The sequence below is a fragment of the Haloterrigena gelatinilytica genome (assembly GCF_013342145.1).
In the GTDB taxonomy this organism is placed as follows: domain Archaea; phylum Halobacteriota; class Halobacteria; order Halobacteriales; family Natrialbaceae; genus Haloterrigena; species Haloterrigena gelatinilytica.
The window spans coordinates 2,277,271-2,392,613 of record NZ_JABUQZ010000001.1 but is presented as its reverse complement, the minus strand read 5'-3'; the positions used below and the strand labels follow the sequence as shown (position 1 = coordinate 2,392,613).

98 protein-coding genes, 1 tRNA gene and 1 pseudogene (1 of these 100 running past the window's edge) are annotated in these 115,343 nt (G+C 61.4%); 58 read left to right on the top strand and 42 right to left on the bottom strand.

From position 1 onward, the window contains the following. The 3 genes from HTZ84_RS11960 to HTZ84_RS11950 form a co-directional block, all read left to right on the top strand. Positions 1 to 252, top strand: partial view of a hypothetical protein gene (locus tag HTZ84_RS11960; protein WP_174680888.1) — the 3' end only. Its footprint begins 1,653 nt before the window's first position; 252 of the gene's 1,905 nt are visible here — the last part of the coding sequence; the start codon falls outside the window, past its left edge; its stop codon occupies positions 250 to 252. Beyond that, entirely contained in the window at positions 249 to 1,286 is a 1,038-nt protein-coding gene (locus tag HTZ84_RS11955; protein WP_174680887.1) for a hypothetical protein, read from the top strand. Before HTZ84_RS11960 ends, HTZ84_RS11955 begins: the two co-directional genes overlap by 4 nt. A gap of 64 nt (positions 1,287 to 1,350) precedes the next feature. Continuing rightward, positions 1,351 to 1,977 carry a DUF6339 family protein gene (locus HTZ84_RS11950; protein WP_254611744.1) on the top strand — a complete coding sequence of 209 codons (627 nt, stop codon included), beginning with the start codon at positions 1,351 to 1,353 and terminating at the stop codon, positions 1,975 to 1,977. A gap of 7 nt (positions 1,978 to 1,984) precedes the next feature. On the opposite strand, the gene HTZ84_RS11945 is transcribed toward HTZ84_RS11950, so the two are convergent. The 8 genes from HTZ84_RS11945 to HTZ84_RS11910 all read right to left on the bottom strand — a co-directional run bounded on the left by HTZ84_RS11945 (position 1,985) and on the right by HTZ84_RS11910 (position 14,820). Continuing rightward, positions 1,985 to 2,749 carry a hypothetical protein gene (locus HTZ84_RS11945; RefSeq protein ID WP_174680885.1) on the bottom strand — a complete coding sequence of 255 codons (765 nt, stop codon included), beginning with the start codon at positions 2,747 to 2,749 and terminating at the stop codon, positions 1,985 to 1,987. Continuing rightward, positions 2,742 to 3,749, bottom strand: coding sequence for a hypothetical protein (locus HTZ84_RS11940; RefSeq protein WP_174680884.1), 1,008 nt, complete (start codon positions 3,747 to 3,749; stop codon positions 2,742 to 2,744). Before HTZ84_RS11940 ends, HTZ84_RS11945 begins: the two co-directional genes overlap by 8 nt. A 179-nt stretch (positions 3,750 to 3,928) precedes the next feature. After that, the gene (locus HTZ84_RS11935; protein ID WP_174680883.1) at positions 3,929 to 4,681 is read right to left on the bottom strand and encodes an HNH endonuclease; all 753 of its coding nucleotides are present in this window, start codon (positions 4,679 to 4,681) and stop codon (positions 3,929 to 3,931) included. A gap of 182 nt (positions 4,682 to 4,863) precedes the next feature. After that, on the bottom strand, positions 4,864 to 5,409 hold the full coding sequence (locus HTZ84_RS11930; RefSeq protein ID WP_174680882.1) for a hypothetical protein: 546 nt from the start codon (positions 5,407 to 5,409) through the stop codon (positions 4,864 to 4,866). 199 nt (positions 5,410 to 5,608) lie between these two features. Further along, entirely contained in the window at positions 5,609 to 6,496 is an 888-nt protein-coding gene (locus tag HTZ84_RS11925) for a phospholipase D-like domain-containing protein (protein WP_174680881.1), read from the bottom strand. Then, a complete protein-coding gene (locus HTZ84_RS11920; RefSeq protein ID WP_174680880.1) occupies positions 6,493 to 8,442 on the bottom strand; it encodes a DUF1998 domain-containing protein in 1,950 nt (649 codons plus the stop codon). The genes HTZ84_RS11925 and HTZ84_RS11920 overlap by 4 nt, the downstream gene beginning before the upstream one ends. Positions 8,443 to 8,447: 5 nt before the next feature. Beyond that, positions 8,448 to 12,152: a helicase-related protein gene (locus tag HTZ84_RS11915; protein ID WP_174680879.1), complete on the bottom strand. Its 3,705-nt coding sequence runs from the start codon at positions 12,150 to 12,152 to the stop codon at positions 8,448 to 8,450. 202 nt (positions 12,153 to 12,354) lie between these two features. After that, positions 12,355 to 14,820, bottom strand: a complete 2,466-nt coding sequence (locus HTZ84_RS11910) for a DrmE family protein (RefSeq protein ID WP_174680878.1) — start codon at positions 14,818 to 14,820, stop codon at positions 12,355 to 12,357. Positions 14,821 to 16,187: 1,367 nt separating this feature from the next. Here HTZ84_RS11910 and HTZ84_RS11905 point away from each other — a divergent pair. The 6 genes from HTZ84_RS11905 to HTZ84_RS11880 all read left to right on the top strand — a co-directional run bounded on the left by HTZ84_RS11905 (position 16,188) and on the right by HTZ84_RS11880 (position 21,279). Then, positions 16,188 to 17,168, top strand: coding sequence for a hypothetical protein (locus HTZ84_RS11905; RefSeq protein WP_174680877.1), 981 nt, complete (start codon positions 16,188 to 16,190; stop codon positions 17,166 to 17,168). Continuing rightward, positions 17,165 to 17,416 (top strand): hypothetical protein, encoded by a 252-nt coding sequence (locus tag HTZ84_RS11900; protein ID WP_174680876.1) that lies wholly within the window; start codon positions 17,165 to 17,167, stop codon positions 17,414 to 17,416. The genes HTZ84_RS11905 and HTZ84_RS11900 overlap by 4 nt, the downstream gene beginning before the upstream one ends. Beyond that, positions 17,409 to 18,245, top strand: coding sequence for a hypothetical protein (locus tag HTZ84_RS11895; protein ID WP_174680875.1), 837 nt, complete (start codon positions 17,409 to 17,411; stop codon positions 18,243 to 18,245). The genes HTZ84_RS11900 and HTZ84_RS11895 overlap by 8 nt, the downstream gene beginning before the upstream one ends. A gap of 246 nt (positions 18,246 to 18,491) precedes the next feature. Then, positions 18,492 to 19,439 (top strand): hypothetical protein, encoded by a 948-nt coding sequence (locus HTZ84_RS11890; protein ID WP_174682577.1) that lies wholly within the window; start codon positions 18,492 to 18,494, stop codon positions 19,437 to 19,439. Next, positions 19,436 to 20,104 carry a 3'-5' exonuclease family protein gene (locus HTZ84_RS11885; RefSeq protein WP_174680874.1) on the top strand — a complete coding sequence of 223 codons (669 nt, stop codon included), beginning with the start codon at positions 19,436 to 19,438 and terminating at the stop codon, positions 20,102 to 20,104. Before HTZ84_RS11890 ends, HTZ84_RS11885 begins: the two co-directional genes overlap by 4 nt. Positions 20,105 to 20,229: 125 nt before the next feature. Next, the gene (locus HTZ84_RS11880; RefSeq protein WP_174680873.1) at positions 20,230 to 21,279 is read left to right on the top strand and encodes an HNH endonuclease; all 1,050 of its coding nucleotides are present in this window, start codon (positions 20,230 to 20,232) and stop codon (positions 21,277 to 21,279) included. Between the two features lie 296 nt (positions 21,280 to 21,575). Here the strand turns inward: HTZ84_RS11880 and HTZ84_RS11875 are convergent, their stop codons facing one another. Further along, positions 21,576 to 22,166 carry a DUF7342 family protein gene (locus HTZ84_RS11875; protein ID WP_174680872.1) on the bottom strand — a complete coding sequence of 197 codons (591 nt, stop codon included), beginning with the start codon at positions 22,164 to 22,166 and terminating at the stop codon, positions 21,576 to 21,578. 468 nt (positions 22,167 to 22,634) lie between these two features. Between HTZ84_RS11875 and HTZ84_RS11870 the strand changes: the two genes are divergently transcribed. The 4 genes from HTZ84_RS11870 (at position 22,635) to HTZ84_RS11855 (ending at position 29,366) form a co-directional block, all read left to right on the top strand. Beyond that, positions 22,635 to 23,195, top strand: coding sequence for a hypothetical protein (locus tag HTZ84_RS11870; protein ID WP_174680871.1), 561 nt, complete (start codon positions 22,635 to 22,637; stop codon positions 23,193 to 23,195). Between the two features lie 486 nt (positions 23,196 to 23,681). Further along, positions 23,682 to 24,980, top strand: a complete 1,299-nt coding sequence (locus tag HTZ84_RS11865; protein ID WP_174680870.1) for a hypothetical protein — start codon at positions 23,682 to 23,684, stop codon at positions 24,978 to 24,980. 34 nt (positions 24,981 to 25,014) lie between these two features. Continuing rightward, complete coding sequence (locus HTZ84_RS11860; RefSeq protein WP_174680869.1) at positions 25,015 to 26,196, top strand: site-specific integrase; 1,182 nt, start codon at positions 25,015 to 25,017, stop codon at positions 26,194 to 26,196. A gap of 119 nt (positions 26,197 to 26,315) precedes the next feature. Next, positions 26,316 to 29,366: a hypothetical protein gene (locus HTZ84_RS11855; protein ID WP_174680868.1), complete on the top strand. Its 3,051-nt coding sequence runs from the start codon at positions 26,316 to 26,318 to the stop codon at positions 29,364 to 29,366. Positions 29,367 to 29,445: 79 nt separating this feature from the next. Here HTZ84_RS11855 and HTZ84_RS11850 read toward each other — a convergent pair whose 3' ends face one another. Further along, a complete protein-coding gene (locus HTZ84_RS11850; protein ID WP_174680867.1) occupies positions 29,446 to 30,459 on the bottom strand; it encodes a tyrosine-type recombinase/integrase in 1,014 nt (337 codons plus the stop codon). 513 nt (positions 30,460 to 30,972) lie between these two features. Here HTZ84_RS11850 and HTZ84_RS11845 point away from each other — a divergent pair. Further along, positions 30,973 to 34,197: an MEDS domain-containing protein gene (locus tag HTZ84_RS11845; protein WP_174680866.1), complete on the top strand. Its 3,225-nt coding sequence runs from the start codon at positions 30,973 to 30,975 to the stop codon at positions 34,195 to 34,197. Positions 34,198 to 34,651: 454 nt separating this feature from the next. Then, entirely contained in the window at positions 34,652 to 35,764 is a 1,113-nt protein-coding gene (locus HTZ84_RS11840; RefSeq protein WP_174680865.1) for a CapA family protein, read from the top strand. A 406-nt stretch (positions 35,765 to 36,170) separates the two neighbouring features. Here the strand turns inward: HTZ84_RS11840 and HTZ84_RS11835 are convergent, their stop codons facing one another. Continuing rightward, positions 36,171 to 37,253, bottom strand: a complete 1,083-nt coding sequence (locus HTZ84_RS11835; protein WP_174680864.1) for a methyltransferase domain-containing protein — start codon at positions 37,251 to 37,253, stop codon at positions 36,171 to 36,173. 150 nt (positions 37,254 to 37,403) lie between these two features. Here HTZ84_RS11835 and HTZ84_RS11830 point away from each other — a divergent pair, with 150 nt between their 5' ends. From HTZ84_RS11830 to fdhF, 5 genes are all read left to right on the top strand, one after another. After that, on the top strand, positions 37,404 to 38,300 hold the full coding sequence (locus HTZ84_RS11830) for a helix-turn-helix transcriptional regulator (protein ID WP_174682576.1): 897 nt from the start codon (positions 37,404 to 37,406) through the stop codon (positions 38,298 to 38,300). A gap of 266 nt (positions 38,301 to 38,566) precedes the next feature. Then, complete coding sequence (locus HTZ84_RS11825; RefSeq protein WP_174680863.1) at positions 38,567 to 39,853, top strand: L-lactate MFS transporter; 1,287 nt, start codon at positions 38,567 to 38,569, stop codon at positions 39,851 to 39,853. Between the two features lie 173 nt (positions 39,854 to 40,026). Then, a complete protein-coding gene (locus HTZ84_RS11820) occupies positions 40,027 to 40,188 on the top strand; it encodes a hypothetical protein (RefSeq protein WP_160168003.1) in 162 nt (53 codons plus the stop codon). Between the two features lie 125 nt (positions 40,189 to 40,313). Beyond that, complete coding sequence (locus HTZ84_RS11815; RefSeq protein WP_174680862.1) at positions 40,314 to 41,942, top strand: NADH-ubiquinone oxidoreductase-F iron-sulfur binding region domain-containing protein; 1,629 nt, start codon at positions 40,314 to 40,316, stop codon at positions 41,940 to 41,942. Next, a complete protein-coding gene (gene fdhF, locus HTZ84_RS11810) occupies positions 41,939 to 45,331 on the top strand; it encodes a formate dehydrogenase subunit alpha (protein WP_174680861.1) in 3,393 nt (1,130 codons plus the stop codon). The genes HTZ84_RS11815 and fdhF overlap by 4 nt, the downstream gene beginning before the upstream one ends. A 216-nt stretch (positions 45,332 to 45,547) precedes the next feature. Here the strand turns inward: fdhF and HTZ84_RS11805 are convergent, their stop codons facing one another. Both HTZ84_RS11805 and HTZ84_RS11800 read right to left on the bottom strand, forming a co-directional pair. Continuing rightward, positions 45,548 to 45,745 (bottom strand): hypothetical protein, encoded by a 198-nt coding sequence (locus tag HTZ84_RS11805; protein WP_126663037.1) that lies wholly within the window; start codon positions 45,743 to 45,745, stop codon positions 45,548 to 45,550. Positions 45,746 to 46,067: 322 nt separating this feature from the next. Then, the gene (locus HTZ84_RS11800; protein ID WP_174680860.1) at positions 46,068 to 46,727 is read right to left on the bottom strand and encodes a MaoC family dehydratase; all 660 of its coding nucleotides are present in this window, start codon (positions 46,725 to 46,727) and stop codon (positions 46,068 to 46,070) included. A 282-nt stretch (positions 46,728 to 47,009) separates the two neighbouring features. On the opposite strand from HTZ84_RS11800, the gene HTZ84_RS11795 reads away from it, so the two are divergent. Next, on the top strand, positions 47,010 to 47,798 hold the full coding sequence (locus HTZ84_RS11795; RefSeq protein WP_174680859.1) for a LolA family protein: 789 nt from the start codon (positions 47,010 to 47,012) through the stop codon (positions 47,796 to 47,798). A 37-nt stretch (positions 47,799 to 47,835) separates the two neighbouring features. Here the strand turns inward: HTZ84_RS11795 and HTZ84_RS11790 are convergent, their stop codons facing one another. The 3 genes from HTZ84_RS11790 to HTZ84_RS11780 form a co-directional block, all read right to left on the bottom strand. Then, positions 47,836 to 48,768 carry a mechanosensitive ion channel family protein gene (locus HTZ84_RS11790; RefSeq protein ID WP_174680858.1) on the bottom strand — a complete coding sequence of 311 codons (933 nt, stop codon included), beginning with the start codon at positions 48,766 to 48,768 and terminating at the stop codon, positions 47,836 to 47,838. Beyond that, positions 48,765 to 49,013 (bottom strand): YhbY family RNA-binding protein, encoded by a 249-nt coding sequence (locus HTZ84_RS11785; RefSeq protein WP_008892669.1) that lies wholly within the window; start codon positions 49,011 to 49,013, stop codon positions 48,765 to 48,767. Before HTZ84_RS11785 ends, HTZ84_RS11790 begins: the two co-directional genes overlap by 4 nt. 108 nt (positions 49,014 to 49,121) lie before the next feature. Then, positions 49,122 to 49,403 (bottom strand): ribonuclease P protein component 4, encoded by a 282-nt coding sequence (locus HTZ84_RS11780; RefSeq protein WP_174680857.1) that lies wholly within the window; start codon positions 49,401 to 49,403, stop codon positions 49,122 to 49,124. A 255-nt stretch (positions 49,404 to 49,658) separates the two neighbouring features. On the opposite strand from HTZ84_RS11780, the gene HTZ84_RS11775 reads away from it, so the two are divergent. Both HTZ84_RS11775 and HTZ84_RS11770 read left to right on the top strand, forming a co-directional pair. After that, the gene (locus HTZ84_RS11775) at positions 49,659 to 51,482 is read left to right on the top strand and encodes an ABC transporter substrate-binding protein (protein WP_174680856.1); all 1,824 of its coding nucleotides are present in this window, start codon (positions 49,659 to 49,661) and stop codon (positions 51,480 to 51,482) included. Then, entirely contained in the window at positions 51,482 to 52,330 is an 849-nt protein-coding gene (locus HTZ84_RS11770) for a phosphatase PAP2 family protein (RefSeq protein ID WP_174680855.1), read from the top strand. The genes HTZ84_RS11775 and HTZ84_RS11770 overlap by 1 nt, the downstream gene beginning before the upstream one ends. A 293-nt stretch (positions 52,331 to 52,623) precedes the next feature. On the opposite strand, the gene HTZ84_RS11765 is transcribed toward HTZ84_RS11770, so the two are convergent. Beyond that, on the bottom strand, positions 52,624 to 53,037 hold the full coding sequence (locus tag HTZ84_RS11765; protein ID WP_174701908.1) for a hypothetical protein: 414 nt from the start codon (positions 53,035 to 53,037) through the stop codon (positions 52,624 to 52,626). A gap of 88 nt (positions 53,038 to 53,125) precedes the next feature. Here HTZ84_RS11765 and HTZ84_RS11760 point away from each other — a divergent pair, with 88 nt between their 5' ends. Further along, entirely contained in the window at positions 53,126 to 53,476 is a 351-nt protein-coding gene (locus tag HTZ84_RS11760) for a hypothetical protein (protein WP_174680853.1), read from the top strand. Positions 53,477 to 53,590: 114 nt separating this feature from the next. Next, complete coding sequence (locus tag HTZ84_RS11755; RefSeq protein ID WP_174680852.1) at positions 53,591 to 54,226, top strand: hypothetical protein; 636 nt, start codon at positions 53,591 to 53,593, stop codon at positions 54,224 to 54,226. A gap of 324 nt (positions 54,227 to 54,550) precedes the next feature. Here HTZ84_RS11755 and HTZ84_RS11750 read toward each other — a convergent pair whose 3' ends face one another. Continuing rightward, on the bottom strand, positions 54,551 to 55,306 hold the full coding sequence (locus tag HTZ84_RS11750; protein ID WP_174682575.1) for a DUF2797 domain-containing protein: 756 nt from the start codon (positions 55,304 to 55,306) through the stop codon (positions 54,551 to 54,553). A 271-nt stretch (positions 55,307 to 55,577) separates the two neighbouring features. On the opposite strand from HTZ84_RS11750, the gene HTZ84_RS11745 reads away from it, so the two are divergent. The 4 genes from HTZ84_RS11745 (at position 55,578) to HTZ84_RS11730 (ending at position 60,434) form a co-directional block, all read left to right on the top strand. Next, on the top strand, positions 55,578 to 57,791 hold the full coding sequence (locus HTZ84_RS11745) for an alkaline phosphatase D family protein (RefSeq protein WP_174680851.1): 2,214 nt from the start codon (positions 55,578 to 55,580) through the stop codon (positions 57,789 to 57,791). An 80-nt stretch (positions 57,792 to 57,871) separates the two neighbouring features. Continuing rightward, complete coding sequence (locus HTZ84_RS11740; RefSeq protein WP_174680850.1) at positions 57,872 to 58,231, top strand: BsuPI-related putative proteinase inhibitor; 360 nt, start codon at positions 57,872 to 57,874, stop codon at positions 58,229 to 58,231. A 134-nt stretch (positions 58,232 to 58,365) separates the two neighbouring features. Then, positions 58,366 to 59,265, top strand: a complete 900-nt coding sequence (locus HTZ84_RS11735) for a CbiX/SirB N-terminal domain-containing protein (RefSeq protein ID WP_174680849.1) — start codon at positions 58,366 to 58,368, stop codon at positions 59,263 to 59,265. Between the two features lie 2 nt (positions 59,266 to 59,267). Beyond that, entirely contained in the window at positions 59,268 to 60,434 is a 1,167-nt protein-coding gene (locus HTZ84_RS11730; protein WP_174680848.1) for a DR2241 family protein, read from the top strand. A 43-nt stretch (positions 60,435 to 60,477) separates the two neighbouring features. Here the strand turns inward: HTZ84_RS11730 and HTZ84_RS11725 are convergent, their stop codons facing one another. The 3 genes from HTZ84_RS11725 to HTZ84_RS11715 form a co-directional block, all read right to left on the bottom strand. Continuing rightward, the gene (locus HTZ84_RS11725; protein WP_174680847.1) at positions 60,478 to 61,059 is read right to left on the bottom strand and encodes a DUF7524 family protein; all 582 of its coding nucleotides are present in this window, start codon (positions 61,057 to 61,059) and stop codon (positions 60,478 to 60,480) included. 16 nt (positions 61,060 to 61,075) lie between these two features. Next, entirely contained in the window at positions 61,076 to 61,273 is a 198-nt protein-coding gene (locus HTZ84_RS11720) for a methytransferase partner Trm112 (RefSeq protein ID WP_174680846.1), read from the bottom strand. Between the two features lie 80 nt (positions 61,274 to 61,353). Then, positions 61,354 to 62,733 (bottom strand): adenylosuccinate synthase, encoded by a 1,380-nt coding sequence (locus tag HTZ84_RS11715; RefSeq protein WP_174680845.1) that lies wholly within the window; start codon positions 62,731 to 62,733, stop codon positions 61,354 to 61,356. Positions 62,734 to 63,090: 357 nt separating this feature from the next. On the opposite strand from HTZ84_RS11715, the gene HTZ84_RS11710 reads away from it, so the two are divergent. After that, positions 63,091 to 63,396 (top strand): hypothetical protein, encoded by a 306-nt coding sequence (locus tag HTZ84_RS11710; RefSeq protein WP_008892687.1) that lies wholly within the window; start codon positions 63,091 to 63,093, stop codon positions 63,394 to 63,396. Positions 63,397 to 63,674: 278 nt separating this feature from the next. Here the strand turns inward: HTZ84_RS11710 and HTZ84_RS11705 are convergent, their stop codons facing one another. The 5 genes from HTZ84_RS11705 to HTZ84_RS11685 form a co-directional block, all read right to left on the bottom strand. Next, positions 63,675 to 66,392 (bottom strand): DUF7527 domain-containing protein, encoded by a 2,718-nt coding sequence (locus tag HTZ84_RS11705; protein ID WP_174680844.1) that lies wholly within the window; start codon positions 66,390 to 66,392, stop codon positions 63,675 to 63,677. A 110-nt stretch (positions 66,393 to 66,502) separates the two neighbouring features. Continuing rightward, positions 66,503 to 66,781 carry a UPF0058 family protein gene (locus HTZ84_RS11700; protein WP_008892689.1) on the bottom strand — a complete coding sequence of 93 codons (279 nt, stop codon included), beginning with the start codon at positions 66,779 to 66,781 and terminating at the stop codon, positions 66,503 to 66,505. A gap of 69 nt (positions 66,782 to 66,850) precedes the next feature. After that, a complete protein-coding gene (locus tag HTZ84_RS11695) occupies positions 66,851 to 67,501 on the bottom strand; it encodes a DUF998 domain-containing protein (RefSeq protein WP_174680843.1) in 651 nt (216 codons plus the stop codon). An 87-nt stretch (positions 67,502 to 67,588) separates the two neighbouring features. Continuing rightward, positions 67,589 to 68,710 carry an ABC transporter ATP-binding protein gene (locus HTZ84_RS11690; RefSeq protein ID WP_174680842.1) on the bottom strand — a complete coding sequence of 374 codons (1,122 nt, stop codon included), beginning with the start codon at positions 68,708 to 68,710 and terminating at the stop codon, positions 67,589 to 67,591. Positions 68,711 to 68,814: 104 nt separating this feature from the next. Then, the gene (locus HTZ84_RS11685; RefSeq protein ID WP_008892692.1) at positions 68,815 to 69,285 is read right to left on the bottom strand and encodes a DUF5793 family protein; all 471 of its coding nucleotides are present in this window, start codon (positions 69,283 to 69,285) and stop codon (positions 68,815 to 68,817) included. Positions 69,286 to 69,520: 235 nt separating this feature from the next. On the opposite strand from HTZ84_RS11685, the gene HTZ84_RS11680 reads away from it, so the two are divergent. The 11 genes from HTZ84_RS11680 to HTZ84_RS11635 all read left to right on the top strand — a co-directional run bounded on the left by HTZ84_RS11680 (position 69,521) and on the right by HTZ84_RS11635 (position 84,604). Next, positions 69,521 to 71,347 carry a type II/IV secretion system ATPase subunit gene (locus HTZ84_RS11680; RefSeq protein ID WP_174680841.1) on the top strand — a complete coding sequence of 609 codons (1,827 nt, stop codon included), beginning with the start codon at positions 69,521 to 69,523 and terminating at the stop codon, positions 71,345 to 71,347. Between the two features lie 5 nt (positions 71,348 to 71,352). Beyond that, positions 71,353 to 73,452: a type II secretion system F family protein gene (locus tag HTZ84_RS11675; RefSeq protein WP_174680840.1), complete on the top strand. Its 2,100-nt coding sequence runs from the start codon at positions 71,353 to 71,355 to the stop codon at positions 73,450 to 73,452. A gap of 264 nt (positions 73,453 to 73,716) precedes the next feature. Beyond that, entirely contained in the window at positions 73,717 to 74,433 is a 717-nt protein-coding gene (locus HTZ84_RS11670; protein ID WP_174680839.1) for a class I SAM-dependent methyltransferase, read from the top strand. Between the two features lie 303 nt (positions 74,434 to 74,736). Further along, the gene (locus tag HTZ84_RS11665) at positions 74,737 to 75,681 is read left to right on the top strand and encodes a beta propeller repeat protein (protein WP_174680838.1); all 945 of its coding nucleotides are present in this window, start codon (positions 74,737 to 74,739) and stop codon (positions 75,679 to 75,681) included. Positions 75,682 to 75,940: 259 nt separating this feature from the next. After that, positions 75,941 to 79,201: a tubulin-like doman-containing protein gene (locus HTZ84_RS11660; protein ID WP_309138868.1), complete on the top strand. Its 3,261-nt coding sequence runs from the start codon at positions 75,941 to 75,943 to the stop codon at positions 79,199 to 79,201. Then, the gene (locus tag HTZ84_RS11655; RefSeq protein ID WP_174680836.1) at positions 79,198 to 80,655 is read left to right on the top strand and encodes a hypothetical protein; all 1,458 of its coding nucleotides are present in this window, start codon (positions 79,198 to 79,200) and stop codon (positions 80,653 to 80,655) included. Before HTZ84_RS11660 ends, HTZ84_RS11655 begins: the two co-directional genes overlap by 4 nt. Before the next feature lie 5 nt (positions 80,656 to 80,660). Continuing rightward, the gene (locus HTZ84_RS11650; RefSeq protein ID WP_174680835.1) at positions 80,661 to 82,868 is read left to right on the top strand and encodes a COG1361 family protein; all 2,208 of its coding nucleotides are present in this window, start codon (positions 80,661 to 80,663) and stop codon (positions 82,866 to 82,868) included. A gap of 133 nt (positions 82,869 to 83,001) precedes the next feature. Further along, positions 83,002 to 83,072, top strand: a tRNA-Gly gene (locus HTZ84_RS11645). 153 nt (positions 83,073 to 83,225) lie between these two features. After that, entirely contained in the window at positions 83,226 to 83,897 is a 672-nt protein-coding gene (locus HTZ84_RS22845; protein WP_254611742.1) for a site-specific recombinase xerd, read from the top strand. A gap of 15 nt (positions 83,898 to 83,912) precedes the next feature. After that, positions 83,913 to 84,335, top strand: coding sequence for a site-specific integrase (locus HTZ84_RS22840; RefSeq protein ID WP_309138812.1), 423 nt, complete (start codon positions 83,913 to 83,915; stop codon positions 84,333 to 84,335). A gap of 86 nt (positions 84,336 to 84,421) precedes the next feature. Beyond that, complete coding sequence (locus HTZ84_RS11635) at positions 84,422 to 84,604, top strand: hypothetical protein (protein WP_174680834.1); 183 nt, start codon at positions 84,422 to 84,424, stop codon at positions 84,602 to 84,604. A 55-nt stretch (positions 84,605 to 84,659) separates the two neighbouring features. On the opposite strand, the gene HTZ84_RS11630 is transcribed toward HTZ84_RS11635, so the two are convergent. Beyond that, positions 84,660 to 85,007 (bottom strand): universal stress protein, encoded by a 348-nt coding sequence (locus tag HTZ84_RS11630; protein WP_174680833.1) that lies wholly within the window; start codon positions 85,005 to 85,007, stop codon positions 84,660 to 84,662. On the opposite strand from HTZ84_RS11630, the gene HTZ84_RS11625 reads away from it, so the two are divergent. Beyond that, positions 85,001 to 85,408 (top strand): hypothetical protein, encoded by a 408-nt coding sequence (locus tag HTZ84_RS11625; protein WP_174680832.1) that lies wholly within the window; start codon positions 85,001 to 85,003, stop codon positions 85,406 to 85,408. The genes HTZ84_RS11630 and HTZ84_RS11625 overlap by 7 nt on opposite strands. 221 nt (positions 85,409 to 85,629) lie before the next feature. Here HTZ84_RS11625 and HTZ84_RS11620 read toward each other — a convergent pair whose 3' ends face one another. Both HTZ84_RS11620 and HTZ84_RS11615 read right to left on the bottom strand, forming a co-directional pair. Further along, entirely contained in the window at positions 85,630 to 86,211 is a 582-nt protein-coding gene (locus tag HTZ84_RS11620) for an ArsR family transcriptional regulator (RefSeq protein ID WP_174680831.1), read from the bottom strand. Continuing rightward, the gene (locus tag HTZ84_RS11615; RefSeq protein ID WP_174680830.1) at positions 86,199 to 86,519 is read right to left on the bottom strand and encodes a hypothetical protein; all 321 of its coding nucleotides are present in this window, start codon (positions 86,517 to 86,519) and stop codon (positions 86,199 to 86,201) included. The genes HTZ84_RS11620 and HTZ84_RS11615 overlap by 13 nt, the downstream gene beginning before the upstream one ends. A gap of 283 nt (positions 86,520 to 86,802) precedes the next feature. Between HTZ84_RS11615 and HTZ84_RS11610 the strand changes: the two genes are divergently transcribed. The 7 genes and pseudogenes from HTZ84_RS11610 to HTZ84_RS11580 all read left to right on the top strand — a co-directional run bounded on the left by HTZ84_RS11610 (position 86,803) and on the right by HTZ84_RS11580 (position 93,815). Then, positions 86,803 to 87,156: a four-helix bundle copper-binding protein gene (locus tag HTZ84_RS11610; protein WP_174680829.1), complete on the top strand. Its 354-nt coding sequence runs from the start codon at positions 86,803 to 86,805 to the stop codon at positions 87,154 to 87,156. A gap of 72 nt (positions 87,157 to 87,228) precedes the next feature. Further along, positions 87,229 to 87,594, top strand: coding sequence for an SPW repeat domain-containing protein (locus tag HTZ84_RS11605; RefSeq protein ID WP_174680828.1), 366 nt, complete (start codon positions 87,229 to 87,231; stop codon positions 87,592 to 87,594). 93 nt (positions 87,595 to 87,687) lie between these two features. Then, a complete protein-coding gene (locus HTZ84_RS11600; protein WP_174680827.1) occupies positions 87,688 to 89,586 on the top strand; it encodes a glycoside hydrolase family 15 protein in 1,899 nt (632 codons plus the stop codon). Positions 89,587 to 89,601: 15 nt separating this feature from the next. Continuing rightward, positions 89,602 to 91,134 carry a vitamin K epoxide reductase family protein gene (locus tag HTZ84_RS11595; protein ID WP_174680826.1) on the top strand — a complete coding sequence of 511 codons (1,533 nt, stop codon included), beginning with the start codon at positions 89,602 to 89,604 and terminating at the stop codon, positions 91,132 to 91,134. A gap of 2 nt (positions 91,135 to 91,136) precedes the next feature. Next, positions 91,137 to 92,156 carry an SDR family oxidoreductase gene (locus HTZ84_RS11590; protein WP_174680825.1) on the top strand — a complete coding sequence of 340 codons (1,020 nt, stop codon included), beginning with the start codon at positions 91,137 to 91,139 and terminating at the stop codon, positions 92,154 to 92,156. Positions 92,157 to 92,171: 15 nt separating this feature from the next. After that, positions 92,172 to 93,295: pseudogene (locus HTZ84_RS11585) on the top strand (CNNM domain-containing protein). Between the two features lie 88 nt (positions 93,296 to 93,383). Further along, positions 93,384 to 93,815, top strand: a complete 432-nt coding sequence (locus HTZ84_RS11580; protein ID WP_174680824.1) for a universal stress protein — start codon at positions 93,384 to 93,386, stop codon at positions 93,813 to 93,815. A gap of 316 nt (positions 93,816 to 94,131) precedes the next feature. On the opposite strand, the gene HTZ84_RS11575 is transcribed toward HTZ84_RS11580, so the two are convergent. Then, complete coding sequence (locus HTZ84_RS11575; RefSeq protein ID WP_174680823.1) at positions 94,132 to 94,419, bottom strand: amphi-Trp domain-containing protein; 288 nt, start codon at positions 94,417 to 94,419, stop codon at positions 94,132 to 94,134. 967 nt (positions 94,420 to 95,386) lie between these two features. On the opposite strand from HTZ84_RS11575, the gene HTZ84_RS11570 reads away from it, so the two are divergent. Then, positions 95,387 to 96,040, top strand: coding sequence for a helix-turn-helix domain-containing protein (locus HTZ84_RS11570; protein WP_174680822.1), 654 nt, complete (start codon positions 95,387 to 95,389; stop codon positions 96,038 to 96,040). Between the two features lie 193 nt (positions 96,041 to 96,233). Here the strand turns inward: HTZ84_RS11570 and HTZ84_RS11565 are convergent, their stop codons facing one another. Further along, on the bottom strand, positions 96,234 to 96,428 hold the full coding sequence (locus tag HTZ84_RS11565; protein ID WP_174680821.1) for a cold-shock protein: 195 nt from the start codon (positions 96,426 to 96,428) through the stop codon (positions 96,234 to 96,236). Positions 96,429 to 96,740: 312 nt separating this feature from the next. Between HTZ84_RS11565 and HTZ84_RS11560 the strand changes: the two genes are divergently transcribed. The 3 genes from HTZ84_RS11560 (at position 96,741) to HTZ84_RS11555 (ending at position 98,303) form a co-directional block, all read left to right on the top strand. Next, positions 96,741 to 97,268 carry an Lrp/AsnC family transcriptional regulator gene (locus HTZ84_RS11560; protein ID WP_174680820.1) on the top strand — a complete coding sequence of 176 codons (528 nt, stop codon included), beginning with the start codon at positions 96,741 to 96,743 and terminating at the stop codon, positions 97,266 to 97,268. Between the two features lie 131 nt (positions 97,269 to 97,399). Beyond that, on the top strand, positions 97,400 to 97,723 hold the full coding sequence (locus HTZ84_RS23275; RefSeq protein ID WP_455429270.1) for a DUF7344 domain-containing protein: 324 nt from the start codon (positions 97,400 to 97,402) through the stop codon (positions 97,721 to 97,723). Between the two features lie 277 nt (positions 97,724 to 98,000). Next, entirely contained in the window at positions 98,001 to 98,303 is a 303-nt protein-coding gene (locus tag HTZ84_RS11555; RefSeq protein ID WP_174680819.1) for a hypothetical protein, read from the top strand. Positions 98,304 to 98,488: 185 nt separating this feature from the next. Here the strand turns inward: HTZ84_RS11555 and HTZ84_RS11550 are convergent, their stop codons facing one another. Next, positions 98,489 to 98,851, bottom strand: a complete 363-nt coding sequence (locus tag HTZ84_RS11550; protein WP_174680818.1) for a HalOD1 output domain-containing protein — start codon at positions 98,849 to 98,851, stop codon at positions 98,489 to 98,491. Then, the gene (locus HTZ84_RS11545; RefSeq protein ID WP_174680817.1) at positions 98,835 to 99,287 is read right to left on the bottom strand and encodes a DUF7344 domain-containing protein; all 453 of its coding nucleotides are present in this window, start codon (positions 99,285 to 99,287) and stop codon (positions 98,835 to 98,837) included. Before HTZ84_RS11545 ends, HTZ84_RS11550 begins: the two co-directional genes overlap by 17 nt. Before the next feature lie 265 nt (positions 99,288 to 99,552). On the opposite strand from HTZ84_RS11545, the gene HTZ84_RS11540 reads away from it, so the two are divergent. From HTZ84_RS11540 to HTZ84_RS11535, 3 genes are all read left to right on the top strand, one after another. Beyond that, on the top strand, positions 99,553 to 100,218 hold the full coding sequence (locus HTZ84_RS11540) for a helix-turn-helix domain-containing protein (RefSeq protein WP_174680816.1): 666 nt from the start codon (positions 99,553 to 99,555) through the stop codon (positions 100,216 to 100,218). A gap of 97 nt (positions 100,219 to 100,315) precedes the next feature. Then, on the top strand, positions 100,316 to 100,639 hold the full coding sequence (locus tag HTZ84_RS23270; RefSeq protein ID WP_455429269.1) for a DUF7511 domain-containing protein: 324 nt from the start codon (positions 100,316 to 100,318) through the stop codon (positions 100,637 to 100,639). A 297-nt stretch (positions 100,640 to 100,936) separates the two neighbouring features. Further along, entirely contained in the window at positions 100,937 to 101,203 is a 267-nt protein-coding gene (locus HTZ84_RS11535; protein WP_174680815.1) for a DUF7344 domain-containing protein, read from the top strand. Positions 101,204 to 103,209: 2,006 nt separating this feature from the next. Here the strand turns inward: HTZ84_RS11535 and HTZ84_RS11530 are convergent. The 6 genes from HTZ84_RS11530 to HTZ84_RS23040 form a co-directional block, all read right to left on the bottom strand. Next, a complete protein-coding gene (locus tag HTZ84_RS11530) occupies positions 103,210 to 104,889 on the bottom strand; it encodes a Na+/H+ antiporter NhaC family protein (protein WP_174680814.1) in 1,680 nt (559 codons plus the stop codon). Positions 104,890 to 105,369: 480 nt separating this feature from the next. Further along, positions 105,370 to 106,689, bottom strand: a complete 1,320-nt coding sequence (locus HTZ84_RS11525) for an aminotransferase class III-fold pyridoxal phosphate-dependent enzyme (protein WP_174680813.1) — start codon at positions 106,687 to 106,689, stop codon at positions 105,370 to 105,372. Between the two features lie 92 nt (positions 106,690 to 106,781). Continuing rightward, entirely contained in the window at positions 106,782 to 107,705 is a 924-nt protein-coding gene (gene rocF / locus HTZ84_RS11520) for an arginase (RefSeq protein ID WP_174680812.1), read from the bottom strand. Further along, positions 107,702 to 108,988 carry a glutamate dehydrogenase GdhB gene (gene gdhB / locus HTZ84_RS11515; protein WP_174680811.1) on the bottom strand — a complete coding sequence of 429 codons (1,287 nt, stop codon included), beginning with the start codon at positions 108,986 to 108,988 and terminating at the stop codon, positions 107,702 to 107,704. The genes rocF and gdhB overlap by 4 nt, the downstream gene beginning before the upstream one ends. Before the next feature lie 541 nt (positions 108,989 to 109,529). Continuing rightward, the gene (locus HTZ84_RS11510; RefSeq protein WP_174680810.1) at positions 109,530 to 110,330 is read right to left on the bottom strand and encodes an IclR family transcriptional regulator; all 801 of its coding nucleotides are present in this window, start codon (positions 110,328 to 110,330) and stop codon (positions 109,530 to 109,532) included. Between the two features lie 865 nt (positions 110,331 to 111,195). Beyond that, positions 111,196 to 111,321 (bottom strand): hypothetical protein, encoded by a 126-nt coding sequence (locus HTZ84_RS23040; protein WP_256402540.1) that lies wholly within the window; start codon positions 111,319 to 111,321, stop codon positions 111,196 to 111,198. A gap of 122 nt (positions 111,322 to 111,443) precedes the next feature. On the opposite strand from HTZ84_RS23040, the gene HTZ84_RS11505 reads away from it, so the two are divergent. Continuing rightward, a complete protein-coding gene (locus HTZ84_RS11505; RefSeq protein WP_174680809.1) occupies positions 111,444 to 112,427 on the top strand; it encodes a radical SAM protein in 984 nt (327 codons plus the stop codon). Between the two features lie 195 nt (positions 112,428 to 112,622). Continuing rightward, positions 112,623 to 113,093, top strand: coding sequence for a hypothetical protein (locus tag HTZ84_RS11500; RefSeq protein WP_174680808.1), 471 nt, complete (start codon positions 112,623 to 112,625; stop codon positions 113,091 to 113,093). Positions 113,094 to 113,218: 125 nt separating this feature from the next. Here HTZ84_RS11500 and HTZ84_RS11495 read toward each other — a convergent pair whose 3' ends face one another. From HTZ84_RS11495 to HTZ84_RS11485, 3 genes are all read right to left on the bottom strand, one after another. Further along, positions 113,219 to 113,980 (bottom strand): DICT sensory domain-containing protein, encoded by a 762-nt coding sequence (locus HTZ84_RS11495; protein WP_174680807.1) that lies wholly within the window; start codon positions 113,978 to 113,980, stop codon positions 113,219 to 113,221. Positions 113,981 to 114,038: 58 nt separating this feature from the next. After that, on the bottom strand, positions 114,039 to 114,404 hold the full coding sequence (locus HTZ84_RS11490; protein WP_174680806.1) for a DUF7344 domain-containing protein: 366 nt from the start codon (positions 114,402 to 114,404) through the stop codon (positions 114,039 to 114,041). Between the two features lie 169 nt (positions 114,405 to 114,573). Further along, positions 114,574 to 115,131 carry a hypothetical protein gene (locus tag HTZ84_RS11485; protein ID WP_174680805.1) on the bottom strand — a complete coding sequence of 186 codons (558 nt, stop codon included), beginning with the start codon at positions 115,129 to 115,131 and terminating at the stop codon, positions 114,574 to 114,576. Positions 115,132 to 115,343 lie beyond the last annotated feature (212 nt).

Below are 115,343 nucleotides of genomic sequence, written 5' to 3'. Positions count from 1 at the left end.
ACCGGTATTGGTGAGGACGGATCCCGTTACGACGACATTCCCATTGACTACGTCGAGATCGAACAATCCGGCGTGACCGTGTCGTACGACGATGGATGCGCTCACCTTGTCGCCGACGAACACGTCAATGAAGTCTCGTTCTCTGGTCGTTCTCATTCTGATGAAGCCGCTGACTTAGTACACGGTGATGTCGGCGCGACACAACTAGAGATACTCGCAGAGTTACAGACACCAGAGGAGGATCAAGCGTGACCAGGCACTCGCAGCGACACCGTACTACGACACTTCCGTTCAGTTATCGGGATAAGGGAATAGACTTCGAACTGGACTCGTTCACCGTTGACGACGGGAATCAAACAGCACTTGAACTGAACCCAGCACAGACAGAGATCAACCTCGCGTCGGCAGTGTCGTCATCCGACAGTAGTGATGATCCGGATTGGGAAACCATCACTCTCTACGGGAAACTACGCCTGCCTGAGGAGACGGTTCAAGCGGTCTTTCCGCAGGACGAACGGGCACAGCCTCCGGCCAAGCTCTATGTAGCCATTCGCTGTCACGAAACGATCTACCGTGACCGGGTCATCATTTCTGAAGCTCCTACGACGCCCGGTGAATACAACGTCACGCTAGAAGTTCCGAAGAGCACTGTCCGAGGGACTGTCGAACTACGTCCGTATCTCGTTCGCACAGAATCTCATTCGGGAGAAGGATCAAGCGATTATGCCGAGCAAAAGAACTTCCGCGTCGCTAGTGGGACGCTGTACTACGTCGTCGTTGACCGCCCAGACGACGAAGAGCGAGCCGCCATTGATGGTGAGCGAGTACGTTTCTCACAAAACGCTCACCTCCCAGATGGGAACAAGCTATACTACCTCGACTTCCGGAACGAGAGTCGTCCTAAATTGTGGATCAACTCCGACCATCCCCGTATTGCCGAGGTCCTCCAGAGTAGAGGATCTGTCGGGGCCGAGGCTCGGATGCGTGACGTGATACTCGACCAGGTGAGCTACGGTGTGTGGGTGCAACTGCTTGTTCGGGCTGGGAGTGCCGTAGACGCAGAGGGTGACGTTGAACACGAGTGGCAGGAGATGGTACTTCAGACGTTTGCTCGTAACCTCTACGATACCAGCGACGTGTCGGAGGCAACTTACCGTCTTAGCGACGATCTCTCTGACCCACAGACCCTACCTCACGTGATACAACGGATCGATAGCGAACTTCAGGAGTACATAAACCCCCGAGAGCAACTGATCCATCTCATGGAGGAAGGCCTCCAGATCTAACGTGACCGAGACAGAATTACACCGATTGACCGAAGACGGACGTCGCCTCGTTGGTGAATCATTCATGAAGGGTGAGGTGACGCTCACTGACGAACAACTGAACGAGTACGTGGAGCCCATGCCGGGTCGTCCGACAGCCGACCTGGACAGGATCGATTCGGCAGTAAAGCAAGTGCTTGAGGAGTACCCGGAGTACGACACAGCTATAGACGGCGCACTCGCTGAAGAGATTCACCGTGGTCTCGACATCACGAGACGAACCGCCGGCGATCCAGGCCTCTGGCACTGGCTGGCAGTCGTGCGGTATCCCGATCTGGTCCGGCACCGTTGGGAGTATCGCTCCGAGGAGGCGATGAGAGAGAAGTTCCTTGGTGCGGGCTCCGACTTGTACTCAAACGCCATCCACCGTCTCTGGTGGATCGCGGAACTCACTTCGCGTGGCGACGATTATTCGACGACTGACGCGGTCTTTGCCAACCAGACGATGGTCAACAAGGTGTTTGACCGCTGGTTCGCGCGCTACCAACCCGCCGTTCGAGCCATGTGTGACGAACTCGCAGACGAACCGTCACGTGTCATAGACGAGACGACACGGCGATTCAATCACGCACTGACGAACGTGCAGCTTGAAGGACTATCAGAGAATGAGGCACGAGAGATGATTAGACAAATTGTTGCTGAGTCTCAGTAAGGACCTCTCACTTAGCCTCGATAGTAAGAAAATCTTCTATCGAGAGAATCTGTAACGCTGAGTCTGTGTCGTAGCGACTCACTATCTGGTCGTTGATTCGCTCCGGTACGGACTTGTTTTCTGAGCCCAAGAAATCCGCAAAGGAGTCGGGAAGACCATCACCGCACTCATCCGTTTCACCACCTTCTACAGCATTTCCTGCATCCTCGTCGTTTCCCAAGAGGTCTTCAGTATCTTCGGTGAGGAATGTACCCGAGCCGCCGTTTCGGCTCCACGCCGCTGCATCACAGAGAACTCGGATATCGTCCTCGTTCTCGACCACACCGCGTAGCAGGCTAACCAGCTGAGCGTCAACTCCATCAAGGGCCAGGATAGTGAGGGCTCCGTCGGTTTCGAAGAGTTCGTCTCTCGCCTTCTCCAGCCGGTTAATCAGCTCGTTTAATCGACGAACCACTTCAACATCGTCCATATCGGTGAGGTCGGAGTATAGGTCGATGACGTACCGAACGTCGTTCTTCTGGTGCAGGTCAGTGGGCTCGTACTCGTTCAGATCGTCCGTCGCAGCAAACTCTAGGAGCTCTCGGTGGATGTCTTGGTGTCGATCAGCTACCGAGACGAACTCGCGTTTGATGCGCTCGCTGGCTACTTTGTCGAAAGTGGTGTCTTCGAAGAGCTTTCTTGCATCTGCCTCCCCTTCGACAGCGTAAGCGAACAACACGCAGGTATCAGTGAATACGTCCTCTACGTCTCCTGCAGGTGCAATTTCACTCATCTTGACGCATCGTCTGGAGCGCGACCGCTTGACCGATAGTTTCCACGTCGTCGTCGTGTTCCGGGTACTGATCTGAAGTCGGAACTAGGCCAGCATCCACACACGATTGACCAACACTGTCGATGTGTTTCTGTAGGTTGTCCTCCACAGAGAAGTGCTTCTGGGCAGACCACTTCCGCAAGGTCGGGGCGTTCGGGCCCTTCGCAGTCTCTTTCGACATCAAAAGGGCGGGATACTCCCAGATCCACTCGTTGTAGACCTGCTTCAGTTCTTCCAGCACGGCCACCTGTGACTCCGTGACTTCTGAAGCACGCGTCTGACTGAGGACGAGAAACGCGTCCTCTACTAGATTCGTAAACTCTCGAACTTCGTCGAGAGTCTGACTCAGGAAGTCGATACCTACCAAGCCGAGGTGCATTCGAGCTGCAGCACGCCCGACGTTCTCGTACTGTTCTGTTCCGAACACCGGAGAAGGCTGATCTGCTGATGATTCCCGTTGAGCTGTCTGAACCCCCTCTATGGCGGAATCAAGGTGCTGTCGGAGTGCCACGTTCCCCAGGTACAAGTCCCGATACTCCTCTGGTGCATGTGACTCGTAGAATGCCGCGAGGAAGTCCAGGTCGCTCGCGTACCACCAGTCCTGGTCTAACCCGGGTGTGAAGTCACTCCGTCGGTAGAAATCGACGATGTCGTCGAAAGCCGCCGTGAATATCCCCGACTCGCGTGCGTCCGGTGTGGCCATCTGCGTGCTCGCTGGACCAACCGTTCCCGACTTCGGAGCTGCTGGCATTACGGCCCCGAACTTGTACCAGCTATACGTGACCGGGAACGCCTTGTCGTCACCGGTGAAGTGCTCAACCGCGAGGTACGTGTACTTCTGTCGCTTGATCCGAGTCCCGTACCCCCAGTTTAGGTCGGAGTGCTCTCTCACTGCCTGTTTCAGGGCAGTCTCGACTTTTTCGAGAACGTTAGACTCGTCCGGTGGAGTGTCCGGATGCATTACCGTGTTACCTCGGGAATGGGCGTTTGAGTGTTCGACACGAAGTACGTGAGAGTAAGTGTACTAACACCAATTTGCTACTCACATAAGTATCTTTCTGGCTCTGCTGAAACCCTCAGCAACTGGTTTAAAGCGCGTTCTGAATACAGAGTGTGTGCTCAGTATGACAAATTTCCCGACTACTCCCCTGGGGGCCACCACTCCAAACGCTCGTTGCGCTGCCGGAAGTAGTCACTTGGTGGTGCATCCTTCGGGAATACCACTGTCTGCGTATCATGCAGTGTGCGATTGAGGAATGCCCCTAAGTCAGAGAGTCCAGGTCGCACAATCACGTCGTGAGACTCCGTGATGGTAAACAACCCCAGATCGAAGGCACGATGATGGGTGTAGCATAGGAGCAGCCCATTTTTCGGATCTCCTCGCAACTCCTCAAACTCGCTCCAGGGCAAGATATGGCCGGCTTGAAGCAACCCCGGTGTGGAAACGTCACAGAGAAGGCAAGAGTCCTGATATTGCTCCCGGACTGCTGCTCGGAAATCGCACTGTCCATGTCGACGGGAGCCTTCAGTTGATGAAACGCCTGTTTCGATATCGCGTTCCTCAGTGCCAGTATCACCGTCTGTGGGTTCTTCTCCTGTGCGAAGTCGTTGACGGGCACGTTCCGCTTCGTACGCTAACTCATCTTCATTACCGTAGTAATCCTCCCAAATCTCACGACAGCCTTGGCTGATGTTGCTAAGTCCCTGGGTGCTCCTAGGGTCAAGGTATCGGTAGTTCCCTAACCGAAAGACAACCGAATCTGGTGATCGATTTATTAGATCAGCAACCTCCTGAACGGTCGCGTCACTCGTATCTTCAACAATCTCAGGATGATTGAGATACAAGTCCAGCACTATCAAATGTTCGTCCCGTGTCCAGATGGCACCACTCATGCGAGAGAAGAGTGCTTGTTATTTCATAAATCATTCTCTGGGAAAGTCCTGGATCGCGCCGATATTTACTGTATTCGGGCCCTGTATGCAGAAAGACCCAATATTGTAATAAAATTGAATTTTCAGCAGAGCCTTTCCACCAGCACAGGAAATGTTCTTATTATTGATAGACCCCCAGTGGCTTACTTGATTGGTCGGCGGAGTCGTCCCATTTTGTCAAGTTCGATGAACGCCTCTGGAATAGTTTCAATCCCCGGACGGTCCGGCGTTCCTTCGTCAGGTTCGTAGAGCGTGGGCTTGTTTAGACGATTCTTGATTGCCGTGTCGAGTCGTTCAAAGACTTCATCTGCTCTATCTGGAACTTCGCCAAACCGCTCAAACTGGAAGCCTGGGTAGGTGCGTTTCTCCCCATTGACATTCTCTAATTCAAAAAACCGAATTGCTCGTGGGGACGCATACCCGACTACGACAACCTCTCTATTCCTCATGTGAATGGCTCCGTAGGCACCACCGGCCGAAATACGCCGAAGTGTGTTCTTTGTTCTGGTCTCGGCTGCGTCATCGCTTTCGTCGGGGTCTAAATTCGTTCCCATCCCGAAATCCACGACACCGATACCGTTCTGAGTAAGTTCACGGCAGGTGGACTGTGGCAGGTCGGGGTTATTACGGTGGAGTACGATTGTTGCACCTTCGTCGGAGAACGATTTTATAATGTTTTGGTCAGACACGACAGTAACTTTGTCAATACTGTGTATTTAGAGTTTACTTTTCATCTGTATGAGACAACCCCACTACCGCTAGTGATACTTCAAAATCCGCGCTATGTATTCAGCACGACTACTGAAACTTATCGCCTCCTGAGAATTTCAACAAAGAAAACGAAGCCATAGATAGCCGGTAAAATCCGAACACGAGCAGTATCCCGGACTATATCGGCAGATCAACTGGGTACGAGTACTCGAACACTTCGTCAAATACCGTCGCAGCGTCCTCAACGATGTCACCTTCGACGACGACGCCGAACTCGAAGTTAGTCGAGAGACTCGTATCGGTCAGATTCGCGCTTCCGACGTAGCAGACCCTGCAGTCTACGATCACGATCTTCGCGTGAGTCGCAAACGCTTGGGATCCCTGGCTCTCGTCCCATCGATAGAGGTCTCTCACTTCGAAGTTATCGCGGTTGTCCTCGTCTATCAAGTCCCACATCTTGTTGAGCGTCGTTCGTGTATCGCCTTCCTCGTCTGCGGTCTCTCGGGTCAGTAGTTGTGTTTCGACACCACGTCGAGGGAGACTCGCAAGGTCGGATACGAGTTCGAGTGATGGATCGAAGTACGGGTTGGCGATCCGTACCGACGAATCGGCGTTGAACACCTGGTTGCGGATCGTAGAGGCGATGTCGGGGATTGACCGGACTCGGGCAGAGGTCGGTTCGAATCCTCCCGGAAGTGTGGCCACGAACTCGACGACCTCGTCCTTGCCTGTCTGAGGGGAACGGCCGTCTGATGCAATCACCGCGGCTTGCTGGGTTAGTACTCGGTCTACTTCGAGAGGATCAACCTCAAAAGTGTAGGCCCAAAAACCCCGCTCGTCGGTCGCCGATTGAGTTGCTGCTCCGTTCTTCTGAAGACAGGTAAAGAGGGCAGCTGCTTCTCGGGTGGTCAGCGGTGTTTCTAACCCCCGATCCACGTCTGCCCGAGTTACGTCGCTGTGGTTGAGGGCCGAGATGGTGTCTCGGATAGCGACGACACGGTCAAGGTCGTCGAACTGGCGGACTACCGCGAAGTTCGTACAAATCGCGTCGTGGTCGTCGGTCACACGTACCCTGACTCCCAGAACGCGGGTATTCGACCTCTGTCGCCGCCGACTAGATATCGGCGGTCGAGGTTCCCGTTGGCGCTCTCGCAAGCGACTTCACTCATGTGAAGGCACGCGTGGCAGGCACCGTCCTCGTGTTCACACACGGGGTCGTAGACGCACTGCTGGACATCCGCGATTGTCTCGTCCACCCAAGGGTGAATCCTCGTTTTGAACAGTGTGTGCATCCCACCTAGGGAGAAGTGTTCAGTGCTGCTCGCGTATAGGAAGATCGCCGGAACGCTCGGCATCACGTACTCCGAGATGCTGTTGCTGTCGAGACCACACTGTCCGCTCGCCGTCCGCATCAACGCGTGGCTCATTGAGTGAAGGAGTGTGTACACTTCCCGTGTGAGATCGTCTTCGATGGGCGAGTAGTGGTCCCGGAGTTCGTTGGTGTCCACGTTCTCCAAGAACCACTCCTTGAGGTCACTCTCATCGTCTGTATCGGGGCGCTCGACACCACGTAGTGCGCCCTTCTCGTCCAGCCACTCGATGATCGCGGATCGGTCCACTTGGAGGACGATGGCCTCAGAGGGAGTTTGGTCAACGTACACGGGGGTGCTGTCCTCACCCCGGGGATGGGGGAAGGGCTGTAGGTCCGTCCGCGACCGTTCGGGGCGGTCGCGTGTGAATCCGAACGTGTAGTTCAGCAGGGGGAGATTGTCCACGACCCACGCCGACGCAATGTTCACTTTCTGGAGTTTTTCCGGGTATACCTCTGCCTCCGGGTTCGATTCGAGGAAGTCTTCCTGCTCCAATAGACCGTCTAGGGACAGAGGAGTGGGTTGCCGTTCCATCCCATCCGTAGCGTCTAGATTCCCTTCGTATCCCTGAGTCGAGCGAAGGTAGGTGAAAAGTTCGTGAGAGAGTGTCGAGTACGCCTGATCTACGTCACTATCGCCGCCTCGCTGGGAGGGGAGCTTGACACGTTCGCGGTTCTCTTCAACGACCTCTTCTCGCGTCGAACCCTTTATCGTGTCTTCCGCGACATCGAAGACGTCTTCGATATCCACACCGCTTTCAATCATCTTTTCAACCTGTTCTGCGCCCACTTCCTCCTTCAGATCCTCTATCTGCTTCTCCCGGCGTTTCGCGTCGCGTTCGTCCGTCGTCATCCGGCCGAGTTCTTCGTAAGTCTTCCCCTCCTCTTCGACGACATCGTCGAGGTCACCGAGGTGGGCAGCCATCAGTATGCGGGCCCAGCTCTCTCCGTATTCGATGTCGTCGCTGTATCGTTGGTCGATTGGGAGATTGACGAGGACGTCGCCTTGGGAGTAGTAGACGGAGTTGCTCGCTATCGGACGGAAGTAGACTCGTTCCTTGTGGCACTTGGTACAACGCTTCGACATGTTCCCACAGAAGTCGCCACACTCACCACAGTAGAAGTGCCACGAGAGGGGGTCGTTGATGTTCTGCTTGTTGAGGTAGATGTGGTCGTATCCGTGATCCGGATTGCTGCAGGGTTGCGGGTTGATCGACATCATGTTCCCGCAGTCGTGCACAAGAACGAAGGCGAGTTGGCGGAGTTCATCGCTACACTCGGGGCACTCCCCGTTGGTGTAGACGAAGTGACTGGGCTCTTTCTTACTCACGACCCGGTGGCAACTCCGGTTCTGACAGTACATGGTCAGCGGGTAGAGCGATCCGACGACGCGGTTCGGTCGGCGGAAATCCACGTCGTCCACCGTGAGGTCTACCCAGGGGTCCTCGTCGTCGTTCCGGAAGCTGGATGCGTGAGTGGCGATCTGTTCTGCGACGTAGTTCGCGTCAAGCGAGCTGATCTTGTTGGTCTCCCAACGTGACACTTTCATCGACAGTCCCCGCCGTCCATAGTCGAAGAGCGACTCGGGACCGAATCGATACATCACCTGCGCCAGACCGCGTTTCATCTCTGAATCTGCCATCTTTACTACCTCCTGTCGAACATATTCAGCACCTGTGCGGTACCCGTATCGACGTCAATCGGGAGCTGCTCGTCAATGTCCCGTAGACTCCGCATCGGTCCTCGGTCGTCCTCACTACGCTTGATCATGTTCCCGATCCATCCTTGGTAGCCGTCCTTCGGGTGGCCGGACATGCACCGTTCCCAGATATCTTCGAACTCCCGCTCAACTTTCTGCTCGTAGAGATCAACCGTCCGATCCTCCGCCCACTCGGGGCGCTGGTCGGACGTGACACAGTAGGACCGTTTCACGAATTCGAGGAGCTCGTCCTTGTCGAGATCGCCCGCACGCTGCGCCTCTCGGAACGAATCGTAGAGGTATACGCGCCCAGCGGAGGATTCGAGTTGCTCGTCGTAGTACTGGAGGAGCGTCGCAGCGAAGATACCCGGCATCGTACAGTTCACCGCGAACTCGGCCCAGCGTTCCAGCGGGGTTGCTTCGACGAGGAGGTCCTGGAAGTCGTGGTACCGGTCGAACCGCGTGTAGTGGGAGCGGTCGCGGACGTGGACCGGGTTGAACAGATTGAAGACGGTACCGGTGACCTGGCGACCAACACGGGAGTACGCCTGGATGTACTCCGCCGTCTGTCGTGGCATCCCGAAGAATGAGATGAAGTTCAGCGTGTCCACGTCAACGCCGTGGGATATCATGCTCGTCGCGTTCACTATATCCACTGGATCCTCGGGGTCGTCCGATTCGAGACGGTCCAACACGTCACGAACGACATCGAAACCGGTCTCACCGCTCATCACTACGGAGTTCAGCGCGTCGCGCTCTTCGTCCCGCGTCTCCAGCCACGGGTTGATCATGGAGGGGACGGCACGCTGTAGACGGTCGCTGTCCACCTTCTGGATGTTGTACGCGATCTGCGTATCGTAGTACTCCAAGATGTCCAAGATAGCGTTCCGTCTCTCTAAATCGTCGTCGGGAAGACCGAGGCCAACGACCTCCCCGTACGGTGTCGTGCGGTGGTGTTCCCGTTCTAATGCCGCCGAGAGTTCGTCTGGGTTCCGCTGGTAGTGCTGGATAACGTCAGCGTACTCGCGGAGAACCTCGACCAACGCGTACGTCCGCGATACGTTGTGCGGGACCGAACCGACGATGCGACGACCGAGTCGGTGGGGATCCTCGTACGCGTAGAACGACTGTTTGAGGAGCGGACCTGGAGAGGGATAGGTGTTCACGTCCCTCCAGTAGAGGGCGTGAACCTGGTTCTCGGCACCCTTGATCGTCGCCGTCGCGGTGACGTTCTTGATGTCCCAGCCGTCACCGACCCGGTTGGCCCACTCCTGGAGGAACGTCTCGTAGTGGGAGTCGAACGCGCCGAACTCCTCACGGAGGAGGTGGAGTTCGTCCTGAATCAGGATAGACGGCGGGTCCACTGGGTCAACGTCCTCAACGTCTTCGTCGCAGCTGTACCGTGAGTACCCTCGGTTCGCCACCAAGCATCGGTTCTCTCCCGAGAACCCGTGCTTCGGACAGCGTTTCTTCAACCGCCCGAAGAGGGTGCGGAAACGGCGTTGCATCCCGACTACCGCGATCTTGTCAATCGTGCTCACCACGAAGGTCGGAGCGTACCGATAGACCTCTCGGTCTGTCACGTAGATTGGGAGCTCCTCTTCGTCGCAGTCGTCGTTCGTGCAGATGTGGAGGAGGCGCATCCGGTCGTAGTCGCCATCCAGTTTGACGGCATCCTCACCACAGAACGGACACGTCGTCACGATCTTCCACTTCTCGGCGTATCGACTGTTTTCCTCTTTCACCAGACTGATGTTGTCAGTGAGATTTCCGTCCTCGTCCGTTTCCATCAGTTGGTTCGGAGTGTTCCCGCTCCCGACGAAGTACCCGAGGCTGAACTCGTCGGTGTCTGGGCACTCACGACGGCGAATCAGTTCCGCTTGCGCGAAGACGTCTGCGATGCGCTGGAGTTGTTGGAGAGAGAGCAACCGGAGGGGAAACTTCGTGAGCGCCGTCGTCCCGTGAGCCTTTCCCCTGAGTCGATCTCGGAACGCGGTGAAGACGACGAGGCCGAGGTATGCCTCGGTCTTCCCACCACCGGTTGGGAAATAGATTACGTCAACCTCGTCCAAACAGTGGTCTTCAGCGTCGATATCTTCGGTTTGGGCCACGACGTCCGGGATGGCCATAACGATGTAGATGATCTGGAAGAGGTACCACTCCTCGTACTTCTCCCCCATCTGATCGAACGTCTGGTTCATGAACTTGAATGCCGCTCGACTGTGGCCCACGTCATCCCGGATGAGCTTCCGGCCTTGGTCGAAGCGCCGTCGTTCCTTCTCGAACGCCGCCAGGTTTTCGTCGAACTTCTCGCGTGCTTCGTCGCTCCGGTCGGTCAGGACTTCGGAGCGCATTGACACGTATTGTTCCCGGGCTTCTTCCATCTCTCGAGAGATGCGGTCCAAGTGCGTCTCGATAGTCCCCCACGCGAAGTCGCTGAACGGGGCTGAGAGTGTCTCTCGGCTACGGTACTTCCGCTGCTCGTGAATCGGAACGGTCACCGTCTCTATCGTGGTGGGATCGGTTCGTTCGACGCTACAGTTGCGTCCGAGACCATCCATCTCGGGGTCGTAGTGGTACTCGTTCTTGATCTCGTCGGAGACGAACGGCTCAATCGGAGTCTCCTCGACAGAAACTTCGGAGTTGACGTCGAAGAAGAAAGCCCGCCATTCCTCGCCTTTAGGGTTAAGCGCATCGGGGTACTCAACACCGTGTTTGTTCACGAAGGAGACGGAGACGATGATGTCGTCCTCGTCGTATTGAGCTGTAAGTGATATCTCGAAATCCCACACTGGCGTCGGCGTGTCTCCACTGAATCGTTGTTCTAAGAACGTCTCGAAGGTTTCCTCGTCTTCTAGAGCAGCTTCCGGAATCTTGTCCTCGTTACGACTGTCTACCTCTTCTGGCGGGTCCGGCTCCCGGTACCGGCGCTCATCTTGCCGGTAGGTCTCCATCGCATCCGTCAGCGCATCGTCGGCCGTGAGTGGGGGTAGCTCGCCGTCGGACTTTGCGGCTCGCTTTAGGTCGCCTGCAGTAACTGTGAGAGGGCCAGCTTCAATCTGAACTCGTTCGTACACTGGTCTGAGTTCCTCTAGTGACGCGTCGTCTCCTGCATACTCCCCGGATTCTTCGTCCTCGGAATCTCCTGCCTCGGACTCTTCGTCCTCCTCAGGCGGTGTGAGCGCATCATCTTCAGCAATCTCCGGATCGAATCCGACGGGCCCACCGAACTCCTGTTGCTCCTCGTAGGTCGGTAGACGGCGATAGTAGACCTTCGCAGTAGGATTGATCGTCACCGTCTCGTCGTCCGGAACTGACGCTGGGAGCTTGAACTGGAGCCCCATAGTGAAGGGCGCGACTCGTGTAGCGATGTTCCCGAACGCGTCGTCGGACTCTTGGGCTTCGCGGTACTGGTACTGGCTCGCTAGTGCGCCCGCGAAGAACTGGTCCTTCGGATTAACGTCGTAGACGGTCTGACCGTAGTCGCCTCGTCCCGTGATACGTTCGACGAGTCGTTCCAGTAGAACGTTGTTGACAGCTTGGTGCTGCTGATACTCCTTGTCGTCTTCGTCTATCTCGTACGCGTCGTCCGGTGGTCGAACGTAACCACGGGAGTCGGATTGTGGTGGAATTTCACGCGGCCCAAGGCCCATATGCTCTCGTCATAGCAAAGTATCATAAGTTTAGGGAAGGAGTCCGGTCCGGGATGACTAATCTATCTGGGGAGTAGGTTACTCAGTCCACTCGTTCCAGTCGCCGTATAACAGCCTGGGACTAGAGGAGCGCAGCAGCAGAAACCAGATGGTACAGTTCACTCAGACAAGGTCTTAACTAACCAGAGACTATACGAAGTGGTCAGAGCCCACGTAATCGTCCTATCTGTGAACTCTTGGCCTCAACACCCTCCTCTATCGATTGGACGTTGAGTCGGAAGAGGTACTTCCCGATCTCGAAGTCGCTGAGTCGGATGTCCGGACTCTCCGACAGCATTACGTCGTCTAGTGTTCCGTCGGCGGCAGATCGAAGTGCTGTCTGTCTGAGTGCTTTCTTCAGACGACTGTATATCGTCTCCATCTCCTGTACGGCGTTCCACACCTGGCTGAAGTTCTCTTTGACACTGTCGAGATCGTACGCATCGGCGATAGCCCAGAAGCTCTTCTTTGACCGTGTTCGGTGGACTTCCATCTCGTACCACCGCTCGTAGGTGCCGCGGTTCTTGTTGAGACCCTGTTGCTCCATCTTCTTAACGAAGTCGTCAAGGTCGTCGCCGGTCTTCTCCAAGGCGGCTTCAAGATTGACTTTCCACAGGTTCGCGTAGTAGTACAGTCCGACATCTCCGCGTTCACGAATCAACGCGTATAATTGGTCACGCATCTCGTTGGTGTCTTCCAGGTGGACGACGACATCGTGTTCCTTGAGGCGTGAGGCGTTCTTCTGGAACAGTTTGTCGTGGCCTTCGCGCACGGTGCACACTTCAGTGTCCTTGCGAAGATACATGGACAGGCCGTCGTCAAAGTGGATGTCGAGACAGTCGGTCTCGGTTCGTCCACCAGAGGTGGTCGTCTGTTGTGTGGTGGACGTCTCATACTCGGTAGGGCCGAAGTCTTCGCTGTCCTCGTAATCTGTCTCGTACCCTCGCACGATTTCACCCAGGTCTTCTCCTTCGGCCTCATCTACGGAGATGTCCTCACCGAGATCGCTCGTACTGGGCTCCTCATACTCGGGGAGGTCAATGTTCACACGTTCGACGTCCGCAGGTTCGTCCGTAGCGATACGGGTCAGGTTGTCGATCACGTTCCAGAACGTCGTGTCCGCAATCGACTCAAAGGAATCCTCCAAGGCGTCCACCTGTGAGTGGAGGAGACCCATTTCGATGGGATACGCCATGACGATAACGTCTGTTGCGACGTCGGTGCGGAGGAGATCACGGTCGCCCCACCTGAGTGCGCCGTATAGGACGATGTGGTCCGTCGGGTCTGCCGAGCGAATACTGTGAGTATCGTGTATCGAGAGGTCGTCACCCAGGTCACGGTAGAGAGCAGCGTGCTCAGACTGGAGGAACGTCTTGAGTGCCTGCTGTTGACTCTCTGTTGCCGTGACGACGGAAATCGAGTCCCCTCTGTCAAGTGCACCGTAGAGCAGGTTGTCAACTAGCACGCCCTGTTTCTTGTCGCTCGCAGGCACATCGTCCCAAAGTTCCTCCAACTCTTCGAGAGCCGAGACTACATCCCGGAATGTGCCGGTTGCGGGATTAGCCTCGGGATCGGATGCGATGCGGTCCGCGAATCGATCAAGTTGCGCAAGCCGGCTTGATATCGTCGTCCGCCGGGCATGAAAGTCCGCCACGTCAAGGGGGGTCAAGAGTTCGCGGAAACTCCCCAGAGTGTACCGCACGAGCTGCTGGCCTCGCTTAAGGATGTTGGCGTCCAGCTCTCGTGCTAAATACTCGAACCTCGCTCGACGGTCGTTTGCCCGTTTTAGGGCTGTGAGGAGTTCCCCGTCACCGCACGTATGGACGTCGATAGAGAGCCCCGAAACGCGGTTCTGCTCCCGCCTAGCGACGACCTGCGCACAGTGGGTTGTCGGACTCACTTCCTCGTCGGCACCTATCCATTCATGCCCACTATCCCGATCACTCTCGACTACGGCAGACAACAACCGAGGTGGCCACGTCCAGAGGAACGCTCGTCCATGTAGTTTCTCCACAAGGTCTGACGTCGGATTGCTCGTGAAGTAGACTATCGCGGGCACGTCGTTTCGCTGTTTCCATTTCCATAACCGGAGGAGGCGTTCTTCGTCGTACTTCACAGAGTCGTCGTAGATCACACATCGAACCCGGTCTCCGACATCGTCTGAAGGAATACGCGTGCTCGTGTACGAGAAGAGAAACCGCGCAGGCTTGTCGGGGTGGTTCAGGTTCTTCGTTACTGTCGCTAGGGATCCGTCTTTCGTCACGTTAGCTATCGGGGTCTCCTCACGTGCGTAGCGAGACTTGTCGTGTGGCGGCCGCATCGACATCGGAGCAAGCTGCCGGAACCGTTCGCGGAATTCCGTGTTAGAGCTGAGCAGGAAGACCGCGTTGCGGCCATCTACCTTGGGTCCGAAGAGTGCTTCAAGGGCGTGGAGGTGCAGAAATTCGGCTCTGTCGGACGGCGTCACAATGACGAGGTCCTGGCCACGCTCTACCATTGCGTTGAGGAGGCCTGCGTGTACTCTCGTCGTGGCGGGGAAGTGGGCTAGTCGCTCTTCATCAGCGAGATTGCCGGACAAGATGAACGGCGACTTAACCGCTGGTGTGTCGAAGAGTTCGCTGAGCGGCATAACTCTGACAAAACGAGTAGGGCTGGAAATAATTTACTAAATGTTACACGATTCAACCGCACCCATTGGATGAAGCTATTGAGAATTCTCAAAATACAAGATCATATCAAGTATCTGTTGGTAAAGTATGTCTACGAGGAGCCTGAATCTCCCTTAACACATTACTATATCGACAGGAACTATGGGTAAGACAAATTCGGCACGGACGGGTGTCAGTGGACTTAACCAATGGACAACTGGTGAACGTATGTGGGCAGTCATACCGGTTATCAGCCACGGTAGCCACAATCCGATCTATCACTTCCGAAGAGACGAAATCATGATTGAACGCATCTTTAATGCGATCATAGAGGCTGGCCGTCAGATTGTCGGCGGTATACGGCCGGACCAGAAGAGTCCGATACCCGAGCCAGAGCCGGACATGAATTGCGGTCTATATTTCTGGTTCCTTTGAATATTTATTTACCAGCACGGGCATGGAAGTAGTTGGGTCGCACGGCTGAAGTATTTCCTCACATCGTTATTTAGAGTCTCCCTGGCAGACTACATCCTGTAGTTCTTCATAGAGTTCTGGATGGTGTTCTCGTAGTACTTCTACGTCTTTAGAAAGTTCATCTTGGATACGGCTTCTGACACGTGAAATCGCTTGATACCGCTTGTTTTCATCGGCCTCCTCTGTATTCGAGATCTGCTTTCTATCAGTCTTTGTCAGTAATGCTCGGGTCCGCGCCATCTTGTCCTTGCTTCCGTCGCCCATTGCAAATATACCCACCATTTGCAAATGTACAAACTTTGCGAATAGGCAAACATATGCGAATATGCAAACCAATAAGTCGGTGAGGGTTCAAGAACTGAGTGAGAACCCGTCTCTCGAAGAAATCCCGGCGGGTAGGGCCGCCGAGGCGGGTTCTCAGCAATAGCACCAAAGAACCCATGAAAGAATTAACTGCAGAGGATGAAGAAGTTGCTGATAGGCTAACTGAATATATACCACAAATAGAACATATTTCTCTCGGGGAAGGGGCCGCGACATGTTTGGTGTGCGGCTCTTCTCTTCCTGAAGGAGATGCGGTTGTTGTGTACGTGTTTCGGCCTTCTGACGATATTATGTTCCAGGTCGGATACATCCTATGGGATGGTAATCGAGATGAGTATCCGTCAGAGTATACCTTAGGCGTGCGCGAATTGCTTGTCAAGGGCCGTGTCGGGTGGTGTTCTGATGGGGCGACGCAATCGTCGTGGCCAGTTTTGCTTGCTCCAGAGGTACTGGGGGTGAGCGAGGCGGCGACGAAGTCGCTTCGGAAGTGCCCGTCTGCAGACGATCAAGGAGAATCAGACTTGATGAGTGCGGAGAGCGAGGTGGGTCAATGACGTCGAGTGACGAGCCTACGCTAGATGTGTCGCACTTGGATGTTGACCTGGATCTCCCGCGATCGGTTGAGGAGATGCTATTTCCGGATCTATACGTTGGTCTCGAAATCAATCTGTTGTCCCCTGGGGATGGCATCGTGACGGATAGACATCATGCGTCGTCGGATCGGTATGAGGCGGATGATCCGATGAATCAGATTGAGGGCCAGATTTCGCCGTTCACGTTGAGCGGTTGGCTACGTCACGGGTGCGAACAGGTACTCCAAGCTGCTGGTGCGACGGCGTGCCATCCGGGGGAGGCGAACGCGGATTACATGCGTGCGAACGTGTACGAGCGCGATCTCGACTCGGGATACCATGAGAAAGGTACCTGTCTTGACGATCACGATGACGGGTGCGTGGTGTACAACGTGTTCGGCGGGTTCGGTGACCAGCCGGGCAAACTGCTTCGCCGCCCGATGTCGTTTTCGCCGATTCGGCGGAACGTGGATGTCCTTGACGGTGAGGCGGAGGCGCATTACCGACAAGTGTCGAATCAAGTCCGGTCGCGGAATGATGAGGATGGTGGGAAGCCGCTTCGGCAGGCGGATCGTGATGTGCTGGGGAATGTTGAGGGGACGTGGAAGCTGACGCTCCGTGAGGTGAAGCCGGAGTTCGTCGGGCTGCTGCTTGAAGCAGTGTCGTTCCTTGACGCACACAGTGACGAGTTCGCGTTCCAGATCGGGGGTGCTAGAAACTTTGGCGCTGGGATCGCAGATGCCTGGCTGATCAACCCGTTGTACACCGAGCGGGAGGTGCGTCGCGTGTTTAACAGGGCGCAGGCGACGACGTCGGCGATGGAGGAGAAGGATGAGGTGTGGGCGTCGGAGTGCCGACCGGCGTTTGTGCGGGCGTTGCAGGCGCGTGTGGCGGCGCGTGATGAAGACGTGTCGATACCGGATGAGTCGGAGTCGATAGTGGGAGGTGAGTCGGCGTGACGGATCGCGGTGATGACGAGCCCGAGGACACGCGTGACGGGCTCGACGAGTTGCAGCCGCCGGCGACGGAGTTGCGGGCGGCTACTGAATCGGAGGCGCAAGATGCTGAAGATGAGGACGCGGTGGCTGGTGAAATAGAATCTGATTCGACTGGGTTAGACGAGTTGCAACCGCCGGCGTCGGAGTTGCGGTCGGCAGTGGAACAGGATGCGACTGCCGATGACGATGAGGGTGATCGGGATGAGTGACGTGTCTGTGTCGAGTGATTCCGTGAAGTCGGATGTGGAGCCGATGGTGGCGGTGTACCGGCATGATGTGCATAAGGCGCGATCGCGGTCGCACGAGCATGCGGAGCACGAGCTTCATGGCGTGCGGGTGAACGAACCGGTGCCACATGGTGCGGACGCGGACGCAGCGTTGCTAAGCCGGCCGCGCGGTGAGCCTGAGCAAACGGTGGACGCACACGAGTCCTGGTATCGCTTGTCGCTGCTGACTGGACAGGTAGTGTCGACGACCGAGGCAGTGGATGATGTCAATGCTGCGTTGCGTGAACTGGTCGAGTGTGAGGACGCAGAGACGTTGCATGCGGCGTGGGTGGAGTCGTCGGTGCCGGCGTTGTTCAGTGAGTCGCCATACTACCCGTACACGTCGTTGAAGTTCCATACGTTGCTTGCGGCGGCGTTGCTCGATAATTACCGGTCAGGGTTTGAGTTCGATGAGTTGTTCCTCGCGGTGACGCCGCGTGACGCTGCGCGGGAGATCGTGCCGCACCAGACGGTGTTAGCGACGCCTGGGTTCGCGCTTCATGTGACTGGGGAGCCGGACGGGCGACCGGCGGCGCAGCTTGGTGACGTGCCGGCGCGGTCGTTTGCTGATACGTGGGCTCGGCTTCCGGAATTACCGTTCGATGTAGATGCGTCGCGTCTGTGGCGCGTGTTGGATGCGCAGCTTCGTCGAGTGCGGTCGTGGTCGGTGGCGCTGCAGTACGTAGAGGAGTTCGTCGCAGCGTTTGAGCCCGAGTCGAACTCACAGCGTAGGCGTGGCGCTGCTGAGTCGAGAGGTGGTCGTCGTGAGTAAGTGTCTCGTCGACGTGCCGAGCTACGCCGGTACGACTGAGCTGCTTGAAGAACGCCGGGAGAGTTGGTGTGCTGGTCGTGGCACTGGAAACGGGGTGTGGTTAGTCTCACGGTATGAGCGGCCCGACCCTGACTGCCAATTGCCTGGGTTCTGGTTCAAGAACCTGTGTCGCGGCGATGGCACTGGAAACGGGGTGTGGGGGTCGCCTTGGCTGCGGGCGAGGTCCCGATCATGGTGGTGGTGTGCGTGACGCGATTGCAGCAGGTGCTGTTCAAGTTGGACGGGCAGTACTTGGGACACCCGTATTTCGTGACTGGGAATGCGTTGTTCAATGCGATCGCACGCCGTGTGGATGAGCAGGTCGCTCGCGCGTTGAACGTGAGTCACGGCGTTTTCCTGCCGGGCGAGTACGGTGAGTACCCGCTGGCGGCGTCGCAGGATGGGTACGCGGGGAAACTCGGGCAGTCGCTTCCTGAGGTGGAGGCGTACGAGGATTTGTTCGTGTTTCGTGACCCGGCGCACCGCTGGTTGCTTGACTCACGTCCGCGAGATGCGCATAACACGCATCCGTTGCAGGTACACGGGGATCGCGTGGCGTTTGATTCGACGTGCTGGTTCGGTCGCCCGAAGAAGATGCGGGATCACCGACGGTCTGTGTCGTGGTACCTGCATTGCTACGTGCACGCCCAGCCTGGCGACGATGACGTGCTCCCAGTGTCTACGGACGTCCTCAACGGCGTGCAGGTTGGGGGAGCGAGGAACTACGAATTTGGGAAGTTGTCGGTTGCGGAGACGCAGGTCGTGGACGTGGAGGCACTGGATTTCTCGCGGTTGGAAGCGGCTCAACGCAGTGACGAGTCGTGCTGGATTGAGTTGGTGACACCGTTCGTGCTGGAGACGGAGCATCCGTGTGGGGATGCCCAGTCGATTCCGTGGTGGTGGGGTGTCGATAAGTCTGAGTTGCGGTGCCGGGAGACACGGTTTGTTGACGGGGACGAGACGTACGCTGTGACGACGGTTGATCACGGGCAACTCGTTCCGTATACGGGGCCGAACCCGGTTCGAACAGCGGTGAACGGCGTATACCGTGTCGGGACGCACTCGCGGTTCGGGTTCGGTGAGCTTCGCGTGTGGCCGCCGGGAGCTGATCGCGTTCCGGAACGCGTTGTGGACAGGGAAGGTGATGCGGCGTGACGTTGGAGCAGGTAGTGGTCGACATTGAGACGTCGGGGTTCAGCGTAGATGATGTGGTGACGACGGTCGGGTTCGCGGTGCCGCTCGGGGTGCGTGTGTTCGTCCAGACGAACGGGCAGGAAGCACCGGGCGTGGAGGCTGCGGTGGGGGATCGTGTCGAGTCGCACGTGAAGGTGACTAGGCACGAGTCGGAACGAGAGTTGTTCGAAGCGGTGAGCGGGTTTGTCGAGGTGCGGTTCCGTGATGAGGACGTGTTGCTGGTCGCGTATAACGGGGAGCGGTGGAAAGGCGGGTTCGACGTCCCGTTTCTCCGGACGCAGTACGCACACCACGATATCGACTGGCCGTTCACGGACGTGCCGTACGCCGACGTGATGCCGCTCGTCACGAACCGGTTCAATACGACCGTCAGTGACGAGGATGAGCCGCGAGGCGACCTGGCGGGCGTGTACGAAGCGTTGTGCGACGGGAGGTACGGTGATATGGATCCGTTCGCGGAGAGTAGTGAGGCGGTGACAGCGTACGAGAATGAACGGTTCGCGGAACTCGTGGTGCATAACGTCGCGGACATGTTGCGGACGCGATCGCTCGGCCGGCTTGCGGAACGGTACTGCAGTAAGTCCGATTTCAACGTGAAGTCGCTGACGCCGACGACGGAGGGCTGACGGTATTCGAGTGTACGAGTCACGCGGAGTCAGGACGGTCCGTGCTTGCAGATTGAAGCGATATCCCAGGTAGAATCGCGGTGACGCATCGAGATTCGACGAATCAGCGGTTCCACGACCAACGAATGACAGACTCGGAGTCACGATCTCACGACGACGCGAGTACCGAATCGACGAAGAAGAACGAACACTGTGAGTGTCACGAGACGGTGGATCCGGAGACACGCGAGGACGTGCTGGCGGAGTACAAGCACCGCTGCCAGTCATGCGGGCGGTGCGGGCCTGCAGAAGGCGGGTTAGCGACGCTGCACGTGCATCACATCGAGCGTGATCCGGACGGGATGGACGAACACGACATGGAGAACCTCACCCTGCTGTGCCGGGCGTGTCACAGTTGGCTGCATCAACAATCAACGCCGGCTGACTCACCGGTCGAGATCACGGACGAAGATCGAAGCGTTTTGCTGCCGCAGGACATCGAGATCCTGCGGTTCCTCGCGGCGAACGGGCCGCTTCGAACCGGGGACATCGCGTCCGGGTTGACGTTGGAGTTGTCCGTGTCGGCAGTCCGTGAGCGATTGTGGGTGCTGATGGGGCTTGACAACCGCGTCGAATCGCGTGACCAGCAAATCGTTGATAAAGACGTCGAGACCGGAGAGTGGGGGTTGACCGAGCAAATCGAGAACTCGGCGCGTGGCCACATCCCCGACGATCAACAGCTGTTGCTGCAACGCATGGAAGACGAGCAAGTCAGGCAAGCACTGGAACGCGGCTGTGATCGGAGTGCTGTGACGGACGTTCTCGGTATCTCGCGCCGCACAACGTTCAACAAGATCAAGCGAGCATACGCGTACGACTTCCCGCTAGACGCGTTCAGCCGCGGTGGCCGACCGTCAGAAGAACCAGGACCGAACCAGAACGAAACTGTAGATGAGTCACCGACGGATGAGAGTGATGAACAGCAACGGCTCAATGCAGTTGCTGAAGGAGAGGATGAATCACTGGGCCGGACTGAAACGTGGGGGGCACCCGAGTCAGAGTCTACGGTGCAGTCCACCGATGTGAACGAGCAGCGTACAGACCGAGTAGCAAGTGATGGCAGTGGCAGTAACGAGCTACGAGAGCATCTCCAGCAAGCAATCGATGCGTTACAGGAGGTGGATGAAGCGCTGTAGGAGAATCAAGTGGACTGTGGACAAACCCACCGGTAGTAGAAAACCGAATCCACCGCAGGAACTGGTCGTCCGGGTTTCGATAACTCCCCGTATCCCGGATCGTTGCCCGACGCGAAACGCGTGATTCATGCCAGCGCTCTATTCCGACTAACACTCAACAAATGGCTATGCCTTGTTCGCTGAGCTTGCCTGTCACAGGCGTTGATGCACGGGAATCCTGGCTCGTCCCGCACACCACCTTGTCGTGTGCTGTGTGAGTGTCGGGCGTCGTCTGCCATACTGTGTCTTCCAATGAGTTACTGGGCAAGTGTGCTTCCATTCGGTCGTGACTCGTCACCGACGAACCGTTCAGCGGTGGCGATTGAAAGCGCAGCGTTGGCGAACGCGAGGTTCCGCCGCGTTGTCTGCCACTCCTGGAGTGTCTCGGGGTCGAGATCGTCGTGGGTTGCGGCCGCCTCGGACAGGGTTTGATTCGTTCGTTCGACGAGTAGTTCCTCTGGTGATTCGACGCCGTATTCGGCCTGGAAGTCGCTAATGTGCTCTCTCATTTCCGAGACGCGGGTGATCAACTCCTCTGTCGAGACGTGCTCTCGGATGTCTGCCGCCTGCTCGACAACGAGCGACTCCGGTGAACGTCGGTAGGTCGTACCCCCGTTCTCGCCGGTATCGGTTGTGACGAATCCTTCATCTGCGAGAGTGTTGAGGTGTTTTCGTGCCGTCTTCGGCGACGTGCGTGCAGTGTCGGCGACAGCGTCTGTGGAAACTGGGGTGTGGACGCGACTGATGACGTCGCGGATGCGCTCGTAAGGGGTAGTCTCATCTTCCCATTCCGCGCCGACTGCCTCGTTGACATCGTCAAACTCGTCGGGGCCAGTGGAACCAGTCATATGCTCACTTCGTATTGAGGGAACATAGATCTCTGGCAGAGAACTATATTCCTTCGAGCTGCGTAGAATGATCCTGTCACAATTCGTAGCTGCGCATCACGGACCGAGCGCAAGTTACGAATCACCGAAAGAATACCGAGGACCACATCCCACTCGCCTCCTAGACGCGCGATTTCCACGAAGCCGTGATGGGCGGTTGCTTTATCGCTATTGTCAAGGAGTTGCTTTCCTTGTGAAGATGACCTTTAGCTGAACGAGATTCACTCACCATCCATCGATTACAAACGATTCATCGAAGCCGGTTCCACCATTACTCCGATAGCAGCTCCAATCTTCGATTCTACCGAATCTGCCGTTATTGGTGCTGATGACGAGGTTCTCCAGGTCTTAGATTCGCGGTGTGACGTTAGGTAGTTCGTGGCCAGCGAGGGTTTTTGTTTATGAGTTCCCTTTAACGGGGTTAGACCGATGGCTAAGACACCGAAAGAGCCCCCGTATTCGACTGACTTCCCGTCCGAAATGCGCCGACCGGTGTTCGGAGACAACAAGTTTCAGCTTCCGGCGCGCCTCGTGCGTGAAGTCGGGTTTAAGAGTTCCCGATTGGATCCCGTTCAGAGTGCGAAAGTTGCATGGTACTACCATGAGGAACATGAGAAGGCAGTACTCGCAAACAGCACAATAGACAGACCGTTGCTGGATTTGGTCGGAGCCTCCGCGCTCTCCGGAGTCAGTAACGAGGACCTGGAATCAGGCGATGTAAGCGGCGCACGGGTGACTATTATTACTGATCTTCCTGAATCGCTCTACGAGAGACTCATTACGAATAGCCTCGTACTGAAGCCCTTGTACGCCGCTAAGTACGCTGAATTGAACGGAACGTGCGTGTCCGTCTACCCTGGGGGTGAGTATGATCAGGGATCACTGCCAAATGTGGATCAGAAGCGAAACCCAACTAATGAGGATGAAGCAATTTCACATGAGGCTTCGAATGTCATTGGTGCTTATGATATGCATGCCAATTCTATCTAACATGGGTGGCTAGATAACGATAGCCGGCTCAGCCATTCGGATAGATTGTTTTCGTGTTTCTGTCGCGGCATAATAGGATTCCCCTCACCCTTGAACTGTCGTAATATCTAGCATACTGTGTGATGATATGACTAGTTTGGAAAACGCATGACTGCGGCGAGTTACGCATCCTGAATTACACACAGATGTTTTGAGACGCTTCTGGGATCGAGTGACGGAACGGGGATTAGGCTATTGGGTAAGGAATGGGCGTGACATAGCTTTCAACACGGTGGTGTGCAATTATGACGGGATAATTATAGTATCCTTTAGCAGTGCTAAGAGAGTCGTTGAATGATTTGGGCTAGTGTGAGATGAGGCCGTTACCGTCCTGGACTTCTCGTGAAGTCCTGCTGGCAATACAAATTTTCATTGCGGACAAATCCTCCTCACATACATATTTGTATTCTGATAGGAATTATGTTCCCGCTCCTGCTATGGGGAGATATGACGAACAGTTCAGAAGACAACTCAGACGATCCAGAAGGGTATCGAAACTGGAGCCATGATCTCGCAGCCCTTCAGGAAATCGGGGAGGAACTCCTCGAAGAATGGAGAACAGAAATCCCGCAATCACCACGGGACTACCCAGCGGTGCGGTGGTTGACCGATAACGGCTACTCGCACCTTCGGTGGGTTCTTCGTGAGAAGCACAATATGGGAACGCCCGAGTTCTTCATTCTACTCACCTCCGCAGGCGGATCGGAAGAGTACGAATGGAGCATCGACGACGTCGCCACCATCGAGCGAGCTAAAGCATACCTCGATGATCGCGTCGAATGTCGAGGTTGGAGGCCCTCTACGAAACGTACACAACGTGCACGCCTCAACGAGGTTCTCCGCCGATTCAGTAACGAATACGGTGATGATAGGATCCTCGCCATAGCAAACGACCCCGAACTCAAAACCGAAGTCTACGACTCGTTCAAAGAGGTCGTCAAAAGTCTCCGACGTGAGCTTACATCGCACGATTCAGCCTATCACTACGTACGTGCTGCACATCGATTCTTCGAGTGGCTTGGTCGATCCGGTCGTATCGCCTACGATCCGATGGAGGACCTCGAAGACGACTTCCGGTGGGACTGGCACTCCGACTCGACACCTCTAGCACCCGAGCAGGTTCGACGACTATGGATCGCTGCTGAGACAGATGAAGAGCGAATGCTAGTGATCGGATACTGCATCTGGGGCGTTCGTACAAAGGAACTGCCCGCGGTACACGTAGATCAAATCAACCTCGATGTGGACGATTCGTACATCGAGTTTGAGGAACCTGAGCGAAAGAACGGTCAGGGGCAAGTCGCGCTCATGTTCGGCCTCGATGCACTCGCTAGTCTGATCGAGAAACACACTCAGCGGCCAAACTGGAATGGGCATCTCTTTCCGAGTGACGTAGAAGGCCGGTCGTTCTTGAGCCCCAAGCAGATGCGGCAGCGTTTCAAAGACCTGTGCCGGAAGGCGGACGTGACTGTCGGCGGTGACGTGGGGACTCCAAAGCACGGTCGGGCGTTCTACTACAACATCCTGGCGGAAGCTGAGACTGATCTGTTGGACACCGCTGGTGAGATAGCCGAGGAACAGGGCAGTAGCGACGCGGCAGCAGTCCGGGACTTCTACCTCACAGCAGAACAGCGGCGACAATACCGGCGCGTCTTCTTCCGGAAACGAATCCGTCAGATCCTGCCAGACGACGCCTGCACAGACTACCAACCCGACTTCGACAGCTCACTTGACGACTTCGAGTGAGACAAACTCATCACAAAACTGATCACACTAACCAATGACCGACCACCTCGATGACGTAGAGTTCCTCAAACAACACCTCTCGGGTGATCCGCCAGAGGAATTACTCGAACAAATCGCGTCCACCGTCGTGGACCACATGGCGGACTCCTTTCCCGAACTCTCGCTGAAGTCCCGCTCGATGGAGGCAGTCTTGAGTGAGTTCCGGGAAAAGAAACTAGAGGAGGTCAATTCGACAGGGCAGTACAAGCGGAAACTGAACTATCTCCAGACGTACCTCGAAGATGAAGCGTGCGTTGAGACAACCGAGGACCTCACAAGCGAGGACGTAGAGCGATACGACAAATGGCGGAAGTACGAGTCTCTGTCTCGGGACGAACCGTTATCGGACACGACGCTCAGAGACGATATGTATCTGTTCCGTGAGTTCATCCGCTATTTGATCGAACATCGTATGGCTCCGGTTCGCTTCGAGAAGTGCGTTGAAATCCCAGAAATAGACTATGACGGAGGAGAGGGTGTTGACGAGAAGAAACTCGACCCAGAAATAGCAAAAGCAGCTCTAGATCACCTTCGGAAATACGAGTACGCCGATATAGAACACGTCTCGATGGAGTTGATGTGCCATTCAGGTCCGCGGAAAGGCGGGTTGATCGGCCGTGATGTACCTCACTTCGACTACGATGAGCGGGTTCTTCACTACGAGAGCCAAGAGACGACTCCGCTCAAAAATGACGAAGGCAGTAAACGGGAAATCACTCTCTATGACGATGTTCCAGAGATCATTCAGGACTATCTCAATGACCAGCGACCGCCAGTAATTGACGAGGAGGGAAGGGAACCATTGCTCACGAAAGGCGACGGTAGAATGAGTCCGTCAACGTTACAGAAAATCGCTTACAAGTGGACTCGCCCGTGTGCAGTCGGATTAGACTGTCCACACGACCGAGATCCAGAAGACTGCGAAGCAGCCCAGAAAAACAACTCCGCCTACAAATGTCCTAGCAGTCGAGCCCCCCATCACATCCGAACAGGGTATATCACAGACCAAAAGAACAGAGGAGTCTCTGCAGGCGGAATCGACCAGCGCTGTGATGTCTCCCCACGTGTCCAGAAACTACACTACGACCTTCCTGACGACGCAGAAGAACGCGAACGCTACGAAGACGAGTTCCGGAACGCCGCTGACGATCCCAACTCTGGGTTCAATCACGAGTAATCACGGATCCTTCGTCAACACTGAAACGCCGTGGATGAAGAAATCAGGTAGATTTGAGTATTCTGATGATCATACTTCGTTGGTAAATGACTAAGGGTGTGGGATTTTTCGCCATTAGTATGACTCAACTCGGGCCTTGGGCCCCTTCTGATATTCCAGACCCCAGTCAGCCATTCACTCTGTTCGGCACGTTTCTTTTTCTCGTACTTTTGACTGCGCTTATCCTATGGTACTTCAAATTCTTTCTCCCTCCTTGGAACTCCATCCGGTTGAGAGCCACCATCGGTAATCTACTCAGCACGGGCCGGATTTCATTTCGGAAAAGAGGAACGCGTGCCTATCTTTCGATATTCGGAAAAAATGGACTTCTGACAGGCCCTGTTTTTACTCTTCTTATTCTTGGCATATCCATCTGGTTATTGCCAGAGACAAATCTTGGGAAGGATGTTCCAGGTCAGTTATTGAGTCTTCAAGTGGGGTTGACTGGTGCAGGAACTATTGTAATCGTCTTTCTAATTGAACGAATTGCGTCTCGTGACCTCGGAACGAACATCCTCAATTTGTTCTTGGCACGAAGTAAAGTTGTTCCATTTGTTGGGTTTCTCCTTTCTGCTATTGGAGCGAATGCGACGATTGTCCATATCGTAGACGCTTCACGACCTGTAGAAACCACGGGGGTTATTTTGCTGTCTGCTGGATCACTAGTGGCCATTGGAGGATTCTATTGGCTGACTATCTCGTTGTTACTTGGGTATCCGTTTCGTGAACTATTGGAGTCAAGGTTGCAGCTACAGGTCAGACAAAGAATCCATAGAGAACGACTTCGTGCAGCGGCAGATGAACTCGTTATGTCGCTCCCTGGGATTGGAGTTGGTCAGTTCACGGGATCACGAAGGTTTCTGGACAGCACTAAACGAGTTACTGGAGCAAATATGAAGGATGGGGAATCAGATGGTTATTTATCAGATATAAATTATAAAAATATTAGGTCTATTACAATCCAAGACGGGGGTGAGAATGGTGGACAAGTAGAAGCCCAGATCTCGGCCCAGATCGGAGATAGAATCAAGCCGAATACCACTTTAGTACAGATTGATAACAGAAATGGAACGTCCATTGACTCAGTCAAGCTCTCTAAGACATTCAAGGTGTCAAAAGATCCAGTCTGGAGAACTAATGACGAAGAGTTTGCAAATTCCCGAAGCCAACTTCAACAATTAGCTTTCGAAGCAATCCAAGAAGGGAACGAACCCCGGTTTAAATCAATCTGTGAAATATACGAAGAACTTGTGAAAACATATTACGAGGATGTCAGTAGTGAAGGGGACTGGAATTGGTCATTAAGTACAGATCCTATTGGTCCTCTTTATAACGATCTACAGGAGATTCATGACCAAACAATTGAATTAGGAAAACATGACTTTCGAATAGTTGTTATTGATACAATTGCGGCGACCGGTTATCGGTGGAAGGAAGCTCGTCTGTATTCTCCTGTGAGTAATGCACTAACACGATTGCGTTCTTGTTACGTTCGCTCACCTAGCGAGATCCCTCATTTGGAGTATCCTCTCTTATCCTTCCGCCAAATATTACTTGGGATGGACGTTACTAGCGCAGATTCGCTAACAGAGTTCAAACATCTTTATCAGTATAATCAGAAGTCACTTGAAGAACTAGAATGGATTCTAAAGAATTCGCTGGAAAAAGATACATCATTAGGATTCAAGCGTTCTTGGAATCTGACTAAGGAATATTATTCTTCTGAGAGAGAGTCTGCTATCAGGAGTGAAGTCAACCGGATCAGGAGCGGTGAAGATTCAGAGCAGGAGAAGTCCTCACCCAGTTCTCGAATCAGTGTTCTAGAGGCTATCCAAGAACGATTCCTACAAGCGATTATCGATAGGCAACGGTTGCTGTTTACTGCAGCATCTGCTCTTTTCCACTATTATACAGAAGGCAGTCTCTCAGAGGACACATTCAATGATATAAGAGATAATGCCGTACTGGAATATTTTGATTCAGTTGAGGTTGTAGTGGAAGGTTATAACGCGATCTTTTCTGGGTCAAATGACCCGCTCAAATTAGAGCGGTGGGGAGATATGTTTGGTCCCGATGACTTTGGCGGTGCGAAAGCAGTTCAAATGACAGTGGGTGACTGGATTTTAGATGGATACTGCTTGCTCCTATTGGCCAATTTCGAAGAAGACTGGTTAAATGACAGTGAGAACTTACCTTCTGAAAATCCTATTCCAGCAGAAGATCCGATCATCCAGCGTGAGGAGGAGATCATAAATCGGTTAGAAGAAATTCCCGATCAATATGACCTGGATGAGCTGTTTGAGGGGATGGATAATGTGAACGAACGAATATTTCTGGCATGTGCGTTTCATGAAATGGCTGCAGAACAGGCTAAAGACGAGGAAAGACAACGTATCGCCGATTCAAACCTAGATCAGCAGAATGTGGATACATATAAATCCCAATTCAGGAATGGGTTCGGAAATCGAATATCTCTTCGGAAAGCATGTATCGAAGCAGGAATCATTGAGGGGGCTAGCTCTATCGGAAAACCTTCAAAAATACGAAGAATCCAGTGGAAGAACATTCTTTCAAAGAGACCATTCGTTGACGGATTCGGCCAGGTTCAGCAAGATAATACCGCACGGGATGGGGCACATTTCGCTGAACAAGTCCGTACACCCTTAGTTTCAGCTCTCCAACCTACCTTTGATGAAGTTGACCTTGAAAGTGTTGAAGAAGTTCTAACCGAAATTGAATATCAAATCAGAAATAACGATGATATTATAGCAATTGTTCTCGGTGATTTCGATATCGAAGGTGAGCTTTGGAAACGAGACACATTTGAAGGAGTCAGGGATGGTGCAATTGGGCACTTACTTGACATACCAGTATACAGCGATTCATACAAGGAATTTGATGCTGCAATCATATTCTCAGCAGAAACTGCTACACTCCAAGAACAATATGAGGACAATGATGAAATACCGATTATTCATGTCCAGGAGGTTGATCCAGCCACAGTCGCAAATCAAGCGAGTTTGAATCCTGAGCAAAGCGTTCTGATAGAGGTAGATTACAAATATAAACCAGAAGCAGAAGTTCAAAATGGAATATTCTATCATCTACAGCCATCTGAGAACGCAGAATAGTATCATAACTTGAAGACCGATATTCGATTTCGTCGTACAGATAATAATGCTGGACGATTTTGCTGCTAGCGCCTATAACTTAGATATTATCTAAATATTCCCTCCGCTGTTCCATCTTCTCGCGCTCTGTGCGCCGGTCGTAGTGCTGTTCAATAACTCGCTGGCTGACGTTCGCTCGGTCGCTGACGACCTTGTCCGGCATATCGCTATTCAGACTGTGCGTGATGCTTCCCCGGCGAATTGCGTGTGGACTCACGCTCGACGGACACTGGTAGGCCTTGTTTCGCTTGACTGCCGAACACTCTCCGAGGCCGCGGTCGTGCGGACACTCCGTGCTGTAGACACAGGGGCGCGTCCAGCGGTAGACGTAGGCCCGCAGCGTCGTCTTGTTCGTTCGTCCCTCCCGCGAGGCCAGCAACGGTTCCCGGCCGTATTCGTCAGTCACTGATGGTCGCTTAGTTTCGAGCCAGTCGTCGAGAAGCTCGCAAACTTGGTCCGACAGGGCGACCATCCGCTCGCCATCACCCTGATTCTTGATCGGCGTGCCGGTCTCTGGCCGGTGTCGAACCTTGATGTACTGTTCGTCGGGGTTGTAGTCATCGACATCAAGGGCGTGAACGCCACCGACGCGCATCATCGTATGCCACATCAGCGTGATAGCTACGTGCTGGATGCTCGCATACTCGTACTTCTCCAGGTGAGCGAGCACCTTCGAGGCACTGTCGCTGTCCAGCATCACGTCACGGGAATTCTCATCGGGAGTGATCGATGGAGACAGAACCTTCTCGCTCAGGTCCTGTTCTACGCCGTCGATTGACTCTAGCCATCGAATGAACACGCGGAGCGTGTCCATCTGGGTCTTCTCACTGACCTTGTTCAGGTCGCCGTCCTCTCGTCGCCAGAGCCGGTATCTGTGCAGCTGACGGCCACTGAGCGTGTTGAGGTTCTCAATCTCCTCGACCTCGTTGCACCAGCGGACGAAGTGGCCGAGCCGGTACTTGTGGCCCTTGAGCGAGGCTTCCGAGAGTTCGTTTTCCTTATCTGCGAGATACAGTTCGAGCGCGGTTTCAGCGTCGATTGGTTCGAGACTCATGGTTGGTGTTCTCCACTTAAGCGAATCCCACGAGTCCCGGATACTGCCCATCTCGAACCTACCGCTACAACGCCGGAATCGGCCAAAAGTAAGGATTGTCACGCCGCGTGACCAAGGCCTGCAGCGCCCATACATTTGCGGTACAATAATCGCCCGACAGCGCGGCGATTATCGGTCGAACGGGCCGGTTCGTTGCGTTCGTTCGATGCCGACCAAGCGAGTTGGTATCACGGGGATCCGCGTACATCCAAACCGGTCCGTAGAGAGAAAATCGATCGCCGATTGGCGGCCGATCATCGCTGGAGATTACCCCCACCCAAACCCTGTCAGAAGTTCTGTGCTGCATCTCTCATGGGGCCCTCGGTTATTTCGTCTCATCGGTACTGCACTGACCGTAACGTACTGCGTGCATATCTCCCGAGCGCTGGCTCCAAACGGTGGGAGTACGAGGGCGGATTATCCACGTGCAGATGAAGACTACATTTAACCGTACCACTCAACTACCGGTTGCCAATGAGTCAGCCGGGCGAACGCAGTGACCGACCGGGGACGCCGGGTTTCGAAAGCGGCCTCGAGGCATTGCGTCAGAGTCCTGCGTTTCGCGGCCCGGTCGAATCCCTCGATGGTCACGACCACGCCAACGACCATTTCGCACTCATCTATAAGAGCCGAGACGAGCAGTTCGCGGCCGCCATTCCGTTTATCCGCCACGGGCTCGAGCGGGGCGAGCGATGCCTGTACATCGCGGATGACAACTCGAAAGCGGAAGTACTGGAAGCGATGCGGGCCCGCGGAATTGACGTGGACGATGCCCTCGACTCGGGTGCGCTCTCCGTCCACACGGAGGCGGACACGTACCGCAGGACCGGCACGTTCAATCGGGATGCGATACTGGAGTTCTGGGAGGACTCCCTAACGGAGGCGACAGACGAGGACGGCTACACGGGAATCAGGGCAGCCGCCGAGATGACGTGGGCGCTGGATGAGGATACGAGCCCCGATCGACTGGTCGAGTACGAAGCGGCCCTCAACTCTCTGTTCCAGAACGAGGACTACACCGTCATGTGTCAGTATAATCGCGAGCGGTTCCCGCCCGAGGTGCTCGAAGACGTCATCGAGACCCACCCGCACCTCATCCACGACAACGTGGTCTCTCACAACGTCTACTACACTCCGCCCGAGGAGTTCTTCGGCCCCGAGCAGCCAGCCGACAAAGTTGATCGGATGCTGGGGACGCTGCGCGAGCAGACCGAGGCGAAGACGGAACTCCAGCGATCGAAAGAACACTTCAAGCAGGTCTTCGAGAGCAGCCGCGACGCGATCCTCATCGTTGACCCCGACGCGGACGAAATCCTCGACGCAAATCCGGCCGCATCCGAGATGCTCGGATACGCGCGAGACGAGTTGCTGTCGCGCGGCCCCTCCGACTTGTATCCCGACGAACTCGACGGATTCGGTACGTTCGTTGACGAGGTGTTCGAAGAGGGTATCGGTTGGACAGACGAACTCACCTGCCGCAGCAGGGATCAGGGTCGGATTCCGACTGAGATCTCGGCGGCCCAAATCGAGGTCGACGACCGCCCGGTCGTGCTCGCGGCGATCCGCGATATCACCGAGCGCAAGGAACACGAGCAGGCCCAACAGAGATTGTACGAGATCGTGGCCGATTCCGACAGGCCGTTCGACGACAAACTCCGAGCGGTACTCGAGCTCGGCTGCGAGCGGTTCGGCCTCGAATACGGCGGGATCGCCCGCATCGATCCGGCGGCCGATCTGTTCGAGGTGGAGACCGTACGCGGGGACCACGACCACCTCGTTCCGGGCGAGCAGTATCCGCTCTCCGAAACCTACTGCCGATTGGTGGCGGATAACGGAGAAACCGCCGCCGTCACTGACCCCGTAAGCGAGGGGTTCGAGGGGAAGCTGTGCTACGAGCGCTTCGGCGTCCAAACATACCTCGGAACCCAACTCGAAGTCGATGGTGACGACGATCGGACGTTCTTCTTCGTCTCGAACGAGTCACGGAAGGAGGAGTTCTCAGAGGCCGAACGCACGTTCCACCACCTGATGGGGCAGTGGATGGAGTACGAACTCGAACGCAGGCAGGCCGCGGAGGCGCTGCGCGAACAAACCCACACCCTCGAAACGATCAACCAGGTGGGCAACTCATTGGCCGCCGAACTCGACCTCGAGAATCTGGTGCAGGAGGTTACGGACGCCGGTACGGAAATAACCGGCGCGGAGTTCGGTGCCTTCTTCTATAACGTCGTCGATGATCAGGGCGAATCCTACACGCTCTATACCCTCTCAGGAGTTCCTGATGAGGAATTCGAAGATTTCCCGATGCCGCGCAATACGGAGGTCTTCGGCCCGACCTTTCACGGCGAGGGGGTCGTCCGTTCGGACGACATCACCGAAGATCCGCGCTACGGTAACAACGCGCCCTACGATGGGATGCCCGACGGCCATCTGCCCGTCTGCAGTTACCTGGCGGTTCCCGTAATTTCGAACTCCGGTGAAGTACACGGCGGCCTTTTCTTCGGCCATTCGGAGCCGGGGGTCTTCACCGAGAAGGACGAAAACATCATCACGGGGATTGCTTCTCAAGCGTCCGTCGCCATCGATAACGCTCGTCTGTATGAAACGGCGCGCGAAAGCGAGGAGCGATTCCGAGCGTTGGTCTCCGTGAGTTCGGAAGCCGTGTTTCGCATGAGCTCCGATTGGAACGAAATGCACCACCTCGAAGCCCGGGGCTTCCTCGCCGACACGAACGAACCGACCAGCGACTGGCTTGACAAATACATTCACCCGGACGACCAGGAGCGCGTCATGGAGGCCGTCAACGAAGCCGTCCGGACCGAGAGCACGTTCGAGCTCGAACACCGGGTGGAGCAGGTCGATGGCAGTCTGGGCTGGTCATTCACGCGTGCGGTACCGATGCTGAACGAGGACGGTGACATCGACGAATGGATTGGTATGGCGAGCGACATCACCGAGCGCAAGCATCGCCAGCAGGAACTCGAACAAACTAACGCGCAACTGGAACGCTCGAACGCCGAATTGAAGCGGTTCGCCTACGCCGCCTCCCACGACCTCCAGGAGCCGTTACGGATGGTGTCGAGTTACGTCCAACTGCTCGAACAGCGATACGCCGACGATCTCGATGCCGACGCACGGGAGTACATCGAGTTCGCCGTCGATGGTGCCGACCGGATGCGCGAGATGATCGATGCGTTGCTGCAGTATTCACGGCTCAACACGAGTGACGAAGAATTCGAACCCGTGGACTGTAATGACGTGCTCGCCCAGGCGACGGATAATCTTCAAATCGCCATCGAAGAGACCAGCGCCGAGATCACCTCGGATTCACTGCCCACGGTCATGGGCGACGAGCAGCAACTGGTGCAGCTGTTCCAAAATCTGCTCGATAACGCTATTACGTACGCTGGTGACGAGTCGCCGCGTATTCACGTCACCGCCGAGAAGCAAACCGATGAATGGGTGCTGTCGGTCCGGGATAACGGAATCGGGATCGATTCGGAAAATGCTGAAGAGATCTTTGAGGTGTTCAACCGCCTCCACACCACTGACGAGTATGCCGGCACTGGTATTGGCCTCGCACTCTGCCAACGGATCGTCGATATTCACGATGGCCGCATTTGGGTCGAGTCGGAACCCGGTGAGGGGTCGACGTTCTCATTCGCAGTTCCCGAGAAGAAAGCGAGCAAATCCGCATAGGTAGTGGTTCGTAGATGAGTGAGGGAATCGATATTCTGCTGGCCGAGGATAACCCGGGCGATGTTCGTTTCATGTACTTAGCAGATGGTCGGTGAATTCGTGACCGATACGCGCTACTTAAGTCAACAAGACGCTACGAGCTCGTGACCCCTCCATCAATTACGCCGATTTTCAAATCCTCGAAAAACAACTACCTCATGCCTGAAATGTTAATTCGTTCTACACTCGAGCTGGAGCCTGCAGCGCCCACTTCTCTGCGACGGTGTCGAGTACCGCACTGCATTCGACGGGATCCGTTTCCGCGACGGGTCGTCCTCTCTCCTTCACCGACAGGAGGAAGCGAGAACGTTTTGATCGGCCCAGTCGATAACGGTCCTATGCGGCGATCACAGTGGACTCGAACAGTTGCGATCCGAAGGCGCGACCGGTTCGCACACCCGACTCCAGCGAGCCCATGAGCCGATACCGGCGAACGTTTCTCGCGACCGCCGGAGCGGTCGCAATCGGCGGCTGTGCCGTCCCCGAAGGCGATCCGGCCGTCACCGACGACCGCGATTCCGCCGCCGATCGCGACGGCGGGCGCGGCGAAACGACGATCGGCTTCGCCGGCGATACGATGCTCGGGCGTGAGCTCAACCGGCAGTACGGGCGGTCCGACGTCGACCCGGCGACGATCTGGGGCGATCTCCGGCCCCGGCTCGAGTCCCTCGACGGCGTCTGTTGTAATCTCGAGTGCTGTCTGTCGACGCGCGGCGAACCGGCCCCCGGACGGACGCATCACTTTCGCGGCGACCCGGAGTGGGCGGTTCCCGCGCTGAGTGCGGGGAACGTTCGGTTCGCATCGCTGGCGAACAATCACGCGATGGATTTCGGGCCGGTGTCACTGACCGACACGATAGACGCGCTCACCGAGGCGGGAATCGACGTCGCGGGTGCCGGCGAGACGCCGTCGGCGGCCCGCGCGCCGGCCACGTTTGCCGTCGGCGACGTCGACGTCGCCGTCGTCTCGTTCGCCGACCGATACGCGGGCTACGCTGCGACCGACGACCGGGCGGGAATCGCCCACATCGCTCCGGATCCGTCGGCCTCCGAAACCCGGCGGGTCGTCGGCGACGCGATCGAGCGCGCGAAGGTGACCGATCCAGATCTCCTCGTCGCCTCCGTTCACTTCGGGCCGAACTGGGTCGAGCGTCCCAGCGGACGGCTCGTCGCGTTCGGTCACTGGCTCGTCGATCGGGGCGTCGACCTCGTTCACGGTCACAGCGCCCACGTCGTCCAGGGAATCGAACGATACGGCGACGGCGTCGTGCTCCACGACACCGGCGATTTCGTCAACGATTTCGGGGTCAAGGGCGGCCTCCGGAACGACAGCAGCTACCTCTTCGAAGCGACGCTCGAGGACGGAGATCTCCGCGAGATACGGCTCGTTCCGATCGAGATCGACGACGGCGTCTCCCGCGCCGGTGAGGACGCGGCGGCGTGGCTCAGGGAGACGATGCGCGATCGGTCCGCGCCGTTCGAGACGACGTACGAACGGGACGGAGACGGGCTCGCGGTCTCGCTGTGACCGACCGCGCTCGCTTCGGACCGCGCCGTCGCGTCCGCGCTATCAGGCGCGGAGAGGTCGCGTGTGGCGGCCGACGGGACAAATTCTGCAGCGCCATATTCCTGTCGCGAGCGAATCCGTGGGCGACGGTACCACAATACTCGCCGAACGGTGCGGCGATTATCGGTCGGACGACGATCTTCTCTGATTTCGATCGACGGGTGAGCGGGGGAGTGGCTGCCTCCGGGAGTCGCGTCTAACCAACCTCGCGGCGATCCAGCGAATCGACCGCTAAGTGACAGGGACGCTGCGTGAGCTCGGACTCCCGTGTCCGTCGCGCGTCGGACCGGCCAGGAAAACACTCAGCGACACCGCCATCGTTCTCGGTAGCCTCGGCTGAACCGCCGACGATCGGGACGAGGGGCCGTCACGGTTTGGCCTCGAGCACGATGTTGAACGGCGTCTCAGCCGCTCGACGGACCCGCGTGAACCCGCCCGCAGTGATCACGTCCCGGAGGCGCGCTTCGCCGGCCTGAGCACCCAGGACCGGGTCGCCGCCCTGGTCGAGCGAGTTCGGGACGCAGGCCAGCGTCGAGGCGCAGTAGAACGCCCTGCTCACCGGGTTCAGGTTCTCCTCGAGCCGATCGTTGGCGAACGGCTCGACCAACAGCCACGCTCCATCGTCGACGAGCGTCTCCCGGACGTGTGACGCCACGCCGACCGGATCACCCATGTCGTGATACGCGTCGAACATCATCACGAGGTCGTAATCGGCACCGGTGAACTCTTTCGCGGTCGCTACCTCGAAGGAGATACGGTCTGCCACACCGGCGTCTTCGGCACGCTCGCGGGCGACCTCGATCGAGCGATCGTGGTAATCGACGCCGACGAACGCCGAATCGGGGTAGGCCTCGGCCGTGATGATCGTCGATGCACCGTGACCGCAGCCGACGTCGGCTACGCGCGCACCGTCCCTGAGCCTCGCGCTCATTCCATCGAGCGCGGGAATCCACTCGTCGACGAGATTCGTCTCGTAGCTGGGCCGATAGAAGCGTTCGGTTCCGTGACACACGTCCGCGTCGTGCTCGTGCCAGCCCACGCCCTCGCCGGTTCGGAAGGCGGCTTCGATCTCCGAGAGGTGCTTCTGGTAGCCCATCAGCCCTTGGTACCCGCCAGCGAGGAAGGCGGGGCTGTCTTCATCGGCCAGTAGCGCCGCTTGCTCGGGAGTGAGACCGTAGCGGCCCGTCTCGGGATCGTAGGTGACGTATCCGCCGGCCGCTCCCGCATTGAGCCACTCGGTGACGTACGGTTCCACGGTGTCGGTTCGCTCGGCCAACTCGGCAGGCGAGACCGGTCCGCCGTCGGCCAACGCCTCGTAGAGCCCGAGCCTGTCGCCGATGACGATCAGCGGCGCGTAGTAGGCCGCTCCGAGTTCGTTGACGGCCATTCCGACGATTTCGTCTAATCGTTCTTCGTCGATCGGCTCGTCGTCGATGCGCTGGGATGCCATACCTGAACTCTGGGCCGCAGCCCTATTGGCCTCATTCACGGAGACGGCGTTCGAGGCGTGAAGTGGCGTCTCAGGACGTGAGAGTGATTTCGCGTCGTGTGCGGGATAGAGCTACTACTCATGCCACCGTACACTGAGCTAGTGACTGACATGGACGCTCCCGAAGACGACCACCTCACGTTTACTCCGCCGGCATCGCCGATCGTGGAGGCGGTCATGCAGAACGCGCGGAACCAGCAGTATCTCGGCAAGCGCCTCGACGCGGCGGGCACCCGCGCAGACCCGGACCATCTCGGCGATATCGTCCGTCACGGTCCGGTTCTCGAAGCGCTCCGAGCGGAGCCCCTGGATCGCCGCGAGATCGAGGATCGACTCGACGTTTCGCGGGCGACGAGCCACCGCTTGACGAAGTGGCTCGACGAACACGGGTTCGTCGAGAAGGTCGATAGCCGATTCCAGTTGACGGGGCGTGGCGAGGCGGTCACCGACGAAGTGCTCCGGTTCGAAGCGAACGTGAGCACCGTCCACCGGATGGGTCCGCTGTTGGACGCGATCTGTCCGCATCACGCGGAGTTCGCCATCGAACCGATGATCGATTCGACCGTGACGGTCGCCGAACCGACCGTCCCGGACCGACCTGCCGAGCGGTTGATCTCGCTCGTCGGCGAGTCGGAGACGTTCCGGGGGTTCAACACGACGCATCTGGCGCCGCTGATGATCGGCGAGTTCTACCAGCGAGTGTTCGACGGCACCGAAGCCGAACTCATTTACCCACCGGACATCGCCGAGAGGCTGCGTGAAACGTATCCGACCCGCGTGACCGAGGCGGTCGATCGCGGACGATTGACCCTCCGCACTCGCGAGAAACTTCCGTACGGACTCGCGCTCTTCGACGAACGCGTCGGACTCGGCGGATACGACGACGACACGGGGCTGATGCAGGTGTTCGTCGACACGGACTCGCCCATGGCCCGCGAGTGGGCCGAACGGGTCTACGCGTCGATTAAGGCGGACTCTACGCGACTCGACGGGCGGATAGAGCAGTGACATCCCGCTCGCGAGAGCGGACGGATACCAGTGCACTCTATCACGCATCTTCCTCTCAACCCCCAAATTCGGACGTCCTACGCCCGAAAGATCGATTCGCTCGTCCGTCGAACTAGAGCCTGTCGCGCTCCTCGTCAAAGCGAGCGGCGGCCGTCGGACTCTCCGCCAATACATAAACACGAACCCGCGTTAACGACGGCTTGACGAGCCCCACCGTGCAGACGCACGCCCCGAACATTTACCCGCTAATCCGGTACCCGGCGGTGATGGTCCGAACCGACGCTAACAGAAACCGCTGGTTGATCGCGCTCTCGGCGATCGCGATCCACCTCTCCATCGGATCGATTTACGCGTACAGCGTCTATCAGAACCCGCTCCGCGACGAGCTAGGGTGGGCGATATCCGACGTCTCGCTGGCCTTTACCGTCGCGATCGTCTTCCTCGCGCTCTCGGCGGCGTTTCTCGGGGGGTTCGTCGAAAACCACGGCCCGCGGACCTCGGGACTGATCGCCGCCGGAACGTTCGGCCTCGGAATCATCGGCGCCGGCGTGAGCGTCCAACTCGAGAGCTACGCCGCGTTCGTCCTGACGTTCGGCGTGATCAGCGGGATCGGGATCGGACTCGGATACATCACGCCGATTTCGACGCTCGTCCAGTGGTTCCCCGACCGCCGGGGGATGGCCACCGGGATGGCGGTGATGGGCTTCGGCGCCGGCGCGCTCGTGACCGGTCCGGTCGCGAACTACGTCATGGAGACCACCAGTATTCCCGTCACCTTCTACGGACTCGGCGTGGCCTACTTCCTCCTGATGGCCGCCGGCGCGAGCTATCTGAAGAAGCCGCCGGTCGACTGGGTTCCGGACGGAATCGACGAAAGCGAGATCGACACTGCCGACAACGAGAAGGGCGTCTCCGTCAACACCGACCTCGCGGAACTCACCGGCAGCGAGGCCCTGCGGACGCCGCGGTTCTACCTCGTGTGGCTGGTCATGTTCATCAACATCTCGGCCGGGATCATGCTGCTGTCGGTCGCGTCGCCGATGACGCAGGTCATCGCGCAGGTCGACGCGGCGACCGCGGCCTCGGTCGTCGGCCTCATCGGCATCTTCAACGGCGGCGGCCGGATCTTCTGGGCGACCGCCTCCGACTACATCGGCCGGACGAGCACGTACGGCGTGTTCTTCGGCCTCCAGATCGCCGCGTTCCTGCTGATGCCCCAGATCACCCACATCTGGCTGTTCGCGGGACTGCTGTTCCTCATCATCAGCGCGTACGGCGGCGGGTTCGCCTGTCTGCCGGCGTATCTGGGCGACCTGTTCGGGACGAAGGAACTCAGCGCGATCCACGGCTACACTCTGACGGCGTGGGGAGCCGCGGGCGTCGCGGGCCCGATGCTCATCTCCGAGATCGTCGAACGGACCGGTAGCTACGTCATGGCCTTCTACATCATCACCGCCGCGCTGGTCGTCGGGCTGACCGCCGTGGGCGTCCTGTACTACCGGATCGAGGACGTCCGGGAGTCATCTCCCAGGGCCGACCCGCAGGCGACCTGATCGCCTCGAGTCGCGTCGGCGCAACTACTCCAGCGCCTTCGCCCCGAGGCCGTACGAACGCTCGCGTCGACGCGCGACCGCACTACTGCGGAACCTGTCGGCTCCCACTGCAGGACCTGTCGATTCCGGTGACAGTGAGAAACGCTATCCGTGCCGTCCGCAAACGGTAGGGTATGTTCGGCGATCGAACGCCGTCGGAAGCGACCGAAACGGAACGCGAAAGCGGGCGACGCGTCGGGGCAGTGGCGCTGTTGCTCGTCGCGATACTCGGCGCCCTCGCGGTAGCGCTCGGAGCGCGCCGCAGGGAGCGAGCGACGCTGGAACCCCCGTTCTGATCCGACACCACGTACGGATTCCCGGACTGATCGGTGCCAGCCAGTCGCGCGACTGACACGCCGGAGATCCGCTCGTCCCCGTTCAGGGTGTGCTTTTTCGTATCCCGGCGTCGGAGACGGGGCCAATGGATGAACGGACCGAGTCGACGGACGAAGCGGCCATCGTTCGCGTCGCCGGCGGGTCGGAGAGCGAACGACGAAAACAGCGCGCGCTGGACGAGATTCGTTCGGCGGCCGAGGAAACCCGCGTCCTCGAGACCGGACCGACCGGCGTTCGGGAGCTAGAGCCGCTGGTTCTCCTCACCGACGGCGGTCAGACGGTCTTCTATTCCGCGCCGGTCGTCGGCCGACTCGAATCGCTCGTCGAGACGCTCGAGCGCGGCGAACTGCCGACCGACGACCCCGTGACGGTCGTCGACCACGAGCCGGAGCCGGCGTCGCTTCCGACGCCCGAGGACGGGCCGCTGGCGGTGGGTCGGCGCCGCGTCCTCGGCCGCTGCGGCTGGGTCGATCCCGCGTCGGTACCCGACGAGTCGGCGGCCGAACTGGCCGGCGACGACCCCGACGAAGCGCTCTCGCGGGTCCGCGACGTGGGGTTGCTCGGCCGCGGTCGCGGCGACTGGAGCGTCGACGATCCCGTCGTCGAGGAGTGGGAACTAGCCCGCGAGGCGGCCGCGGAGGGGTCTGACGAGTCCGACTCCGAGGCCGACGACCCGGTCGTCGTCGTCAACGCCAACGAGAGCGACGACCGCAACGCGACCGATCGGACGCTGCTCGAGGCCGCGCCGGGCGAGGTGCTCGACGGGGCCCTCGCCGTCGCCGAACTGGTCGGCGCCGACGACGTCGTCGTCTACTGCAACGAGAACGACGACCGAGCCCGCGAGCGCGTCCACGAGGCCGCCCGAAACGCCGAGGAGCGGTTCGCCGAACAACTCGATCGAGAGAGTGGGCCAGAGGTCGTCGTCGGGCCGGATCGGTTCATCGCCGGCGAGCCGACGATGGCCCTCGAGGCCATGGAGGGCAACGACCGCCTCGAGGCGCGCCTCCGGCCGCCGTCGCCGGCCGAACACGGGCTCTACGGGCGACCGACCGTCGTCCACACCCCGCGGACGATGGCGCAGGTCCGCCGCGCGATGCTCCACCCCGAGGAGTTCGACGCGGACGACGCCGATCCCGGCACTCGGCTGGTCACCGTCACGGGCGACGTCGACGCGGCGGCGACCCTGGAGCTCCCGACCGGTGGGAACCTGGCCGACGCTCGAGAGGCCGTCTCCCTCGAGGGGCAGTTCAAGATGGCCTGCGTCGGCGGCCAGTTCGGCGGGCTCACGCGGTCGCTCTCGCAGTCACCGTCGGCGCCCGCCCTCGCCGGCGCCGGGCTCGGAACTGAGGGCGTGGTCGAACTATTAAACGAGGACAACTGCGTGCTCGCGACGGCCGGGCGGCGAGCGAACTTCGCGATGGAGTCGAACTGCGGGCGCTGTGTCACCTGCCGCGAGGGAACCCAGGAACTCACGAACATGCTTCGAGATATCTACGACGGTCACTACCAAGACGCGAAGATACGCGAATTGACCCGCGTGATGGGCGAAACGAGCATCTGCCACTTCGGCCGCACGGCGATTCGACCGGCCGTCACGGGGATGCGCGAGTTCGAGCGCGAGGTGGCCGCTCACACCGAGGGCCGCTGTCCCAGCGGCGAGTGTGAGGGCGCGATGACCCAGACCGCCGGACGCCAGACGGGGGGGAACCGATGAGCAGCGAGGACCCGGCGAGCCACGTCGACGACGCGGAAACCGAACGGCGACCGACCGCCGTCGAGAAGCTCCCTTCGGTGCCGAACGTCGCCGATCCGCGGCCGAGTACGCCGCTCACGGAGCAGTTCGAGACCGGGACCGCTAACGACCCGGACGTTCGCTCCGGAGACGGCGAGGACGGAATGACCCACCTCACGGTCGACGGGACGCCCGTCTCGGTCCCGCCGGGCTCGACGATCATCGACGCGATCGAGTCCGTCGAGCCGGCCGACGAGCTGGCCGCGCTCTGTTACTACGACCGCGACACCGAACAGGCCGACGCGATCGGGCCGCGCGGCGAGTGTCGGACCTGCACCGTCCACACGGAAGAACACGGACTCGTGACGTCCTGCTCGCACCCCGTCGAGGAGGGGATGACGGTCCGAACCGACGAGGACGACGCGGCCGAGGCCCGCGAGGTCAACCTCGACCTGCAGCTCTCCGACCACAACCTCCGCTGTACGACCTGCGGCCAGAACGGCCGCTGCGAACTGCAGGACACCTCCATCGAGCAGGGCGTCGAGGAGCCACGGTGGGGCGTCTTCGAGGACCGGGACCAGTACGAACCGCTCGACGACACCTCGCCGGCCATCCAGATCGACCGCAACAAGTGCATCCTCTGTAACCGCTGCGTCGAGGCCTGCAACGACGTGCAGGTCGAGGGCGTCCTCCGAATGGAGGGCAACGGTCAGGACACCCGCATCGCCTTCCAGAACGGCGAGGAGACCTTCGACGAGTCCACCTGCGTCTCCTGTGGCCACTGCGCGACCGTCTGTCCGACCGGCGCGCTGGTCGAGCAGGGGCTGACCGACGCCGCGACGATTCCGCTGCCCGGCTTCACGCAGGAGAACTCCATCGGGAAGGTCTTAGAGAGCCCGAAGGCCGAAACGGCCGACCAGACGGAGGCGCCGAACCGCGACCTCCCCTACGACGTCGAGGGCCGAGCGAAGCCCGAGGAGGAGCTCTCCGGCGTCGCCCGCTTCATGTCGATCGCGAGATCGCGCGCCGGGGACTCGAAGCGGCAGATGAGCCACACCTTGAAGGAGGTCGGCGACCGCGCTCTCGAGGAGTTCGAACACGTCTCCGAGGAGATCGCCAGTCAGGCAATGCCGGCCGGCCAGCTGTTCAACGTCGCGACGACCATCGGCGACGCGCGCCTCTCGCGGATCGAGAAGGCCGAGACCACCTGCAACTACTGCGCCGTCGGCTGCCGCTTCGAACTCTACGGCAAGGACGGCGAGGTGCTCGGCGTCCGGCCCGCCGACCCGGACTCGGCGCCGGCGAACGACTTCTCGACCTGCGTGAAGGGGAAGTTCGGCTACGACTACGTCGACGCCGACGACCGCCTCGAGAAACCCCTCGTTCGAAAGGAGGACGCACCGGACGGCCCGGTCGGCCGCGAGGGCTTCCGCGAGGCGTCCTGGAAGGAAGCCCTCGAGCGCGTCTACCGGGGGCTCTCGGAGATCCGCGACGAACACGGCAGCGAGAGCCTCTCGGTCATCTCCTCGTCGAAGACGACCAACGAGGAGAACTTCCTGAACCAGAAGTTCGCCCGGCAGGTCCTGGGGACGCCCCACGTCGACAACTGCGCGCGGCTCTGTCACTCCTCGACGGTGGCGGCCCTCCAGCAGACGGTCGGCTACGGCGCCATGACCAACCGGATCAACGAGGACATCGGCGAGACGGACTGTTACCTCATCACCGGCTCGAACACGACCGAGTCCCACCCCGTCCTCGCGACGCGGATCAAACAGAACGTCCGCGACGGAGCGGATCTCATCGTCATCGATCCCCGGGAGATGGGGCTGGCCGAGCACGCCGACCAGTACATCCGGACCACCCCCGGCGAGGACGTGGCCTGGATGAACGGGATGATCCGGTACATCATCGAGAACGACCTCCACGACGAGGAGTTCATCGAGGAGCGGACAAAACACTTCGACGAGTTAAAGGAGAAGGTCGAGCCGTTCACGCCCGAGCAGGTCGAGGAGCTGACGGCCGTCCCCGCCGAGGAACTGAAGAAGGCCGCCGAGACGATCGCCACCGCCGACACCTGCATCTTCGGCTGGGCGATGGGGTTGACCCAGCACACGACCGGGACGCGCAACGTCCTGGCCATCGCCGACCTCGCGCTGGTGACGGGCAACCTCGGCAAGCCCCGCGCCGGGCTCTCGGCGTTCCGCGGGCAGAACAACGTCCAGGGCGGCGGGGGCGACATGGGGCCGGCCCCGCACACGCTCCCGGGGTATCAGGACCTCGGCGACGAGGAGGTCCTCCGGAAGTTCGAGGACGAGTGGGGCGAGCGCCCGCCGAACGACGTCGGGCTCCGCCTCCCCGAGCAGTTCCACGCCGTCAACGACGGCGACCTCCGGGGCATGTTCATCATGGGCGAAAACCCCGTCCTCTCGGAGCCGGACCTCGACAACGCCGAGCAGGCGCTGACGAAGCTCGACTTCCTCGCCGTCCAGGACATCTTCCTGACCGAGTCGGCCGAGTACGCCGACGTGGTGCTCCCGGCCGCCTCCGCCGCCGAGAAGGACGGGACGTTCACGAACACCGAGCGGCGCATCCAGCGGGTCCGGCCCGCCGTCGACTCGCCGGGGAAGGCGAAACCGGATCAGGAGATCCTCATCCAGCTCGCCCGGCGGTTCGGCTACGACTGGGAGTACGACTCGGCGGCCGACGTGATGGACGAGATCAATTCCCTCGTTCCCATCTACGGCGGCGTCACTTACGAGCGACTCGAGGAGGAGACCAAGGGAATCCAGTGGCCCTGCTTCGACGAGGACGATCCCGGCACCCCCTACCTCTACGAGGACGAGTTCAACTTCGAGGACGGGAAGGCCCGCTTCGTCCCCGCCGACTACGCCAAGCCACCGGACATGCCCGACGAGGAGTATCCGATCACGCTCTCCTCGGGGCGGGTCCTCTACCACTGGCACACCGGCACGATGACCCGCCGGGTCGGGACGCTGATGAACCACGTCCCCGAGAGCTTCGTGACGATCCACCCAGAGATGGCCGACGAGTTGGGCATCGACGACCAGGAGTACGTCCGCGTCCAGTCCCGGCAGGGCGAGATCGTCGTGAAGGCCAACGTCGAGGACACCTCCGATCCCGGCGTCGTCTTCATCCCGATGCACTTCCCGCAGGGAGCGATCAACGAGCTCACCCAGCACGAGCTCGACCCGACGTCGTTCATCCCGCAGTACAAGGTGACGAGCGTCCGGATCACGCCGCTCGACGTTCCCCCCGAGGAGGCGGCCAACGTCGTCTCACCGACGCCCGGCCAACTCGAGGGCCAGGACGGCGACCCCGGGGAGGTCGGCGGTCGGCAGGCAGACGACTGAGCCGCCCGTTTGGAACGGTTCGGTCTCTCAGCCGGGACCGACAGTCGTTCGTAGTCGTCGGTGCGCGGAACCGCTCGAGCGCCGCGACCGCCACGATCGACGCGCTATCGGCTCGTCGTCGTTTCGGACGCGAAAATCAGTTGTTGTCGGGTATCGACGAGCGACGATCGAGCGCGGCCGTCGATACCCGAATCCGTCACGGCGCCGCCGTTCGCTTCAGTCCGACGGCGGAGCCGCCGTCGGCGCGGCGTCTTCCGACGGAGCGATCCGGCGGAAGTCGCCGTCACCGCAGGTGCACTCCTCCGAGACACCGATCGGTCTGATCGTGCCGTCCGGCTGTTGTTCGGAGACGAACACCGATTCACAGGAGCGACACACTGCAACGATCCTCGTCCCGGATTCTGACCTGCTCATTAAGTACGAAAACGAGCCGATGGGGCATCACCATTGCTCCAAGTTATTTTGGCTCGTTTCGACATCGAAGACGAGAGACGACCGAAACCAGGGCCAGGGCGACCTCTCGAGGGAGGATTGGAAAATCAGCTGTTTGGGAGGACGGCGGATCGACTTCGGCCGGCTGTTCGAGAGCTGTCGTCCCCGTCGCTGCTGATCAGAGGGGTCACTACTGGTGACTGGTGTCGCCATCGGGGTCTCGAACGAGCGCCAGCGTCGGGCCACGCGGCGCCGTCGTTCCGCGGCGATTCCGTGGGACGAACGAGTCGAACGCGAGAACGGCTCAGGAGCCGGGTTGTTCGTCGATGACCACGACCGCCTCGCCGTCGATCACCGTCGTTCCGTCGGCGTTCTCGACGGTCGTGTGCAGGCGGTAGCGGGTGTCGCCCAGTTCCTCGACGATCTCGCAGGCGGCGGTGACGGTCTCGCCGACCTCGACGGGCGCCTGGAACTCGAGGTCCTGCGAGAGGTAGATCGTCAGCCCGGGGAACCGGGCCAGGGCGGCGCTGATCGTTCCGGCGACGAGCGTGCCGTGGGCGATCCGGCCGCCGAACTGCGTCCGGGAGGCGAACTCGTCAGCGAGGTGCAGGCGGTTCGTGTCGCCCGAGACCTGCGCGAACGCGGAGACGTCGGTCTCCTCGATCGGCTTCGTGAATCGGACGTAGTCGCCGACGCCGAGCTCGTCGTAGCTGTCGGTCGAACGCTCCATGATCCACGCCTCGTCGCTGTACGCGACTTCGACGACCGGCGTCTCGACGGTCTCTGGCTCGCCGTCCGCCGTCGGGCCCTCGGCGCCCGACGACGTGGTCAGACCCATCGCGGCGAGGACGGCGTGGTTCGCTTCCACGTAGCTGTTGACGACGTGTTTCGAAACGCTCGACCAGTGCTGGTTCGGCGTCATCGTGCTGTCGGTGGCGTCGGAGTCCGGACAGTTACTGCTCATAGGTTCTCGAGTGTGTGTGGGTCCAGTCGGCGTCTCGGCTCGGCCCGGGCCGTTTTTCGGACGGCTAACTCTTTGTAGCATCGCCAAAACACGTTGGTAGTGTCGGGTGCACTGTAATCGGGTGCTGACAGTCGCGGGCCGAGTCGGGTCCGCGGCCGACCGCCGACCTCGCAGCCGGGTGCGGGTCCCGCGGGTGGTCCCCTTCGGCTCGCACATCGGAGGGAGTTTTCGTCCCCGTGCGGATGGAAAAACTTAGGACTGTGCTGTGAAGTGACTGATGACATGAAACCCCGTCGAGCCGCGGTCGTTCTCGCTGTGCTCGTGGTCGTTCTCACGAGCGGCTGCGTCGCCGTCGCACCGCCCACGAACGAGCCCGAGCCGGAGTCTCTCTTCGAGTCGGCGTTCGTCCACAGCGACGACCTCGAGGACGTCTCCGGCGAAGTCACGGTGACGGTCAACGGCAGCAACGGCACGAGTACCGAGACGCTTCGCGTCGCCGAACGGCCGTACGTCGACTACCGGGACGAGGTACTCGAGTCGACGTCCCCCGGCCGAGTGGGCGACCAGTACGTCTCGAACGCGTCGACGACGTGGTGGTACTATCCCCAGTCGGGGATGGCACAGCGGTTCGAACCGGACGAGCCCTTCGACAACGACGCGGTGCGGGCCGACCGCGCCGAGCAGGCCGCCGAGTACAGCCAGTGGTACGACCTCGAGTACGAGGGAACCGAGGAGATCGCCGACCGCGAGGCCCACGTGCTCGACGTCGAGGCGAAGGAGGAAGCCGTCGAGCGCGGCATCTCGGTGCTCGTCGGCGATACAGAGTACGTCTACGCGGTCGAGACGGTCGAGGCACCCGACGATCTCACCATCGTCGAACAGCAGCTCTGGATCGACGCCGAGTACGACTACCCGCTGAAGGAACGGCTGGTCTACGAGGGACCGAACGGCGAGCGCCACGAGCTGATCCACGAGTTCGAGACGGTCTCGTTCAACGAGGGGCTCGACGACGAGACGTTCGCGTTCGAGCCGCCCGAAGACGCCGTCGTCCAGGAACTCCCGTCGGAGTAGCGTCCGTTCGAGCCGGTTCCAGACCGCCGACCGCGGCCTATTCGGCCGGCTGGCCGATGTGTCGCCCTTCCTCGAGTTGGAATTCGCCCTCGAGCGTGCGGACCGGGTAGGGGATGTCGATCCCTTCCTCGTCGAAGCGCCGTTTGACCGCGGTGACGTACTCGCCGCGCGTTCGGACGAAGTCGGCTCGAGACGGGTTCGCGATCCAGAACCGCGACTGGAGGCCGACGTCGGAGTCGCCGAGCTCCGTCAGTCGGACGGAGGGCGCGGGGTCGTCCATGATGTCGGGGTGGCGCTCGGCCTCGTCGACGATGATCTCGGTCGCCCGCTCGATGTCGTCGTCGTAGCCGATCCCGAAGACGAACTTCAGTCGGAGTTTGTCGGCGTCGACCGGATTCTTGAGTACCTCGTCGGTGAGCGCCGAGTTCGGCACCGTGAGCAACTCGTTGTCGAACGTCCGGACGCGGGTCACGCGGAGGCTGATGTCCTCGACGACGCCGGCGTAGTCGCCGTTGTCCCACTCGATCCAGTCGCCGATCCGGAACGGCTTGTCGGTGTAGATGAACACGCCCGCGACGAAGTTCGAGATCACGTTCTGCATGGCGAGACCGATCGCCAGCGCCCCGGCCGCCGCGATGCCGGCCATCGACACGAGGAAGTTCCCGAAGCCGGCGAAGCCGAAGGCGACGGCGATGCCGAAAAAGAGCACGCCGAACCGCGACAACATCAACAGCGGGTTCTTGGCGTGTTCGTCGAGGCCCCGTCTGTCGAGCGCCCGTCGGATCAGCGGCAGGACGACCGTCCGACCGACGAACCAGATGGCGACGACGGCGACCGCGAACCGGAGCACGCTCGCGGCGCTCGCGGCCAGCGCGCCGTCGGCGATTCCCGCCTCCTCGAGCGTGCGACCGATCGGACCCAACCCGTTCGCCTGTGCGAGAACGCGGGCGGGATCGGCCGCGGGGCTCATCGATAGAAGACGGCGGTGTGTCCGCGCGTCTCGATCAGTTCGGCGTCGACGCGGTCGGCGAGATCGGCCGCCTTCTCCTCGGTCGAACCGCCGGCCCGCGCCGCGCGGAGGAGTTTGACCTTCACGAGATCGCGGTCGTCGAGCTGGTCGTCGAGTTCGTCGACGACCGCGTCGATACCGCTCTTGCCGACCCAGACGGTGACGTCGAGGTCGTGTGCCTGCTGTTTGAGGGCTTGCGTATCCATAACCACCGTTACCCGTCCGAGCCGTTTGAATCTTCTCGAATCGGACTGCCACGGAAGACGGACACTCTCGAGGCCCCGACCGGGCCCCGCGCGTCGGCGTTTCGAACCCTACTGATCGTCGTACGGATACCGCGTGTGGGCCCCGCAGTCGCAGGTGATCACGACGTGGCCGTCCTGCAGTCGAACGCGGGCGTTTCGGCCGGGCCGGAGGTACGCGTCGCAGCGGTCGCAGGTGAAGCGTCGAAACGTCCGCGGCAGCGTGAGCCGGTTTCGTTCCGCCACGCGGCGCGCGAGGCGAACGTAGTAGCGGGCCCGGTCGTGCTCGTCGTCGGCAGCCGCCGCTCGAGCCAGGTCGTGCAGGCGCTCGATCCGTTCGGCGGCGACGTCCATACCCACCCTTTCGGCGGTTCGCCTATTGATGTTGTGTTCTCGCAGTCGACGATCGAGTCAGTCGCCGGCGAACGCGGTCCCGGAAGCGTCGGGAGCCGGCCCGTCCGTCCGTTCCGCCCTGCGTCATCAATTGCCATACAACGCGTCGTTCAGCCGGAAATACGGCCGATTGGAAAAGTTTTTGACTGTGCCCCATAGCCGATTGTAGTACGCAATATTGTTATATATCAACAGCAAAGAGGTGTAATAGACTGAATGAATTGTAACCCAACCGATCCTGTTGATGGCGTCGATCGACGCTCCGTCCTGGCTGCGGGCGCAGCCGGGCTCTCGCTCTCTCTGAGCGGCTGCGTCGATACGGTCAGACGCGTCGTCGACCAGGACGGTACCGACCAATTGTCGCTCTCCATCGTGACGGTCCCCGCGGACGCCGACCGAGAAAGCATCCGGATCGCCTATCACCTCGAGTCCCACCTCGAGTCGATCGGCGTGGACGTGACCCTCAAGGTGCGCTCTCGTACCGACTTTCTCAAGGCGGTGCTGATCGACCACGACTTCGATATCTACGTCGGTCAGCATCCCGCCGATTACGATCCGGACTTCCTCTACGAAGCCCTCCACTCCACGTACGCCAACGAGGCCGGCTGGCAGAACCCCTTCGGGTTCGACAGCATGGCCTTCGACACCCTCCTGGAGGACCAACGCCGGGCCGACGGTGAGCAACGGAAGCAACGCTTAGCCAACGTACTCCGCGGCGTCGCGGACGAGAAACCGTTCGATCCGATCTGTCGCCCCGAGGAGATCCGGGTCGCCAACACCACCCGCTTCGACGGCTGGGGCCAGGGCCATCTCGCGACGCGACGCGGCTATCTCGGCCTCGAGCCGGACGCCGGCGTCGACCGGCTGAACGCGCTCGTGACCGACGCCCGGCCGTCGGTCAACGTCAATCCGATCTCGGCGACGGTCCGGGAGCGGGGGACGGTCGTCGACCTGCTGTACGACTCGCTCGGCACCGTCGTCGACGGCGAGGTCCTGCCGTGGCTCGCCGACTCCTGGGAGTGGGTCACGGGGTCCGAGACGAACGAGGCTGACGCCGAGGAGACTACCGGGCCGACCCGACCGACGACGACCGCGCGAGTTTCGCTCCGCGAGGACTGTCGGTTCCACGACGGCGAACCGGTTACCGCCGCGGACGTCGAGTTCACCTATCAGTTCTTCCAGGATACCGTGCTCGGCCGCGCGTCGCCGTCGCCGCCGCCCCGCTATCGCGGCCACGCGAGCGCGATCGACGATATCGAGATCGAGGACGCGTACACGCTGCGGATCACCGCCGCCGCCGGCACGGACGTCTGCGAGCGCGCCTTCACCGTCCCGATCCTCCCGAAACACGTCTGGCAATCGGAGCTCGAGGACCGGCTCGGCGACCCCCAGGAGTTTTCGGCGCCGCAAGGATCGTGGAGTCTGGTCACCAGCGACTCGATCGATCCGACCGGGAGCGGCCCCTACCAGTATAAGAACAACTCCGAACGGGACCACCTCACGCTCGAGCGGTTCGACGATCACTTCACGCTGCGCGAGGACGTCGAGGGCGACCACCTCCTCGCGCCGCTCGTCGACGAGCTCCGATTTACCGTCGATCCCGGCAGCCCGTCTTCCATCTCGCGGGTCGCCAGCGGCAACGCCGACGTCACCTCGTCGATGCTCGCCGCGTACTCGCTCAGCGACATTCCCGAGAACGACCCCGACGTCGAACGGCTCGAGTCGCCCTCGTGGACGTTCTACCACATCGGGTTCAACGCGCGGGCGCCGCCGTGTAGCAACCTCCACTTCCGACGCGCGGTCTGTCGGCTGATCGACAAGGAGTGGATCGCGAGCGAAGTCTTCGGCGGTCACGCGGAGCCGCTCGCGACGCCGGTGACCGAGGAGTGGACGCCCGACGACCTCGCGTGGGACGGCGCGGACCCCGAGACGCCGTTCGCCGGCACCGACGGGACGCTCAACGTCAACGCGGCGCGCAACGCGTTTCAGGCGGCCGGCTACTACACCGACGACGAGAATCGACTCCAGGGGCGATACTGATGTTAGCCGAGGTACTGACGCAAGTGGCGATCGTCATCGGATTCGTGCTCCCGATTGCGGCCGGCGTATTCATCGGCCGCGAGCGCCTGTCGCGGACGGTCTCGGAGTTTCGACCGCGGCTTCGGACGTCCGCGCCGACCCTCCTCGTTCTCGGCACCGTACTGATGCTCAACCGGTATATGCGCCAAAATGAGCCGAACGTCGGGTTCTACATGACCGAGACGATCCGCTCGATCGAGGGCGAGTTCGTCCTGATCTTCCAGGACATCGCCACGCCGTTGCTGACGGATTACTTCACGGCGAGCTACATCTACGGCTACACGTTCCTGCTGCTCTTTCCGCCGGTGGCGTACTTCGCGCTCTCGGATACCACGATGTTCCGCCGTCTGCTGACGGCCTACTCGTTGAACTACGCGCTCGGCGTCGTCCTGTACGTGCTGGTCATCGCGTACGGACCGCGAAACATCCTCCCCGAGTTCGTCGCCGAGACGATGCTGTACGACAACAATCCGGAGTACCAGTACCTCACCGGGGAGGTCAACCGCAACACCAACGTCTTCCCGTCGCTGCACACCTCGCTGTCCGCGACGGTCGGCATCTTCGCCTACTACACGCGCGAGGAGTATCCGAAGTGGTTCCCCGTCGCCGTCCTCATCGCGATCAGCGTCATCATCTCGACGATGTACCTGGCGATCCACTGGGGGACGGACGTCTTCTTCGGATTGATTCTCGCGAGCGTCTGCGTCACCCTCTCCAATATGCTCGTCGGCCGCTGGTCGCTGGACGACCTCCTCGATCGGCTGGACGACGACTCGCTCGACGCCGTCCGCGACCGGTTGGGGCGCTGATTTTGTGGACTGCCGTCGGCCGGTACTCGTTCTAATTTGTCGACGAACAGGGCCGGATCGATCGGACGCGTGGTAGCCGTGCTATCGGAGTCAAAAACGCCCGTTGAACCGACCGTCTGTGCCTCGAGGGACTGTTCTGAAACCGGTGAGACGACCGACGACGGAGCCCCGGACGCGAGCGGACGCGTCGCTGGCCGGTGCGTGACGGATCGATCGGCGCCGGCGCCGATCGGCGGCAGAAACGACGTCGTTCAGTTGTCGTTGTAGTCGACAGTCGACAGTCGACAGTCGGCTCAGTTGTCCTCGAGCGCGTCGGCGATCCGCTTGAGTGCGCGAGTCTGGTCGCGCATCTCGTCGCGGAGCTGACGGACTTCGCGGACGAGTTCCTCGTTGCCGACGCTTTCCTCCTCGCGACCGCCGGGGCCGCCGGGACCGCCGCCCATGCCGCCCGGGCCGCCGCCCATCATTCCGCCCATCATCTGCGCGAAGGGGTTGCCGCCGCCGCCCATACCGCCGGGGCCGCCGCCGCCGCCGAACGGGCTCTCGGGGGCCTCGCCCTCACCCTCGCCCTCTTCGGCGCGTTTCTCGCGGATCTCCTCGACTCGCTCCCGGAAGGACTTCTCCTCGCCCTCGTCGCCGTTGGCGTCGGATTCGTTTTCGTCGGACATACCCTCGGATTCAGGACCGCCGCGGAAAAGGATTGCCATGTTTTCGACTTCGCCTGTATCCGACCGAACAACGGCGTTCGGCTGGTGCGTGCACAAGAGGGAACCGTTGCAGCGTGGTACGGTCCCTATGTCCTCGGACGACGCCACCGCTGAACGGGATCCGATCGTCAGCGAAGGACGGTACGCGGTCGTCGCCGCCGCCGACACCGAGTCGGCCGACTACTGGTTCGTCACCGACGACAGCGACCACGCCGTTCCGCTCGAAGACGCGACGCTCCACGACGCCGCGACCGTCCTCTCGCGGGTTCGAAACATGCGGACCGATCCCGAGGGCACGGGGACGGAAACGGCGTCGGGCGACGGCACGGAACTGACCTGCCACGACTGCGGCGAGACGTGGACCTACACCGGGTCGGACGAGCACGCGGCCTGTCCGAACTGCGGGACGGAGGTACCGGTGGAAGGGATCGGTCCCTGACCACGAGTATCAAGGCCGAACGCTTGTAGCGGGTGTGGCCCAACGGACCGTCGTGAGTTCGAAACCGCTGGACGGAATCGCGGTCGTCGACGCCGCCACCGTCGGTGACCGACCGTGACGCCGGAGTTGACCAGACGCGAGGCGGTAGCCGGCATCGGAGGCGCGGTCGCCGTCGGGAGCGCGGCCGGCCCCGCGAGCGCGTCTGATTCTCCCGCCGACGCGGTCGTCGACCTCGAGCGCGACGGCGACGCCGACTATCCGCGCTGTCTCTACAAACCCGACAGCGACGACGAGTGGAATCCCGTGTTGCCGATCAATATCCACGCGCAGGACTCGAGCGACGGGGCGGCGCTGTCGACGGTCGAAGACGGTTTTACCGGATTCGGGAACCTCGAGTGGACGCGGGTCTTCCCCGACGCGACCGCACGGGCGTGGGACGGCGAGCGGGGGGAACTCGTCCGGCCGGACCACTCGTTTCGGCGGCCGCGACTGGGCGACGCGTGGAATCACGTCCACATCTGGGCGGTCGACGAGGATCGGGTCGCGATCCACGCCCATCTGGACGTCGTCGACGTCACCGCCTCGCACTTCCACCGCGGCGACCGGTACGGCGACGCGGCCGCGGAAGCCGCCGCTCACCTCGCCGGCGAGGGCTGGGAGACGGAGACCCCCTACAGCATCGAGTACGGCGTCGAGGACGACCGACTCGAGCGCTGGGGCGACACCGGCGACGTGAAACTGATCTACTAGAGAGAGCGTCCTCGACTCTTCTTCAGCGAGCTACTGATCGGCGTGCAGTGGCGCGCGCTGTGCCGCGGTGAACATGCGAGGCGCGAGGGAACCGAGCGCCTCGAGAAACGAGCGGGGACCGAAGTGACCCGCGAGTAACTGGTGAACCGCGGTACAAACGCGTGCGAGGGATGAGTGAGGGAACGAAGTGACCGAACGAATCGGCTGGGGAGGGAGTGGCAACTCCTCGTTGCCACGAGCAGCGGTAATCTCGAGAACAGTCTTCTTCACGAAACGCTCGAGAAAGTCACCAAGAGACTGCTCGAGTGGAGCCAACCAGACCGACTAGCCGAACGAACCGAGCGAGGACTGCAGGTTCCGGTTCGTTTCGCCGACGGTCACGTCGTAGCCGACCAGATCCCGCATATCGACGGCGTAGGTCGTCCCGCCGGTCTCGAGCACCAGCAGTCGCCCCTTCACGCCGACGACGGTTCCCGACGCGATGGTCTCGGGCACCGGCTGGGCCTCGAGACCCAGCCCGTAGTCGAAGTCGAACCGGTCGATGACGTCGAACTCGGCCAGCACGTCGTCCCACGCGCTTTCGTCGACCGTCGCGGCCAGCGAGGCCACCTTCGTCGGCGTCCGGACGCGGTCGACCAGCCACTCGGCGATCTCGGCCTCGAGTTCGCGGGCGATCCGGCCGTTCGAGACGGTGTGAACGTGGGCCGCGCGGTCGGCGCCCTGCTCGCGCAAGCGGGTCTCGAGGCGACGGGACTTGGTGACGCCGACCTTGAACGTGTCCGGTGCGAAGGCGGCGATATAGACGGCGTGCTCCTCGTAGCAGTCCATCTCGTCTTTCAGACAGGTGCCCGTACAGCGGGCGCAGACCCACGTGCTCGTGTGGAACTCGCAGTAGGGGGCCGACGGCCGGTCGCAGGCGACGTGGTCGCCGTCCTCGTCGATCGTTCCGGCGCAGTGGCGCTCGCCGAGCGCGTAGGCGAGGTCGGCGCCGGCCTCGAGCGGCCGCCCCTCGACCGCGTCGCCGTCGCTGACCAGCAGCATCGATCCGCGGCCGCTCGGTTCGTAGCCGACCAGTTGCACGCCCGCGGGTTCGGGCCGGGCGCAAATAGGCGTAGCGCTCCCGGCCTCGAGCGAATCCCGTTCGCGCTCGTCGCCGAGCGGATCTGTCATTAATCTATCTCGAAGTCGCCCGGTCGCGACCGCAGCCGGTGTCGCTCTATACGGGTTCGTGGGACACGACCTGACTACGTACGGGTACGGCACTGACCCCTCTCGTTCGAACCACACATACGATAATTTATACGAAATATATAGGCTATTACCGTCATTCGATGCGGACTCTACCGCAGTCATGACTGACACACACGCTGATATGAGGGCCGAAACGGCGACGGACAACCGACGGACGTTTCTGCAGACGATCGGGCTGGCGGCGACCGCGACCGGACTGGTGGGAACCGCGGCGGGGGAATCGGATTCGGACGAGTCGACGATCGACGGAAGCGACGCGGACCTCGTATCGATCTCGCACGGCGTCGCGGTCGGCGACGTCACCGCCACGACGGCGGTCGTCTGGGCGCGAGCGGCCGACGAGGCGACGATCCACGTCGCCTACAGCCCCGATCAGTCGTTCGACCGCGTCGGATACGAGCGGACGACCGTCGGCGCCGAGACCGACACCACGGGCCAACTCCGACTCGAGGGACTCGAGTCGAACACGCGCTACCGGTACCACGTCTGGGCGACGGCGTCGGAGACCGCCTACCGGCCGCTGAACGGTCGAACGGACGGACCGAAGGGACGCGGCCCCGGAGGGTCGAAAGAGAAAGGGAAAGGGAAAGGAAAAGGAAAAGGGAACGACGACCATCTCGGCAAGGGCCGCGGGCCGGAGAAGCGACCGAACGAGGACGGTCGCGGCAACGACGATCGAATCGCCGACGCGATCCCCGACGCGGTCGAAAGCGGGACGTTCGTCACAGCGCCGGCGCCCGACGACGAGGCGGCCGTCTCCTTCGCCTGGAGCGGCGACACGTGGGGCTACGGCGACGACCCCGTCGAACCGCCGTTCCCGGGGCTGCGGACGATCGCCGAGCGCGACCCGGACTTCTTCCTCTACCACGGCGACACGATCTACGCCGACGCGCTGACGCCGGCCGGCAAGGTCACCGAGGACACTCCGATCGACGAGGCCCTCGAGATCTACCGTGGGAAGTACAAGGAGATGCGCGATCCGCCGGCCGAGGTCGCCGAGCGGACCAATTTGCTGGAACTGCTCGAGACCACGTCGGTGTACACCGTCTGGGACGACCACGAGGTCATCAACAACTTCGCGGGGCCGATCGAGCCGCTGATGCCCGAGGGGCGACGGGCATTCCGCGAGTACTGGCCGTTGGACCGCGACGACGACGCCGACCCCGGCGAATCGAACCGGTTCTACGACTCCTTCCGCTGGGGGAAACACGTCGAACTGTTCCTGCTCGACACGCGCCAGTACCGCGATCCGAACGTCGATCTGGACTCGAAGACGCTGCTCGGCCGGGAGCAACTCGAGTGGCTGAAGGGCGCGCTCGCCGACTCCGACGCGACGTGGAAACTGCTGGCCTCGCCGGCCCCGCTGGGCTACCCCTCCGACTCGTGGGCGACCGAGGCGGACCGGACCGGCTACGAGGCCGAACTGCTCGAGGTCGTCGAACACGTCCAGACGGAGCCGGTTTCGAACCTGGTCGTCGTCGCGGGCGACGTCCACAAGTCGGTCGTGAGCGCGTACGACCCGGACGACGACGGCGAGTTCGAGTTCTTCGAGGCCGTCGCCGGGCCGCTTGGCGCACCCGCGGGCGAGCCCGACGACCTCTACCCCGCCCTCAACCCGACGGAGTTCTTCGCGAAGGGCGAGTACCGGAACTTCGCCACCGTCGACGTCGCCGAGTCGGGCGAGACGCTCACGATCGGCATCTACGACGAGCACGGGACCGAGCAGTTCACGAAGACGGTCAGCACGTCCGATATCGACGCCGCGGCCGATCCCGAGAACCCGGACCGCATCGAGAGCACCTTCGACGAGGACGCCGAGGGCTGGCTCGTCTCCCAGAACGGCGGGAGCAACCGGCCGGTCTACCACGGGACCGGCGGCAACCCCGGCGGCCACATCGGCGACGCGGAGAACGAGGGCGGCGTCGCCTGGTACTATCAGGCGCCGTTCGAGTACCTCGGTGACCGCGAGGCGTTCTACGGTGGGACCCTCTCGTTCGATCTCCGGCAGGAGCCGACCGATCAGCAGTTCGACGCCGAGCCCGTCGAGGGCGGCGACGTGCTGTTGCAAAGCGGCGACCGCAAACTCGTCTACGAGTTCCGCGGCGCCGACGACAACCCCGGCGAGGAGTGGACCTCCTACGAGGTGGCGCTCTCGGCCGACGAGACCTGGATCGATCTGACGAGCCGGGAGCCACTCGCCACCGAGGAACGGTTCCGCGAGGTCCTCGCCGACCTCGAGGTGCTTCGCATCCGCGGCGAGTACCGCTCCGGCGACGACACCAGCTATCTCGACAACGTCGTCCTGACGAAGTAGGGAACTCGGCCGGCCTCGAGTCGGCCGATCAGCCGCGTTCCGAGCGAAGAGCTATCCCGTTCACCCGCGAACCCACGTCCATGACGCTCGAGGGGACGCTCGAGGCGGACGTATCGACGGCCGACGGCGAGTCGCGACCGGAATCGGTCGCGTTCGCGTTCACCGTGACCAACGCCGGCGCCGAGCCCGTCGAACTGCAGTTCTCGGACATGTGTAAGGCGGAGTTCGTCGTCCGCGACGGCGACCGGGAGGTCTGGCGCTTCACCGAGGGGCGGATGTTCGCCCAGATGCTCAGCCGGGAGGCGCTCCCACCCGGGGCGTCGTCGACCTACGAGGGCGAGTGGGAGCGACCGCGGCCGGGCGCGTACACCGCGTCCGCCGAGTTGCGCGCGCAGGAGGCGTCCTGCGAGGCCCACACGTCGCTCACCGTTCCGGAGTGATCGACCGCGCCCTCGAAATCGGTTCTTCTTTCTGAAATCAGTTTTCCCAACTATGCAACTCTCGTTCGCGTTTCGGAGTAGAACTGTTGGGCTTCTCCATAGGGTATAAATTGGCTCCGTCCGAACGGTCGCCCATGCAAGCGCTGGTCATCGCGGCGCACGGCTCGCACCTGAATCCCGACGCCTCGGACCCCACCTACGCCCACGCGGACACCGTCCGCGAGACGGGGGCGTTCGACGAGGTCCGCGAGGCCTTCTGGAAGGAGGAACCGCACTTCCGCGAGGTGATCCGTACCCTCGAGTCCGACGAGGTGTTCGTCGTCCCCCTCTTCATCAGCGAGGGCTACTTCACCGAGCAGGTCATCCCCCGCGAACTCCGCCTGGAGGAGTGGGACCCCGAGAAGTGGGACTCCGACGGCACGAGCGCCTCGCAGGTCACCCTCGAGGCCGAGGACGTCGGCAAGACGATCCACTACTGCGGTCCGGTCGGGACCCACGACGCGATGACGGACGTGATCGTCCAGCGCGCCGAGTCCGTCACGGAGGACCCCGACGTCGGCGACGGGGTCGGGCTGGCGGTCGTCGGCCACGGCACCGAGCGCAACGAGAACTCCGCGAAGGCCATCGAGTATCACACCGAGCGCATCCGCGAGACGGACCGGTTCGACGAGGCCAAGGCGCTGTTCATGGACGAGGAACCCGAGGTCGACGACGTCACCGACTACTTCGAGAGCGAGGACATCGTCGTCGTGCCGCTGTTCATCGCCGACGGCTACCACACGCAGGAGGACATCCCCGAGGACATGGGGCTGACCGAGGACTACCGGCTGGGCTGGGACGTCCCCAGCGATGTCGACGGCCACCGGATCTGGTACGCCGGCGCCGTCGGCACCGAGGGGCTGATGGCCGACGTCATCCTGGAGCGCGCGGCCGACGCCGGCGCCGATATCGGCGACGCGGTCGAGTCCGTCCGCGAGGCGGTCAGCCTCGAGACCGGCGCCGATCCCGAACCGAGCGCGGAGCCGGGTGACTGAGCGTGACGGCGCCACCAGCCAGCGTCGCGGCGCTGCTCGAGGCCGTCGACGACGACGGCGCGGTCGCCGTCGACGGCCTCCGGGTCGGGCGCGCCGCGGACGGCTACGCGCTCGAGACCCCCGACGAGGAGTGGACCGGCCTCGCGGCCGACGACCTCGCGGACGCCCTCGAGCCGCTTTCCGACTACGTCACGAACTGGCGCTACTGGGAGCGGTCCGTCGGCGGCGAGGGAACCGCCCGCCGGGCGTTCCTCCGGTGGTGTGAACGCGCGCCGCTCGAGCTCGAGGAAGCCGGCGACGAGGAGACCGCCGCCCATCCGTCGGTCGACGACCCCCTGTCCGTCCCCGAGCGCTACGACGCGCTTCGGGACGGCCTCGACCGCGAGTGGGGCCAGCTGTGTCTCACCGCGCGGCTCGTCGACGACGCCGACGACGACCCCGCCGGCGAGCGCGTCTACGACCTCTGGCACGTCGACGACGCCGACGGCGACCTCGCCGACCTCGAGGTGTACGACGATCCGCGCGACGCCCGCGAGATCGCGACCTACGACGAGGACGGCCGTTACCGGCCGCTGAAGACGGCGCCGACGCTCCCCTCTGGATGGGCCTTCACCGGTCTCTCCGGCGAGGAACTCGTCGAGACCGTCGAGTTCTTCTACCCCGCGACGGTCGCCAACTGGCACCGCGAACTGCGAGGGACGCTCGACGTCGACCACTGGACCGAGACCGCCGAGCGCCAGACCGGCATCTACGACGTCTTAGACGAGCTGCCCCGCGAGGGCGTCGAGTGGATGGCCGAGGCCTGCTGCGTCGACTCGCAGTGCCTGCGCCGGCGCGAGTGGGAGTTCGACGAGGACGACGCGCTCGACGTCGACGGCGGCGACGGTCCCTTCCCCTGCCGGGAGCCGTGTTCGCTGGTCGTCGCCGCCGCTCGCAAGTGGACCATCCTCGAGTCCGAGCAGGAACGCACCTACGAACTCGAGTTGACCGCCAGCGAGTACAACCAGCTCGCGGAGCTGATCGACGCCGTCGCCGAGGGCCGAACGGACGAGATCCGCGAGGCAGACGTCAACGACGGCGCGAACCGCTACCGGGCGCGCTATCTGCGAGCCAAGCGGTTCGACGAAGAGGGGAACCTCGAGGCCAGACGAATCGACGACCGAGACTGATCGCAGGTACGCGGTACTCGGGTCCCGGCCGTCGCGTCATCGCCTAACGAACTAACAGGAACAGCGCCGCGGCGACGCCGGCGACGACGATGACGACGCCGGCGGTGGCGACGGGGCCGCCGATCGACGCCGCGGTCAGCGTCCCGATCGCAGCCATGACGAGGCCGAGGACGGCGATCGCGAGCGTCCCCGGATCGAGCCCGCTCGAGGAGAGAAGCCGGTCGAGACCCGTCGGCGACGGGCCCGAGTCCGAGCGTCTGGGTTCAGCGAACGACTCGTCCACGTCGACCCCGTCCGGCACGGGATCGACGGTGACGGGAACGACGACGGATTCGGCGCCGTAGCCGGTCAGCACCTCGAGCGCGCCGTCGATCGGCTCGTCGATCGCCTCCGCGGAGACGCGGACGGGAACGACCGTCTCGCCGTCGCCCTCGACGTAGTAGTTCGGCGTCTCGAGCGCGGCGATTCGCTCGAGATCACCGTCCAGCCGGCAGTGGACGTGCGCGGGGGCGCCGTGGCTCTCCAGGCGCAGGTCGAAGGAACCGCGGGTCTCGACGCTGTCGACGCTCGGTTCGAGCGAGTCGGACGAGCCGCGGTTGACGTGGACGGTGACCTCGGTTGACACGAGTAACGTTCCCCGGTTAGGCCGGCGTCTCTTCGCGCATGTCCGGCGGCAGCAGGTTCGGAATGCTGTCTTCGATCGGGTAGCGCTCGCCGCACTCGGTACAGACGAGGTCTCCACCGATGATTTCGTCCGTATCGTCGCGGTCGGCGTCCTCGAGTTCCAGCTCGTGTTTGTCCAGCGGACAACAGAGGATCTCCAGCAACGACTCTTGCATAGTACGAACGGTGGCCGCATCCAGCAAAAGGTTTCGGGAACGCGGGCGCGATCCGGCGGTCGGGTCCCCGAATCGCCGCGTTACTCGTAGGGGTTCTCGACGACGACGGTCTCCTCGCGACCGGGGCCGACGCCGACGGCGTAGATGGGGACGTCGAGTTCGTCGCTGATGAACTCGAGGTAGGTGCGGGCGTTCTCGGGGATGGCGTCGTACCCCTCGTCGGCGACCTCGCTCCAGTCGACCTCGGGCCAGCCCTCGAAGCTCCGGAGGTTCGCCTCGCACCGGCCCCACTCCTCGGTCGTCGAGGGGATCGTTCGGACCTCCTCGCCGTCGAGTTCGTAGGTGTAGCCCACCTGTACCTCGTCGAGCCCCGCGAGCACGTCGATGTGGTTGACCGCGAGACCGGTGAAGCCGTTCGCGCGGGTGGCGTGGCGAAGCATCGGCAGGTCGAGCCAGCCGACCCGGCGGGGACGGCCGGTGACGGTACCGTACTCGCCGCCCTCGTCGCGGATGTACGTCGCGAGGTCCTCGTTTCGCCCCTCGGTCTCCTCGTCGTAGCCGGGCGTGTCACCGACGACGCCGCCGAGCTCGGTCGGAAGCGGACCGCTCCCGACGCGCGTGAGGTAGGCCTTGACGATCCCGATGATCTCCCCGTCGCCGACGACGCCGGGGCCGAGCCCCGTCCCCGTCGCGGCGCCGCCCGCCGTCGGGTTCGACGACGTGACGTACGGGTAGTTGCCGTGGTCGATGTCGATGAGCGTCCCCTGTGCGCCCTCGAACATGACGTTCTGTCCGTCGGCGATGGCGTCCGAGAGGAACGCGCCGGCGTTGACGGTCATGTTCTCCTCCTCGAGGCGCTCGCCGAACTCGCGGAACTCCTCGAAGAGCGCGTCCACGTCGAACGCGTCGGGGTCGTCGAGGTCGTCGACGTCGATGTCGTAGACCTCCTCGACGAGCGCGCGCTTCTGCGGGACGACGTACTCGAGTCGCTCGCGGAGGACGTCGGGGTCCAGCAGGTCCCCGATGCGAACGCCGCGGCGCCCGGCCTTGTCTTCGTAGGTCGGCCCGATGCCGCGACCGGTCGTCCCGACCTCCTGGTCGGATTCGCTCTTCACGTCCTCCTCGATGCCGTCGAGGACGCGGTGGAAGGGCAGGATGGCGTGGGCGCGCTCCGCGATCCGGACGTCCGGATCGAGTCCCTTCTCTCGAAGCGTGTTCAGTTCGTCGAACAGCGTTCGCAGATTGACGACGCAGCCGTTACCGAGGACGCCGACCTTGCCCCGGACGGCGCCCGACGGGACGAGCGATAGCTTGTACTCCTCACCGCCGTGAACGACGGTGTGGCCTGCGTTGTCGCCGCCCTGATACCGGGCGACGACGTCAGCGGGGTCGCCGTAGACGTCGACGACTCCGCCCTTGCCTTCGTCGCCGAGTTGCGACCCGACGATAGTGACGGTCATAACAGCGGCGGGTTCTTGCCGTGCCGATAAACAGATTACGGTATGGACGGGCCCCCGGAACGGGCTGTACACCGGCGCGAGTAGGGCCGCGAGACGACCCGGGTTCGAACGATACGCTCTTATCGGTGGCCCCGAGACCACACCTCGTGGTCGGTCGCGTCCGGTCGACGGACCCGAATTCGATTTCGAATTCGGACGCGTTGCGAACAGTCATTAACGATTTCGGGGTTTCGAGCGCGGATCATCCACCGGAACCCGAAGCGTTAACTACTGACAGGAACGATCGTTCAGTTGAGAGTGGCCTGACAGTCGCCGAGAGTAACTTTTAAAAGGTCCAAAGACAAGTTAACAAATGCCATGATAGACCGACTTGAGAAGGAAGTTGATATGCTGGAACGACATCTTCAGGTCCTGAAGATGGTCATCGAGAACGAGCCGATCGGGATCGTGAAGATGTCCAACGAGACGGGCTACCCACACCACAAGGTCCGCTACTCCCTGCGCGTCCTCGAGGAGGAGAACCTCATCGAGCCCTCCAGCCAGGGTGCGATCAAGACCGAGCGAACCGCGGAATTCGTCGACGAGCTCGACGACAAGCTCGACGACATCATGGACAAGCTCGACGGCATGAAGATCGAAGACGTCGCCGAAATCGAAGGCTAGTCTCTCTCCCCACGCTCTCGATACGCGCCGCCCGAACGGTTCGAGTCGCTTCGGGGCTCGGGGAAGCGTTTTGCCGCGCGAGCCGCCCGTCCGAACGCCACGGTACGCCGACCGCGACGGACCGACCGGACCGGTCGGCCACCTCCGGTTTTCGCACAGCCACGCATCGGTAGCAGTCGCGACGCTATTCGGCAGTAAACTGCGAGAGAGTCGTCAATACACGCCCGACAACGAGTGAAAACGGCGTTCTGAAACGGTGAACGGTGCCGGCGGCCCGCCTACAACTCGGGGACGTTCATGTGGAACCCTTCGGAGCGGGACTCGACCAGACAGAGGTGATAGCCCGTCTTCCGGGAGAGGTTGACGTAACTCATCTTCGAGCCGCGGCTCAACAGTCCGCCGCTGGTCGCCTGCTCGGCCACCTCGAGCGCGCCGGGCTCGAAGTAACTCGAAGTGACGACGACCGCCGCCGCCAGGTCCGGATAGTTGGCCTTGACCGCCGAGGCGGCCTCCTCCATCTCCTCGAGCATCCCCTGCGTCGCGGGCTCGCGCGAGTCGTTCAGGTTCGCGACCAGCAGCGGATTCCCCATTTTGTCGAAGGCGACGACGTCGAAGCGGACCTGATCGGGCACGTCCTCGGTCTCGTCGTCCTGCAGCGAGATCGTCGCGTCCAGTTCGGCCCGGTCGATCTGCGGAATCGCGTCGTAGAGATCGCCCAGCCCGTCGGCGTTACCGGTGTCGCGGATCTCGAAGAGGACCGTGCTGGTGAGCCAGTCGACGAACCGGTGTTCCATCGTCCCGGCGAGGAACTCCTCGTAGGGCCGGCCGTCGACGGCCACGTCGGCCGCGTCGAACCCGGTGTGGTGCTCGAGTCGCAGGTTCGCGGCGACGTCCGAACGATCGCTCTCGCCGCCGTGGGCCGACTCGAGGGTCGGCTGGCTCTTCGAGGCGTACCGCACGAAGAGGTTCGTGTCGGCCAGCGCCCGGTCGGCCGAGAGCTGCGTGCTCGCGGCCGGCGTCGCGCCGGCGCCGGCGTCGGCCTCGCGGGCCCGCTCCAGTTCGGTCTCGAGTTCCTCGATCCGGGACCGAAGGCGGTCGATCGTCGAGGAGAGCTCCTCGTTTTCCGACCGTAACTGATCGCGTTCGGCTTCGAGTTCCTCGGCCGCGGCGACGAGTTCGTCGCGTCGCTCCTCGAGCGTCTCGACGCGCTCCTCGAGTTCGGCCACGCGGTCGTCCGCGCCGTCGCTCGCCTCAGCAGCCGCCGGGCCGGCGTCGGCGCCGGACCCGCCGCTGGAGGCGTCGGCCCGCTCCGCTTCCTGCGGCCGACGCTGCCGGGCGGCGTTGGTCTCCTGTGACCGCCGACTCGACTGCTGTCGCGTCGCCTCCCCGGCCGTCCGGCGGCGCTGTCCGTTCCGATCCGTCTCGGCCTCGCGGCGCGCGCGGCTCCGCTGGCTCGTCTCGGAGCGACCGGCCGCCCGACTCGAGTCGTCGGACTGGCTGTTGTCCGGATCGATCGACGGAATACTGCGCGTCTCGCGCCACTGCGCTTCCTGATCGAACCGTTCGTCGGTCTCCTCGGTGTCCTCGGCGTCCGGCTCCGGAGCCGCCGTCACCGCCGCACCCGCTGACTCCGGCTCCGACGTTGGGGCTGCGGTCGGGTCCGGTTCGGACGTCGCGGCGTCCGTCGGATTCGACTCCGGAACGGCGCCCGCCGTCGCCCCGGCGTCGGCCGCTCCGGCGTCCTCGTCCGACGGCGAGTCCGCGACGTCGTCTTCGGTCCAGGAGATGTCGTTTTGCTCGAGTTGCTCTGCGGCGGCTTCGACCTCGGCGAGGTCCGGACTGGTGTCGGCGGTAGACCCCGTCTCGGAGTCGGGCTCGGCATTGGCATCGGCGTCGGCGTCGGACGCCGAACGGGCTCGAGCGTCGTCTTCGACGGCCTCGGTCCGAACTTCGGTAGCCGTCTCCGCCGGCTGGGTTCGATCGTCCACCGACGGTCGGTCGCGTTCGTCGACCGGTTCGTCCGCGACGCTTCCGTCCGCGGGCTCCGCGGCCGATCGATCGTCGACGGCACCGACCGGCTCGGCCGCGTCGGCCGACTCCGCGTCGGTGATCCCGCCCGAGGCCGGTTCCGAGTCGAGCGGATCCGCGTCGGTCGCGGTGATCCCTGACGGCTCGGTCGACGGGTCGCTGTCGGGCGCGTCCGCCGCGGCGTCGTCGGTCGTCGCGTCGCCGATCGTGACGTCCTCGAGCGGCGCGCTCGCGGCACCGTCGGCCCCGGTCTCGGCTGGGTCGGGCTCGGGCTCCGAGCCGGCGATATCGATCGAGCCGAGGGCCGACTCGGTCGGGTCGGCGCTCGGTTCGGCCCGCGCGTCGGCGGCGTCGGCGTCCGGTCCCGTCGCGGGACTCGAGTCGCCGGCGCTTCCCCCGGTCGCGTCGGTCGCGCTCGAGTCCGGTCCCGTTCCCGGAACGTCGGTGACCTCGATCTCGACGTCGCGAACCTCGTAGATCCCGACCTCGTCGGCGGCCCGCTCGAACGCCTCGTCGCCGGTGAGGAGGCGGTCGGCGTTCCCGATGTAGGCGGCGGCCATCCGGCGACCGCCGTAGTAGACGGCGTAGTAATCGCCGCTGAGGACGTTCTCGCTCAGTTCGACGTAGCCCGTAAACGAGCCGCTCTGGAGGGTCCCGTCGACCTCCCGGAGCGGCGTTTCGTTAGTGTAATACTTCGCTCGCGTCTCGCCGCCGTGCTCTTCCATCGTACAGAGCAGCGGGAGCGCGGGATCTGGTGCCTCGTAGCGGGTTCCCGACGCGGCCTCGAAGTCCTCGATGGCGCCATCGACGACCCCGACGATGCGGCCGTTTAACATGAACAGCCACGTGCCGGCGGCGGAGACGGCTCCGGAGAAGTCGGCGTCAGCGAGATCGGAGAGACCGTCGTAACCGCCGCTGAACGGGCGGGAATCCCATTGTTCGACGCGCTCTTGCGTGCGCGGTTCCATACCCCAACAAGCGGGAACCGCACCAAATACGTTTCGCCTAGATACAGTCTGCTTTTAGATACTGTCTCCGTTACTTCGAGGAAGTCGCTGCCGATCGCGGTGGACTTCCGTCAGATCTTCGACTCGGCGTCCTCGGCGAGTTCCTTCATCCGCTTGCCGATCCGCCCCGCGCTCGAGAACTCGTCCTCGCTCATGCCCTTCGCCAAGGCGTTGCCGAGCACGAAGACGGCGTGTTTGTGCTCGCTTTTCGATTTGTGGACGTGGGAGGGATCGACGTCCAGCTGGCGGTACGGCTCGAACAGTTCCTCATCGACGTCCTCCCGCTGGGCGAAGTACTCCATGATGACGACGAGTTCTTCGTGTAGCTCGAGGAGTTCGTCTTTATGCATGGTCGCGTATACGAAGGGTTCGGGCTTAAGCGTTGTGTGCGAGACAGGTACAATACCCGAACGGAGCGCTCAGTCCGCCGATTTCTCCCGATTGGAGGAATCCCGTCGATACCGCTCCGCGGCCAGCGCGAACACCCAGCTCCCGAAGGCGACGGCCGCGACGAATTCGGGGACGGCGAACCACGCCGACGGCTCCCCGGCGCCGGCGCGGCTCGCGAGCCACCCGAGCCAACAGAGCGGATGGACGATGCCGAGCCAGACGGAGACGAGACCGAGTCGGGCGTCGCCGGCGAGCACGAGTCCGCTTCCGTACACCCACTGCGCGAACGGCGCGAGCCCGAAGAACAGCAGGGCGACCGGCGTGTGGAATTCGGCGTCGAGGTAGAACGCGTCGTGGCCGAGAAAGAAGACGCCGATACCGACCAGGGCGGCCGTCGCCGCCCACAGCAGGGCGGCGCCGAGACGCTCGAGGCCGTTCCGTGCCGCCAGCCAGAGCCGCCAGCCGAAGGGGACGCCGAGCAGGCCGCCGAGGATCAGCCCGCCGTTGAACAGCGGAAAGGTCCGGGTTTCGTAGCGCCCCATCTCCGAGAGCGCTCGAACGCGCCAGGAGAACGTCTCCGGGGCGGCCACCAGCGTCGCGAGCGCGATCGCGCCGAGGGCGACGAGGGGGGCGGCGAGCCCGCACGCCGTCGCGGCGCGTCGCCTGGAGAGCGCGTCCATGCGTTCGAAATTACGCGAAGCCGACATCAAACTGTCCCCCGTCGGAGAACGAGAGGGGAGCGACGAATTCGACGGTGACGGCGGAACTCAGTCCGCGGGGAACCAGGCGAGGTCGTGGTCGGCGGTGACGCGGACGGCGACGCGCTCGCCGACGTCGATCCGGTCGGCGTGGTTGTGCATACACTCGAGGGTCTCGCCCGACTCGAGTTCGACGCGGTAGAGCGCGGTCGGCCCGAGATACCGCCGGTAAACGACGCGACCGTCGGCCGCTCCGTCGTCGGCCGGCGCGGCCGTCACGTCGTCGGGACGGACGAGCAGATCGACGGTTGCACCGTCGTGCCGGTCGGTCAGGTCAGTAACGGCGTCGCGGCGGACGCGACCGACGGCGGTGTCGACGCCGTCGGCGCGGACCTCGCCCGCGAGGAAGCTGGCGTGGCCGAGGAAGCCGGCGACGAAGCGGGATTCGGGCTGCTGGAAGACTTTCTGGGGCCGATCGATCTGTTCGATATCGCCGTCGTTCATCACGGCGACGCGGTCGGAGATCGACAGCGCCTCCTCCTGATCGTGGGTCACGGAGACCGCGGTGACGCCGGTCTCCGCGATGATCCGGCGGACCTCCTCGCGCATCTCCACGCGGAGGTCGGCGTCCAGATTCGAGAACGGCTCGTCGAGCAACAGCAGCTCCGGTTCGGGCGCCAGCGCGCGGGCCAGCGCGATCCGCTGTCGCTGGCCGCCGGAGAGTTCGTCCGGATAGGCGCCGCCCTGGGCCTCGAGGCCGACGAGGTCGAGTAGTTCGTCGACGCGCGCGTCGCGTTCCCGCTCGTCCCGGTCCCGGAGGCCGAAAGCGACGTTCTCGCGGGCGGTCAGATGGGGGAACAGCGCGAACTCCTGGAAGACGACGCCGACGTCGCGTTCTTCCGGCGGAACGAACCGATCGGCTCCCGCGACGCGCTCGCCCTGGAGGGCGATCCGGCCGGCGTCGGGTCGCTCGAGGCCGGCGACGAGACGGAGCGTCGTCGTCTTGCCACAGCCCGACGGACCCAGCAGCGTCAGGATCTCGCCCTCGCGGACCGACAGCGAGAGGTCCGAGATGACCGTCTCGGCGCCGTAGCGCTTGGCGACGCTCTCGAGTTCGAGCACCGTATCGCCGGTCGCGGGATCCGGTCGTCGGTCGCCGGTCGCCGTCGTGTGTAGTTGTCCGTTCGCCATCGATCGATCCGCCGGCATCCGCCGGCGTCTGTTCGATTGGGCGTCGATAACACGCATATAGCTGCCGGTCAGTTCCGAGCGACTGGGAGTTCCGACGGCCAGAATTAGAGTTCGACGCCGCTGGGGATCAGGCTGTGTTGGCGAAGCAGGTTGCCTTCGTCGTCGTAGACGAGAAAGGTCCGTTTGTCGTAGGTGACGAAGCTATCGCCGTCGAGCGTGATTTCGACCTCGTATCGGCCGTCGTCTTCGGTCGCGTCCTCCCCGTAGCCCCGGGCCGCCTGGATGAACTGGAGGACGTCGTCGGCGTCCTCGTTGAGTTCGAGAATGAACTCGCCGGTGACCCGGTTGGTCACGCTGACGACGCCCGCGGTGTCGGTATCCAGCGGTTCCTGTAGTCGGAGTGCGACGTCGGTCTCCGCCGCCTCGAGAACGTCGCCGTCGGGGCCGGTAAGGCGCTCGCGAAGCATCGTCTCCGGGCCGGTAAAGTCGATCGATACCGAGGGTTTGCTCGGTTCGCCGTCGGTTTCGACCCAGTCGATATTGCTGACGTTTAATGTGAAATGCTCGCGCCTCATTCCGTACCCCTCGCTTCGCACTCACACCGTATCAACGTAACGCACGACCGGTTACCGATTCGACCGATCGATTCCCCGACGTCGGCGGGGCGCGCGCCGCCGACTCGCTCGAGCGCCGATCGAACGGCCGTCTCACTTATGCCCCTCGCCGCGCGACATGCCACGAGAACGACCCCGCTCGCGAGCCGCGTCGACGCCGCGGTCTCCGTCTGTACGCTCGCGAGCCGACTTCATCATGTCCGACCAGCGCGATACCGACCCGGCCGATTCGATCGCAGCCGACGGGAGCGACGGCGACGGCGTCGGTGGCCGCCTCGAGTCGACGCTCGCGAGCGCCCGCCGAACGCTCCGTCGACTCCGCGAGACGCTGCAGGGCTCGGAGGTGCGGGTGCCGAATTACGATCCGTCGGCGCACGGCCCGCTGGTGACGTTCGACGGGATCGACGGCCTCGAGGAGGTCGACCGTTACTGGGCCGACGCGCCGTTTTCGTTCGTCACGATCGGCCGCGACCGGTCCGCGAACGAGTACCGCTACCGCGCCGTCGAGCCGACGCTGCGGGACGACGAGGCACGCCTGCTCGAGACGCTGTTCGAGGACGTCCGCGATCCCTTGCTTTATCGCGAGGACGATCGAGGCGACGCCGCGGAGCCGCGGGCCGCGAGCCGCGGGGACGGGATCGAGGCGCTCCTGCGCGAGACGATCCGCGAGTACTTAGAGCGCTACGGCGCGGACGTCGACGCGGCGACGTTCTACCGGCTCTTCTACTACGTCCACCGGAACTTCCGGGGCTACGGGCGACTCGAGCCGATCATGCACGATCCCCACGTCGAGGACGTCTCGTGTGACGGCTACGACCTCCCGATCTTCGTCTACCACGACGAGTACACCGACGTCGAGACGAACGTCTCCTTCGGCGCGGACGAACTCGACGGCTTCGTCGTGCGCCTCGCCCAGCACTCGGGGCGACACATCTCCATCGGCGACCCGATGGTCGAGACGACGCTGCCCGACGGCTCGCGCGCGGAACTGGCGCTTGGCCGGGAGGTGACCCCGCGCGGTTCGGCCTTCACCGTCCGGAAGTACGCCGACGAGCCGTTCACGCCGATCGATCTGCTCGAGTACGGCACCTTCAGCGTCGAGCAACTGGCCTACCTCTGGCTGGCGATCGAACACGACAAGAGCCTCATCTTCGCCGGCGGGACGGCCTCGGGGAAGACGACGAGCATGAACGCCGTCTCGATGTTCATCCCCCCGCGCGCGAAGGTGGTGACGATCGAGGACACCCGCGAACTCCAGCTCTCCCACGACAACTGGCTCTCCTCGGTCACCCGCGAGCGCGTCCACGAGGGGAACGACGTCACGATGTACGACCTCCTGCGGTCGGCGCTGCGCCACCGCCCGGAGTACATCGTCGTCGGCGAGGTCCGCGGCGAGGAGGCGATCACCCTCTTTCAGGCGATGAACACCGGCCACACAACTTACTCGACGATGCACGCCGACTCGGTCCAGACGGCGATCAATCGCCTCGAGAACGAGCCGATCGACGTCCCCCGCCCGATGGTCGGCAGCCTCGACATCCTCTCGGTCCAGACGCTGACCCGCCTCGAGGACGGCCGCGTCCGCCGGAACAAGGTCCTGGCCGAAATCGACGGGGTCGACCAGCGGACGGGCGAACTCGACTACTCGACGGCCTACACCTGGGAGGGCGACACCGACACGTTCCGGTCGTCGGGCAGCGCCGTTCTCGAGGAGATCCGGGACGACCGCGGCTGGAGCCAGCGCGAGCTGCTCGCCGAACTCGAGCGCCGCGAACGCTTCCTCGAGTACCTGCAGGCGAACGGGATCACCGACTACCGGCGCTTTACCGCGCTGGTCAACGAGTACTACGCCGATCGAGAGGACGTGCTCGAGCGGATCGACGCGGCGGATTCCGATGCCGACGGCGACTCGGCGTCAGATGCTGAACTCGGGTTCGGATCCGACGCTGAAACCGAGACCGAGACCGAGACCGGGATCGGACGGACCGGCATCGACCGACAGCTCGAGAGCGACGGGTCCTGACAGCCATGTCGGTATCTACCTTCCTGCCGCTCGCGCTCGCCGCGCTCTGCTGTGTGCCCGTCCTCGCGGCCAGATACCACGACGGCGTCGACCGGCGGCTGACGCGGGCCGCGATCGGGCTCTTCGGCGGGTACGTCGACGAGTTCCGCGACGAACATCCCGACAGGCAGGCGGCGCTGCGAGCCGCCCACGCGCCGGTGACCTACCGCGAGTACGGCGCGATGACGGTCTGCTACGCCGGCCTCTTCGCGGTCCTCGGCTCGGTGCTCGGCATCTACGTCATCTGGGGCCTGTTGCTCGTGCTCTCGGTCGATCCCGAGACGCTCCGGGCGGCGTTGCCGAGCGCCCTCGCGTTCCTCGCGAACCTCGGTGGCGTGCCCTCGCTGTCGCTCGTCGAACTGTTCGGCCTGTTGCTCGCCTCCTGTCTCACGCTCGGCGCGGTCGCCGGCGGCGGCGCGTACTGGCTCCGCTGGTGGTACCCGCGCTACGTCGCCGACGAGCGCGCCCGCCGGATCGAGACGGCGCTGCCCTCGACCGTCGCCTTCCTCTACGCCCTCTCGCGCAGCGGGATGGCGTTTCCGAAGGCGATCCGCATCGTCGCCGCTCACGAGGCGACCTACGGCGAGGCCGCCGCGGAGTTCGACGTCGCGGTCCGCAACATGGACACCTTCGGCGTCGACGCGGTCACCGCCCTCCAGACGATGGGTCGGCGCTCGCCGAGTCCCCAGTTCCGCGAGTTCAGCGAGAACCTGGTCAGCGTCCTCCAGAGCGGCCACAGCCTCTCTGATTTCCTCGAGCGCCAGTATCGCGACTACCAGGAGGAAGCCGAGTCCCAGCAGGAACGGACCCTCGGACTGCTCTCGACGCTCGCCGAAGCCTACGTGACGGTGCTGGTCGCGGGCCCGCTCTTTCTCATCACGATCCTCGTCGTCATCGGGATCGCCGTCGGCGACACGCTCGAGCCGCTGCGGGCGTTGATCTACCTCATCCTACCTGTCGGCAACCTCGCGTTCGTGATCTACCTGAGCGTCGTCACCGATAAACTGACGCCCGGCGCGGCGGCGAGCGACGCGGGCGAGGCTCCGTCGCCGGACCTCCCGGCAGACATCGCGCGTGAGGCGCGGCCCGACGGCGGGGCCGTCGATAGCGGCGCCGTCGGTGCCGACGCCCGTCCGAACGTCGAACGGCTCCGGTACTACCGGCGGCTCCGCGGCCTGCGCGAGCGATTCGGGGATCCGATTCGGACGCTGCTCGAGCGCCCGGCGCTGTCGCTCGCGCTTACCGTCCCGATCGCCCTCGCGGGCGTGCTGTGGCGGTTCCCGGCGGCGCTCGAGGGCGGGTTCGACGTCGCGGCGATCGACGACGCGATCGCGGTGGGGCTGCTGGTCGTCCTGACCGGCTTCGCGATCTGTTACGAGGGTCATCGCCGCCGGATCGACGCGGTCGAGGCGGCCGTCCCGGACCTGCTCGACCGACTCGCGAGCGTCAACGAGGCCGGCACGTCGCTGGTCTCGGCGGTCGACCACGTCCGCGGCTCGGAGTTGGGACCGCTCGGCGCCGAACTCGACCGCGTCTGGGCGGACGTCCAGTGGGGCGCCGACCTCCAGACCGCGTTCGCCAGACTCGAGCGGCGGCTGCGGACCCGGACGACCGCCCGCGTCGTGACCCTGCTCACCGAGGCGATGAACGCGAGCGGGAACCTCGCGACGGTCCTTCGGATCGCCGCCCGGCAGGCCGCGGCCGACCGGCGACTCGAGCGCGAGCGCAAACAGGCGATGGTCGAGTACACCATCGTCGTCTACGTCTCGTATCTGGTCTTCCTGTTCATCATCGCGGTGCTCGCGGCGTCTCTGCTGCCGAACCTGCCCGCGGCGGGAGCCGATACCGCGACCGCCACCGGACCCACCGCGGTCGACGGACTCGGCGGCTTCTCGGACTCCGACCGGGCGACCTACGACACGCTGTTCTACCACGCGACGCTCGTTCAGGGGCTGCTCTCGGGGCTGATCGCCGGCCAGTTGAGCACGGGCGATATCCGCGGCGGCGCGAAACACGCCGCCGTCATGGTCGGCCTCTCGATCCTCCTCTTCGCCGTCGTGGTCTGACAGTCCGGCGAGACGGACGGCTTGCCGACCTCGCGGGAGCCTCGCTCCCGCTCAACGGCAGTCGCTTCGGATCCATCCGCGGTGGCCAGACCAGCCACCCGGCACGGGCGGGACTGAAAGGGGCGATCCGCTGGCGCCGGCGCCAGCGGATCGGGGCTTTCGGTGGGACTGAAAGGGGCAGACACGCTCGATCCTGAACGGTCGAGCGTGTCTGGGCTTTCGCGTTGCGAACGGTTTTTGCGCGTTCCCCGACGAACACCGACGATGGCCGAGGAGCAGGAGTCCGACCTCGAGGACGACGCCGACGCACAGCGACGGGCCGCCGTCCGCGACACCTACGACCGCATCGCCGACCACTTCGCGTCCACGCGAGAGTACGCCTGGCCCGAAGTCGAGTCGTTCGTCGAGGACGCGGCCGGCGGCCTCGAGACCGACGGGAACGAGTCCGCGGTCGGTCTCGACCTCGGCTGTGGCAACTGTCGGCACGCCGAACTGCTGGCCGATCACTGCGGGACCGTCGTCGGCCTCGACGCCAGCCGGGGCCTCCTCGAGACCGGGCGCGAGCGCGCCCTCGAGCGCGGGTTCGAGGTCGCGCTCTGCCAGGGCGACGCCGGACGGCTGCCGCTGGCCGACGACAGCGTCGACGTCGCGGTCTACGTCGCGACGCTGCATCACCTGCCGACCCGACGCGCTCGACGCGACAGCCTCGACGAACTCGCGCGAGTCCTCGCGCCGGGGGGCCGCGCCCTCGTCAGCGCGTGGTCGACCGCCCACGATCGCTTCGACGCCGACGAGGGATTCGACACCGCCGTCGAGTGGACCCTCCCCGGCGGCGAGACCGTCGATCGCTTCTACCACATCTACGCGCCCGACGAGTTCGAGACCGCCCTCGAGGCCAGCGCGCTCGAGGTCGTCGACTGGGAACTCTCGAGCGGCAACTGTTACGCGACGGTGACCGTAGCAGGCGGCGAACAGCAGTAACCCGAACACGATCGGCCAAGAGCGGCCGGTTTGGCCGTCTGTCGTTCGTTTATGACCGGCGGATAAACTGTCTCCGGCGACGTTCCGGCGAGACAACTAGTAGTTATCGCCGCTCGAGAGCGGTTGGAGACGCCATCTCGAGAAATCGGTTCTAATCGTCTTTCGTCTCCGTATGCGTCAAATTTCCACCTCTCTGTCACTCATTTTCCAGTCAATAAAGAGAACGAAACTGTAACACGACTCCTAACGCCGTGAATGAGCGACGGGTTTTATGGCATCCTCGTTACCAGCCCCGAACGCGCTATGACGCGACTCACGCGACGCTCGACGCTGCAGCTCGCAGGCGCATCGCTTGTCGCAGCCACCCTCCCCGCAACCGCGTCCGCATCCGAAGACGGCTGGACGGCCGTCGAGACTCCCATCGATAGTACCCTCCACGACGTCGCGTCCACGGCGACGAACGCCCACGCGGCCGCCGAGGGCGGCACCGTCCTCGAGCGGACCGACGCCGGCTGGGAGGTCGTCCTGCAGGGCGGTCCGACCGGCAACGGGAACGACCTCTACGGGGTCGACGTGACGGATGACGGCGAGCGACTCTGGATCGTCGGCGCCAGCGGCGCGATCGGCGAGTACGACGTCGGTACAGGCGACCTCGTCGATCGGTCCGCGCCGAACGATTACACGGCCAACTTCAACGACGTCGCCGTCACTGGACCAGTGGGCGACGCGGACGTCTACGTCGCCGACGACTCCGGTTCGATCCATTACAGCTTCCAGAACGGCGAGGAGGGCACCTGGGAGTACGTCGTCCCCGGCAGCGGCGCCGGTCTCAAGGCGATCGAATTCTTCGGCGACCGCGCGGGCCACGCCATCGATACCAACGGCCGCGTCTACGCCACCGACGACGGCGTCACGTGGAACGCGATCGGCATCGAGGACGCCGACTCCACGTTCTACGGCCTCGACAGCGACGCCGCCGACGACGTCACCGTCAGCGGCGGTAACGCCTCGATCTTCGAGTACGACGGTTCGCAATGGGTTCCCGAGAGCCTCGGCGACGCCGACCTCTTCGACGTCGAGACCGACGGCGACGAGGGGTACACCGTCGGCTCCGGCGGTGTCATCTTCGAACTCGACGGCGGCGAGTGGACGCTGAACCAGACGCCCGTCGGCGAGAACCTGACCGCCGTCGCCGACGGTCCCGTCGCCATTGCCGTCGGCTCCGCTGGCACCGTCCTCGAGCGATAATCCGATCCGTTCGCCTCCGCTCCGCCGCTCCCGGCTCCAGTTCCGCTAGCGGCCCTCCTCACGCGCTCACACCGCCCCGTCGGTAACTCGCTCGAATGACTGTCCTCGTCTCCCAGAGTGTTGCATGATAGCCACAGTATCGTTCTCTCATTGGAAAGTTAATTCACGACTATTGTTAGTCATGTTGCTTGATTTTGATAAAGCTCGGATTTAGCGGAATTAGGGCCTCTCGGAGGCAATCTGCCATAGAATATAAGTCATGTGGACTGAATTTGCAGACGATAACGACTGTCATATGAATTTACCAGAGCGAATATTCTCAGTCGGGGGTGCAGGAAAGCAGATCGCGTTGGAACTACTCGAATCGGAGTGGGTCCTTCGCGAGATTCTGCAGCCGCGACCGAATCCGCAGTCCGTGCGCGTAACGATCCTCGATACGGCCGAAGAAGAGGAGAACTCGGATCGGGAGCGAATCGCCGAGATCCGCGAACGGGTCGCGACGCTGAAATCGGAGCTCCGGGAGACCGGAACCGGTCGTCCCGGCGACGTCTCGATCGAGTACAAGATGATCACCCGGAACATCCAGCTCAACGACCAGAATGATCTGATCGGTGAGACCGCGGTTCCGCGGATCGCGGCCGGGAACGGGATGGACGAAAACGACTGGTGGGTCGAGGAACAGCACATCAACGAGAACCTCGACTTCGCGACCGGCGTCGTCCGGAAGCGAGGGCTCGGGAAGGCCATGTACTACAAGGCCTACGCCGAGGACGACGAGCTGTCGACCTACATCGACCTCCCGGACAAGGGGAAGGTCGCCGTTCTCGCCGGACTCGGCGGCGGCACCGGTTCCGGGATCGTCATCGATCTGGCGCGCCACCTCCAGAAGAAACAGCGAACCGCGGAGATCACGCTGTTCGGCATCCTCCCGAACCACACCGAGGGGATCCGAGAGAACGCCAACGCCTTCGCCGCCCTCTCGGAACTCGAGTACCTCAACCTGATCGACGAACCCGCGTTCAAGGATCGCGTCCTCCTGCCGATCGATCCGACGGGCTTCGACGGCAAGGGCGGGAACAAGATCCAGAACGGCCAGCTGTTACAGGAGTTCGACGAAGCGATCGTCTACCTGATCGCCGCCTACTACAATACCGTCGGCACCGAGGACCCGTTCGCGGACTCGCCGACGTACGCGCCGTTCACGATCGGGATCCCCCAGATCCTCCGGTACAACGTCGAAGCGATCAACGAGGGACGGACCGCCCTTCGCGAGATCCTCTCGGCCAAGGAGGAAGCCGTGCAGGCCGAACGCGACATCTACACGCAGATCGAACGGTTCCTCGACAACCACTACGACGGCCCCAGCGGCGAGGGCCTCCGGGACCTCGACCGCGCGGACCTGAACGAGCGGTTCGACGAACTCCGTTCGCTGCTCGACTTCGAACTGTTCAACGAACTCGAGTACGAGTCGGTCTCGATCTTCTCGGAGATCATCTCGGACGCCGAAAAGGAGAGCGAGGACATCTCCGAGCGGATCGACATCATCTCGGGGTCGCTCCGCGCCGTCGACACCGCCGGCCAGCAGGCCGGGCGGTTCGTCGACAACATCGACGAGAACCTCGCTGAAGCGCTCGAAGCGGACCTGAAGGCGATCGTCCAGCGACACCGACTGCTCGTCCAGAAGCAGTCGATCGACGACAGCCGCGTCAGGGACGCCGTCGAGTACCTCATCAACAACGACGACGGCAGCGGCAACCCCGGCGTGAAACTCAACCGCCTCGAGACGCAGCTCTCCGATATCTCCGACCAGCGAGCCCGACTCGAGGACGAACTCGAGGAGACCGTCGAGGAACTCGAGCGACTCGAGGAGGAGCAGGCCGAGGAGATCGACCGAAAGGTTCGCGACTGGGAACGCGACGTGACCCAGACGCTCGAGCAGTACCAGGCGGTCGACGTCGAGGCCGTCCGCAGCGAGCTCTCGGCGCTGACGCGCGAACTCGAGCAGTTCGTCTCGGAGACCGTCAACGCTCGAAACGACACCGACGTCGATCAGGTCTCGACCCAGGAGATCACCCAGCGACTCGACGGTATCGAGACCGAACTCGACCGCGTCGGGATCGACTTTCACGAACAGCGCAGCGACATCGAAACGTCGATAGCGGCCCTCAAGGAGACGCGGAAGGCGGCCCTGACGATGAACACCGAGGCGGGGACCATCGAAAAGCTCACGCCGTGGTCCGGAAAGACCGAGCAGGCGAAGGAGGAGGCCCACCGCAACTTCCGCGTCCAGAAGAACAAGCTCGACGAGCGAGGCGTGTTCAGCGTCGGTCCGCCGGGTTCCTCGTTCAGCGCGGAGGTCGAGTACGACGACGGCGCGCTCCTCGACGAACTGCAGGCGCGAACGCGCGAACTCGAGGACGAGATCGTCGACGAACTCGCCCACCGACTCGAGTCGTTCGGCGCGGACCGCCGCCGCGAGATCGAATCGGAACTCGATCACGGCGCCGACTTCGGTCGCCTCCGAGAGATCGCTCGCGAGGCGTTCAAAGCCGAAATCGGCGGCACCGACGACGTCAGGGAGCGCAAGGCGGACCTCGAGGACGAACTCGAGGAACTCGAGCAGGGGTACGAGACCTACGAGGCGACGGTCGACCTCTTCGAGGAACTCAACCAACGCCGCGAGGCGTACGCGAACCGTCTCGCCGAGTTCAACCGGAAGCGCAACGAGTACGACGCGGAAACGTCGACCCGCTCGGTCGCGACCGAGCGCGACGAGTCGGTGTACGTCAAGAACATCAAGCCGAACGACGTCTTCCGGGCGACCGGCGACGAGGGGATCGGCGACAGCGACCTGTTCAACAGCCGCGAGGAGAACCAGCGGGTCCACAGCTCCCTCGAGGATCTCGTCGAGAACGTCTTCAACGAACAGTACTCCGGGATCAAGAAGCGGAGCTTCAGCAAGGGCCGACAGCGGTACAACGATATCAAGGTCCGCGTCGGCGTGTTGAGCCAGGCGGTCCAGCAGATCGATCCGGACGCCCTCGACTTCGAGAACCAGTTCAACAGCGCGTTCGATCTCGGCGCGAGCGGCAACCGCGTCGAGAACCCGTACACGACCTGGCAGCACGACATCGGCGACAGCTGGGACATCGGCGTGAGCGCGTTCATCGACGGCATCTTCCTCGACAACCTGCGGAAGATGGTTCAGGCCGACGGCTACCGCTCCGGCTACGAGAAGCGCTGGTCCGAACTGGGCGACGACATCCTCATCCACCACAACCACGGGCTCGAGGAGGGCTACTACGTCCGACGGAACGAGATGCTCAACATGGAGAGCGACGACGACGTCGGCTTCTACCTCCAGGACGAACCCGACATCGTCCAGGGGCTGTTAGACGAGTACGTCGACGTCGTGTCCGTGACTGGTGAGGAGGACGGCGACGACGGCGCCGATACCGATACCGACGAACGGGCGACGGCGGACGATCAGACCTACGAGTTCAGCGGTGGGGTGCAATGATCACCACCGCGGTCACCGCGCTCAACCGACACCGGGAGAAGGTCTCGCTGGTCGGCTACTTCGTCGTCATGCTCGGGCTGACGCTCCCGCTGGCGACGATGCTGGGGTCGGCCTACGAGGACGGGAAGCTCACGCGGTCGCTGATCGATCTCCACCTCCTCGTCGACGCGATCGATCTCGAGGGGGTGAGCGTCTTCCTCCTGGGGATCTTCATCGGGTTACTGATCCTGTTGACGATCGATCCGAAGAAGCGCTGGCAGGGGTATCTCCTCTGGATCGGCCTGGTCATTTCGTTGCTCGGCCTCTGGACGATCGGACTGTTCATTCCGAACATCGAATTCACATCGATGACGAACCTCGGCTGGCTCGCGGTCGGCACCCTGCTCGGACTCGTTCTCGGCGGCGGTCGGAAGCTGCTTCGGACCCAGACCGCGCAGGCCCTCGAGTTCCGCAGCGCCGCGAAGGGGATCTATCTGATCGTCGCCCTGCTCATCGTCAGCGCGTTGATCGAAACGCACCTCGTGTATCCGACGATCTTCGAAATCACGGCCGACGGCGTCTCGATCGTCTCTTCCGAGACGTCGGGCGTCTCGGTCGAGACCGACGGGCTCGCCCGGAACGCGGTGCTGAGCGGGATCTTCATCCTCACGGTCAGACGGTTCATCCAGTACGACTCCGAGGAGGACTTCTTCGTTCTCGGTCCGCGCGGCTCCGGGAAGAGCCTCTTCCTCATCGGCGCGTACCTCGAGGCCCTGAACCGCGGCCGGAACGACGAAGCGACCAAGCAGACGCCGCTGCAGCCGAGCCAGGAACTCATGAAGATGGTCGAAAACCTCGACCAGCGATCCGAGGGCTGGCTCATCGAGGCGACGGGTCGCGGCGAGATCAAGGACCTCGCGTTCCAGTACGTTCACGGTTCGACGTTCCCGAAGAACGTGAAGGTCTCGAGCATCGACTACGCGGGCGAGTACCTGAGCCGACTCCCCGACGCGCTGTCCGGCGCCGTCACTGAAGACGACGCCGACAACACGCTGTTACGGCTCTCGGACGGCGTCGAAGACGCGGACACGCTGATCCTGCTGGTCGACCTCGAACGGTACGCCAACGGCGAGTCGCTCGACATCTCGGAGTACTTCAGCATTCTCCAGGCGGCCGACGATAAGGGCATCTTCGTCGTGGCGACGAAGGCCGACGTCTTCATCGAGGACTTCCAGAAGGAACAGGGGATCGAACCCCACCTCGCGTTCGACGAGTTCAAGGACTTCGTCAATCAGCGGCTCCGCCAGAGCGAACAGATCGACAGCCTCATTCGGCAGACCGCCGGCGCCGAGATTCACCCCGTCTACTATCAGACGACGGAGAACGAGAACGGCGATCGCGTTCCGATGCGCGACGAGACCGGCTCGGTCATGACGATCGGATTCGACCGCCTGCTCAACGAACTCGGACGGTGAAACACATGTCAGAACTAACGATATACGATTCACACGGAAACCCCTACGGAGACGGCGGGAGAGGGCGTTCGAACGACCGGATCGAGGAGTTCTTCTTCGGCGGCGTCAAGCTGTACCTCGACGCCGGCTCCCGGACGGAACTGGTCGTCTTCTTCCGCGCTCGAGAATCGAACGTCGGTCGCGCCGAACAGTTCTACGCCGTGTACACCACGCGAAACACGCGCAACCTGTTCGAGAACTTCCGGTCGGAGCTCCGCCAGCGGGTCGAGACCGAGTACGGAATGTCGATCGAGACGTCGTCCGACGACGTCCGGGTGTACGAGTCGCTCGGCGGTCGGAACGACTCCGTTCCCGGCTCGGAGTTCGACCACTCCGTCGTCTCGAACCTGCTGCAGTCGGGGAAACGGCTGCGGTTCGGCGTGTCGTCCGCGAGCGGTGCACTGGCCCTCTGCTCGAAGTACCTTCAGGGACCGGCAAACCGGGTCGCGATCGCGGACAACACATCGATCGACGCCATCGAGAGCTGCGATCTGGCGGTCGAAGTCGGAACCCATCGAGGCCTCGAGCCGCTGGGTGAGACGGGCCGCCTGATGGACGAGCAGCGCCGGAGCATGGAGGGCCAGTTGATCAACGAGAAGGTCGCGACGATCAAACAGGAGGTCGACGACCTCCGGACGAAGACCAGCAAGAGCGACGAACAGATCCGAAACCGGCTCAAACGGCAGATATCGATCTTCGAGACGCCTCCGCCGCCGTCCAGTACCGGCGGTCGGTTCGACGCGCTACCGAACCTGAGCCGTCCCCAGAAGCTCGCCGGGGGCGCGGTCGTTCTCGTAATTCTGATCGCGCTCGTTTCGGTCGTGGCGTCAGGTCTGTTGGGAGTCGGACCGGTCGCGGACACGCTCGTCTTCGGTGACGACGAATCGGAGGCCACTCTCGAGAGCGTTACCGTGGCGGGAGACGAGATAGCGAACTTCGACGAGCAACAGAACGTCACGCTCTCCGAGGGCGAATTGCGCGTCGCCGGCGAGACGAATCGGGACGCGGTACAGATTATATTTATTCCCGACGACGGCAGCGGGAATGCGACCAGCGAGCCCGACATCGGAGACGACGGCTCGTTCGACGCAACGCTGACCGAGGTCGAGCCCGGCAGCGGCGAACTGCTCGTCAAAGTCGGAACGGACGACGGCGAGTTCGAGTCGAAAACCAGCAAGTCGGTACGGCTCAACGTCGAGAGCGAGACGGACGCTCCGACTCTCGAGCTCGAGTCGATCGGCGACGAGTCGTTCGACGACCTCGAAGCGGCTGAAAATGCAGCGGTGACGCTGTCGGGCGACGAACTGGCTATCGAAGGGTCGACGAATCAAGAGACCGTCGAGGTCTCGTTCGAGCCCGTGGACGGCGGTAACCAAACCAACGGCTCGATTGCCGTCGAGAACGGCTCGTTCGCCGGCACGCTGTCCGGACTCGAGCCCGGCAGCGGTGACCTCCGCGTCGAAGCGGGCTCGGACGACGGCGAGTTCGAATCGGAAATCAACGAGTCGGTGACGGTCGAACTCGAGCCCGAACCGACTCTCGAGACCGATTCGGTCGGCGACGAGTCGTTCGACGAGCTCCAAGCGGCTGAAAACGCGACGGTGACGTTGTCGGGCGGCGAGTTGACGATTGAGGGGACGACGAATCAGGAGGCCGTTAAGGTCTCGTTCGAGTCCGAGACTGGGGACGACCACACTCCCGACCCGATCGACGTCGAAGACGGCTCGTTCACCGTCACGCTGTCCGATCTCGAACCCGGCAGCGGCGAACTCCACGTCAAAGCGGGGTCGGACGACGGCGAGTTCGAGTCGGCAATCGACGAGTCGGTGACGGTCGAACTCGAGCCCGAACCGACCCTCGAGGACGTTACGGTCGGCGACAAACGGTTCGACGAACTCGGGGAAGACGAGAACGTCACGGTCACGGACGGCGAGTTGACCATCGAGGGATCGACGAATCAGGAGACCGTCGAGGTCTCGTTCGAACCCGAGGACGGGAGCGAGACTGTCCGCAACACGACGGATGTCGGCGACGGCTCGTTCACCGTCACGCTCTCCGGACTCGAGTCCGGCAGCGGTGAACTCCTCGTCAAGACCGGACTCGACGACGAAACTGACGAGGCCGAAGTGGAACGTCGCGCGGCGATTCGGCTCGAGTCGAACGGCTCGAACTAATCGAGTACCGACGGCGGCTATTTTTTCACGCGGAATTAGATGAAGTCAGAAGGCTCGATTCGTGTCAGACTCACTCACGCCGACGCGAGGAAAAAGGAAGAGTCATAAATCCCGGGCGAAAACAGAGGACTGCGCGCGGATGGTCTAGTGGTAGGACCTGAGCCTTCCAAGCTCATGGCCCGGGTTCAAATCCCGGTCCGCGCATCCTCGTTCTCCGCGTCGGTACGCCGGTTCGAGCGAAGATTATCTTAGTGCAGTAAGCCAGCGACCCACGAACAGGGTTCACGCGAAACTGATCGAGACGTAGTTCGTTGCTTCCGGGTTTCCTCACGTAGACAGGACACGGTCCATCGATCTATGAGTGAAGAAACCGAAAACATCGTCCTCGTACCCGAACCGTCAGCGAAATACCTCAACCCTCGACAGCGCGTCTCCTACCGAGACCACCGGAGCAAGCTCGTCGACTGGATGCTCTCCGAGGGAAAAGATCCGAAGCGATCGATCGGCTACGCCCACTCGACGACTCGTCAACGAGCATACCGGCTCGACACGCTTTACCGAAAAACGTGGCAGGCAGAGAACCGATACACGGAGAACATCACCCCTACGCACGCGAATGCATGGATACAGGAACTAGCGGAGACGGATTACTCCCAAAGCTACAGACACTGCTGTCAGAAAGCGGCACAGACGTTGTTCAAGTGGAAACGACACGAGTTCGGCAGCGCAGTCGAATGGGAGCCGAACCTATCGTTTGCATCGCGATCGCTACACAACCCGCGCGATTTCCTCACGCGTGACGAACGGGAGCGCGTCCGAGAGGCCGCGCTCGAATATAGAGGTATTCCCGACTACGACGCCGTCACGCCGGACGAGCGCGAGCGCTGGCGGCGGTACCTCGCACAGCGATTGGGCAAGTCGAAGGACGACGTAACAGTAGACGACTGGGAAGCCGCGAACAGCTGGAAGATACCGTCGCTACTGTGGACGACACTGGACGTCGGGCTGCGTCCGATCGAAGTGCGGTGAGCGACGACGTCGTGGATAGACGCGTCGAACAGCGTGGTACGGATTCCGAAGGAGGATTCGGCGAAGAACACGGAACACTGGCGGTGTAGCTTGTCGGAGCGAACGGTGATGGCAGTCGAGCGGTGGCTCGAAGAACGGAGCTGCCGGGAGAAATACGAGGACACCGAACAACTCTGGCTCACCAGATTCGAAAATCCGTATTCGACCGGATCACTGAACCGAATGTTTCGAGAGATCTGTGCAGAGGCCGGAATCGCGGTGGAGGACCGCGACTTGACGTGGTACTCGATGCGCCACAGCGTCGGGACGTACATGGCGAAGGAATTGACGGTGAAGGCAGCCGCAGCGCAGTTGCGCTATCGATCGATCAAATCTACGCTGCGGTACGATCGAGTGCCGATCGAGGAACGAAAGGCGGCACTCGAGCGGATGGGCTGATCGACCCTTCGGCCGCCGTTACGCTACTGCGTCGACCACGCGTTTGCATACCGCTCGCTGAATACCCTCGGTGATCACAATCGTGTATGGCCAACGATGAGACGACCGGCCTCGATAATCCCGAGATCCTCTGCGATACGATCGCCGAACTGATCGACGCGCTCGAGGACGGGGACCTGCTCACCGAGGACAGAGCGTCCGAACTGCGGTCCGAGGTCTATCAATCGATCGATCTGGGAGAGTACCCGTCAGAAGAAGCTGGCGAGTAGCTCGACCGGTCCAGCCCGTTGCGAACGAGTCAGTCATCAGTATCTTCGCCGCGGGTCAGCGAACGACCGTGACCGGTACCGGAGCGCGACGCGTAACCGCTTCGGCGACGCTTCCCAACAGAACGCGACTCGTCCCGGTCCGCCCGTGCGTTCCGATGACGATGTGATCGATGTCGTGCCCATCCGCGAATTCGACGATAGAGCGGGCGGGCGATCCGACCATCCGTTCCGTATCGACGATTCCGTTCACCCTCTCGGCTCGGTCTTCGGCGTCCGAGAGTATCTGATCCGTGGTATCTTCCTGTTGCTCCCGAAGCGCGTCGTAGGTCGCCGGGACAGTCGCTTCCATCGTGGCAGCACCGTGGAAGTCGGCGGGATCGATCACGTATAAACACGATGTCATCACCAGATGTCCAGCAGCCGCTGTCGACTATCCAGTGTGATGTGTGGCGGTCTGCCGTCCGATCCGGCGGCCAGCAGACGGTGTCCTTTCTCCTCCTCGAGAGACTCACGATCCCCCTTCTCGGCTGCGACGACCATCTCGAGCAGTTTTCCTCGATCTGTGAGTTGAGTACCGACGATACGGCCGAGATCGTCCATCATCGACCGGCCGGCGGTCTCTCGTGTCCCAGCTGCCGCCTCGCGCCGTACAACACCTCCTATCCCCTGATACGGGTTCGGGACGGAGCCATCGTCCCGATAGCGTGTCCGGAACACCAGTCAGAGATCGTCCAGCGGTTCCAGACCGGACTCCGGACCCAGCAACAGCTGACGTCCGACTTCGTTACCCACATAGATTCGTAACAGAGAGAGCGCGTGAGCGACCGAAAGCAGCGGTGTACCTGACGGTACATAGCATAGATTACGCTCCGACTCATCGATATGACTTATCCGAGAAACGGGAATCCGATAATCGACTCTTAGTCACGAGAACAGTTTGATCACTTCTCAGTCCACGTTTCGTTACTCATCACCTCACACCGTCCTGATTCGGCACGACTGGCCGTCTAGCTGTGCTGCATTCGCTAATTTCGGACGTCGGTATCATCGTTCGTCGTCGGAACTGTACGGAGCTGTCCTCGAAGGTATCGCTCGCCGCGTTGGGTCATTCGATACTTCCCCCGTTCGACCTTCTCGACGAGCCCGTGTTCGTCCAGTTCGATCAGCCGGCGGTTCACTTCCTTCCGACTGAATCCGGTGTTGCAGGCGACGATCGACGGAGTCAGTATCAGATCGGCGCTGTGAAACGTACTCAAGATATCGTCGTCCATCGGCGTCATCCAGTCGGCTGGCTGGCGAATCCGGGCCGGTTCGCTCAGCAACACCTGTGCCCACTCAGCCGTCCGTATGTCGTTTGCTACGGGATCGTAGAGGCCGAAGACGACCAAGAGGGCAGCGGCCCCGTGGAGCCAGTGAACGAGCGACGGTGCGAACAGTTCAGCGGTTGGTCCGCCGATCACAGCGAGAACTAACCCGCCGACAGTAACGAGTACGAATTGACGGTACGCCGTCACCGAGGCCTCGAGGGAGAGGAAGTAGAGGAGTTCGAGGGCGACCACGACTCCGATCAGTAGATTGTACTCGACGAAGGGGGTCAGTCCTTCCACGATATCTCACCGACTGGCCGATTCTGTCGAAGTTGGTGGTGGCGGAGTATTAGCAGGCCGAGGAATATCGCGACGATCGTGTTCGCCGCGCTACGGAGGACGTGGAGGATCAACAGATCTGGTCCGGTGATGAGAAGCATCGTGTGATACACCGTCAACGCGACCATCACGAGAGAAAGGAGAGCGATCGCCGTCCCGAAGGGGGAGTTCCGGAAGAGACCCCAAGACAAGAGCGCGAACACCCCTGCTCCGGTGCTGGCAATGATCGCGAAGGGGACCTCGAGGAGGTGGATGATAGAGTGTTCCACAGCGCGACCGACAGTTCCAGTCTTCGTTAAACTGTGGCATGGTATTTCACTGGTTCGAGGAGGAGAAACGACCCGAGGTCATTTACGAGGTGAAAGGAGGAGGACCTCGGCTACCCGCTGACGAAACCGTTTCTCTGCCCGATGGGATGGTAATGATTCGTGAAGCCGGCCTCACCGATTGGCCGTACCGAGCTCTCCGCTGCGTGTTTCGCCCCTCACCATTCGGTCGGTTCATCGTGGGGTGTGGATAACAAAACTGATCGCCGCCGACCGGTCGATCGCAATGGCACTGACCCAGATCGACCACGTCAGCGAAAGCGAGGAGATGCAAGAGTGTATCGACAGCTGCTTCGAATGCGCACAAGCCTGTGAGTGGTGTGCCGACGAATGCGCCGGCGAGGGCGAGGGGATGGCCGAGTGTCTGCGGCTCTGCCGGGACGTCGCCGACCTGGCGACCATGCATGCACGGTTCATGGTCCGCAATTCCGGCTACAGCTCGGACCTCGCCGCGATCACCGCCGACGCCTGCGAGGAGTGCGCCGACGAGTGCGAGCAACACGACGCCGAGCACTGTCAGGTCTGTGCGGACGTCCTCCGCGACTGTGCGGAGACCTGCCGAAACATGGCGTCGGCCTGAGAGTGCCGTTCACTCGGTTCGCGGCTCCGAGCGCAACTCGCTCCCGATCCAGACCACCACGAGCGCCGAATCATGGACGTAACGACGAAATTGACGGTCGGCGGCAACGGCGTGCTCGGCTGCTGGTTGATCGCGGCACCGTTCGTCCTCGGCACGTCAGCGGCCGGTCGCTGGAACGACGTCATCGTCGGCACTGCGGTCGTCCTCGTCGCCGGCTACAATTACGTCAGGGCAGCCAGCCGGCGACCTATAACCGCGACTGGCGCAGGTCTCGTCGCGGTCCTCGGACTCTGGCTCGTCGTCGCGCCGTTCGTACTCGGTCTGGAGGAGTTGGCGCTGTGGAACGACGTCGTCTCGGGCACGCTCGTGGCGAGTTTCGGGAGCTACAACGCGTACGTCGCTGGCAGCGCGCCGGCCCTTCGAGCGACTGCCCAATAGGAAAGACGATCGGTGACGAGAGATGAACGGGTTATCGACGATCGGCGCTCGGTCCGTGCGCATCGTAGCGGCGATCCGACCTTCACAGTAATCATGCAGTACAAACCCCTCGAGGAGTACGGTGCGATCGGTGACGGGAACACGGTCGCGTTAGTCGGTCGCGACGGGTCGATCGACTGGTGTTCGTTCCCGCACGTGGAGTCGCCGAGCGTCTTCGCCGCGATACTCGATGCCGACCGCGGCGGCCACTTCGCCGTGCGGCCGACGCAGTCGTTCGAATCCGTCCAGCAGTATCGAGATCGAACCAACGTCCTCGAGACGACGTTTCGGACCGCCGGCGGCAGCGCGACGGTGACGGATTTCATGCCCGTCGCCGAGGCGACCGAATCCGTGACGGACGACCGATCACCGACCGTCTATCGGAAACTGGGCTGCGAGGACGGTTCGCTCGAACTCGCGGTCGCGTTCGAACCGCGATTCGACTACGCGCGGGACGTACCCGATGTCGAACTGACGAACGAAGGTGTCGTTGCGGGCGACGACGACAAGCGAGTGATCGTGTCCAGCGACGTTCCACTCGAGCCGTCGGCCGACGGCCATGCCGCTGACGCGACGGTGACGCTCGAGGCCGGCGAGACGCGCTGGCTGGTGCTGAGCTACGGCGAGGCGGTCCCACACGAGCCGTCGTGCCATCAGAAGACGCTCGCCGATACCGTCGAGTACTGGCGGGAGTGGACGCACGACTGTGACGGGACCGACTGCCCCGTCGGCGGCCCGTGGCACGACCTCGCGGTCCGGTCGTCGCTCGTCCTCAAACTCCTCCTCCACCGGGAGAGCGGTGCGGTGTGTGCGGCCCCGACGACGTCGCTGCCCGAGGACCTCGGTGGCGTCCGCAACTGGGACTATCGATTCAACTGGATCCGCGACGCGGCCTTCACGGTCCGGGTGCTGTCCGAACTCGGTCATCTCGAGGAAGCCCGCTCGTACTTCGAACTCTGTCTCGACCACTGTCGCGGCCACGATCCCGAATCGGTGCCGCCGGTTTACGGCCTCCACGGCGAAGCGGTCTCCGACGAAACGGTCCTCGATCACTTGAGCGGGTACGAGGGATCGGCCCCCGTTCGTATCGGCAACGCGGCCAAAAACCAACATCAGCTTGACGTCTACGGTGAACTGATCCTCACAATCTACGAGAGTATCCGCTACGGCGAACCGATGACGTACGACGATTGGTCGGTGATGCGGGACCTCATCGACTACGTCTGCGAGGGGTGGGACGAGCCCGACGCCGGCATCTGGGAGGTTCGATCGGACTACGAACAGTTCGTCTACTCGAAGGTGATGTGCTGGACGGCCCTCGATCGGGGGATCGAACTCGCCGAAACGGCTGACGACCTTTCGGCGCCGATCGCGCGCTGGAGGACGTGCCGCGACGACGTTCGCCGGGCGATCCTCGAGCGGGGATACAGCGAGGAAGCGGACAGTTTCGTGCGATCGTTCGGCGACGAGGAGGTGCTCGACGCGTCGAATCTCCTCGTCCCGATCGTCGGATTCCTCCCGCCCGACGACGCTCGCGTCCAGGGGACGATCGACGCGACGATCGAGCGCCTGACCACTGACGACGGACTCGTCCGGCGCTACGAGGGTGACGACGGACTCCCCGGCGAAGCGAGTCCCTTCGTCGTCTGCTCGTTCTGGCTCGTGAGTGCACTGGCGCTCTCGGGACGGATCGACGAGGCGAGAGCGCGTTTCGAGGCGATCCTCGACCACGCCAGTCCGCTCGGATTGCTGGCGGAAGGGATCGATCCGGATTCCGGTGAACAGCGCGGGAACACCCCGCAGGCGTACAGTCACATCGGACTGCTCAACAGCGCGCTCTACCTCGCCGCCGCCGACTCGAGTGGCGAGTCGATAGCGCCCGAACGCAACGAGTCGCTCCTGGACGACGGCTCGACCGGGGCGATCGCCCGCCGGCCGAACGACCGCGAGTGAGAGGCGAACATATCAATGACCGACGACAGACACGACGATTCGAACGGAGAACCGGACGCCACGACGACCGACGCTCGAGAGCGCCGCTCGAGTGTCGACGGTGGCGGTGAAAACGACGGGGATCGCGACCGGGATACCGATACCGGCGAGGAACGCGGCGGAACCGGGGGTGAGGATCACGACGGAGACGACGGTGGCTCGATGCGGCCGGGAGACATGATGCTCGCTCACCCGACGAAGGAGGTGTGGGTCCAGTACGCCGTCATCTCGCTGGGCGTCTGGCTCCTCGCGAGCGTCCCGGCGCTGAGCTACGAGAGCGCGCTGATGACGTGGAGTACCGTCGCTACCGGACTCGTGCTTATCGCGCTCGCGGGACTGACGATCTACCGGGAGAGCGGCTACGCCAACTACGCTAACGGCTTCGTCGGCCTCTGGCTGGTGTTCTCGCCGATCGCATTCGCGGCGCCGACGGCCGCGGCGTACGCCAACAACACGCTCGTCGGTGTCATGGTGATCACGTTCACGGTCCTCATCGTGATGCGCTCGGAGATGGATGGCCCGACCGTCCCACCTGGCTGGTCGTACAACCCCTCGACGGGCGCACAGCGCGCCCCGCTGATCGCGCTCGGAATCTTCGGTTTCTTCGCCTCGTGGTACATGGCCGCCTTTCAGTTGGGCTACATCGAGAGCGTCTGGGATCCGCTGTACAATCCCGGAACCAGGGGGGTCCTCACGTCCCGAGTATCGAAGGCGTTCCCGGTCTCCGACGCCGGCCTCGGCGCAGTGGCCTACTCGGTCGAGGCCCTGATGGGATTCATGGGCGATCGCCGGCGCTGGCGGACGATGCCGTGGATGGTCGCCTTCTTCGGCGTCGTCGTGATCCCGCTGGGCTTCGTGCAGGTGCTGCTGGTCATCATGCAGCCGATCATGGTCGGGACGTGGTGTACCCTCTGTCTCCTCTCGGCCTTCGGCATGCTGTGGATGATCTCGCTGACGGTCGACGAGGTGGTCGCGATGGGCCAGTACGTCGTCCGACTGATGCGCCGAGGCGACAGCCTCTGGACCGCCTTCTGGATGGGCGGCACGATTCCCGAGGACGAGGCCGGTGTCGACGAACGCGAAACGCGGCCGATCGGCGACTCTCCGATCGGCGAACCGTTCTGGGGCGTCTCGGTCCCGTGGACGCTGCTCGGTGCGATGGCGCTCGGCGTCTGGCTCATGCTCTCGCCGACCCTCTTCGGGACGACGGGGCTCATGGCCGACAGCAGCCACTTGGTCGGTTCGTTGGTCGTCTCCTTTACCGTGATCGCGACGGGCGAACCAGCTCGCGCCGTTCGGTTCTGCAATATTCCGCTCGCCGTCTGGATCGTCGTCGCTCCGTGGCTGTTCAGTGGCGTCCCGACGGTCGCCGCGATTAACGCCGTCATAGCCGGCGCGCTCATCCTGATCCTCAGCGTCCCGCGAGGGCCGATTACGGATCGGTACGGCGGCTGGGAACGGTATGCCTCCTCCGAGACGGTCGATCGATTGAATCCCCTCAGTAGCTAACCATGTCCGAAACTACCGACTCCGAAGTCGTCGTCGTCACAGGTGCATCAGCCGGCGTCGGGCGAGCCACCGCTCGTACGTTCGCCGAACGCGGCGCGAAGGTCGGCCTGGTCGCGCGGGGCGAGGACGGCCTCGAGGGCGCACGCGAGGCGGTCGAGCGGGCCGGTGGCGAAGCAGTCACCGTCCCGACGGACGTCGCTGATCCCGACGCGGTCGAGGCCGCAGCCGAAACCGTCGAGGACGCGTTCGGACCGATCGACGTCTGGGTGAACAACGCGATGGTGTCGGTGTTCTCGCCCGCTGCGGAGATGACCGCCGCCGACTACCGTCGCGTCACCGAGGTCACGTATCTGGGGTACGTCTACGGGACGCAGACCGCGCTCGATCGAATGCGGGACCGCGACGAGGGGACGATCGTGCAAGTCGGCTCCGCGCTGGCGTATCGAGGGATTCCACTCCAGTCGGCCTACTGTGGTGCGAAACACGCGATCCAGGGCTATACCGAATCCGTGCGAACGGAACTGCTCCACGACGACTCCGACGTCCAGCTATCGATGGTACAGATGCCCGCGATGAATACTCCGCAGTTCGAGTGGACGAAAACCCGACTCCCGAGAAAACCGCAGCCGGTACCACCGATCTATCAGCCCGAGGTCGCCGCTCGAGCGATCGTCTGGGCGGTCGACCACGACAGGGACGAGCTGTGGGTCGGCCGATCGACGGTGAAAGCGATCCTCGGGAACCGTTTGATCCCGCGGCGGCTCGACAACCTTCTCGCTAGCGGCGGCTACGACTCCCAGCAGACCGACGAGCCGGTCGATCCCGACCGCGAGCACAACCTGTACGAGCCGGTGTCCGGCGACTTCGGCGCTCACGGGCCGTTCGACGACCGGGCGCGCGGTCGAAGCTACCTGCTTCAGGCGTCGATGCATCGACGAGCGCTCGCCCTGATCACCGGCCTCGTGGCCGCGATCGCGAGCGCCGTTCTCGGTCGGCGCATCATATCGACCGATTCCAACTGAGGTCGTGAGTGCTAAATCAGGACCGTCGGAACAATCGCGGTCCGTCTGATTGCCGGGCTCTTGTTGATCCTCGCGAACGCGTTCTTCGTCGCCATCGAGTTCGCGCTGACGCGCGCTCGGCAGTTCACCGAGGAAGAGTTCGTCGCCGACAACCCCAAACTCGAGCGCGCGTGGGAGATGACCGACAACCTCGAACTCTATCTGACCACGTGTCAAGTCGGCATTACGGCTTCGAGCATCGCGGTCGGGATCGTCGCCGAACCCGCGCTCGCGGCCATTTTCGAGCCCCTCTTCGCGAACACGGCGCTGGCCTCGATCGGAAGCGGCGCGATCCTCGCCTTCCTCATCATCAACCTGGTCCATCTGACTCATGGAGAGCAGACGCCGACGTACCTCGGCGTCGAACGGTCGCGAGTGGTCTGTCGGTACGGAGCGGCACCGTTGTACTGGTTCCATTGGCTGATCTCGCCGGTCATCACGCTCGGCGACGGGATCGCGAAACTGACGCTCAAACTCTTCGGGATCGAGATGACCGGCGCGTGGCTCGAGACCGAAGAGGACGTCATCGAGTCCCGTGCGGACCTTCGGAACCGACTCGGCTCGATCCTCGAAGAGGGCGACCTTTCCGAGGAACGCCGCGACGAGGTGATGAACGCCTTCCAGATCGGCGAGAAGCCGATCCGTGAGGTAATGTCGATCCCGACGAAATCGTCGCGCTATCGGCCGAGGACGACGCCGAGGAAAACCTCCGAAAGATGGAAAAGCGACCGCAGACGCGGTTTCCACTGGTGGGAGACGAACTAACCGACTTTCGGGGGATTCTTTATACGCCGATCCTCGTCAGGCACCGTGAGGAACTGGCCGACAGCGCTGTCGACTTCGGCGAACTGGCAGCGCCGCCGATGACGCTCTCTCCCGACGCGGACGTGAGCGACGCAGTCGACCAGTTTCAGGCGGAAAATCAGGAACTCGCGCTGGTGATCGAAGACAGCGAGGAACGAAGTTCCTCGAGCGGTCGGACGCAGTCCGACGACGGAGAGGTCGTCGGGCTCGTTACCGTAACCGATCTCCTCGAGGCAGTAATGGGTGATATCGAGGATCCGCTCGATCAGGGGCAACTCGAGGCGGCAGACCGCTGATCGATCGTTGGGAAAATGCTGTCAGCCGGACCGATACCAAGCCCTTGCACACAGTCAGGTTTTACCTATAAGGATGGTATCGACGATCGTGTACGACGATATTCTAGTGCCGACGGACGGGAGCGAATCGAGTATGGCGGCGGTCGATCAGGCCACCGCGATAGCAGAGGGTAGAGCGACGACAGTGCACTTTCTCCACGTGATAGACGTGGGAACAGAGATGTCTGCAGGCGCGTCCGGGAGCATCGCACCGCAGCTCACGGAGACGCTCGAAGAGGAAGCCGAATCCGCTCTCGACGACGCCGCGAACCGGGCTGAGGAGGCAGGGATCAGCTACGATCGAAACACTCGTGAGGGAAGTCCGCACGAGGTGATCGAGGCGTACGTCGCCGAACGCGATATCGACCTCGTTGTCATGGGGGCGAGCGGTCGGTCCGGGTTGAAAGAACGGCTACTCGGCAGTACGTCCGACCGGGTCATCCGAACGGTAGATACGTCTGTACTATTGGCGCGACCTTGAACGTGTCTGTCGGAGCACATTCACCACCGCTCCCGTCGGACTACTGGGGAAGTAACGCGAAGCGACTTCCGAGGATTACCCGGGCTCGGTACGATCCTGACACGGAGTTTTAGGATTCGTCGGCTACTTCATCGTAACTCACCGAGTGACTGTCCATGTCGTGTCTCCCGATGATCTATCGCAATCGCTCACGTACCGTATCAGGTGTCGTGTCCTCGAGTTCGTCGCTAGTCGAGGGCGTCATAGAACGCATCTTACAGTGTTGATTTCTTCCCATTCTTCAGCGAACACGCTGATAAATAGGTCTGCGAACTGATCACTCAATTTCTAATTGTCCGCTCTCACCGTCTCCCCCACTGTCGCTCTCGTCCCATTCGAGTTCGAACTCGATACTCAATTCACCGGGGCCGTCCGTCGGCCCTTCGCGTTCGGCTTTGACCTCGAAGGTTGGGCGGGCTGGCGGTTCCATCGTCACGGATTCGGAACCCGATTTTAGTGTGACCGCATCACCTTGTTCGAGCTTCTCAGCAACACTGTGAAGATACGATGCGATTTCTTCTCGGGTCTGGCTGCTCTCTGATTTGAACAGAACTTCTTCGGGCATACAGAGTAACAATGCACCGCCTGTGCCGATAAGTGAATTCCCTTTACTGAACGCTGGAGTGGTTCTGCTCCCGTCCTCTCCGGTAGTGAGCGATCTCGGATCGATCCTACCCAAGTAGGGGCTACGTCAAAGTCGATAGTCAGTTGAGCGGCTGCTATGAACGGTGCACAGAAAGCAACCAGAATTGTCGCTGTCTGTACCGACTGTAATTCACCCTATGCAGCTCGGCGCTGGTCAGACGGAGAAATCCGGTTGATCGGGACGGGCGCAGACTGTCCCTGTGGCGGGACCGAGTTTCGATCGATCAGGTGAGCAGTTCAGGGCAAGCCGGCACCGAGGTGGCTATCGATCTATCCAAAATATGCCAAAGTCACCTGCTGAATAGAGGGGTACGTTGAGCGCTCCAATCTCAATTATTCGATTCGGTTTTCATCGATCCATCCGTGTTCGTAGCGATGGTTACTGACTGAGTTCTGTTTGGAAGATTTCCGTAACGAATCCGCCGTTCTCGAATTTGGTAGCGCAGCGATCGCACAATTGGAGCGTCTCTGCCGAGCCGGTCGTGTATGTTACTCGTACATCGCGTGCTTGATCGCTTTCGCATTCTTGGCATTCGATCATGCTTGCATCAGCCAGATTGACGAGTGGTCGTTCATCCCACTCTCTTTCACGTCTGCTATCGTCCCTATTGAACTGTCGATGCGAACTGTCTTCCCCTCTCTTCCGCCATGGTTCCGGCTCCCCCTGTGAGATGTGTTGGCAAAGAGCATCACAAGTGTTGCCTTCACTATTGCTTCCAGAAGAGTTGGCTACGCGGTGGTGTGTTGAAGCACGTCCGAAGTCGCTGGATCGAGACTTGACCTTCGAGATCGAAGCAATTTCCGCACCCGTAGTGTTTTTGGCTTCGACCTCGAAGGCCGTTACTGACACAGAGATGCCACCACAAGCCCGAGATATCTACTGAGCGATGGTCGTTATCGCCGATATTACCGTTCCAGCGGACACGTTCCCCTTAGGTCGCGTCTTGGATGACTACCCAGCCGTCGAAATCGAACTCGAACGGATCGTCCCACTCCGGGAAGCCATCGTGCCGCTGTTCTGGATCGCCGGTGCTGAATCGGGAGTAATCGAGACGAGCCTGCTGGAGCACTCCAAGACCGAAACGGTTGAGATTCTCACCACTAAGGACGACAAGACGCTCTTCGAGGTTCACTGGAGTTCGGACATCAACGGGCTTATCCAGGCGCTCATCGACACCCAGGCGAAGATCCTCGAAGCAAGCGGGACCGCCGAGACATGGGACTTCCGACTGCGGTTCCCGTCTCATGAGCAGCTCTCCTCATTCAACATGGCTCTCACTGACGAGGGCATTCCCATCACACTCCGGCACATCTACAACCCTTCGATGCCCGAAGGAGAGTCGCCACTGTCGTCCGAACAGCGCGAGACGCTGCGGTTAGCGTACCGTGAAGGCTACTTCGAGATACCACGGCGAACGACGCAGACCCGACTCGCTGATGACATAGGGATCAGCGACAGTGCGCTCTCTCAACGTATCCGTCGGGGAGTCAATATCCTCATCGAACAATCGCTGTTCGCGGACGATCAGCCAGAGACATAGCAGAAAGTCCCGTCTCGGGAGGTCGGATAAGAGGAGTCTACGCCCCGGTATGTGAGTCTCCTCTATTCAGCACCGTCGTCAGCTGTTCCCTCTATGAGAGTATTCAACACACGAGAGCGCCACCTACTGGGTGTAGTGTTCGAAAAATGGAGTCACTCACTCGTCGCTGTGAGGCGAGAGCTGAAACTCGGTCTTAGTTGCGGACGACGTTGGTCGCACGCGGGCCCTTGGGGGCCTGTTCGATGTCGAAATCGACGTCCTGTCCTTCTTCGAGATCCGGGCCGCCAACGCCCTCCATGTGGAAGAAAACGTCCTCGTCCGCGTCCTCAGTCGAAATGAAACCGTAGCCGCCAGTGTCGTTGAAGAAATCAACCTTACCGTTTGCCATTGCTTCTAAAGGGATGGTAAGGGGACGGATAAGGGTCCCGAGGGAGACAGTACCACGATCGCACCACTTCCAGTCAGCGGAAGCAGAGGCCGACCCGGGATGTCATCAGTGCTCCACTTGCGCCGAGACGCACCTCGTACTGATTCAGGGATATGCCGATCAGGGCACCCGGGAACAGCGGCGTCATGAATACGGTTAGATCAGTCGTAGCCCTTTCCCGCAGGAAGCCGATGGTACGTAAGAGAATGACGGCGACGAACAATACACGTCTTTGGGGTCAATCTTCTTTCGTCCAGCCATGGTAGCTACACTATGGCTAATGAAGAGGACTCCTCCCTGGCAGAGTCGGATCTAGACGTGGAGAACGACGAGCCGTTTGAGATCGACACCATCGATGAAGGCGTCCTATTTGCGCTTCAACGCGATGCCCGTAATGCGACGATCACCGAAATCTCGGAGGAAGTGGACGTCTCACCCAGTACCGTCCGCAACCGGATCGATAACATGGAGGACGCAGGCGTTATCGAAGGCTACGAACCCAAACTCAACTACGAAAAAGCCGGCTTTCCCCTCCGGCTCTTTTTCGTCTGTACGAGTGATCCGGAGGAGCGATCGAGCGTCAGCAGAAATGTTCTCTCCGTAACCGGTGTCGTTCAGGTCACCGAAATGATCACCAACGAACACAATCTCTATATCGAAACGGTTTCGACATCCACGACTGACCTCATCCGACTCACGAAAGAATTGAACGAGTACGGACTCACCATCCACAGTTCCGAAATAATCACCGCAAGCTATAGTCAACCCTGGGGGCACTTCCAGCCCGACGAAACACACTAACGAACATCACACCCCGCAACCGAAAATTACAAAATTGATGGGTGAGAGTGCAAAATTCACAATTCATAGGTTGATATGTGAGTTACACTTATCCGTGACTGCGTATTTTAGGGAATAAGGGTCGAATTTCAATGCCCAGCAAAACACACGCGGAGAGATGTGACCGCTTGCTCCAGTTACTGTGTCATCACCACAGACGACAGACACTCCGGTTCCTTGAGAGGCAACCGAATAATACAGCAACTATCGACGAATTGCTGGCTCATCTGGATTCGTTACAGGACGGAGCGTCCGTGTCCAGCGAACTACATCACGTTCACCTGCCGAAATTGGATGAGTCCACGCTGATCGAGTGGGATTCGCGGAGTGAAACGATTCGATACTATCCTAACCCCCTGTGTGAGGAACTCCTACACACGCTAAGCAGTCACAATGTTCAATCGTCTAGCGTATAACTGTGCCCGCTGTGGGGATGTTATATGCTCCACCTTCCCGAAAGGACTCCTCAACCATCTCTAATTGCCATTATCGGTTAAAGTGACTGAACAAGGGATAACTACTGTTCCCAAAATATTTGGTGTGTTGCTTCTTCCCTACGCTGACCGGCATTTGTGTAACTTTGCTGAACGGTATGTTCTTCACCTATGCTGAACGGCAACCAGATATGCGAACGAACTCTTAAGGTATCTCGTCGAAACACCGATTCCGCTACAGAACGTCTACTAACACGGTATGCCGATCGATAACGAAACCTTTCAGCGAGGACGGAAAGAACAGAACATCGAGGAGGAGGTACGAGAATTCTTAGCCAGTCACGAGCAGCAGGCATTCTCCGTCCCGGAAATCGCGGCCGAGATTTGCGAGCCCACTCTCTCGACGACGGAGGAAAGCGAATCGGAGACATTGAGCGAGTACCAACTCGATATAATCGCAGTGAAAGTGTCTCTCATCGATCTTTACCGCCGGGGCGCGATCGAGACTCGCGTGATCGACGACGGTAAGGGTACTCGAAAGTACTACCAAGCAATTAGATAGCCAGACCGATATAGACGTGCTCATCCGATACTAAGTGATTCACCTGACTGAATGACAACTACGTATGCGAACTGATCGGTATTCCATTTATTCCGCATTTCATCTCAAGGATGAAAGAATAGATAGGAGAAACGCACCTAGTATGTTCGAGGGGTTGCCTACCGGTCTGCCGTCTCTACCGGAGTTCACGAAAGCTCAGTTTCGGTCGGCTCGTAGACTTGAATCCAGCCATCGCTCCTGACTTTGACGAGATACTCCGTGTAGCGAAATTCGGTAGTTCCCGTTCCCTGTCGAGACACGGCCCCGCCGTTGAAGCCGAAGAACGCGTCTTCGATACCGGCCACATCGACGGCCTCGTACAATGGCGGGGATTTCACCTCGCTCGGGGAGACGTCCTCGGCTTCTGCGATGACGAATACGATCGCTGTCGTGAGATCACCGTCGCGGTCGGGTTCGTAGAGTCGTTGCGTGATCTGTCGCCAGCGGGTGTCTCCGCTGAGGACCGGGTCGTCTTCGCTACCGGGTCTGCCGTTATTGCTCTTCGTCATCCATGTCACCACGTGCGTGTGTTTCTTGATTGCTGTCGAGACTCGCACCCATTCCTCGGAGTGCAGTCAGGACTTGCTTAGCGTTTCGGGCGGCGGTAATGGTCTCAGTCGCATCGTCGAAGGCGATGACGTTCTCGTCGACTAATTTGGGAACGTGAGCGTGATAGAGCGAGACGTACACTCGTTCTCGTTGGAGTTCAGTGACCGCGTGTTCGGGCGTATCGGTCTCCCACGCGGCGATTTTCGCCGCCAGATCGGTCAGTGACCACTCCGTGTCCTCGAGAAGCGTGTAGCAGAGGTAACGACGCCGAGGATGGCCCAGCGCCTCGTAGACGTGATCTAATTCCAGTATCGCTTCGGGGAGGTGTCGTTCCTCAGTCGATGAGCTACTCGAACTCGCATCGACCTCGTCGTCCCACTCGCTATCGTCAACCATATCATGCGTGATATCCCCTGGCAGGGTATTAAACCTCATTCACATAACAATCGGGTAATTTTCACTAGTTAAGACCACGTGATCTATCATTGGTCGGGAGTTTTGGGGAGTGAGCTATACTCGCCGGCGTTGACCACTAAGTGTAGTGAGGATTCTTTGCCTGTTTCGAGTACAAGTGCCATTGAAAGTGTCTCTCGAAGTAATGCGATTCCGGCCCCAGTCCTCTGTGGTGGCTATTTACCGCCGGAACGAGACAATTCGGCTGATGGCTACCGAGGCCACCTTTACGGTCCCGTCCGATCAGTTCCCCTTGGGAACGGTCTTCGAACAGTTGCCGGACGTGACCGTCGAACTGGAACGAATAATCCCGGCACAGGACGTCGTCATACCGTACTTCTGGGTGCGAGGAACTGTGGTCGACGACATCGAGGACGCGTTTACCGGCCACCCCGGCGTGGACGACATTCGCCTCGTCGATTCGGTCGCAGACGAGTACCTGTTACGCGTCGAGTGGGCGCTCGAGTATTCCGGCGTGCTCAGTACGCTGGTAGAGACCGAGATCCCGCTGATCAAAGCGATCGGCACGAACCGACGATGGACGTTCGAGGTACGCGGCGACGCTCGAAGCGATCTCGCGGCCTTTCAGCAACGCTGTCGAGACCAGGAGATCCCGATCACGCCCACGGAGATCCACGCACTCACGCCGGTCGAGACGGCCACTGAGGAAGCGCTCACCGACACGCAGCAAGAGGCGCTGGTGCTCGCCTACCAGCGCGGGTACTTCGAATCCCCGCGCGAGGTGACGATGGAAGAGCTCGGCGACGAACTCGGCATCTCCCAGCAGGCCGTCGCGTCTCGTCTCCGGCGCGGAATCAAGCACATCCTCGGGAGTACGCTTTCCGAGACTGAACAGCTAACCGATAGGCGCTGAAAAAGGGTTTTGTATAGCCCCAAGTCACACTCACGTCGCTGGCCGTCGACAGCAGACATACGATGTCCGACGGGGAGATCGAACGAACAGTCGCTGAATGCCTCTCCTGTGGGTCCGCCTATGCAGCTCGAAGATGGAGCGACGGAACGATCCAACCGATTGGGAGAGAGGGGTGTCAATGTGGATCAACCCAGTTTCGAGTTATGGAAGAGACGGGTACTGCCGCTCTCCGAGAGGAGGAACTCAAATGATCAGGAGTGCTATTTCGGATCGATCCGAACTCGTTCCCGTCGTAGTCGAAAATCTGCGAAAAGCCGATGAGTGTATCCTTTTTCCGGGAGATGCGACGGAAGATGAACTCCAAGGGAAATGGATTCGCGCGAAGGAGGGGGCGTATGTTCACTCAGAAGACGCTCAGTAGTTCGCCTGTACTGAGTGGCAACTACGTATGCAGAGTCGGCATAGAGATGCAGTGGAATCGGGTGGTCAAATTGAGGCGATTGATAACACGGTGTAACGTAGCACGGGATTATCCGTCTCAGGTGCTATGTTGAGGTACGGAGCCATCGACTGCACACTATGCATTCGTGCCCCGATTATGAAGGGGCGTTTGAGCCGGGATACCGGACGAACAGGCAGTCTCCTCGTTCTCCTCGCGTGGCCGTCACGCGGGACGCATCACACAGCACGCGTATTCCACAACAGCCACCACCCACCGATGCCCGAGTTCGATCGCGAGTTCCACGCAGATGAATGGTCGCAGACAATCGTCGACTACCTAGCGGACGCGGACAACGGAACTGCATCGCTCGACGACCTCGTCGAACACATCATCGAGCAAGAGACGCACGCAGTCGCACCTGACAGAGAAGCAGTCTCCTACGAGGTAGTACACGTATGTCTCCCGACGCTAGCCGAGAATGGAGTCGTCGAGTTCAACGAACTAACCGAGACGATCGAATACCGAACACCATCAGCGCGATAATACTGTCTATCCGCTTCTCGGTGGGTCCTTCGCAGTTCGCGTGAAACGATGACTAGCCACTGCTGCATACACGCTCTGTATTTACCGAATCTGACGATGAGGTAGCGAGGGTATGCGAACCGTTCTATGACACCATCCGTCGGTCGGAAAATCAGGCTCAGCGATCACGCACTCTGCCTCCGCGTTCGGGTAATCGTTCGGATCGATCACTGAGGCCTCCCCCGCAGCGGCGAGAGATCGCGACCGGCTGAAAACGGCGGTAGACCGGATGGTACGTGTTATGGATGTAAGCCCTGAAGCTCACGACACCGGCCTTTATAATATCCTAGATAGTATTACGAACTGAGGAAGCCTGGAACGCTAACGTGGGAGAATAGACAGAGACAGGGTGCTGTCGAAGTCGGTGTTGAATCTGTGTCGTTCTACGTCGAATTGAACCCTGTTTGACGGGTGAAATCACACGGATTGTGATAGAAGCCTTCCAAGCTCATGGCCCGGGTTCAAATCCCGGTCCGCGCACTTTTCGACGAACAGACGTGAGGAGTACATGTATAAGAGGGATTTGAAGCGCGCGAGTCGCAGTGTCCGAGCGCAGTGAGGACAATCGTCTCGCAGTCGGATTCAAATCCCGGTCCGCGCATTTCTACTGCGAGTGGCTTCACGAACTGCAGAGACCGTACCAAGGTTACTGACTCAAGAGTCTTGTTGGTGTTATGCCACTATTCTAGAGGAGGAGAGAAAAGCCGGGTCTGTAGTAAAATTATTTTTATAATGTTGGTTATGGCTGGAAAAACCACCTAAAAGAAACCGTATGTTGGCAGATTAGCTAAAATAGCCACCCTTTCGTAATCCGCCCCTCTCTTCGCGCCAATACGCGACATAATGGTTCGTTAATCGACGAAACCAGGGACAGGATTTTATAACTGTGAGAACAGAACTGGGTGAATACTAGCAGTATATACAGCAACTATGCTATTCGGACAGAATTCTCCTAGGGTCGAATGGGGAGGTGAGTGCATCGTATTGCTTCTTGAGGAGAATCAATTCCATTTCGACATTGGAATTATTAAACCATAACGGTCTGTATTCGCGCTATTTGCTGGTGGGATGCTTCCGAATATTACGACGGCTGTCGAATAAATGTGTTGCCAGTGTTTGGATTGTCTGAGATATCGAATGTTTGTTAATCACCAGTACCTATCGTCTATAGTATGTGAATAACGACGCCATTTCCAGTTTTTCGTGCCGAAGTCCGACTTCATATCGATGCAGCGATGTCTGGAGATATGTATCCCACTGACGAGAACGCTGCTGGTCTGAATTACGACTCTTGAGTGATTCACGTGAAAATTGTTCTGCATTTCTGGGCGCATCCGTCGAGTAGAGCCGTATAGGCCGATTTGTCTATCTCGGGCAGATGGCAGTATCCACTCATAATACTGAACGTTTAGTCACTGCTTTGCTCGAGTGCAACGCGGGTAGAGAGATCTCGCCAATGGACTAGGGATCGAATTTGTGCCAGTTGTAGATATTTATTTGGAACAATATGTGTATTTCCAATATTGTGTTACAAAGAGATAGGCAAGAGGAACGGATCAAATGCTGCCTGCGCAAGCTGATACAGTGTCCATCCTCATCTGCAAAATTCAAACCGGACGGACACCGTAGTCCTCACAGCGTTCACAGTGAGAGCGATCGGTTCGCGTCGATCGCTCTCGGCGAGTCCAACGGCACGAACGGCGCGGCCTCGTCGATCAGGTATCTCCAGCGAGTGCGAAGACGGAACCAGTGCCCTCGCGTTCGCTTCCGGGTAGTTGAAGTGTCCTTTCGGGCTGCTCCTCCGCAGTCGACCGGAGAATATGCAGGTCGAAGACGGTCGGGATACCCTTCCGGCAGCCCCCGAACAGTCGTCTCGAGGCCGGTCCGCTCGACTCGATCGACGCGCGTTCCGTGGTCGGTCAGTTATTCGCGACGATATCACGTCAGTCCTCGAGCGGCGGAGGCTACTAATCCAGTCGTTCCGTGGGAGTAGTGCTCTCCGAGGACGAGTCGTACGTGGAATCGCCGGCACCGTTCCGAATCGAGGTCAGATCGATGCCTTTTCTCCTCGCGTCGAATTTCGAAAGTCCGTAGACGACTCCGACGAGTAAGACCATACCCGCCGGCAGCAGAGCTACCGGACTGGTTTCAAAGAACCCGTACGTCAAGTAGAACAGAATCGAGATAATTGCGACGGTCACGGCATAGTAGCTCTGCGTGCGAACGTGTGCGATGAGATCAGTCCCGGTAAACGTCGATGAGAGAACGGTAGTGTCGGAAATCGGGGACGTGTGATCGCCGAAGATCGCGCCGGAAAACACTGCCCCGACGACCACGGACGTGGAGCCGAACCCGCCGGTGAGTTCGAACGCGACCGGGATGGCGGTCGGAGTCAGGAGTCCCATGGTCGCCCAAGACGACCCCATCGTAAAGGAGATTACCGCTGCGACTAAAAAGACGAGAGCCGGGAAGACACCGGGCGAAAGGATGTTTTCGACCAAACTAGCGACGTAGTTCCCGGTCCCGAGTGCGTTGGCGACGGTTCCGATCGTCCACGCTAATACGAGGATCGTCACTGCGGTCAACATGAGCTCGAATCCCTCGAGGATCGCGTCGATACTCTCGTCGAGATCACAGAGATCATACGCGAGTCCGATCGCTATCGCCGTCATCACCATCGCGAACGACCCCCACATGAGGGCGGTCGTCCACGCACCGTCAGCCGCAATCGTGACCACCTCTCGGACGAAGGTCGTGATTTCGAGAGCGAATAGCGGCTCGAGTACGGGCTGTCCATCGTACCCGGTCCACAACGCGCCCCCGACGGTGACGGCGAGTAACATCGAGATCGGGAGGAGGAAGGTCCGGAGCATCGGCCGGGTGGCGTTCGGTTCGCTGAGGCTTTCGTCCATATCTTGCAAGGGGTCGGCATCGGGGGCATTCACCGCGCCGGTCGTCTGGGCTCGGTGTTCGGCGTCGAGCATCTCCCCGTAGTCTCGCTGCGTCGTAACGATAATACCGACCATAACGATGGAGAGGATGGCGTATGCGTTATAGGGGATCGAATGAAGGTAGACGCTGAACACGTCCGGCGCCTGAGCGGCGCCCTCCGATTCGATGTTGCTGAACCCCTCGTTGATCATCGATAGCTGGAACGCGACCCAGCTCGAAATCCCGATCGTCGCGACGGGCGCCGTCGTCGAGTCGACGATATAAGACAGTTTCTCGCGAGGGATCCGAAGCCGATCCGATGCTTCGCGCATCGTACTCCCGACGATCGCCATGCTCGCGTAATCGAAGAAGATTCCCAGTCCGAGAATCCACGTCATCAGTCCGATTTTCCGTCGAGACTCGAGTCGCTCGACGGCCCAGTTCCGGACGGCGATAGCGCCGCCGAGTCGCCAGATGAGGGCGACACCCGAACCGAGGAGAAGCGTGAACACCAGTATCTGAGCGTGGAAGCCGTCGTCGGCGATGATCGCCTCGATCAGCCAATCGAACGACTGGGCGATCCCGAAACTACCGGTATAAATGATTCCGCCCGCCCAGATGCCGACGAATAGCGAGGGGATGACGCGTTTCGTTGCGATTGCTAGCACGATCGCCAGCAATGGCGGTCCTATCGATAATATCCCGAACTCGGACATGGATGGTATGTTACTCCAAACCGTGATAAATCCTTTGATAAGCATGAAGATAAGTACACCTGAGAGGTGTCGAGACGGGGTTTGAAATATACAAACGAAATCGGACGATAGTTACAATAGTATGGTTGTAAATATTTGCTTCGACGACCGCTACGGGTTCGTGAGACTCGGTACTCGTTTTCGAATATCGACGCGACCGCTCGCTTACCCCTCCCCGTACGATGGAGCAGTATTCATTCCGGCTCTCGCTGTAGGCATCGTGGCGGCGTCATCTCGTCAGAATCGGTCGGCTGGGCTTCTGAATAGCACCGGTATCAGTCTATGATATATCCGAATTCGGTTCCCATCGCGTTTCCCGACGCTACGCTCGAGACGAGTTCGAGTCGCGCTCCGCTCGGCGACCGAATCTCCGAGAAGGGACCACAGAGCGAAACTCGAGCGCCGCAGCAGCGTTCCGTCCGCGGTCGGAATCGAGTTACTTCACGCGGACGACACCGGACCAGCGACTTCGTCGACGACGTCGTCGATGATGTCGACGCAGATGTCGATTTCGCGCTCTCGGACGTCGAGCGGCGGGAGCAGACGCAGCGTCTTCGTTCCACAGCCGAGGGTCAGTAGCCCGTGTCGGAGCGCCGTTTCCATCGCTTCGTCGCGGTGATCCGCCGTATCGAACTCGACGGCGATCATCAGTCCGAGTCCGCGAACGTCGGTCAGAATGGACGTTTGCTCGGCCAGTTCGCGAAGTCGATCTCGGAAGTACGTTCCCAGCTCCGTCGCGTTGTCCAGTAGGTTCTCCTCTTCGATGACCGACAGCGTCAGGGCCCCTTGCATCGATGCGAGAATATCGCCGGCCCCCCACGTCGAGGAGAGTCGGGCTTCCTCGTCGGGGAATATGTCCGACCTGGAGATCGTCGCACCGACTCGGAGCGCCTTCGCGCTCGTGATCACGTCCGGTTCGATGTCGAAGTGGTCGACGGCCCACATCTCGCCGGTGCGACCGATCCCCGACTGGATCTCGTCGACGACGATCGGGATATCGTGTGTCGAGCAGATGTCGTCCAGCTCCGACATAAACGAGGCGGACGGCACGTTGTAGCCTCCCTCCCCCTGAATGGGCTCGAGAATGAGAAATCCGACCTCTTCCGAAGGAATGTGCCCCGGATCCCCGAGTTTCGCCCGGAGCCGGTCGAGTCCGTGCTCGGAGTATTCGACGTCGTGGACCCCGCTTATCTCGGGGAACTTCCGTCGGTAGACCGATTTCGAGCGGTTCAGAGAGAGCGCGCCGAGCGTGCGCCCGTGGAACGCGTCGTCGAACGTGATGGCGTACTTCGGCGTCTCACAGTCGTCGTAGCAAATCTTCATCGCGTTTTCGACCGCTTCGGCGCCCGAGTTCGACAGGAACACGGTGTCCATGTCGTACTGACTGCTGATCTCGGTTAGCCTGTCCATGAGGTGTGCGGGGCCGGGTAACGAGGACTCCTCGGGCGTTCCACCCGTACTGACGTAGAAGTCCTGTCCGGCGATCTTCATCGGGTCGACGAGATCGAACTCCCGTAACCGCTCCGTGAGAGTCGGGTGATTGTATCCGAGCGGCGCCGCGGCCACGTGACTCGTAAAGTCCATGAGGACGTTTCCGTCCGCGTCGGTACAGAACGGCCCCGTGGCGTCTTCGGTTACGTCCCAGACGAAGTCGTAGACGTACGTACTGGGTGCCGCCGTGTTCTGGTGAAACTCGACCCATCGTTTGCTCTTCGAACCCGGAAACGAAGCTACTCGGGGGACTGTGTTCTCACGGTCCATGTCACGTACCACCGACGCGGGCCACATAAAATATCCGAATCGTTTATGAGATCACCGATCGGCTCGGGACGGGCGGTATACGATCCGCGGTATCAGATAATACGATTCCCGAACGCGCTCGCGACGAGATCCGTCGCCGCCTCGGCCGTCGTGTTCTCGTCGTCGAGAAGCGGGTTGACCTCCACGACGTCCATCGATCGCAACACGTCATCGGCGGCGTCGCGTTCGGCGAGTCGCTCGAGCGCGAGATGTGCTTCCCGCTCGGTCGCTCCCCCGGGGACGGGCGTCCCGACGCCGGGAGCCGCGCGCGGGTCCAGCCAATCGAGATCCAGACTCACGTGAACGCCATCGGTGCCGCTGGCTGCAATATCGATGGCCTCGTCGACGATCTCCGAGATGCCGCGATCGTCGATATCGGCCATCGTATAGGCGGTGACGTCGGCTCGGCGCAACGCATCGCGCTCTCGCTCGTCGAGGCTCCGCAGTCCGACGAGGACCGTGTTTTCTTCGGGGATCGACGGGGCGATCGACCAGTCCGCGTCGGCGAAATCCCGATGCCCGTGTGCGGCCGCGAGGGGCATCCCGTGGAAGTTTCCGCTGGGCGAGGTCGTGGGCGTGTTGTAATCGCCGTGGGCGTCGAACCAGATGACGCCGGATTTCGCGTTCCGAGCGGTGCCGCGCAAGGTGCCGATCGCGATCGAGTGATCGCCGCCGAGAACGAGCGGCCTGGCGCCCTGTTGAAGCGTCTCCGCCACTCGATCGGCGATAGCCGCGGTCGTCGACTGAATGGCATCGACCGGTTCGGTCCCGGCCTCGGACACGGACACGTCACCGACGTCGGTAACGGAAACGCCGGCCTCGGAGAGCGCGTCTTCGAGCCCGGCGTGTCTGATGGCGGCCGGGCCGAGGTCGGCCCCCCGACGGTTGCCACCGATATCGATCGGCGCACCGATGACTGCGACGTCCGACGAGACCGCTGAGTCTCGCAAATCGGATTCGAGTTGCATCGTCGTCATGGCCAGAGTCCCCTAGCAGTTAAAGCTTCACCGATTCGTGACAGTGCGACGATGTAGGCGGCGGTTCGCCAGCGGACGTCTCGCTCCGCTACGGTCGCACGAACGGTGTTCCACGCGTCGATCATCTCGGAATCGAGTTCGGACTGGACCTCGTCAAGGGACCACTGCCGACGATTGATGTCCTGGAGCCACTCGAAGTAGCTGACGGTGACGCCGCCCGCGTTGGCGAGCACGTCGGGAATCACGGGAACGTTCCGTTTCTCGAAGATCTCGTCCGCGGCCGGCGTCGTCGGTCCGTTAGCGCCTTCGACGACGATCTCGGCGCGGACGTCGTCGGCGTTGTCAGCCGTCAAGACGTCACCGACGGCAGCGGGGATCAGAAGGTCGACGTCGAGCGTGAGCAGTTCTTCGTTGGAAATGCGCTGCGGTGCGTCGTACTCGGAGACGCCCCGCGGGTTCTCGTCGTGCGACGGGACGTCGGACGTATCCAACCCGGTCGGGTCGTAGATACCGCCGGTAACGTCGCTGACGGCGACGACGTTCGCACCCCATTCGTCGAGCCGGCGCGCCGCGTTCGCCCCGACTGATCCGTATCCCTGGATCGCAACGGTGGTCTCTTCGACCGGAAGATCGTAGTAATCGAGCGTCTCTCGAGCGACGACGGCGACGCCGCGACCCGGTGCCGCTTCCCGACCGGGACTCCCGCCGATAACGGTCGGTTTGCCGGTGACGACCCCGGGAACCGTCTCTCCCTGCTGCATCGAATAGGCGTCCATGAACCACGCCATCGTCTGGTCGTCGGTTCCCAGATCGGGCGCGGGAACGTCTTTCGTCGGTCCGACGAAATCCCGAAGCTCTTCGGCGAATCGACGTGTCAACCGCTCTCTCTCGTCCTCGCTGAGCGTCTGCGGATCGACGACGACGCCGCCTTTCGCCCCGCCGAACGGGAGGTCCATCACTGCACACTTCCACGTCATCAGCATCGCGAGTGCAGTCGACTCCTCGGTCGAAACGTCCGGATGGTAGCGAAGACCGCCCTTGAAGGGACCGCGGATCTCGAAGTGTTGGACGCGACAGCCCGTGAACACCGCTACCTCACCGCTGTCTCGGCGGACGGGTATCGACACCTCGATAGTCTTCGACGGGTGACTGAGCTGTTCGACCATGTCCGGCGAGAGGTCGAGAGCGGAGACGGCTCGTTCGAGGTGTTGGTGAACGGTCTCGAGCATCGATCTCTCTTCGGTCGCCGGTTCGGTATCTACCGTCGGAGTTACGTGACTCATGGATTCAATCACTCGGCTGCCGCATCGCCGTCTGCCACGGACGGTTTTGGCATCGCTGGTTCGCTCGCAGCTCTACACCGCAGACTGGACAATGGGACTGGTGTCTCATCTGATCGCGTTTCTCAGCAGTACGTCATTATTAATAAATATTGGTGAACAGTACCGAGGGCGTAGTCCTTTGCATATATCAAAGTTCACTCTCGCGATGGGTCGGAGCCAGGTTAGTTGTTCACCGCGCCTATCGGCGAACTTCCGCATTATTCACGGTTGAGACCGTCGTATCCGATTCGACTTCGTTCCCATATATCAAAACGTCGCGCCGGACAGGAGGCTGCCGACAGCGACGCTGAGACGACACGGATACGAGGGAGTGCCCGTCCGACGCGCGTAAGGATTACAGCAGTATGTTCGTAATTGAAGCCGTATCACGAATCGAGCTGCCGGTTACTTACCGCTATCGGTGGCGTTGCTTAGCGTGGTCGAGTAATCGCGACCGAACACTCGCGCGTCTATTTGGAATTATCAAATAGGTAGACGAGATTCATACGGTTCGATCGAACGTCATCGTTTCCAGATTCACTTCGATGAGGTTCGCCGTTTCCATGACGAGTTCGGGGATTTCGGACTCGAATCGGTCGCCTTTCAACCTGCTCGTCGGTGCAGTGAGGCTGACGGCACCGACGACCGACTCGTCGCTATCGATGATGGGAGCGCCGACCGCCCGGAGTCCGCGAATCTCTTCCTCATCGTTTATCGCGTACCCGCACTTCTTGACCTCCTCGAGTTCGTCCCACAGCTGATCGCGGTCGACGATAGTGTTCTTCGTCTGGCGTTCGAGACCTTGTCTATCGATTATGTTTTCGATCCGCCCCTCGGGCAGATGGGCGAGCATCGCCTTCCCGGACGCGCTATCGTGGAGGTACTGAGGCGTCTCCCGCATTTTATGGTGGTAATCGGTGCCGACTGCCTGTTGGCCTCGGCGTTCGTATATCGCTACCTCTCTCCCCTCGTCTTCGATAACGAGATGAACGTATTCGCCCGACGATTCCGCGAGTTTGTCGACTTCCTGTTGTCCGGCAGTATAGATATCGGTCGTGTTCCGGACGTATTCTCCCATCGTAATAAACCGGTATCCGAGCTGATAGACGTTATCGTTCCGCACGAGGAGGCGGCAATCAACGAGCGTGCTCAGATACGTGTGAATAGTGCCTCGCGAGAGATCGACGTGGCTCTCGATCTCTTGTAGCGATGCACCGTCCAGTTCTTGAACTACCTCGATAATCTCGCAGCCCCGCTGTAGAGACTTGATACGGCGCGGTTCCGCGTTCGACGAGTCGGTCATATTCTCTCCTATGCATCCGTGTTTAAAGTGATTTGTATTTTCCCTGGCTATAAACGAAGTCGGTTCTGTAATTGAGCCAAAATTACGGCGTTCATCGGGAGATGATCGTGATATCCTAAAGTCGTCGCCCGAGTAGAAACGCGACCGTCATCTACCGTCGAGACGGGTCCCGGTGTTCCCGGCTTCGGGAAGCGGATAACGGCCCGACTAGCGAACGCGTCTCGCAGCTCCAATACAGCCTCTTCGGTGAAGATCTCACGACGCCGAGCGGTTCGCCGGGCGGACGGCCCCGTCGTCCTCGGATCGTAGTGAGTGACGCGGGAGGGTACGGAGTTCGGGTTTGTACTGATCTACGGCGAATATCGACCGACTTGGGGAGGTCGATGCTGCCTGCTCGTCGAGGGATCGACACATCTCGTTTCCGCGAGGGAACCACTGACCTCGAGACGAGAACGAGAAAGACGGGAGAGTTAACATCATCTATCTCATATACATCCACACATATACCAGAATTCGAACTATTTTAGCCCTATGTAATCAGTGAGTACAGGAGGATCCCTAAACCGCCCCACCACGCACTAATAATGGGTTTTACACACTTACTGGAGTACAATATCCGTGCTACACTGGATCGTATTCTGAGTCAAGAATCAGGAGCCGATAGCGGAGAAATACGTCTCAGAAGCGTTCTAAATGCCGAAACCGATATCACCCCACTTCTAGACAGCATACATACACATATATTATCTTAACAAGTATGGAATATGGTAGTAATTCTGATCCAATAGCCAAACTTGAATTTCGAGCTGTGCAGTTTTGCTGCGATAGCGCTCGAGATGCAGTGCTCTAACGGCAGCCGCCGCGATCAGTCGATCGTCTCCGTATCGACGGTCGGATCGGCGCCCTCGGCGGACTCGTCGACCGCCGCGTCGTCCTCGAGCGCGTTCCGATCCCGTGCCGACCAGTCTCGAACGCTCGGATTGGTTCCCACGGCGTTACTACCCGCCGGTCGTATTCGAACGACCGTTCACCGGAAGCGAACCAGTTCGAAAATTCGAATGAGTATTCCGTCGGGTGTCAAGGTCTTTGGTATCGTGTGGCAAACGTCGGCGTATGAGTACCGATGCTCCGGCAACGACGCCTAACTACCGCGACCTCCCGGACGAGGAGTTCGAGGACCGTATCACCGACCTGTGGGAGCGGTACGCCGACTGCGATCTCTGCGCCTACGAGTGCGCCGTCGATCGGACCGACGGTCAGGAGGGAACGTGCCGGGTCGACGACACCGCGTACGTCTCGACGCACTTCCCTCATTTCGGCGAGGAGGACTGTCTGAAGGGTCGCAACGGGAGCGGAACGATCTTCCTCGCGAACTGTAACATGAAGTGCGTCTTCTGCCAGAACTTCGAGACCAGCCACGAGGCGGCGGGCGATCCCGCGACGGCCGAGGAAATCGCCGAGATGGCCCTCGAGCTCGAGTCTCGCGGCTGTCACAACGTCAATTTCGTCTCGCCGACCCACCACTCGCCGCATCTCGTCGAAGCCGTCAAGATCGCGAAAGAGCGGGGGCTGGACCTGCCGATCGTCTGGAACTGCGGCGGCTACGAGCGCGCGGAGATCCTCGAGCGACTCGAGGGGATCGTCGACATCTACATGCCCGACGTGAAGTGGTCGGACGACGCGGCCGCGGCGAAATACTCGAAGGCGCCGAACTACTGGGCGAACGTCACCGAGTCGCTACGGGAGATGCACCGACAGGTCGGCGATCTGGAACTCGACGACACCGGCCTCGCGACGGGCGGGCTGCTCGTTCGTCACCTCGTGATGCCCAACCACGTCGAAAACGCCGAGCGCGTGCTGGAGTTCATCGCCGAGGAGGTCTCCCCGGCAACGTTCGTCGATATCATGGCTCAGTACCGCCCTCACTACAAGGCCGACGGAGAGGAGTTCTACGAGGAGATCGGCCGGTCGATCACCGGAGACGAGTACGAGGCCGTGATCGACCACGCCCGCGACGTCGGCCTCGAGCGACTCTACCTCGACCGATCGATGCTCGAGAACCGGCCCGGACTCCTCGCTCGCCTGGCTCGGCGCTGACTGCTCGCGATCGACTCGGTGACGTCGACGAAGCCCTCGAGAACCAGGCGTCTCCGGCGACGACCGGAGAACTGGTCGACGCCCACGGCGACCGCGAGGTCGAGACGCAGTGGTGGATTCGGCGGGGCTGCGGCCGTCCGAGTCCTTGCGAATCCGTGCACTGTCCCTACCCGCTTTCCGATCGACCCGTCGCCTATGAGCGAGTCCGCGACCAGATATTCGGCGGGCGACGCGGTAGCGACTCCCGACGGCCGCGGCGTCGTGGCGGCCGTCCTGACCGACGACGTCGAGTTCCCGCAGGGCGGCGGCGAGGACGACTACGCGGCCGTCGAGGCCGGCGACGACCGGCCGGCGTACGTCGTCGGCCTCGAGCGGGTCGGCTCGGCCGTCTACCGCGCCTCGAGTCTGGAGACCAGCGATCTCGAGGACGACGACGCCACGGAATCGACCGACGGCGACGCGGTGACCGACGTCGTCGACGAGGACGTCAACGGATTGGACGACCTGCCGGAGGGCTGGGACCGGGACAGCGTCCTCGAGTACTGGTCGTCGATCGGCGGCTCCTGGGAGGAGTGCGCCGAGGACCTGACCGACGAGTTCGACGCGGAGCGAGCGAAACAGCTCTGCTCGGCGATGAAAGACGAAGTCCTGCGGACCCGGCGGTGACGAAATCGATTCTAGACGCGCTCCGTCCCCTGTCTTCCCTCTCTCGTTCCCTCGTCGTCTCCCTGCCGTCCCTCGTTGTCTCTCTATCGTCTCGCCTCGAGCCATCCACCGACGGGCTCGACCCCTCAGTCCACGCTGTCCCGAAGCGCGTCCTCTAGCTCCGCGACGAGGGTTGCGTCGTCGGTCCAGTACCCTTCGAACGTCCCGTCCGCTCGTTCCCGGGCGATCAGGCCGCCGGTCCGGAGTTCGTCGCCGCCGCCGTCGAAAGCGAGTACCCAGAACGTCCCGATCTCCGGGCCGGCGTCGGCGTGGATCGTCACGCCGGGGATCGACGGCCGATCCCACTCGTCGGCGACGTAGGCGTGGACGTCCAGCGTCGACTCGCCGGCGAGGCGAACGTACACCGGTGCCATCGCCTCGAGGGCGGCCGCTCGCTGGAAGCTGACCCGCAGGGTGCCGCTGCCGACGCGCCAGGCGCGGGTCTCGATCTCGCGGCTGATCGCGAGCAGCTGTCGTCGATCGAGCGCCTGCCAGACCGTCGCCTCGAAGACCTCGATCACGCGGCGATAAGCGCCGTCGTCCGTCTCGGCCCAGGGGGCGACGATCGGCGGCTCGAGAAACTCCCGAGCGGCCGCGAGTCCGATCGCGGCGACGAACTCGCCGTCTTCGCCGCTCGCGGGTTCATCGCTCGTTTTCTCGGCGCCTTCGCGGACGACGAGAAACCCCTCTTCGGCCGCGGCCCCAGCCGGCAGCGAGCGGTAGTCGACGGTGTCGACTCCCGTCTCCGTCTCGATCCGGTCGGCGATCGCGGGGCGGGGCTGGGGTGCGTAGACGGTAACCGTTCGCGCGGGCGCCTCGAGTCGGTCGAAGTAGTCCGAGAGCGTCATTGGTGGCGTTCGAGCGGCAGCGTCGTGCGTCCTCGCGCCTCGATTCCGAGTTGCCCCCTCACGGATCGGCCTCCGCCGCGCAGGCTCGCGCCGCCAGCTCTCGGATCGGCTCGGGACAGGACGCGAGGGAGACCCGACCGGTTTCCTCGTCGTGGGTCACGATGTCGGCGTCGACCAGCTTCGGGATGTGGACCTGCCGCAACCGCAGATACCGCTGGTTCCGACACCGAGGCTCGATGACCCGACTGTCGCCCGCGTGGCTCCAGGCGGTGACCACGTCGGCGAGCTCCGACAGCGACGCCGTCTCGTGCTCGAGCAGAAAGTAGAGGACGAGTCGACGATCCCGCTCGCGAAGCGCCAGAAAGGCGTCGTCGAGCAGATCCGGACTCGCGGTCGGCTCGGCCGGCGACTGTTCGGGATCCATGCTCGTGAATGCTACTCGGGATTGCCATGTTATCTCTTTCCCCTGTTTGTATCGGTAATATCTGCCGCACACAATCCGTGTGTAATGAACGCGGACTCGGGCGACGAAGAGTCGAACGCAGTACCATCGAACGGTGCCCCGAGTCGTCGGCTGGGATCGAAGAAGCGGGTTAGTCGCCGAGGCGACGGTCGGTCGAGACCCCCCGCAGGTCGACGGCTGCGGCGAAGACGAGTCCGAGAACGGTCCCGAACACGAGGTGTCCCAGGAGGCTCTCGATGCCGACTATCGGGAACTCGCCGGCGCCGCCGGTCCCCGTCGCCCCGGTCCAGACGGGCAGGACGAGCACCGGGAGGATCGCCCAGACCGTCAGCCCGAAGACGAAGCCGGCGCCGACGAGTCGGAGGGCGATGCCGGCGCCGGACAGCGCCTCGGTTTCGGCGTTCGTCCGGAGGACCCCGAAGACGCGATCGCGGGTGACGAGGAGGCCGAACGCGAGTCCGAGGACGACGCCGTGTGCGAGGTGAATCAGCCAGCCGACGAGGCCGGCCGCCTCGAGGCCGTAGATAGCCGGGATCGTTCCCTCGAGGATTCCGGGATCGAACAGCCACAGCAGGAGTCCGAACGCGGCGGCGCCGACCGCGCCGCCGAGGGCGCCGCCGACGAGCCAGCCGATGCTGCCGCTCAGCCCGGCCGTCGCGATCGTATTCGTGTTTGACTCGGCACTCATATCCGGGCTAGGCGGATCGACGGCAAAAGGGTTCGACTGGCAACGCCACCGTGCTCCGCGCCGCGCGTTCGCCGGGGACGCTCGAGGACCGCTTTCTGACCGTTCTCGAGAGGCCGTATCCCATCGTTGGTGCGGGCAACCCGGTGACGGACGCCGTCGGTCGCGGCCAGAACGCCGATTCGGGGCGCAGTCGCCGGAACCTTAGTGGTCGG

What these genes read in the sequence shown, in the direction of transcription:
- HTZ84_RS11950 (WP_254611744.1), top strand. Translation starts at nt 1,351, where the DNA reads ATGAAGGGTGAGGTGACGCTCACTGACGAACAACTGAACGAGTACGTG.
- HTZ84_RS11945 (WP_174680885.1), bottom strand. Translation starts at nt 2,749, where the DNA reads ATGAGTGAAATTGCACCTGCAGGAGACGTAGAGGACGTATTCACTGAT.
- HTZ84_RS11940 (WP_174680884.1), bottom strand. Translation starts at nt 3,749, where the DNA reads ATGCATCCGGACACTCCACCGGACGAGTCTAACGTTCTCGAAAAAGTC.
- HTZ84_RS11935 (WP_174680883.1), bottom strand. Translation starts at nt 4,681, where the DNA reads ATGAGTGGTGCCATCTGGACACGGGACGAACATTTGATAGTGCTGGAC.
- HTZ84_RS11920 (WP_174680880.1), bottom strand. Translation starts at nt 8,442, where the DNA reads ATGGCAGATTCAGAGATGAAACGCGGTCTGGCGCAGGTGATGTATCGA.
- HTZ84_RS11915 (WP_174680879.1), bottom strand. Translation starts at nt 12,152, where the DNA reads ATGGGCCTTGGGCCGCGTGAAATTCCACCACAATCCGACTCCCGTGGT.
- HTZ84_RS11910 (WP_174680878.1), bottom strand. Translation starts at nt 14,820, where the DNA reads ATGCCGCTCAGCGAACTCTTCGACACACCAGCGGTTAAGTCGCCGTTC.
- HTZ84_RS11905 (WP_174680877.1), top strand. Translation starts at nt 16,188, where the DNA reads ATGACGTCGAGTGACGAGCCTACGCTAGATGTGTCGCACTTGGATGTT.
- HTZ84_RS11895 (WP_174680875.1), top strand. Translation starts at nt 17,409, where the DNA reads ATGAGTGACGTGTCTGTGTCGAGTGATTCCGTGAAGTCGGATGTGGAG.
- HTZ84_RS11880 (WP_174680873.1), top strand. Translation starts at nt 20,230, where the DNA reads ATGACAGACTCGGAGTCACGATCTCACGACGACGCGAGTACCGAATCG.
- HTZ84_RS11875 (WP_174680872.1), bottom strand. Translation starts at nt 22,166, where the DNA reads ATGACTGGTTCCACTGGCCCCGACGAGTTTGACGATGTCAACGAGGCA.
- HTZ84_RS11870 (WP_174680871.1), top strand. Translation starts at nt 22,635, where the DNA reads ATGGCTAAGACACCGAAAGAGCCCCCGTATTCGACTGACTTCCCGTCC.
- HTZ84_RS11865 (WP_174680870.1), top strand. Translation starts at nt 23,682, where the DNA reads ATGACGAACAGTTCAGAAGACAACTCAGACGATCCAGAAGGGTATCGA.
- HTZ84_RS11860 (WP_174680869.1), top strand. Translation starts at nt 25,015, where the DNA reads ATGACCGACCACCTCGATGACGTAGAGTTCCTCAAACAACACCTCTCG.
- HTZ84_RS11855 (WP_174680868.1), top strand. Translation starts at nt 26,316, where the DNA reads ATGACTCAACTCGGGCCTTGGGCCCCTTCTGATATTCCAGACCCCAGT.
- HTZ84_RS11850 (WP_174680867.1), bottom strand. Translation starts at nt 30,459, where the DNA reads ATGAGTCTCGAACCAATCGACGCTGAAACCGCGCTCGAACTGTATCTC.
- HTZ84_RS11845 (WP_174680866.1), top strand. Translation starts at nt 30,973, where the DNA reads ATGAGTCAGCCGGGCGAACGCAGTGACCGACCGGGGACGCCGGGTTTC.
- HTZ84_RS11840 (WP_174680865.1), top strand. Translation starts at nt 34,652, where the DNA reads ATGAGCCGATACCGGCGAACGTTTCTCGCGACCGCCGGAGCGGTCGCA.
- HTZ84_RS11835 (WP_174680864.1), bottom strand. Translation starts at nt 37,253, where the DNA reads ATGGCATCCCAGCGCATCGACGACGAGCCGATCGACGAAGAACGATTA.
- HTZ84_RS11830 (WP_174682576.1), top strand. Translation starts at nt 37,404, where the DNA reads ATGGACGCTCCCGAAGACGACCACCTCACGTTTACTCCGCCGGCATCG.
- HTZ84_RS11825 (WP_174680863.1), top strand. Translation starts at nt 38,567, where the DNA reads ATGGTCCGAACCGACGCTAACAGAAACCGCTGGTTGATCGCGCTCTCG.
- HTZ84_RS11820 (WP_160168003.1), top strand. Translation starts at nt 40,027, where the DNA reads ATGTTCGGCGATCGAACGCCGTCGGAAGCGACCGAAACGGAACGCGAA.
- HTZ84_RS11815 (WP_174680862.1), top strand. Translation starts at nt 40,314, where the DNA reads ATGGATGAACGGACCGAGTCGACGGACGAAGCGGCCATCGTTCGCGTC.
- fdhF (WP_174680861.1), top strand. Translation starts at nt 41,939, where the DNA reads ATGAGCAGCGAGGACCCGGCGAGCCACGTCGACGACGCGGAAACCGAA.
- HTZ84_RS11805 (WP_126663037.1), bottom strand. Translation starts at nt 45,745, where the DNA reads ATGAGCAGGTCAGAATCCGGGACGAGGATCGTTGCAGTGTGTCGCTCC.
- HTZ84_RS11800 (WP_174680860.1), bottom strand. Translation starts at nt 46,727, where the DNA reads ATGAGCAGTAACTGTCCGGACTCCGACGCCACCGACAGCACGATGACG.
- HTZ84_RS11795 (WP_174680859.1), top strand. Translation starts at nt 47,010, where the DNA reads ATGAAACCCCGTCGAGCCGCGGTCGTTCTCGCTGTGCTCGTGGTCGTT.
- HTZ84_RS11790 (WP_174680858.1), bottom strand. Translation starts at nt 48,768, where the DNA reads ATGAGCCCCGCGGCCGATCCCGCCCGCGTTCTCGCACAGGCGAACGGG.
- HTZ84_RS11785 (WP_008892669.1), bottom strand. Translation starts at nt 49,013, where the DNA reads ATGGATACGCAAGCCCTCAAACAGCAGGCACACGACCTCGACGTCACC.
- HTZ84_RS11780 (WP_174680857.1), bottom strand. Translation starts at nt 49,403, where the DNA reads ATGGACGTCGCCGCCGAACGGATCGAGCGCCTGCACGACCTGGCTCGA.
- HTZ84_RS11775 (WP_174680856.1), top strand. Translation starts at nt 49,659, where the DNA reads ATGAATTGTAACCCAACCGATCCTGTTGATGGCGTCGATCGACGCTCC.
- HTZ84_RS11770 (WP_174680855.1), top strand. Translation starts at nt 51,482, where the DNA reads ATGTTAGCCGAGGTACTGACGCAAGTGGCGATCGTCATCGGATTCGTG.
- HTZ84_RS11765 (WP_174701908.1), bottom strand. Translation starts at nt 53,037, where the DNA reads ATGGCAATCCTTTTCCGCGGCGGTCCTGAATCCGAGGGTATGTCCGAC.
- HTZ84_RS11760 (WP_174680853.1), top strand. Translation starts at nt 53,126, where the DNA reads ATGTCCTCGGACGACGCCACCGCTGAACGGGATCCGATCGTCAGCGAA.
- HTZ84_RS11745 (WP_174680851.1), top strand. Translation starts at nt 55,578, where the DNA reads ATGACTGACACACACGCTGATATGAGGGCCGAAACGGCGACGGACAAC.
- HTZ84_RS11740 (WP_174680850.1), top strand. Translation starts at nt 57,872, where the DNA reads ATGACGCTCGAGGGGACGCTCGAGGCGGACGTATCGACGGCCGACGGC.
- HTZ84_RS11735 (WP_174680849.1), top strand. Translation starts at nt 58,366, where the DNA reads ATGCAAGCGCTGGTCATCGCGGCGCACGGCTCGCACCTGAATCCCGAC.
- HTZ84_RS11720 (WP_174680846.1), bottom strand. Translation starts at nt 61,273, where the DNA reads ATGCAAGAGTCGTTGCTGGAGATCCTCTGTTGTCCGCTGGACAAACAC.
- HTZ84_RS11715 (WP_174680845.1), bottom strand. Translation starts at nt 62,733, where the DNA reads ATGACCGTCACTATCGTCGGGTCGCAACTCGGCGACGAAGGCAAGGGC.
- HTZ84_RS11710 (WP_008892687.1), top strand. Translation starts at nt 63,091, where the DNA reads ATGATAGACCGACTTGAGAAGGAAGTTGATATGCTGGAACGACATCTT.
- HTZ84_RS11705 (WP_174680844.1), bottom strand. Translation starts at nt 66,392, where the DNA reads ATGGAACCGCGCACGCAAGAGCGCGTCGAACAATGGGATTCCCGCCCG.
- HTZ84_RS11700 (WP_008892689.1), bottom strand. Translation starts at nt 66,781, where the DNA reads ATGCATAAAGACGAACTCCTCGAGCTACACGAAGAACTCGTCGTCATC.
- HTZ84_RS11695 (WP_174680843.1), bottom strand. Translation starts at nt 67,501, where the DNA reads ATGGACGCGCTCTCCAGGCGACGCGCCGCGACGGCGTGCGGGCTCGCC.
- HTZ84_RS11690 (WP_174680842.1), bottom strand. Translation starts at nt 68,710, where the DNA reads ATGGCGAACGGACAACTACACACGACGGCGACCGGCGACCGACGACCG.
- HTZ84_RS11685 (WP_008892692.1), bottom strand. Translation starts at nt 69,285, where the DNA reads ATGAGGCGCGAGCATTTCACATTAAACGTCAGCAATATCGACTGGGTC.
- HTZ84_RS11680 (WP_174680841.1), top strand. Translation starts at nt 69,521, where the DNA reads ATGTCCGACCAGCGCGATACCGACCCGGCCGATTCGATCGCAGCCGAC.
- HTZ84_RS11675 (WP_174680840.1), top strand. Translation starts at nt 71,353, where the DNA reads ATGTCGGTATCTACCTTCCTGCCGCTCGCGCTCGCCGCGCTCTGCTGT.
- HTZ84_RS11670 (WP_174680839.1), top strand. Translation starts at nt 73,717, where the DNA reads ATGGCCGAGGAGCAGGAGTCCGACCTCGAGGACGACGCCGACGCACAG.
- HTZ84_RS11665 (WP_174680838.1), top strand. Translation starts at nt 74,737, where the DNA reads ATGACGCGACTCACGCGACGCTCGACGCTGCAGCTCGCAGGCGCATCG.
- HTZ84_RS11660 (WP_309138868.1), top strand. Translation starts at nt 75,941, where the DNA reads ATGTGGACTGAATTTGCAGACGATAACGACTGTCATATGAATTTACCA.
- HTZ84_RS11655 (WP_174680836.1), top strand. Translation starts at nt 79,198, where the DNA reads ATGATCACCACCGCGGTCACCGCGCTCAACCGACACCGGGAGAAGGTC.
- HTZ84_RS11650 (WP_174680835.1), top strand. Translation starts at nt 80,661, where the DNA reads ATGTCAGAACTAACGATATACGATTCACACGGAAACCCCTACGGAGAC.
- HTZ84_RS22845 (WP_254611742.1), top strand. Translation starts at nt 83,226, where the DNA reads ATGAGTGAAGAAACCGAAAACATCGTCCTCGTACCCGAACCGTCAGCG.
- HTZ84_RS11635 (WP_174680834.1), top strand. Translation starts at nt 84,422, where the DNA reads ATGGCCAACGATGAGACGACCGGCCTCGATAATCCCGAGATCCTCTGC.
- HTZ84_RS11625 (WP_174680832.1), top strand. Translation starts at nt 85,001, where the DNA reads ATGTCATCACCAGATGTCCAGCAGCCGCTGTCGACTATCCAGTGTGAT.
- HTZ84_RS11630 (WP_174680833.1), bottom strand. Translation starts at nt 85,007, where the DNA reads ATGACATCGTGTTTATACGTGATCGATCCCGCCGACTTCCACGGTGCT.
- HTZ84_RS11610 (WP_174680829.1), top strand. Translation starts at nt 86,803, where the DNA reads ATGGCACTGACCCAGATCGACCACGTCAGCGAAAGCGAGGAGATGCAA.
- HTZ84_RS11605 (WP_174680828.1), top strand. Translation starts at nt 87,229, where the DNA reads ATGGACGTAACGACGAAATTGACGGTCGGCGGCAACGGCGTGCTCGGC.
- HTZ84_RS11600 (WP_174680827.1), top strand. Translation starts at nt 87,688, where the DNA reads ATGCAGTACAAACCCCTCGAGGAGTACGGTGCGATCGGTGACGGGAAC.
- HTZ84_RS11595 (WP_174680826.1), top strand. Translation starts at nt 89,602, where the DNA reads ATGACCGACGACAGACACGACGATTCGAACGGAGAACCGGACGCCACG.
- HTZ84_RS11590 (WP_174680825.1), top strand. Translation starts at nt 91,137, where the DNA reads ATGTCCGAAACTACCGACTCCGAAGTCGTCGTCGTCACAGGTGCATCA.
- HTZ84_RS11575 (WP_174680823.1), bottom strand. Translation starts at nt 94,419, where the DNA reads ATGCCCGAAGAAGTTCTGTTCAAATCAGAGAGCAGCCAGACCCGAGAA.
- HTZ84_RS11570 (WP_174680822.1), top strand. Translation starts at nt 95,387, where the DNA reads ATGGTCGTTATCGCCGATATTACCGTTCCAGCGGACACGTTCCCCTTA.
- HTZ84_RS11565 (WP_174680821.1), bottom strand. Translation starts at nt 96,428, where the DNA reads ATGGCAAACGGTAAGGTTGATTTCTTCAACGACACTGGCGGCTACGGT.
- HTZ84_RS11560 (WP_174680820.1), top strand. Translation starts at nt 96,741, where the DNA reads ATGGCTAATGAAGAGGACTCCTCCCTGGCAGAGTCGGATCTAGACGTG.
- HTZ84_RS23275 (WP_455429270.1), top strand. Translation starts at nt 97,400, where the DNA reads ATGCCCAGCAAAACACACGCGGAGAGATGTGACCGCTTGCTCCAGTTA.
- HTZ84_RS11555 (WP_174680819.1), top strand. Translation starts at nt 98,001, where the DNA reads ATGCCGATCGATAACGAAACCTTTCAGCGAGGACGGAAAGAACAGAAC.
- HTZ84_RS11550 (WP_174680818.1), bottom strand. Translation starts at nt 98,851, where the DNA reads ATGACGAAGAGCAATAACGGCAGACCCGGTAGCGAAGACGACCCGGTC.
- HTZ84_RS11545 (WP_174680817.1), bottom strand. Translation starts at nt 99,287, where the DNA reads ATGGTTGACGATAGCGAGTGGGACGACGAGGTCGATGCGAGTTCGAGT.
- HTZ84_RS11540 (WP_174680816.1), top strand. Translation starts at nt 99,553, where the DNA reads ATGGCTACCGAGGCCACCTTTACGGTCCCGTCCGATCAGTTCCCCTTG.
- HTZ84_RS23270 (WP_455429269.1), top strand. Translation starts at nt 100,316, where the DNA reads ATGCCTCTCCTGTGGGTCCGCCTATGCAGCTCGAAGATGGAGCGACGG.
- HTZ84_RS11535 (WP_174680815.1), top strand. Translation starts at nt 100,937, where the DNA reads ATGCCCGAGTTCGATCGCGAGTTCCACGCAGATGAATGGTCGCAGACA.
- HTZ84_RS11530 (WP_174680814.1), bottom strand. Translation starts at nt 104,889, where the DNA reads ATGTCCGAGTTCGGGATATTATCGATAGGACCGCCATTGCTGGCGATC.
- HTZ84_RS11525 (WP_174680813.1), bottom strand. Translation starts at nt 106,689, where the DNA reads ATGGACCGTGAGAACACAGTCCCCCGAGTAGCTTCGTTTCCGGGTTCG.
- rocF (WP_174680812.1), bottom strand. Translation starts at nt 107,705, where the DNA reads ATGACGACGATGCAACTCGAATCCGATTTGCGAGACTCAGCGGTCTCG.
- gdhB (WP_174680811.1), bottom strand. Translation starts at nt 108,988, where the DNA reads ATGAGTCACGTAACTCCGACGGTAGATACCGAACCGGCGACCGAAGAG.
- HTZ84_RS11510 (WP_174680810.1), bottom strand. Translation starts at nt 110,330, where the DNA reads ATGACCGACTCGTCGAACGCGGAACCGCGCCGTATCAAGTCTCTACAG.
- HTZ84_RS11505 (WP_174680809.1), top strand. Translation starts at nt 111,444, where the DNA reads ATGAGTACCGATGCTCCGGCAACGACGCCTAACTACCGCGACCTCCCG.
- HTZ84_RS11500 (WP_174680808.1), top strand. Translation starts at nt 112,623, where the DNA reads ATGAGCGAGTCCGCGACCAGATATTCGGCGGGCGACGCGGTAGCGACT.
- HTZ84_RS11495 (WP_174680807.1), bottom strand. Translation starts at nt 113,980, where the DNA reads ATGACGCTCTCGGACTACTTCGACCGACTCGAGGCGCCCGCGCGAACG.
- HTZ84_RS11490 (WP_174680806.1), bottom strand. Translation starts at nt 114,404, where the DNA reads ATGGATCCCGAACAGTCGCCGGCCGAGCCGACCGCGAGTCCGGATCTG.
- HTZ84_RS11485 (WP_174680805.1), bottom strand. Translation starts at nt 115,131, where the DNA reads ATGAGTGCCGAGTCAAACACGAATACGATCGCGACGGCCGGGCTGAGC.